Annotated in this window: 129 protein-coding genes and 2 riboswitches (1 of these 131 cut by a window edge); of the genes, 118 read left to right on the forward strand and 11 right to left on the reverse strand. The window is 45.8% G+C overall.

Annotation, left to right across the window (positions count from 1 at the left end; all coding sequences use genetic code 11):
- The 3 genes from KY305_RS12650 to KY305_RS12660 all read left to right on the forward strand — a co-directional run.
- Positions 1–783: the 3' portion of a GNAT family N-acetyltransferase gene (locus KY305_RS12650; protein WP_223062842.1), read on the forward strand. 189 nt of this gene lie to the left of the window's left edge; only the last 783 of its 972 coding nucleotides appear in the window; its start codon lies beyond the left edge, outside the window; its stop codon occupies positions 781–783.
- 70 nt (positions 784–853) lie between these two features.
- Entirely contained in the window at positions 854–1,216 is a 363-nt protein-coding gene (locus KY305_RS12655) for an iron-sulfur cluster biosynthesis family protein (protein WP_223062960.1), read from the forward strand.
- Positions 1,191–1,430 carry a DUF2552 family protein gene (locus tag KY305_RS12660; RefSeq protein ID WP_223062843.1) on the forward strand — a complete coding sequence of 80 codons (240 nt, stop codon included), beginning with the start codon at positions 1,191–1,193 and terminating at the stop codon, positions 1,428–1,430. The genes KY305_RS12655 and KY305_RS12660 overlap by 26 nt, the downstream gene beginning before the upstream one ends.
- Positions 1,431–1,466: 36 nt before the next feature.
- On the opposite strand, the gene KY305_RS12665 is transcribed toward KY305_RS12660, so the two are convergent.
- Positions 1,467–2,381, reverse strand: a complete 915-nt coding sequence (locus KY305_RS12665; protein WP_223062844.1) for an alpha/beta hydrolase — start codon at positions 2,379–2,381, stop codon at positions 1,467–1,469.
- Between the two features lie 134 nt (positions 2,382–2,515).
- On the opposite strand from KY305_RS12665, the gene KY305_RS12670 reads away from it, so the two are divergent.
- Both KY305_RS12670 and KY305_RS12675 read left to right on the forward strand, forming a co-directional pair.
- On the forward strand, positions 2,516–3,262 hold the full coding sequence (locus tag KY305_RS12670; protein WP_223062845.1) for a MerR family transcriptional regulator: 747 nt from the start codon (positions 2,516–2,518) through the stop codon (positions 3,260–3,262).
- 63 nt (positions 3,263–3,325) lie between these two features.
- On the forward strand, positions 3,326–3,553 hold the full coding sequence (locus KY305_RS12675) for a YqkE family protein (protein ID WP_223062961.1): 228 nt from the start codon (positions 3,326–3,328) through the stop codon (positions 3,551–3,553).
- 33 nt (positions 3,554–3,586) lie between these two features.
- Here KY305_RS12675 and KY305_RS12680 read toward each other — a convergent pair whose 3' ends face one another.
- Both KY305_RS12680 and mciZ read right to left on the reverse strand, forming a co-directional pair.
- Positions 3,587–4,507: an aldo/keto reductase gene (locus tag KY305_RS12680; protein WP_223062846.1), complete on the reverse strand. Its 921-nt coding sequence runs from the start codon at positions 4,505–4,507 to the stop codon at positions 3,587–3,589.
- A 62-nt stretch (positions 4,508–4,569) separates the two neighbouring features.
- The gene (gene mciZ, locus KY305_RS12685; protein ID WP_061520869.1) at positions 4,570–4,692 is read right to left on the reverse strand and encodes a Z-ring formation inhibitor MciZ; all 123 of its coding nucleotides are present in this window, start codon (positions 4,690–4,692) and stop codon (positions 4,570–4,572) included.
- A gap of 78 nt (positions 4,693–4,770) precedes the next feature.
- Here mciZ and KY305_RS12690 point away from each other — a divergent pair, with 78 nt between their 5' ends.
- Both KY305_RS12690 and KY305_RS12695 read left to right on the forward strand, forming a co-directional pair.
- A complete protein-coding gene (locus tag KY305_RS12690) occupies positions 4,771–5,325 on the forward strand; it encodes an NUDIX hydrolase (RefSeq protein WP_223062962.1) in 555 nt (184 codons plus the stop codon).
- Positions 5,325–6,488, forward strand: coding sequence for a TIGR00375 family protein (locus KY305_RS12695; protein ID WP_223062963.1), 1,164 nt, complete (start codon positions 5,325–5,327; stop codon positions 6,486–6,488). Before KY305_RS12690 ends, KY305_RS12695 begins: the two co-directional genes overlap by 1 nt.
- Positions 6,489–6,497: 9 nt before the next feature.
- On the opposite strand, the gene KY305_RS12700 is transcribed toward KY305_RS12695, so the two are convergent.
- Entirely contained in the window at positions 6,498–6,851 is a 354-nt protein-coding gene (locus KY305_RS12700) for a helix-turn-helix domain-containing protein (protein ID WP_214798803.1), read from the reverse strand.
- Positions 6,852–7,026: 175 nt separating this feature from the next.
- Between KY305_RS12700 and KY305_RS12705 the strand changes: the two genes are divergently transcribed.
- The 24 genes from KY305_RS12705 (at position 7,027) to lysA (ending at position 27,224) form a co-directional block, all read left to right on the forward strand.
- Positions 7,027–8,016, forward strand: coding sequence for a type I asparaginase (locus tag KY305_RS12705; protein ID WP_223062847.1), 990 nt, complete (start codon positions 7,027–7,029; stop codon positions 8,014–8,016).
- A gap of 38 nt (positions 8,017–8,054) precedes the next feature.
- The gene (gene aspA / locus KY305_RS12710; protein WP_223062848.1) at positions 8,055–9,482 is read left to right on the forward strand and encodes an aspartate ammonia-lyase; all 1,428 of its coding nucleotides are present in this window, start codon (positions 8,055–8,057) and stop codon (positions 9,480–9,482) included.
- Between the two features lie 139 nt (positions 9,483–9,621).
- The gene (nhaC, locus tag KY305_RS12715; RefSeq protein WP_223062849.1) at positions 9,622–11,028 is read left to right on the forward strand and encodes a Na+/H+ antiporter NhaC; all 1,407 of its coding nucleotides are present in this window, start codon (positions 9,622–9,624) and stop codon (positions 11,026–11,028) included.
- A 12-nt stretch (positions 11,029–11,040) separates the two neighbouring features.
- Positions 11,041–12,354 (forward strand): NAD-dependent malic enzyme, encoded by a 1,314-nt coding sequence (locus KY305_RS12720; RefSeq protein ID WP_214798811.1) that lies wholly within the window; start codon positions 11,041–11,043, stop codon positions 12,352–12,354.
- A 112-nt stretch (positions 12,355–12,466) separates the two neighbouring features.
- The gene (locus tag KY305_RS12725; RefSeq protein ID WP_223062850.1) at positions 12,467–12,757 is read left to right on the forward strand and encodes a hypothetical protein; all 291 of its coding nucleotides are present in this window, start codon (positions 12,467–12,469) and stop codon (positions 12,755–12,757) included.
- Positions 12,758–12,814: 57 nt separating this feature from the next.
- Positions 12,815–13,042 carry a hypothetical protein gene (locus KY305_RS20060; RefSeq protein ID WP_262417740.1) on the forward strand — a complete coding sequence of 76 codons (228 nt, stop codon included), beginning with the start codon at positions 12,815–12,817 and terminating at the stop codon, positions 13,040–13,042.
- A gap of 76 nt (positions 13,043–13,118) precedes the next feature.
- On the forward strand, positions 13,119–13,763 hold the full coding sequence (gene spoIIM / locus KY305_RS12730; protein ID WP_223062851.1) for a stage II sporulation protein M: 645 nt from the start codon (positions 13,119–13,121) through the stop codon (positions 13,761–13,763).
- Between the two features lie 112 nt (positions 13,764–13,875).
- A complete protein-coding gene (fur, locus tag KY305_RS12735) occupies positions 13,876–14,325 on the forward strand; it encodes a ferric iron uptake transcriptional regulator (protein WP_223062852.1) in 450 nt (149 codons plus the stop codon).
- Between the two features lie 113 nt (positions 14,326–14,438).
- Positions 14,439–14,666 carry a YqzK family protein gene (locus KY305_RS12740; RefSeq protein WP_223062853.1) on the forward strand — a complete coding sequence of 76 codons (228 nt, stop codon included), beginning with the start codon at positions 14,439–14,441 and terminating at the stop codon, positions 14,664–14,666.
- A gap of 7 nt (positions 14,667–14,673) precedes the next feature.
- Positions 14,674–15,564 (forward strand): site-specific tyrosine recombinase XerD, encoded by an 891-nt coding sequence (gene xerD / locus KY305_RS12745; protein ID WP_223062854.1) that lies wholly within the window; start codon positions 14,674–14,676, stop codon positions 15,562–15,564.
- Positions 15,565–15,728: 164 nt separating this feature from the next.
- Positions 15,729–16,913, forward strand: coding sequence for a phosphopentomutase (gene deoB, locus KY305_RS12750; RefSeq protein WP_214798828.1), 1,185 nt, complete (start codon positions 15,729–15,731; stop codon positions 16,911–16,913).
- Between the two features lie 11 nt (positions 16,914–16,924).
- Entirely contained in the window at positions 16,925–17,743 is an 819-nt protein-coding gene (locus tag KY305_RS12755) for a purine-nucleoside phosphorylase (protein WP_223062855.1), read from the forward strand.
- Positions 17,744–17,881: 138 nt separating this feature from the next.
- Positions 17,882–19,051 (forward strand): D-alanyl-D-alanine carboxypeptidase family protein, encoded by a 1,170-nt coding sequence (locus KY305_RS12760; RefSeq protein WP_223062856.1) that lies wholly within the window; start codon positions 17,882–17,884, stop codon positions 19,049–19,051.
- 95 nt (positions 19,052–19,146) lie between these two features.
- The gene (gene spoIIAA, locus KY305_RS12765; protein ID WP_223062857.1) at positions 19,147–19,500 is read left to right on the forward strand and encodes an anti-sigma F factor antagonist; all 354 of its coding nucleotides are present in this window, start codon (positions 19,147–19,149) and stop codon (positions 19,498–19,500) included.
- Positions 19,497–19,937, forward strand: coding sequence for an anti-sigma F factor (gene spoIIAB, locus KY305_RS12770; RefSeq protein ID WP_061520885.1), 441 nt, complete (start codon positions 19,497–19,499; stop codon positions 19,935–19,937). Before spoIIAA ends, spoIIAB begins: the two co-directional genes overlap by 4 nt.
- 11 nt (positions 19,938–19,948) lie before the next feature.
- The gene (gene sigF, locus KY305_RS12775) at positions 19,949–20,716 is read left to right on the forward strand and encodes an RNA polymerase sporulation sigma factor SigF (protein ID WP_214798837.1); all 768 of its coding nucleotides are present in this window, start codon (positions 19,949–19,951) and stop codon (positions 20,714–20,716) included.
- 127 nt (positions 20,717–20,843) lie between these two features.
- The gene (locus KY305_RS12780) at positions 20,844–21,464 is read left to right on the forward strand and encodes a stage V sporulation protein AA (RefSeq protein ID WP_223062858.1); all 621 of its coding nucleotides are present in this window, start codon (positions 20,844–20,846) and stop codon (positions 21,462–21,464) included.
- A complete protein-coding gene (locus tag KY305_RS12785) occupies positions 21,454–21,879 on the forward strand; it encodes a stage V sporulation protein AB (protein WP_223062859.1) in 426 nt (141 codons plus the stop codon). Before KY305_RS12780 ends, KY305_RS12785 begins: the two co-directional genes overlap by 11 nt.
- A gap of 12 nt (positions 21,880–21,891) precedes the next feature.
- Complete coding sequence (gene spoVAC, locus KY305_RS12790; protein WP_214798846.1) at positions 21,892–22,344, forward strand: stage V sporulation protein AC; 453 nt, start codon at positions 21,892–21,894, stop codon at positions 22,342–22,344.
- Between the two features lie 15 nt (positions 22,345–22,359).
- A complete protein-coding gene (spoVAD, locus tag KY305_RS12795) occupies positions 22,360–23,376 on the forward strand; it encodes a stage V sporulation protein AD (protein ID WP_223062860.1) in 1,017 nt (338 codons plus the stop codon).
- On the forward strand, positions 23,377–23,727 hold the full coding sequence (spoVAE, locus tag KY305_RS12800) for a stage V sporulation protein AE (RefSeq protein ID WP_223062861.1): 351 nt from the start codon (positions 23,377–23,379) through the stop codon (positions 23,725–23,727).
- A gap of 6 nt (positions 23,728–23,733) precedes the next feature.
- Positions 23,734–24,345, forward strand: coding sequence for a stage V sporulation protein SpoVABEA (gene spoVAEA, locus KY305_RS12805; RefSeq protein ID WP_223062862.1), 612 nt, complete (start codon positions 23,734–23,736; stop codon positions 24,343–24,345).
- Positions 24,296–25,780: a spore germination protein gene (locus KY305_RS12810; protein WP_223062863.1), complete on the forward strand. Its 1,485-nt coding sequence runs from the start codon at positions 24,296–24,298 to the stop codon at positions 25,778–25,780. Before spoVAEA ends, KY305_RS12810 begins: the two co-directional genes overlap by 50 nt.
- A 124-nt stretch (positions 25,781–25,904) precedes the next feature.
- On the forward strand, positions 25,905–27,224 hold the full coding sequence (lysA, locus tag KY305_RS12815; RefSeq protein WP_223062864.1) for a diaminopimelate decarboxylase: 1,320 nt from the start codon (positions 25,905–25,907) through the stop codon (positions 27,222–27,224).
- A 50-nt stretch (positions 27,225–27,274) separates the two neighbouring features.
- On the opposite strand, the gene KY305_RS12820 is transcribed toward lysA, so the two are convergent.
- A complete protein-coding gene (locus KY305_RS12820; RefSeq protein WP_223062865.1) occupies positions 27,275–28,174 on the reverse strand; it encodes a DUF1002 domain-containing protein in 900 nt (299 codons plus the stop codon).
- Positions 28,175–28,454: 280 nt separating this feature from the next.
- On the opposite strand from KY305_RS12820, the gene KY305_RS12825 reads away from it, so the two are divergent.
- The 9 genes from KY305_RS12825 (at position 28,455) to KY305_RS12865 (ending at position 35,114) form a co-directional block, all read left to right on the forward strand.
- On the forward strand, positions 28,455–28,886 hold the full coding sequence (locus KY305_RS12825) for a peptidylprolyl isomerase (protein WP_223062866.1): 432 nt from the start codon (positions 28,455–28,457) through the stop codon (positions 28,884–28,886).
- Positions 28,887–29,032: 146 nt separating this feature from the next.
- Positions 29,033–29,524, forward strand: coding sequence for a CcdC protein domain-containing protein (locus KY305_RS12830; protein WP_223062867.1), 492 nt, complete (start codon positions 29,033–29,035; stop codon positions 29,522–29,524).
- An 83-nt stretch (positions 29,525–29,607) separates the two neighbouring features.
- Positions 29,608–30,183, forward strand: a complete 576-nt coding sequence (gene lepB / locus KY305_RS12835; RefSeq protein ID WP_223062868.1) for a signal peptidase I — start codon at positions 29,608–29,610, stop codon at positions 30,181–30,183.
- 243 nt (positions 30,184–30,426) lie between these two features.
- The gene (locus KY305_RS12840) at positions 30,427–30,771 is read left to right on the forward strand and encodes a hypothetical protein (RefSeq protein ID WP_223062869.1); all 345 of its coding nucleotides are present in this window, start codon (positions 30,427–30,429) and stop codon (positions 30,769–30,771) included.
- A gap of 123 nt (positions 30,772–30,894) precedes the next feature.
- A riboswitch (FMN riboswitch) is annotated at positions 30,895–31,041 on the forward strand.
- 131 nt (positions 31,042–31,172) lie between these two features.
- Entirely contained in the window at positions 31,173–32,288 is a 1,116-nt protein-coding gene (gene ribD / locus KY305_RS12845) for a bifunctional diaminohydroxyphosphoribosylaminopyrimidine deaminase/5-amino-6-(5-phosphoribosylamino)uracil reductase RibD (protein WP_223062870.1), read from the forward strand.
- Positions 32,269–32,916, forward strand: coding sequence for a riboflavin synthase (gene ribE / locus KY305_RS12850; RefSeq protein WP_223062871.1), 648 nt, complete (start codon positions 32,269–32,271; stop codon positions 32,914–32,916). Before ribD ends, ribE begins: the two co-directional genes overlap by 20 nt.
- A gap of 14 nt (positions 32,917–32,930) precedes the next feature.
- On the forward strand, positions 32,931–34,127 hold the full coding sequence (locus tag KY305_RS12855) for a bifunctional 3,4-dihydroxy-2-butanone-4-phosphate synthase/GTP cyclohydrolase II (protein WP_223062872.1): 1,197 nt from the start codon (positions 32,931–32,933) through the stop codon (positions 34,125–34,127).
- Positions 34,128–34,159: 32 nt separating this feature from the next.
- Positions 34,160–34,624 (forward strand): 6,7-dimethyl-8-ribityllumazine synthase, encoded by a 465-nt coding sequence (gene ribH, locus KY305_RS12860; RefSeq protein ID WP_223062873.1) that lies wholly within the window; start codon positions 34,160–34,162, stop codon positions 34,622–34,624.
- Between the two features lie 115 nt (positions 34,625–34,739).
- Entirely contained in the window at positions 34,740–35,114 is a 375-nt protein-coding gene (locus KY305_RS12865; protein WP_214798887.1) for a GNAT family N-acetyltransferase, read from the forward strand.
- An 87-nt stretch (positions 35,115–35,201) separates the two neighbouring features.
- Here KY305_RS12865 and KY305_RS12870 read toward each other — a convergent pair whose 3' ends face one another.
- Together KY305_RS12870 and KY305_RS12875 are read right to left on the reverse strand one after the other, a co-directional pair.
- A complete protein-coding gene (locus KY305_RS12870) occupies positions 35,202–35,726 on the reverse strand; it encodes a DUF309 domain-containing protein (RefSeq protein ID WP_223062874.1) in 525 nt (174 codons plus the stop codon).
- Positions 35,727–35,814: 88 nt separating this feature from the next.
- Positions 35,815–35,904 (reverse strand): YjcZ family sporulation protein, encoded by a 90-nt coding sequence (locus tag KY305_RS12875; protein WP_223062875.1) that lies wholly within the window; start codon positions 35,902–35,904, stop codon positions 35,815–35,817.
- A gap of 207 nt (positions 35,905–36,111) precedes the next feature.
- Here KY305_RS12875 and KY305_RS12880 point away from each other — a divergent pair, with 207 nt between their 5' ends.
- From KY305_RS12880 to KY305_RS12945, 14 genes are all read left to right on the forward strand, one after another.
- A complete protein-coding gene (locus tag KY305_RS12880; protein WP_214798896.1) occupies positions 36,112–36,867 on the forward strand; it encodes a segregation/condensation protein A in 756 nt (251 codons plus the stop codon).
- Positions 36,857–37,450 (forward strand): SMC-Scp complex subunit ScpB, encoded by a 594-nt coding sequence (gene scpB / locus KY305_RS12885; protein WP_214798898.1) that lies wholly within the window; start codon positions 36,857–36,859, stop codon positions 37,448–37,450. The genes KY305_RS12880 and scpB overlap by 11 nt, the downstream gene beginning before the upstream one ends.
- A gap of 40 nt (positions 37,451–37,490) precedes the next feature.
- A complete protein-coding gene (locus KY305_RS12890) occupies positions 37,491–38,024 on the forward strand; it encodes a YpuI family protein (protein ID WP_262417741.1) in 534 nt (177 codons plus the stop codon).
- A gap of 113 nt (positions 38,025–38,137) precedes the next feature.
- Positions 38,138–39,289 (forward strand): D-alanyl-D-alanine carboxypeptidase family protein, encoded by a 1,152-nt coding sequence (locus KY305_RS12895; protein WP_223062876.1) that lies wholly within the window; start codon positions 38,138–38,140, stop codon positions 39,287–39,289.
- A complete protein-coding gene (locus tag KY305_RS12900) occupies positions 39,277–39,867 on the forward strand; it encodes a nucleoside recognition domain-containing protein (protein ID WP_223062877.1) in 591 nt (196 codons plus the stop codon). The genes KY305_RS12895 and KY305_RS12900 overlap by 13 nt, the downstream gene beginning before the upstream one ends.
- Positions 39,868–39,871: 4 nt before the next feature.
- The gene (gene spmB / locus KY305_RS12905) at positions 39,872–40,408 is read left to right on the forward strand and encodes a spore maturation protein (RefSeq protein WP_214798905.1); all 537 of its coding nucleotides are present in this window, start codon (positions 39,872–39,874) and stop codon (positions 40,406–40,408) included.
- A 93-nt stretch (positions 40,409–40,501) separates the two neighbouring features.
- On the forward strand, positions 40,502–41,236 hold the full coding sequence (gene rluB, locus KY305_RS12910) for a 23S rRNA pseudouridine(2605) synthase RluB (RefSeq protein WP_214798908.1): 735 nt from the start codon (positions 40,502–40,504) through the stop codon (positions 41,234–41,236).
- An 84-nt stretch (positions 41,237–41,320) separates the two neighbouring features.
- Positions 41,321–41,860, forward strand: a complete 540-nt coding sequence (gene resA, locus KY305_RS12915) for a thiol-disulfide oxidoreductase ResA (RefSeq protein WP_223062878.1) — start codon at positions 41,321–41,323, stop codon at positions 41,858–41,860.
- Positions 41,857–43,485: a cytochrome c biogenesis protein ResB gene (gene resB / locus KY305_RS12920; RefSeq protein ID WP_223062879.1), complete on the forward strand. Its 1,629-nt coding sequence runs from the start codon at positions 41,857–41,859 to the stop codon at positions 43,483–43,485. Before resA ends, resB begins: the two co-directional genes overlap by 4 nt.
- A gap of 18 nt (positions 43,486–43,503) precedes the next feature.
- On the forward strand, positions 43,504–44,679 hold the full coding sequence (ccsB, locus tag KY305_RS12925; RefSeq protein ID WP_223062880.1) for a c-type cytochrome biogenesis protein CcsB: 1,176 nt from the start codon (positions 43,504–43,506) through the stop codon (positions 44,677–44,679).
- Between the two features lie 79 nt (positions 44,680–44,758).
- On the forward strand, positions 44,759–45,481 hold the full coding sequence (gene resD, locus KY305_RS12930) for a DNA-binding response regulator ResD (protein WP_223062881.1): 723 nt from the start codon (positions 44,759–44,761) through the stop codon (positions 45,479–45,481).
- Positions 45,478–47,247 (forward strand): ATP-binding protein, encoded by a 1,770-nt coding sequence (locus KY305_RS12935; protein WP_223062882.1) that lies wholly within the window; start codon positions 45,478–45,480, stop codon positions 47,245–47,247. Before resD ends, KY305_RS12935 begins: the two co-directional genes overlap by 4 nt.
- A 189-nt stretch (positions 47,248–47,436) precedes the next feature.
- Positions 47,437–48,021 carry an RNA polymerase sigma factor SigX gene (sigX, locus tag KY305_RS12940; RefSeq protein WP_214798927.1) on the forward strand — a complete coding sequence of 195 codons (585 nt, stop codon included), beginning with the start codon at positions 47,437–47,439 and terminating at the stop codon, positions 48,019–48,021.
- Positions 47,957–49,054: a sugar dehydratase gene (locus KY305_RS12945; protein ID WP_262417742.1), complete on the forward strand. Its 1,098-nt coding sequence runs from the start codon at positions 47,957–47,959 to the stop codon at positions 49,052–49,054. The genes sigX and KY305_RS12945 overlap by 65 nt, the downstream gene beginning before the upstream one ends.
- Positions 49,055–49,099: 45 nt before the next feature.
- Here the strand turns inward: KY305_RS12945 and serA are convergent, their stop codons facing one another.
- Positions 49,100–50,677 carry a phosphoglycerate dehydrogenase gene (gene serA / locus KY305_RS12950; protein ID WP_214814392.1) on the reverse strand — a complete coding sequence of 526 codons (1,578 nt, stop codon included), beginning with the start codon at positions 50,675–50,677 and terminating at the stop codon, positions 49,100–49,102.
- A 216-nt stretch (positions 50,678–50,893) separates the two neighbouring features.
- Positions 50,894–51,028: riboswitch (FMN riboswitch) on the forward strand.
- Between the two features lie 147 nt (positions 51,029–51,175).
- Between serA and fmnP the strand changes: the two genes are divergently transcribed.
- Complete coding sequence (fmnP, locus tag KY305_RS12955) at positions 51,176–51,748, forward strand: riboflavin transporter FmnP (protein WP_223062883.1); 573 nt, start codon at positions 51,176–51,178, stop codon at positions 51,746–51,748.
- A gap of 125 nt (positions 51,749–51,873) precedes the next feature.
- Here the strand turns inward: fmnP and KY305_RS12960 are convergent, their stop codons facing one another.
- Positions 51,874–52,122 carry a ferredoxin gene (locus KY305_RS12960; RefSeq protein ID WP_003153403.1) on the reverse strand — a complete coding sequence of 83 codons (249 nt, stop codon included), beginning with the start codon at positions 52,120–52,122 and terminating at the stop codon, positions 51,874–51,876.
- Between the two features lie 270 nt (positions 52,123–52,392).
- On the opposite strand from KY305_RS12960, the gene KY305_RS12965 reads away from it, so the two are divergent.
- The 17 genes from KY305_RS12965 to fni all read left to right on the forward strand — a co-directional run bounded on the left by KY305_RS12965 (position 52,393) and on the right by fni (position 68,232).
- On the forward strand, positions 52,393–53,451 hold the full coding sequence (locus KY305_RS12965; protein ID WP_223062884.1) for a YpbB family protein: 1,059 nt from the start codon (positions 52,393–52,395) through the stop codon (positions 53,449–53,451).
- The gene (locus KY305_RS12970) at positions 53,444–54,934 is read left to right on the forward strand and encodes a RecQ family ATP-dependent DNA helicase (protein WP_223062885.1); all 1,491 of its coding nucleotides are present in this window, start codon (positions 53,444–53,446) and stop codon (positions 54,932–54,934) included. Before KY305_RS12965 ends, KY305_RS12970 begins: the two co-directional genes overlap by 8 nt.
- Positions 54,935–54,948: 14 nt before the next feature.
- Positions 54,949–55,536, forward strand: coding sequence for a CPBP family glutamic-type intramembrane protease (locus tag KY305_RS12975; protein WP_223062886.1), 588 nt, complete (start codon positions 54,949–54,951; stop codon positions 55,534–55,536).
- Entirely contained in the window at positions 55,514–56,281 is a 768-nt protein-coding gene (locus tag KY305_RS12980) for a LysM peptidoglycan-binding domain-containing protein (protein WP_223062887.1), read from the forward strand. The genes KY305_RS12975 and KY305_RS12980 overlap by 23 nt, the downstream gene beginning before the upstream one ends.
- A 63-nt stretch (positions 56,282–56,344) precedes the next feature.
- On the forward strand, positions 56,345–56,803 hold the full coding sequence (locus KY305_RS12985) for a YpbF family protein (protein WP_223062888.1): 459 nt from the start codon (positions 56,345–56,347) through the stop codon (positions 56,801–56,803).
- 86 nt (positions 56,804–56,889) lie between these two features.
- A complete protein-coding gene (locus KY305_RS12990) occupies positions 56,890–57,678 on the forward strand; it encodes a metallophosphoesterase (RefSeq protein ID WP_223062889.1) in 789 nt (262 codons plus the stop codon).
- Positions 57,679–57,828: 150 nt separating this feature from the next.
- Positions 57,829–58,413: a genetic competence negative regulator gene (locus KY305_RS12995; protein WP_061520927.1), complete on the forward strand. Its 585-nt coding sequence runs from the start codon at positions 57,829–57,831 to the stop codon at positions 58,411–58,413.
- Positions 58,414–58,573: 160 nt separating this feature from the next.
- Positions 58,574–59,848 (forward strand): Glu/Leu/Phe/Val family dehydrogenase, encoded by a 1,275-nt coding sequence (gene gudB, locus KY305_RS13000; RefSeq protein ID WP_214814374.1) that lies wholly within the window; start codon positions 58,574–58,576, stop codon positions 59,846–59,848.
- A gap of 103 nt (positions 59,849–59,951) precedes the next feature.
- Complete coding sequence (locus KY305_RS13005) at positions 59,952–60,926, forward strand: YpdA family putative bacillithiol disulfide reductase (protein ID WP_223062890.1); 975 nt, start codon at positions 59,952–59,954, stop codon at positions 60,924–60,926.
- A 104-nt stretch (positions 60,927–61,030) separates the two neighbouring features.
- Positions 61,031–61,687 (forward strand): glutamic-type intramembrane protease PrsW, encoded by a 657-nt coding sequence (prsW, locus tag KY305_RS13010; RefSeq protein ID WP_214814370.1) that lies wholly within the window; start codon positions 61,031–61,033, stop codon positions 61,685–61,687.
- A gap of 132 nt (positions 61,688–61,819) precedes the next feature.
- Positions 61,820–62,695, forward strand: a complete 876-nt coding sequence (sleB, locus tag KY305_RS13015) for a spore cortex-lytic enzyme (RefSeq protein ID WP_223062891.1) — start codon at positions 61,820–61,822, stop codon at positions 62,693–62,695.
- 27 nt (positions 62,696–62,722) lie between these two features.
- Positions 62,723–64,072 carry a germination protein YpeB gene (ypeB, locus tag KY305_RS13020; RefSeq protein ID WP_223062892.1) on the forward strand — a complete coding sequence of 450 codons (1,350 nt, stop codon included), beginning with the start codon at positions 62,723–62,725 and terminating at the stop codon, positions 64,070–64,072.
- 88 nt (positions 64,073–64,160) lie between these two features.
- On the forward strand, positions 64,161–64,817 hold the full coding sequence (locus KY305_RS13025) for a flagellar brake protein (RefSeq protein ID WP_223062893.1): 657 nt from the start codon (positions 64,161–64,163) through the stop codon (positions 64,815–64,817).
- A gap of 46 nt (positions 64,818–64,863) precedes the next feature.
- Positions 64,864–65,040: a YpfB family protein gene (locus KY305_RS13030; RefSeq protein ID WP_167348361.1), complete on the forward strand. Its 177-nt coding sequence runs from the start codon at positions 64,864–64,866 to the stop codon at positions 65,038–65,040.
- A gap of 79 nt (positions 65,041–65,119) precedes the next feature.
- The gene (cmk, locus tag KY305_RS13035) at positions 65,120–65,794 is read left to right on the forward strand and encodes a (d)CMP kinase (RefSeq protein WP_223062894.1); all 675 of its coding nucleotides are present in this window, start codon (positions 65,120–65,122) and stop codon (positions 65,792–65,794) included.
- Positions 65,795–66,019: 225 nt separating this feature from the next.
- The gene (rpsA, locus tag KY305_RS13040) at positions 66,020–67,168 is read left to right on the forward strand and encodes a 30S ribosomal protein S1 (protein ID WP_223062895.1); all 1,149 of its coding nucleotides are present in this window, start codon (positions 66,020–66,022) and stop codon (positions 67,166–67,168) included.
- A gap of 14 nt (positions 67,169–67,182) precedes the next feature.
- Positions 67,183–68,232, forward strand: a complete 1,050-nt coding sequence (gene fni / locus KY305_RS13045; protein ID WP_223062896.1) for a type 2 isopentenyl-diphosphate Delta-isomerase — start codon at positions 67,183–67,185, stop codon at positions 68,230–68,232.
- Between the two features lie 32 nt (positions 68,233–68,264).
- Here fni and KY305_RS13050 read toward each other — a convergent pair whose 3' ends face one another.
- The gene (locus KY305_RS13050) at positions 68,265–68,396 is read right to left on the reverse strand and encodes a YpzI family protein (protein WP_214814347.1); all 132 of its coding nucleotides are present in this window, start codon (positions 68,394–68,396) and stop codon (positions 68,265–68,267) included.
- Positions 68,397–68,472: 76 nt separating this feature from the next.
- Between KY305_RS13050 and KY305_RS13055 the strand changes: the two genes are divergently transcribed.
- From KY305_RS13055 to KY305_RS13225, 35 genes are all read left to right on the forward strand, one after another.
- Entirely contained in the window at positions 68,473–69,075 is a 603-nt protein-coding gene (locus tag KY305_RS13055) for a YphA family membrane protein (protein WP_223062897.1), read from the forward strand.
- Positions 69,076–69,265: 190 nt separating this feature from the next.
- Positions 69,266–70,576, forward strand: coding sequence for a ribosome biogenesis GTPase Der (der, locus tag KY305_RS13060; protein ID WP_214814343.1), 1,311 nt, complete (start codon positions 69,266–69,268; stop codon positions 70,574–70,576).
- Between the two features lie 17 nt (positions 70,577–70,593).
- Positions 70,594–71,631 carry an NAD(P)H-dependent glycerol-3-phosphate dehydrogenase gene (locus tag KY305_RS13065; RefSeq protein WP_214814325.1) on the forward strand — a complete coding sequence of 346 codons (1,038 nt, stop codon included), beginning with the start codon at positions 70,594–70,596 and terminating at the stop codon, positions 71,629–71,631.
- Between the two features lie 320 nt (positions 71,632–71,951).
- Entirely contained in the window at positions 71,952–72,155 is a 204-nt protein-coding gene (locus tag KY305_RS13070) for a DUF2768 domain-containing protein (RefSeq protein WP_061520940.1), read from the forward strand.
- A 20-nt stretch (positions 72,156–72,175) separates the two neighbouring features.
- A complete protein-coding gene (locus KY305_RS13075) occupies positions 72,176–72,907 on the forward strand; it encodes a hypothetical protein (RefSeq protein WP_223062898.1) in 732 nt (243 codons plus the stop codon).
- A gap of 185 nt (positions 72,908–73,092) precedes the next feature.
- Entirely contained in the window at positions 73,093–74,571 is a 1,479-nt protein-coding gene (gene spoIVA, locus KY305_RS13080; RefSeq protein WP_223062899.1) for a stage IV sporulation protein A, read from the forward strand.
- Between the two features lie 375 nt (positions 74,572–74,946).
- A complete protein-coding gene (gene hbs, locus KY305_RS13085; protein WP_003153447.1) occupies positions 74,947–75,225 on the forward strand; it encodes a non-specific DNA-binding protein Hbs in 279 nt (92 codons plus the stop codon).
- Between the two features lie 187 nt (positions 75,226–75,412).
- A complete protein-coding gene (folE, locus tag KY305_RS13090) occupies positions 75,413–75,985 on the forward strand; it encodes a GTP cyclohydrolase I FolE (RefSeq protein ID WP_223062900.1) in 573 nt (190 codons plus the stop codon).
- Positions 75,986–76,005: 20 nt separating this feature from the next.
- Complete coding sequence (gene mtrB / locus KY305_RS13095; RefSeq protein ID WP_223062901.1) at positions 76,006–76,233, forward strand: trp RNA-binding attenuation protein MtrB; 228 nt, start codon at positions 76,006–76,008, stop codon at positions 76,231–76,233.
- 156 nt (positions 76,234–76,389) lie between these two features.
- Positions 76,390–77,145, forward strand: a complete 756-nt coding sequence (gene hepS / locus KY305_RS13100) for a heptaprenyl diphosphate synthase component 1 (protein ID WP_223062902.1) — start codon at positions 76,390–76,392, stop codon at positions 77,143–77,145.
- 5 nt (positions 77,146–77,150) lie between these two features.
- A complete protein-coding gene (gene menG, locus KY305_RS13105; protein ID WP_061527705.1) occupies positions 77,151–77,852 on the forward strand; it encodes a demethylmenaquinone methyltransferase in 702 nt (233 codons plus the stop codon).
- A 27-nt stretch (positions 77,853–77,879) separates the two neighbouring features.
- Positions 77,880–78,842, forward strand: a complete 963-nt coding sequence (gene hepT, locus KY305_RS13110) for a heptaprenyl diphosphate synthase component II (RefSeq protein ID WP_061520948.1) — start codon at positions 77,880–77,882, stop codon at positions 78,840–78,842.
- Positions 78,843–78,960: 118 nt separating this feature from the next.
- Positions 78,961–79,407, forward strand: coding sequence for a nucleoside-diphosphate kinase (gene ndk / locus KY305_RS13115; protein ID WP_223062903.1), 447 nt, complete (start codon positions 78,961–78,963; stop codon positions 79,405–79,407).
- Positions 79,408–79,598: 191 nt separating this feature from the next.
- A complete protein-coding gene (locus tag KY305_RS13120) occupies positions 79,599–80,369 on the forward strand; it encodes a CheR family methyltransferase (protein ID WP_223062904.1) in 771 nt (256 codons plus the stop codon).
- A 70-nt stretch (positions 80,370–80,439) separates the two neighbouring features.
- On the forward strand, positions 80,440–81,612 hold the full coding sequence (gene aroC / locus KY305_RS13125; protein WP_223062905.1) for a chorismate synthase: 1,173 nt from the start codon (positions 80,440–80,442) through the stop codon (positions 81,610–81,612).
- A complete protein-coding gene (gene aroB / locus KY305_RS13130; protein WP_223062906.1) occupies positions 81,612–82,700 on the forward strand; it encodes a 3-dehydroquinate synthase in 1,089 nt (362 codons plus the stop codon). The genes aroC and aroB overlap by 1 nt, the downstream gene beginning before the upstream one ends.
- On the forward strand, positions 82,697–83,080 hold the full coding sequence (gene aroH, locus KY305_RS13135) for a chorismate mutase (protein ID WP_223062907.1): 384 nt from the start codon (positions 82,697–82,699) through the stop codon (positions 83,078–83,080). Before aroB ends, aroH begins: the two co-directional genes overlap by 4 nt.
- A 221-nt stretch (positions 83,081–83,301) precedes the next feature.
- Entirely contained in the window at positions 83,302–84,849 is a 1,548-nt protein-coding gene (gene trpE / locus KY305_RS13140; protein WP_223062908.1) for an anthranilate synthase component I, read from the forward strand.
- A complete protein-coding gene (trpD, locus tag KY305_RS13145) occupies positions 84,821–85,837 on the forward strand; it encodes an anthranilate phosphoribosyltransferase (protein ID WP_223062909.1) in 1,017 nt (338 codons plus the stop codon). Before trpE ends, trpD begins: the two co-directional genes overlap by 29 nt.
- Complete coding sequence (gene trpC, locus KY305_RS13150; RefSeq protein WP_223062910.1) at positions 85,830–86,582, forward strand: indole-3-glycerol phosphate synthase TrpC; 753 nt, start codon at positions 85,830–85,832, stop codon at positions 86,580–86,582. Before trpD ends, trpC begins: the two co-directional genes overlap by 8 nt.
- A 4-nt stretch (positions 86,583–86,586) precedes the next feature.
- The gene (locus tag KY305_RS13155) at positions 86,587–87,240 is read left to right on the forward strand and encodes a phosphoribosylanthranilate isomerase (RefSeq protein WP_223062911.1); all 654 of its coding nucleotides are present in this window, start codon (positions 86,587–86,589) and stop codon (positions 87,238–87,240) included.
- Entirely contained in the window at positions 87,221–88,423 is a 1,203-nt protein-coding gene (gene trpB / locus KY305_RS13160) for a tryptophan synthase subunit beta (protein ID WP_223062912.1), read from the forward strand. Before KY305_RS13155 ends, trpB begins: the two co-directional genes overlap by 20 nt.
- Positions 88,416–89,213 carry a tryptophan synthase subunit alpha gene (gene trpA, locus KY305_RS13165; RefSeq protein WP_223062913.1) on the forward strand — a complete coding sequence of 266 codons (798 nt, stop codon included), beginning with the start codon at positions 88,416–88,418 and terminating at the stop codon, positions 89,211–89,213. The genes trpB and trpA overlap by 8 nt, the downstream gene beginning before the upstream one ends.
- An 11-nt stretch (positions 89,214–89,224) precedes the next feature.
- Complete coding sequence (gene hisC, locus KY305_RS13170; protein ID WP_223062914.1) at positions 89,225–90,307, forward strand: histidinol-phosphate transaminase; 1,083 nt, start codon at positions 89,225–89,227, stop codon at positions 90,305–90,307.
- Positions 90,308–90,357: 50 nt separating this feature from the next.
- The gene (locus KY305_RS13175; protein ID WP_223062915.1) at positions 90,358–91,473 is read left to right on the forward strand and encodes a prephenate dehydrogenase; all 1,116 of its coding nucleotides are present in this window, start codon (positions 90,358–90,360) and stop codon (positions 91,471–91,473) included.
- 11 nt (positions 91,474–91,484) lie between these two features.
- Positions 91,485–92,771, forward strand: a complete 1,287-nt coding sequence (gene aroA, locus KY305_RS13180) for a 3-phosphoshikimate 1-carboxyvinyltransferase (protein ID WP_223062916.1) — start codon at positions 91,485–91,487, stop codon at positions 92,769–92,771.
- Positions 92,772–93,090: 319 nt separating this feature from the next.
- Positions 93,091–94,362: a tetratricopeptide repeat protein gene (locus KY305_RS13185; RefSeq protein WP_223062917.1), complete on the forward strand. Its 1,272-nt coding sequence runs from the start codon at positions 93,091–93,093 to the stop codon at positions 94,360–94,362.
- Positions 94,363–94,435: 73 nt separating this feature from the next.
- Positions 94,436–94,975 (forward strand): ReoY family proteolytic degradation factor, encoded by a 540-nt coding sequence (locus KY305_RS13190; RefSeq protein ID WP_214814264.1) that lies wholly within the window; start codon positions 94,436–94,438, stop codon positions 94,973–94,975.
- A 56-nt stretch (positions 94,976–95,031) separates the two neighbouring features.
- The gene (locus KY305_RS13195) at positions 95,032–95,478 is read left to right on the forward strand and encodes a YpiF family protein (RefSeq protein WP_223062918.1); all 447 of its coding nucleotides are present in this window, start codon (positions 95,032–95,034) and stop codon (positions 95,476–95,478) included.
- A gap of 138 nt (positions 95,479–95,616) precedes the next feature.
- Entirely contained in the window at positions 95,617–96,120 is a 504-nt protein-coding gene (locus KY305_RS13200; protein ID WP_061520966.1) for a Rieske (2Fe-2S) protein, read from the forward strand.
- Position 96,121: 1 nt separating this feature from the next.
- Positions 96,122–96,796, forward strand: a complete 675-nt coding sequence (gene qcrB, locus KY305_RS13205; protein ID WP_003153485.1) for a menaquinol-cytochrome c reductase cytochrome b subunit — start codon at positions 96,122–96,124, stop codon at positions 96,794–96,796.
- A gap of 30 nt (positions 96,797–96,826) precedes the next feature.
- Positions 96,827–97,594 (forward strand): menaquinol-cytochrome c reductase cytochrome b/c subunit, encoded by a 768-nt coding sequence (locus KY305_RS13210; RefSeq protein ID WP_223062919.1) that lies wholly within the window; start codon positions 96,827–96,829, stop codon positions 97,592–97,594.
- Positions 97,595–97,696: 102 nt separating this feature from the next.
- Positions 97,697–98,290 (forward strand): lipoprotein heptaprenylglyceryl N-acetyltransferase LhaT, encoded by a 594-nt coding sequence (lhaT, locus tag KY305_RS13215; protein ID WP_223062920.1) that lies wholly within the window; start codon positions 97,697–97,699, stop codon positions 98,288–98,290.
- 67 nt (positions 98,291–98,357) lie between these two features.
- Positions 98,358–99,131, forward strand: coding sequence for a sporulation protein YpjB (gene ypjB / locus KY305_RS13220; RefSeq protein WP_223062921.1), 774 nt, complete (start codon positions 98,358–98,360; stop codon positions 99,129–99,131).
- Between the two features lie 28 nt (positions 99,132–99,159).
- Positions 99,160–100,332: an oxalate decarboxylase family bicupin gene (locus KY305_RS13225; protein WP_223062922.1), complete on the forward strand. Its 1,173-nt coding sequence runs from the start codon at positions 99,160–99,162 to the stop codon at positions 100,330–100,332.
- Positions 100,333–100,355: 23 nt separating this feature from the next.
- On the opposite strand, the gene KY305_RS13230 is transcribed toward KY305_RS13225, so the two are convergent.
- The gene (locus KY305_RS13230; RefSeq protein ID WP_214814246.1) at positions 100,356–101,228 is read right to left on the reverse strand and encodes a YitT family protein; all 873 of its coding nucleotides are present in this window, start codon (positions 101,226–101,228) and stop codon (positions 100,356–100,358) included.
- 142 nt (positions 101,229–101,370) lie between these two features.
- Here KY305_RS13230 and KY305_RS13235 point away from each other — a divergent pair, with 142 nt between their 5' ends.
- The 11 genes from KY305_RS13235 to dinG all read left to right on the forward strand — a co-directional run bounded on the left by KY305_RS13235 (position 101,371) and on the right by dinG (position 112,185).
- Positions 101,371–101,706: a nucleotide pyrophosphohydrolase gene (locus tag KY305_RS13235; protein WP_214814243.1), complete on the forward strand. Its 336-nt coding sequence runs from the start codon at positions 101,371–101,373 to the stop codon at positions 101,704–101,706.
- An 8-nt stretch (positions 101,707–101,714) separates the two neighbouring features.
- Positions 101,715–102,518 carry a 4-hydroxy-tetrahydrodipicolinate reductase gene (gene dapB, locus KY305_RS13240; protein WP_223062923.1) on the forward strand — a complete coding sequence of 268 codons (804 nt, stop codon included), beginning with the start codon at positions 101,715–101,717 and terminating at the stop codon, positions 102,516–102,518.
- Between the two features lie 23 nt (positions 102,519–102,541).
- Positions 102,542–102,955, forward strand: coding sequence for a methylglyoxal synthase (gene mgsA / locus KY305_RS13245; protein ID WP_223062924.1), 414 nt, complete (start codon positions 102,542–102,544; stop codon positions 102,953–102,955).
- Positions 102,948–103,661, forward strand: coding sequence for a bacillithiol biosynthesis deacetylase BshB1 (gene bshB1, locus KY305_RS13250; protein WP_223062925.1), 714 nt, complete (start codon positions 102,948–102,950; stop codon positions 103,659–103,661). The genes mgsA and bshB1 overlap by 8 nt, the downstream gene beginning before the upstream one ends.
- Positions 103,658–104,791, forward strand: a complete 1,134-nt coding sequence (bshA, locus tag KY305_RS13255; protein ID WP_223062926.1) for an N-acetyl-alpha-D-glucosaminyl L-malate synthase BshA — start codon at positions 103,658–103,660, stop codon at positions 104,789–104,791. The genes bshB1 and bshA overlap by 4 nt, the downstream gene beginning before the upstream one ends.
- Before the next feature lie 4 nt (positions 104,792–104,795).
- Positions 104,796–105,989: a CCA tRNA nucleotidyltransferase gene (locus KY305_RS13260; protein ID WP_223062927.1), complete on the forward strand. Its 1,194-nt coding sequence runs from the start codon at positions 104,796–104,798 to the stop codon at positions 105,987–105,989.
- Complete coding sequence (locus tag KY305_RS13265) at positions 105,974–106,957, forward strand: biotin--[acetyl-CoA-carboxylase] ligase (RefSeq protein ID WP_223062928.1); 984 nt, start codon at positions 105,974–105,976, stop codon at positions 106,955–106,957. Before KY305_RS13260 ends, KY305_RS13265 begins: the two co-directional genes overlap by 16 nt.
- Before the next feature lie 237 nt (positions 106,958–107,194).
- Positions 107,195–108,028: a 3-methyl-2-oxobutanoate hydroxymethyltransferase gene (panB, locus tag KY305_RS13270; protein ID WP_223062929.1), complete on the forward strand. Its 834-nt coding sequence runs from the start codon at positions 107,195–107,197 to the stop codon at positions 108,026–108,028.
- 3 nt (positions 108,029–108,031) lie between these two features.
- The gene (gene panC, locus KY305_RS13275) at positions 108,032–108,892 is read left to right on the forward strand and encodes a pantoate--beta-alanine ligase (protein WP_223062930.1); all 861 of its coding nucleotides are present in this window, start codon (positions 108,032–108,034) and stop codon (positions 108,890–108,892) included.
- Between the two features lies 1 nt (position 108,893).
- Positions 108,894–109,277, forward strand: coding sequence for an aspartate 1-decarboxylase (gene panD, locus KY305_RS13280; protein WP_223062931.1), 384 nt, complete (start codon positions 108,894–108,896; stop codon positions 109,275–109,277).
- 121 nt (positions 109,278–109,398) lie between these two features.
- Positions 109,399–112,185: an ATP-dependent DNA helicase DinG gene (gene dinG / locus KY305_RS13285; protein ID WP_223062932.1), complete on the forward strand. Its 2,787-nt coding sequence runs from the start codon at positions 109,399–109,401 to the stop codon at positions 112,183–112,185.
- Positions 112,186–112,298 lie beyond the last annotated feature (113 nt).

The raw sequence follows: 112,298 nt of genomic DNA on the forward strand, positions 1-112,298 counted from the left end.
GGCGTCATTTCGTATGAAAAAAAGGGGCATCAACTTGTCATATGCCGGCTGACGGTGCATCCGTCCGGCTTTAGAAAAGGAATCGGGAGGGCGCTTGTTCAATTTGTGATAGACATGAATGCAGACGCTGAAACAATAGAAGTGACAACAGCCAAAGACAATACCCCGGCAGTCTCTCTCTATCTAAGGGCCGGGTTCACAGAAACAAAACAGATCGAGGCGGCAGAAGGACTGACACTCTCGGTTTTTCAGCTCTGTCCGAAAAGAAAAGTGGAAGTCATTCCGTATCAGCCTGAGTGGAGAGCGATGTTTAACAAAGAAAAAGCGAATCTGATTCAGATCTTCGGCTCAGCCCTCCGATCTGTCAGCCACATCGGAAGCACCTCCATCCCCAATATGGCCGCAAAGCCTGTCATTGATATATTAGCGGAGGTCGATAACATCCATGCCGCGGACCGTTATTGTCCGCAGATGCAAGCACTCGGCTATGAAGCAAAAGGGGAAAACGGAATCAAGGACAGGCGCTTTTTTCAAAAGGGAGGCAATCAGCGCACGCACCATGTTCACATATACGAATCCGGGCATCCGGAAATCAAGCGGCATCTGCTGTTCAGGGATTATCTCACTGCCTGCCCCGGGCAAGCCGCAGAATATATAAAGCTGAAACGGCAGCTCGCCGATACATACCCGGACGATATTTCAAAGTATATCGAAGGGAAAAATGAATGGATCAAGGCTGCTGAACAAAGGGCGAAAAGCTGGGAAGCAGACGGCTGTAAATGAAACAGAAACGGTGCATCCAGCCGTGCAGTATGCTACAATGGCGAAAATGAAAAAAACGGGGGATCACCTTATGCACATACATGTGACCGATGCGGCCAAACAAACGCTCCAGCCGGCGATGGATGCCAACCCGGGGAAAAAAGCTCAGCTCCGTTTCGATGCTGAAGGCTGCGGCTGCGCCGTAAGCGGCGTGCCGACAATCTGGCTGGCGGAAGAATTAACGGGAGAATGTGAACGCATTGAAACAAACGGGCTTCCGCTTTACATCCAAACCTCACAAAAAGTGTTTTTTGACGAGGAAATGACAATCGATTACAATGAAAAGGCAAAAACGCTGGCTTTAAAAAGCCCGGCGCAGATGCTGAGCCCGAGAATGAGTATATTAGTAAAGCAGGGAGAAAGCGAAAGTGGATCAAAAGCTGAAAGCCATTAAACAAACAGCACAGCATAAAACGTGGGTATCCTTCCTGAATAAAAATCACCCGTACAGCCTGCTGCACTGGTCTATCGGAGGCGCCGAAGCCGTTCAGAAGGATGTCTGGCTGCTTCAGGATGAAATGACCTTTGAAGCCCGGGAGTTTACGACAATAGATCTTGCCATTGACTGGATCGGGGAGCATATGGACGGAATTACCGACGTTTTATGACGGGAAGCGAAAGAACAGAATCGTTCTTTCGCTTTTTTAAGTTGGCGCTATCGTTTCTAAAAATGTTTGGACGGCTTTTCGGTAGCTCTCCGGATTTTTCGAATATGACATGGCATGGCCGCCTGCTTCGGCAAGATACAGCATCTTCGGCCCGCGTTTTCTGCGGTACAGTAATTCCGAGGAAGCGGGAGGAATATAGTCATCTTCCTTGCTGTGAATAAACAAAACAGGCTGTCTGATGCGGCTGATGACGGATAAAGGCGACACATCCCGGATGCAGTATCCCTCCCTTATTCGTAAAAAGACATCAGCCAAAGGCAAAACCGGCCATGGAGGCAGCCGAAACTCGCGCTTCAGCCTGTAGGCGAGCTGCCCGCGAAAGCTGGCAAAAGGACAATCAGCTATATAAAAATCGGCGCAGCCGTTATCCTGACAGTCTCCCGCATATAAGAGAGCCGTCACGGCCCCCATCGATTCGCCGTGGATGCCGATCAGCCCGCCGTCTCCGGTTTTTTTCCGCACCCAGTTTACCGCTTCATGTAAATCATCCTTTTCAAAATATCCGTAACTCGTCGTTTTGCCGCCGCTTTTTCCGTGTCTGCGGTGGTCATACATCAGCACATTCCAGCCCAAATCTAAAAATAAGTGCATGTATTTCAGTGAATTAAACACATTTACCGTGACGCCGTGGCAGATGATGATGGTATTTGCCGTATCATAAGGCGCGATATAATAGCCTTTTATGTCATACCCGTGGCGGGACGGGATGACCGCTTCTTCTTTTTCCATCGTGTGAAAGGATTCAAATATGTCGTGCCCGTCTGCGATTTCCTTCTTCATAATCTCTTCATCGGTTTTTTTCTTAATGAACATGATCACATTCGTAAACCCAATCCCAGCCGCCAAAATAACGGTGCAAACCGAACCGAACACCGTCAGCCATTTTTTCATGAAGCATTCTCCTTTCTGAATAACGCATAAGGTTTAATATGACACATATTCAAAAAATCCTTCATGTGAACGTTGCTCTTTACGCAGCGTCATGCCGTATCATTAACATATAACGAACATGGAGGGGAAAAAACATGGAGCAAAAAACATATACAGTAGGGGAATTTGCAAGACTGACAGGAGTGACAGAACGCACTTTAAGATATTACGACCAAGAAGGCGTGTTAAAACCCGAGGACTACGAAGCAAACGGCCGCCGCGTTTATTCACATGGATCATTGTTTGAATTGAATAAGATATTAGCATTAAAGTTTATCGGCTGTTCTCTGGCAGAAATAAAGAAATGCATACATTCACCTGCACAACAAGTAATAGACACATTAATCAAGCATAAACAACAGCTTATGAACAAAAGACGACATATAGACAAAGCAATTGATACCATCAGCCGAGCGGAAGCAATGATCAAGAATAAAAGCCGGGCTGACAGCGATCATGTACTGTCACTTTTATGGCACTATCAGCATGAGGAAGAAGGGGTGCAATGGTTGACCGAACATTTTTCAAATGAATCCCTTGATAAGATGCTGATGAGGCAGCATTCTAAAAAAGAGCAGAGAGAAGCAGAGTATCAAATCAGTACATTGCTTATCGACATGAGCCGTCTGTATAAACAAAACAAAACTGCAGATGATCCTGAAGTGCAGCGTATCGCAGCAGAATTTGTGAAGCTTGTCATTACTTTGTCGCCGGAAGCTGCTGATTTGGAGAAATATGCTTCATTGGAAAAACCGTCATTCTTTTCAGGAGGGTTTCCGGAAGGATTTGAAGAGTTTTTGGTTGAGGCAGCAGCACATCTTGCCGAACAAGAGGAAAGATAGTTGTCCGCCTTCCGCGTCCGTGATACACTTGCTTCACAATCATCCGAATACGGGGGCATAATGATGAAGAAGAAGCAGCCATCTAAGGAAAAACACAGCTTGAAAGACGACCTGCAAGCTGACCTGAAGGCCAAGCTTTTGCAAATGAAAAGTGAGCTGAAGGAAGAGGACGAGAAAAAACAAGCGCAAAAAAAGGCGGAACAGATCAGAAAACGCAAAGAAATCGAAAAGAATAAAAGCTTTGAAGAATTGCTGAATGAAAGCAATCTTGATTGGCACAAATATAAATAAACCAGCATCTGAAAAAGGTGCTGGTTTATTTGTTTAAGAGCGATGAGCTTCGTATACGCTTCGTTTTGTATAAAATTGCAGTGCTTTTATTTCTTGTCCGCTTAAACGACGGGCCTCTGCCGCCAAGCAGTTCTCTTTGAGCTGCTCCGGTGAGCTCGCTCCCGTAATGACAGAGGCGACAGCCGGCTGTGAAAGCAGGTATTGAAGAGACAATTCCGTCATGCTGAGATCCGGGGCGACACCGGAAATGGCTCTTTTGGTGTCGGCCAATTCTTCAAAAGAATACGTTAAATAACCGTGCTGTTTCACGCGGCCGCCTGCCTGATCCAGCGGCTTTTCCGTCAGCAGCCCTTTTGCGACCGGGCCCCTTGCGACTATGCTGATTCCGTGCTCCTCCAAAAGAGGCAGCCATTCCTCAGGGCGTCGGTCGAGAAGACTGAATTGCATCATAACACTTGTGATATTAGATTTTTTTACATATTCTTTGATGACGTTCGGACGGATGGAGGAGATGCCGTAGTAACGGATCACTCCTTCTTGTTTTAAGTCCTCAAACGCTTCGATCGTTTCCTCAATGTTGTCTTCCATTGTGCCGCCGTGCAGCTGATAAAGGTCGATATAATCCGTTTTCAGCCGGGCAAGGCTGTTTTTGACCGCTTCTTTTATGTATGCTTTTGAAGCGTCCCAATACCAGCCGTCTTTTTCATCACTCCAGCGGTTCCCGGCTTTAGTGGCTAAAATGATATCGTGCCGCCGGTTTTGAATGGCTTCCCCGACAATTTCCTCATTCCGGCCGAAATCATAAAGGTCGGCGGTGTCTAAATAATTGATGCCGAGTTCAATCGCTTCATCCAAAATGGACAGCGCTTTGTTTTTGTCTGTACCGAGTGACATGCAGCCGAGCCCGATTTCGCTTATTTCTAAATCAGAACGGCCTAACGTGCGTTTTCTCATGGTTTCGCTCCTTTTTCTGGTCTTTCATTGACCGTAATATAAAGGCGCGAAGTTTTCAACTGTTAAGGCCTGGCGATCCAATCTCCGACATAACGGAATGTGCGCCCGTACTCTTTCAGCTTAGCCCGCACTTCCCAAGCCTTTCCGACCAAAACGATGCTCTTTTCCATCCGGTACACCTTCAAGCGAAAAGCACCTCCCTATTATGCATGTATGATAAAATGTATGAGGCATAATAGAGAGACAGAACGGGAGATGAAATGATGAAACATTTAGAAGAAAAAACACTTTCTAAAAAGCAGCTTTATAATGGGAAAGTAATCGACCTTTACTTGGAGGATGTAGAACTTCCGAACGGAAAAACAAGCAAACGGGAAATCGTCAAGCATCCGGGGGCGGTTGCAGTGCTCGCGTTGACGGAAGAAGGAAAAATGATTTTGGTCAGCCAGTTTAGGAAGCCGCTGGAGCGGACAATCGTTGAGATTCCGGCCGGTAAGCTTGAAAAAGGTGAAGAGCCGGAGCATACGGCATTAAGAGAGCTTGAAGAAGAGACGGGGTATACGGCGGAAACTTTGACGAAAATCACCGCTTTTTATACATCGCCCGGGTTTGCGGACGAGATCGTGCATCTTTTCCTTGCCGAAGGGCTTTCCCCGCTTGAAGAAAAACGGGAGCTTGATGAGGACGAATTTGTCGAAGTGATGCTGGTCACGCTTGAAGAAGCGCTGGAGCTGGTGGAATCCCGCCAAGTGTACGATGCAAAAACGGCGTATGCAATTCAGTATCTTCAGCTGAAGGAAGCACTGAAGAGAAAATGATGAAAACCGTTTATGCGGATCTGCATATTCATATCGGGCGTACCTATACGGGGAGACCGGTCAAGATCACCGGAGCCAAAACGCTGACCTTGGACCGGATATTAGCTGAAGCAAGCGAGGGGAAAGGAATTGAGCTGTTAGGCATTATTGACTGCCATTCTCCGGAAGTCATTCAAGAAATTGAACAAGGAATTGACTCAGGGAAATACCATGAGCTGAAAGAGGGCGGTATCCGTTACCGGAATACAACGCTTCTGTTAGGAAGTGAACTGGAGATATATGATCAATCCTGCCGCGGGCCGATTCACGTTCTGGTCTTTATGCCGGCTCTTGCGGAGATGAAGCAATTTTCCGCGTGGCTGGCTGAGCGGCTCAAAAATATTCATCTCAGCTCACAGCGCATTTACGAAACCGGTTTGAATCTTCAAACGAAAACGAAGAAGTTGGGCGGGCTGTTTATCCCCGCCCATATATTCACTCCGCACAAAAGCCTCTACGGAAAAGGCGTCACCGCTTCCTTGGCTGAAGTATTCGAGCCTTCGCTCATTGATGCGGTTGAGCTCGGCTTAAGCTGTGACACGGAAATGGCCTCCCGGTTATCAGAGCTTGACCGATATACATTTTTAACAAATTCTGATGCGCATTCCTTAGGGAAAATCAGCAGAGAATATAATCAATTGCTTCTTCAAGAAGCGAATTTTACGGAATTTTCACTGGCGTTAAAAGGGAAAGATGGCAGAAAGATCGCCGCTAATTATGGGCTGAACCCGAAGCTTGGGAAGTATTACCGGACGGCTTGCGATACATGCGGAAGTCCGCTCGAAAAAGGGGATAGAGTCTGTGCGGAGTGCGGCGGCAAAACATTTACAAAGGGTGTCAGTGAGCGGCTGGAAGAACTCAGCGATCAAAAAAAAAGCCGCGCTGTGCGGCCTCCGTATATCCATCAAATCCCGCTGCAATTCGTTCCCGGCGTCGGGCCGAAAACGTTGGAAAAGCTGAAGCTGGCCTTCGGGACCGAGATGGCGATCCTGCATCAGGCGGAAGAAGAGGACTTAGCGCGCGTGGTGCCGCGTAAAATAGCGGCCGTCATCCACAAAGCGCGCACAGGACAAATAGGGCTTGAGGCCGGAGGCGGAGGAACGTATGGGCGGCTCAAACCTTAAAGGCGGTGTTTATCCGAGCTCCTCTTGAATCTTCTTTTTCGTTCGGATAAATGCGATCAATTGGATGATCTCATCCTGAGTCAGCGGCTGTCCGTCAACAGTCAGCGTGCCTGATCCTTCGGCTGCTTCCGTTAATTCAACGGCATGGGCGAAGGGTTTTGCTTTTTTTTCAGCGCGGCCGAGTAAATCGTCGCATGTCGTATCAAACAGATCAGCGAGCGTACCCAGCGCCTCAAAGGACGGACGCCGGTAGCCTGACTCATATCCGGCGTACGTGCTTTTGGCGATGCCAAGCCGGTCAGCTGTATACTGCAGCGACCAATTTTTCTTTTTTCTCAGTTCAGTTAAACGATCTAAATTCATATTCAAAACCGCTCCTTTTCACTTGAGCAAATTATATCATATCGATATGTAAAAGTGTACGCGAATTGAATAATAATAGCTTGATTAATTTCATTTGTCTGTCTATAATTTGATTAAAAGTATGCGAAAAGCGAATGCTTAATACATCTTGAGAAATGATGAAGAGGTGCAGGGTATGAAAAAATTATTGCTGTTAACAACCGGAGGAACAATCGCCTCAGTCGAAGGAGAAAACGGGCTTGCACCCGGGGTAAAAGCAGATGAATTGTTAACTTACGTATCAAAACTTGATAACGATTACACGATGGAAACCCATTCGTTAATGAACATCGACAGCACAAATATGCAGCCTGAGTATTGGACCGATATAGCTGAAGCCGTAAAAGAGAAATATGATGCTTATGACGGGTTTGTCATTACTCACGGCACGGACACGATGGCTTACACATCAGCCGCATTGTCTTATATGCTCCAGCATGCTGATAAGCCGATTGTCATTACAGGTTCGCAAATTCCGATTACATTTCAAAAAACCGATGCCAAAAAAAATATCACGGATGCGATCCGCTTCGCATGTGAAGGAGTGGGCGGCGTATACGTCGTATTCGACGGCAGAGTCATTCAAGGCACCCGCGCCATTAAACTGAGAACAAAAAGCTATGATGCATTCGAGAGCATTAACTATCCGTATATCGCGTTTATCACAGAGGACGGAATTGAATACAATAAACATGTGCATGTACCCGAAAACGATTCATTTACTGTGAATACATCACTATGCACAGACGTGTGCCTCCTTAAGCTTCATCCGGGACTCAAACCGGAAATGCTTGATGCGTTAAAGGGCATGTACAAAGGAATCGTCATTGAAAGCTACGGAAGCGGCGGCGTGCCGTTCGAAGGAAGGGACATCCTCGCCAAGGTCAATGAAATGATCGAAAGCGGCATTGTCGTCGTGATTACGACACAATGCTTGGAAGAGGGAGAGGACATGAGCGTGTATGAAGTCGGCCGCAGAGTCAATCAAGACCTCATTATCCGTTCCAGAAACATGAACACAGAAGCCATCGTGCCGAAATTAATGTGGGCGCTCGGCCAGTCACACAGTTTGGCTGAAGTCAAAAAAATTATGGAAACACCGATCGCAGACGACGTTGTACTGTAAAACAATGACCATCAACAAAGAGAAAGTAGGGTTTTAGCATGTCAAACGGGCAAAAAGAATATCGTCAGGAAAAAGATTTTCTTGGAGAAAAACAAATCGAAGCTGAAGTGTATTACGGAATTCAAACGCTGCGGGCGAAAGAAAACTTTCCGATTACCGGGTATCGCATCCATGAGGAAATGATCAATGCGCTCGCTATCGTAAAAAAAGCGGCAGCGCTTGCCAATATGGACGTCAAACGGCTGTATGAAGGAATCGGAAACGCGATCGTTCAGGCAGCTGATGAAATATTGGAAGGCAAATGGCATGACCAATTCATCGTCGATCCGATCCAAGGCGGAGCCGGAACGTCCATGAACATGAATGCCAATGAAGTCATCGGCAACAGGGCGCTTGAGATCATGGGGCATCAAAAAGGCGAATACATTCACCTCAGCCCGAATACTCACGTCAACATGTCTCAATCGACAAATGATGTGTTCCCGACAGCGATTCATATTTCTACTTTAAAACTTCTTGATAAGCTGCTTGACACGATGGAGCACATGCTGAGCGTATTCAGAGAAAAAGCGAAACAATTTGATTCCGTCATTAAAATGGGGCGCACTCATCTTCAGGATGCTGTGCCGATTCGTCTCGGACAGGAATTTGAAGCATACAGCCGGGTGCTCGAACGAGATATCAAACGGATTAAACAGTCCCACCAGCATCTCTATGAAGTAAATATGGGAGCGACGGCAGTGGGGACAGGGCTTAACGCTGATCCGCGCTACATAGAACAAGTCGTTAAGCATCTGGCTGAAATCAGCGGACTCCCGCTCGTCGGCGCCGACCATTTAGTGGATGCCACGCAAAACACCGATGCGTATACAGAAGTATCAGCGGCATTGAAGGTATGTATGATGAACATGTCTAAAATCGCCAATGATCTGCGCTTAATGGCATCAGGCCCTCGCGCGGGACTTGCGGAAATTTCACTGCCGGCGCGCCAGCCGGGTTCATCCATTATGCCGGGGAAAGTCAACCCGGTTATGGCAGAGCTGATTAACCAAATCGCCTTCCAAGTCATCGGGAATGACAACACGATCTGCCTCGCTTCAGAAGCGGGCCAGCTTGAATTGAACGTAATGGAGCCTGTGCTTGTGTTTAATCTGCTTCAATCGATCAGCATTATGAATAACGGCTTCCGTTCGTTTACGGATCATTGTTTAGCGGGCATAGAAGCAAACGAAAAACGTCTTCAGCAATATGTAGAAAAAAGCGTCGGCGTCATTACGGCGGTCAATCCGCATCTCGGCTATGAGGCGGCTGCGAGAATTGCCCGCGAAGCCATCATGACTGGGCAATCTGTACGGGATCTCTGCCTTCAAAATGATGTGCTGACAGAAGAAGAATTGGATATTATATTAAATCCGTTTGAAATGACAAAACCGGGAATTGCAGGAAAAGAACTATTGGAAAAATAAATTTTTAAGTAATATAGCCGCTTATTCACTGTTTTTGGTGAATAGGCGGTTGCCATACAAAGGGATGAGGAAGTATAGTATTATTTGTTATATTATTTGATGAAAGCGTTTTAGCTTTTTTCTTCTAGGGGGATTTCTTTTGAAAGAGGTTAGGTTGCCAAATTTATTGGAAATTATTATTGTTTTGGGAAGTTTTTTGGCGCTTGTCATGTCATTTACGGTTTTTCTGGACTTGCCGATTCAGCTTGCTCTTTTTATTTCTTGGTTTATTGCTATGATTCTCGGAGTCAGGCTCGGACATTCGTATAAAGACTTGCAAACCGCGATTATAAACGGGATATCGAACGGGTTGGAAGCTGTGTTAATCCTCGTTTCGGTCGGCGCCCTTATCGGAACATGGATAGCCGGCGGGGTTGTGCCGACTTTAATTTATTACGGACTCGAATTTATTCATCCTAATATCTTTCTTCTTGCGACTTTAATCATTTGTTCTATTATGTCAGTAGCGACAGGGACATCTTGGGGTACCGTAGGAACAGCGGGTATTGCGATGATTGCCATTGGCGAAGGGCTGGGAATACCGCTTCCTATTGTAGCCGGTGCCGTTTTGTCAGGCGCTTACTTCGGGGACAAGCTGTCTCCTCTGTCCGACAGCACGGTGCTTGCATCATCTCTTTCAAAGGTTGATGTACTTGATCACGTGCGGGGGATGCTGTTTTTGTCTATACCTGCGTATATCATTACAGCCATCCTTTTTACAGTGACAGGTTTTGTATATGGCGGAAAACATATTGATCTTGAGAAAGTAGATTTCTTAAAGTCTTCTTTACAGCAGACCTTTGATATTCATATTTGGATGCTCATCCCTGCTGTTGTGGTCATCGTGCTTTTGGCATTAAAAAAACCGTCCATGCCAGTCATTGTCATCGGGGCTTTGCTTGGAGCGGTATGGGCTGTTGTATTCCAGGGGATGAACATACCTGATGCGATCGGAACCGCTTATAACGGATTCTCTATTAAGACAGACGTCGAGTTTCTCAACGGCCTCTTGAACCGCGGAGGCATTACAGGTATGCTCGGCTCTCTCGTCGTTATCATATTCGGCCTCGGCTTTGGCGGTTTGCTGGAGAAAATGGGCGTGCTGCAAGTGATCGTTTCGAAGTTTGAGAAAAAGCTCACAACTCCAGGGAAAATCACGCTCTCAACGCTGATTGTAGCCTTTTTAGCCAACATTTTCGGCTGTGCAATGTATGTTTCATTGATTTTAACGCCGAAAATTATGGAAAACAGTTATGATAAACTGAATCTTGACAGAAGGATTTTATCCCGCAACGCAGAGGTGGGCGGCACGCTGACCTCAGGGATGGTGCCTTGGTCTGATAACGGCATCTATATGGCCGGCATTCTCGGAGTGTCCACGTTTTCTTACCTGCCGTTCATGTGGCTCAGTTTTGTTTCTATAGGACTTGCTTTATTGTACGGCTATACAGGGAAGTTCATTTGGTACACGAAAGAGAAATCCTTGCAATCTCAAAAACTGGGTTAGGAGGTTCATTTTATGATCACAAAGCATATGATTCGGACATTAATGATTGAAACGCCGACTGTCCCCGGAAATCTGGGAAAAGTGGCTACAGCCATCGGCATAATGGGAGGAGACATCGGGGAAGTTGAAACCGTTAAGGTCGGGCCGAACTACACGATGCGGAACATTACGGTTCAAGTCGAAAATGAAGAGCAGCTTCGGGAGGTCATTCAGGCCATTGAAGCCCTCGGAGAAGGCATTCGGCTTCATACGGTGTCAGATGAAGTGCTCTCAGCCCATGAAGGCGGCAAAATTCAGATGAAAAGCAAAATGCCGATCCGCACGTTAGCGGAGCTGGGCCGTGTGTATACGCCGGGTGTCGCCGACGTGTGCAGGCTGATTGAAAACGAACCTGAAAAAGCGTCCATTTATACGACAATCAGCAATTCAGTCGCTATTGTGACCGACGGAACGGCGATTCTCGGCCTCGGCAATATCGGTTCTGTCGCGGGAATGCCCGTCATGGAAGGGAAAGCTGCGCTTTTTGATCAGCTTGCCGGCATCAGCGGAATTCCGATTCTGCTGGATACCTCTGACCCGGAAGAAATCATTCGCACAGTAAAACATATTTCACCTGGCTTCAGCGGAATTTTGCTTGAAGATATCGGCTCGCCGCATTGCTTTGACATCGAGGACCGCCTGAAAGAAGACTTAAATATACCTGTCATGCACGATGATCAGCACGGAACGGCGGTTGTCACTCTTGCTGCTGCGATTTCGGCATGTAAAAGCGCCGGACTTGATTTAAAAGAAGCAAAGGTCGGACAAATCGGGCTTGGCGCGGCAGGAGTAGCCATCTGCCGTATGTTTATGGCATACGGAGTCAAAGCCGTTTGCGGAACGGACAAGTCAGAAGAAGCAATGAACCGCCTCGCTCAATACGGAGGCCAGCCGCTTGAAAGCATCAAGGATTTAATGGATACATGCGACATTGTCATCAGCACGACCGGAGTCCCCGGTCTGATTAAAAAAGAGTATGTCAGACAGGGCCAGGTCATTTTGGCATTGTCTAATCCGAAACCGGAAATTGAACCGGAAGAGGCGTTAGAAGCGGGTGCTGGTTATGCGGCAGACGGCCGTTCAGTCAATAATGTCCTCGGTTTTCCCGGCATTTTCCGAGGCGCGCTGAACGCCAAAAGCAAGGTGATTGACCATGAGATGCTCGTTGCTGCGGCAGAAGCCATTGCTTCTTGTACGAAGCACGGGGATCTCGTGCCGCAGCCGCTTGATCCGAAAGTGCATCAAGCCGTTGCAGCCGCCGTTGAACGTATAGCAAGAGGCAAGTAAACATGTTTACAGTACCGGATTCTCTTCCGGTGCTGTTTTTTTATGGTGAATAAGAAGCGGAATTCTTTGGCAACCTAACAGGAAGCAAAAGACGGAATAAAGAGGTGTCAATATGGATTATTTTCCGCTGATCCATACAAATATTTGGGACGCGGTAATCGGTGTTCCGGTCGTTTTATGCGTGACGCAGCTGATTAAGGTGTTCTGCCGGGTTCCGGGCTTATACGTTCCCGTCTTCGCTCTTGTGATCGGCAACATTGTTTCTATCGTTTTCGGCCATCATGAGCACGTGTATGCGGGGATTTTTATGGGGTTTTTTTACGGATATGCCGCGATGGGAAGCTATGCCTCAACGAAAACCTCTCTTCGCGCCTTCAGGACAAAACATGAACCGTATTCGTAAACATCCCGGCTGAAATCTGCTATCATAAAGGCAAAGGTAAAAAGGAGTGATTGGCAGATGGCGAAAAGCAAAGCAAGAAAAAAACGTGCGCATCTCGCAAGAAACGGAATACGGGACGCGTCATTATCACGGGGAGTGCATCCGTCCTTCAGCACGCATGAACGGATGACCAAAAGCAAAAAGGACCGGCTTCAAAACTTCAAACACAAAAAGAGGAATCCTTATGATCACTATAGTGATGGCAGGGATTCTTTTTTTTTGCCGCAATCTCGCAGCTTTCTATGAATTCTGTGTCATGTTTTCTCTTTTCTTTCATATAATCTACTAAATCAAGTCAATAGAGTATGCGGGAGGAAACGGTATGCGAAAACAATCGTATAAAGAAATGTTTTTTCGCCATGTCAAGGATCATCTGTCTCTTTATATATTTGTGTTTGTCTTGTTTTTAATGGGAGTCATCTTCGGCGCTATCATTGTCAACAGCATGACGATTACGCAAAAAGAAGATTTGTATTACTATTTAAGCAAGTTTTTCGGGCAGCTGTCAGATGGGAAGCATGCCGGCGCTTCAGAGATGTTTTGGCAGGCTGTCTTTCATGATGTAAAATACTTGGGGCTGATGTGGATTTTGGGCATATCCGTCATCGGATTGCCGGTTATTTTCATCATGGTCTTTCTAAAGGGAATTGTCGTCGGATTTACGGTCGGTTTTTTAGTGAATCAAATGGGGATGAACGGATTTTTTCTGTCATTCATTTCAGTGCTTCCGCAAAATATCGTGCTGATTCCCGCGTATCTGATTATGGGGACTTGCTCAATCGCTTTTTCGCTGAAGCTGATCAGGCAGCTGTTTGTGAAGCGGAGCCTTCATGACGCTCCGATACAGTGGTTTGGACGCTACGCCCTTGTGCTTGTTCTCATTTTGCTTTTGTCACTCCTCTCCTCACTTTTAGAAGCCTACGTGTCTCCGCTCTTCATGGAAAAGCTGTCATCACGAATTTTTTAGAATCATTATTAAAAAATAACATTTTTATTTATCAGTTTATAATAATTATAGTTGGAACTCTGCGCGTATTTTGTTATAATGGGTCATGGAATGCGGCGTAGGAGGGAAAGACATGGAAAACCGTATTGATCGAATTAAAAAGCAGCTGCACTCATCTAGCTACAAGCTTACGCCACAGCGTGAAGCGACAGTAAGGGTGCTGCTTGAAAACGAAGAAGACCATTTAAGCGCAGAAGATGTATACCTCCTCGTAAAAGAGAAATCTCCTGAAATTGGTCTCGCTACAGTATACCGTACATTAGAATTATTAACAGAATTAAAAGTCGTTGATAAAATTAACTTCGGGGACGGCGTATCCCGCTACGACCTTCGCAAAGAAGGAGCGGCCCACTTTCATCATCATTTGGTGTGTATGGAGTGCGGTGCCGTCGATGAAATTGAAGAAGATCTGCTTGAAGACGTTGAAGAAGTCGTGGAACGTGATTGGAAATTTAAAATTAAAGATCATAGATTGACTTTTCACGGCATCTGTCACCGCTGCCGCGGAAAAGAAACAGAATAAAAGCCTTTGAACCTTTTCTATCGGAAAGGGTTTTTTGCTGTTTTTATGTATAAAAGCCTATGAAATTGGCATAAGGTGTACTAACAGTTGCCAAAGAAAGGGTCGATCGTGACATGGGCAGATTCATGAAAACAGCCGTGGATACCATCAAAGTGTTTATTCTGTTCACAGGTTTTACCGCGCTGTTCTATTATGCTATGATATGGGTGAATTCAGAGTATGAAAATTATCATCGGTACGATAAGCCGGAAGGCTCCGCCGTCAAAGTAGCCGGAATGGAAAATGAGGAGAAGGAAGGCTGGTTCGGCCGGTTGATCTTTTTTTACCAAAACGGGGAGTAGATCGAGAGTGAAGGATCAAATTAAGGATTTCATCCATTATGTGAGGGTTGAAAGAGGGCTGTCCCAAAATACGATGATGTCCTATGAGCGTGATCTGAAAAGTTATTCTCTCTTTTTAACAGAAACCCTTCAGATCGCATCATGGAATGATGTGACCCGACTTCATATTATTCAATATTTAAAGCATATAAAAGACTCCGGGAAATCAGGGAAGACGTCCGCCAGGCATTTGGCGTCGATCCGTTCGTTTCATCAATTTATGCTGAGGGAAAAAGTCACTGATAAAGACCCTTCCGTACATATTGAAACACAAAAAACAGAGCGTACGCTCCCGAAAGTGCTGGCGCTGAATGAGGTAGAACTGCTGTTGGACACGCCTAAGCTTGACAGCCCGTTCGGCCTCAGGGACAAAGCGATGCTTGAACTGCTGTATGCCACAGGCATCAGGGTCAGTGAAATGATTGAGCTGAAATTGTCCGATGTCCATTTATCGATGGGGTTTGTCCGCTGCTTCGGGAAAGGCCGGAAGGAGCGGATCGTGCCGATCGGTGAAGCGGCAGCCCATGCGATAGAGGAATACGTCGGGAAAGCCAGAGGGAAACTATTAAAGAAAAACGTGACCGAAGCGCTTTTTTTAAACCACCACGGCAGGCAGATCAGCCGCCAGGGGTTTTGGAAAAACTTAAAAAAAATAGCGCTTGAAGCGGGAATCAAAAAAGAGCTGACCCCGCACACGCTCCGGCACTCTTTTGCCACGCATCTCCTTGAAAACGGAGCTGATTTGCGGGCGGTGCAGGAGATGCTGGGACATGCCGATATTTCCACGACACAAATTTATACACATGTGACAAAAACAAGGCTGAAGGACGTGTATAAGCAATATCATCCGCGCGCCTAGCGGCCTCTGCCGCAGATGCGGCGGTTTTTTTCTGTGTCCGGAATGCAGCGAAGGTTCTTATTATTTGAATTTGCATTGTCAACGGGAATGTAAACGGTTTATACTTGAGTTGTCTGACCTCTGTAAGCTACAATGAACAGATGGAAGAAAAGGAGGCTTTTATGATGTCTGAATACAAATATAAGCGTGTATTTTTAATCGTAATGGATTCTGTCGGAATCGGTGAAGCGCCGGATGCCGCCGACTTTAATGATATAGGCGCAAATACGCTCGGGCATATTGCGGAGCAGATGAACGGCTTACATATGCCGCATATGGCACAGCTCGGTCTCGGCCTGATCGGAGACATCCGCGGTGTGGAAAAAACCGAACATCCTCTTGCTTATTACGGAAAAATGCAGGAGGCGTCTAACGGGAAGGATACGATGACGGGGCATTGGGAAATTATGGGTCTCTATATCGAAAAACCGTTCAAAGTGTTTCCGGAAGGATTTCCTGATGAACTTCTGCAAGAGCTTGAAAAACGTTCAGGGCGGAAAATCATCGGAAATAAACCGGCTTCAGGTACGGCGATCTTGGACGAGCTCGGCAAAGAACATATGGAAACGGGAGCACTGATTGTATATACATCGGCAGATTCCGTTTTGCAGATTGCCGCCCACGAGGATATCGTTCCGCTTAAAGAGCTGTACGAGATCTGTGAGACGGCGAGAGAGCTGACGCTAGATCCGAAGTACATGGTCGGCCGGATCATCGCGCGCCCGTTCGTCGGTGAACCCGGCAGCTTTAAGCGGACGCCGAACCGCCATGACTATGCGCTTAAGCCATTTGGCCGCACGGTGATGAATGAGCTGAAGGACAGCGGCCTGGACGTGATTTCTATCGGGAAAATTTCTGATATTTACGATGGGGAAGGCATAACGTCTTCACGCAGAACGGTTTCTAATATGGACGGAATGGACAAAGTGATTGAAACGCTCGATGAAGATTTTACGGGCATCAGCTTTGCCAATCTCGTCGATTTTGATGCGCTGTACGGACACCGCCGCGATCCTCTCGGCTACGGTAAAGCGCTTGAAGAATTTGATGCAAGGCTTCCGGAAGTATTTGAAAAAATGAAGGAAGACGATTGTCTCATTATTACAGCTGACCACGGCAATGATCCGATCCATCACGGTACGGATCACACGAGAGAATTTGTGCCGCTTCTTGTATACAGCAAAAAGCATAAACAGGCTGAACGCTTGCCGCTTGCGGATACATTTGCCGATATCGGAGCGACCATAGCCGATAATTTCAAAACAGAAAAACCGAAATACGGAAAAAGCTTTTTATCACGATTACAGTAGGGGGACTTTTTTTGAAACAAAAAATTGAACGGGCTGCTGCATTTATTAAAGAAAACTTGAAAGAAACGCCTAAAGTCGGTTTGATTTTAGGCTCAGGGCTTGGAGTGTTAGCCGACGAAATTGAGGGAGCTGTCAAGCTTACATATGAAAATATCCCTGATTTTCCGGTCTCAACTGTAGAAGGCCACGCTGGCCAGCTTGTACTGGGAACGCTTGAGGGTGTGCAAGTCATCGCGATGCAGGGCCGCTTTCATTACTATGAAGGCTATTCAATGGACCAGGTGACGTTTCCCGTCCGTGTCATGAAGGCGCTTGGCGTCGAATCTCTCATCGTGACGAACGCAGCCGGCGGCATTAACACTGAGTTTCGCGCCGGCGATCTGATGATTATCACGGATCATATCAACTTTATGGGCACGAATCCGTTAATCGGACCGAACGAAGCCGATTTCGGAGCAAGATTCCCTGATATGTCAGAAGCCTATGACAAACAGCTGTCAAGCTTAGCTGAAACAACAGCAAATGAGCTAAACATCCCTGTTCAAAAAGGCGTGTATACGGCGGTTACGGGGCCTTCCTACGAAACGCCCGCCGAGGTGCGCTTTTTAAGAACGATGGGGTCTGACGCTGTCGGAATGTCGACTGTTCCGGAAGTCATCGTCGCAAACCATGCCGGTATGCGCGTTCTCGGTATTTCCTGCATTTCTAATGCGGCTGCCGGTATCCTTGACCAGCCGTTATCTCATGATGAGGTAATGGAAATGACAGAAAAAGTGAAAGGCGGCTTTTTGAAGTTAGTAAAAGCTGTTGTCGCCCGTTCTCAATCATAATGAATTAACCAAGACAGCTGTTTCTTATGAAGCAGCTGTTTTTTTGAACCTTCTAAACGAAATATTTTCCATATGAGGCGTATAAAACCACCCGGCTTGGAAAAAATAAAAAGGATTATGAAATGGAGGGCTTTGGAGATGAAACGTCTTATATCCACTATGTTGATTGGTATCCTAATAACTGCATCAGCACCGTCCGCATTTGCAAAGCAGGACGGAAAACATACATCGGAGCTTGCTCACGAAGCCAAGAGCGCCGTGCTGATTGAGCGTGATACGGGAAAAATTCTTTACAATAAGAACAGCCGAGAGCGGCTGGCGCCCGCCAGCATGACAAAAATCATGACCATGCTTTTAATCATGGAAGCGCTGGACAAAGGGAAAATCAAAATGAGCGATAAAGTCAGAACGAGTGAACACGCCGCATCGATGGGCGGATCGCAGATATTTCTGGAGCCGGGCGAAGAAATGACCGTCAAAGAAATGCTGAAGGGTATTGCGATTGCTTCAGGGAATGATGCATCTGTTGCTATGGCTGAGTTCATCGCAGGTTCCGAAGAGGATTTTGTCAGTCAGATGAACAAAAAAGCAAAAGAACTGGGATTGAAAAATACATCCTTCAAAAACCCGACCGGATTGCCGGAAGAAGGCCATTACAGCTCTGCCTATGATATGGCCAAAATGGCGAAGGAATTATTAAAGTATGATAAAATCACTCAATTTACGGGAACGTATGAAGATTATTTGAGAGAAGATACAGATAAAAAGTTTTGGCTTGTCAATACAAACCGGCTGATCAAATTTTATCCTGGAGTAGACGGTGTAAAAACAGGTTATACAGGTGAAGCGAAATATTGTTTAACCGCTACCGCCAAAAAAGGCAATATGCGTGTCATTGCGGTTGTTTTTGGGGCGAGCACACCGAAGGAGAGAAACGCTCAAGTTACCAAAATGCTTGATTATGCCTTCAGCCAGTTCAAAACACATCCTCTGTATAAACGAAATCAAACCGTCGGGGCAGTTAAAGTGAAAAAAGGGAAGCGGAAGCTGATTAAGATGACCACTTCAGAGCCGATCTCCCTGCTTGCCAAAAAGGGCGAGAACATGGACAAGATAAAAAAAGAAGTAAAGATTAACGGCAGCATTACGGCTCCGATTAAAAAAGGAGACGTGCTGGGCAGCCTCGTTCTGAAAAAGGACGGTGAGGTGCTCGTTGAAAGTCCTGTAACTGCGAAAGACGACATGGAGAAAGCGGGCTATCTCACTTTCCTTAAGCGGACAATGGGAGATTGGACAAAATTTAAATAATCGTGCCGAACGGACACTAGTTTTGTCATAGTGAAGGAATTGCTCCCCGTAAAATCGAAACACTCATTATCCGATCATATCAAGGAGGAATGAGCATGAGCCTTGGAATTGACTTTCATGTCAAAGAAACCGTGCTTTGTATTCGATTATCAGGTGAACTTGACCACCATACGGCGGAGTCCCTAAAACAAAAGGTTGCTGAATCGCTGGAGAGAGACGGCATCTGTCACATTGTGCTGAACCTTGAGGATCTTTCCTTTATGGACAGTTCCGGCCTCGGTGTTATTTTAGGACGGTATAAACAAATTAAGCAGCTCGGCGGAGAGATGGTTGTGTGCGCGATTTCGCCTGCGGTGAGACGACTGTTTGACATGTCGGGCCTGTTTAAAATTATCAGGTTCGAACAATCTGAACAAAAAGCACTTTTAACTTTGGGGGTGGCATCATGAAAAACGAGATGCACCTTGAATTTTCCGCCCTCAGCCAAAACGAATCGTTCGCGCGCGTAACGGTGGCTTCCTTTATCGCGCAGCTTGACCCGACGATGGACGAGCTGACGGAAATCAAAACGGTCGTATCAGAAGCAGTAACCAATGCGATCATCCACGGATATGAAGAAAACTGCGACGGTAAGGTGTACATTTCTGTCACGCTTGAGGATCATGTCGTGTATCTGACCATTCGTGACGAAGGGCTTGGCATCGCAGACCTTGAGGAAGCACGCCAGCCTTTGTTTACGACAAAACCCGAGCTGGAACGCTCCGGAATGGGCTTTACCATTATGGAGAATTTCATGGATGATGTCACGATTGATTCCTCGCCGGAGATGGGGACGACGATACGCTTAACAAAGCACCTATCAAAAAGCAAAGCGCTTTGTAATTAAGGAGATTTGTTATGGATGTGGAGGTTAAGAAAAACAGTAAAAACGCGCAGCTGAAGGACCATGAAGTCAAAGAATTAATCAAAAAGAGCCAAGAGGGCGACCAGCAGGCAAGAGACCTCCTCATAGAAAAAAACATGCGTCTTGTTTGGTCTGTCGTGCAAAGGTTCTTAAACAGGGGCTATGAGCCGGACGATCTGTTTCAGATCGGCTGTATCGGATTGTTGAAATCCGTTGATAAATTCGATTTGTCCTACGATGTCCGTTTTTCAACTTATGCCGTGCCGATGATTATCGGAGAAATCCAGCGGTTTATCCGTGATGACGGAACCGTCAAAGTATCAAGGTCGTTGAAAGAGCTTGGCAATAAAATCCGCCGGGCCAAAGATGAACTGTCTAAAATATACGGAAGAGTGCCGACCGTCCAGGAAATTGCGGAGCATTTAGAAATTGAAGCAGAGGATGTCGTGCTCGCGCAGGAAGCGGTGCGGGCGCCTTCATCCATTCATGAGACGGTATATGAAAACGACGGCGACCCGATTACCCTGCTTGATCAAATCGCAGACCATTCGGAAGAGAAGTGGTTTGACAAAATCGCATTAAAAGAAGCCATCGCCGATTTAGAAGAACGGGAAAAACTCATTGTCTACCTCAGATACTACAAAGACCAGACACAATCGGAAGTGGCCGAGCGTCTTGGTATTTCCCAAGTGCAGGTATCAAGGCTTGAGAAAAAAATACTGAAGCAGATAAAAGTGCAAATGGATCATACGGAAAGCTAGCCTTTTAGGGGCCGGCTTTTTTTATTTGTATACGTGATGGTAATTTATGGTCTTTTGCCGCTGATGAATGAGAACAAAAGTGAACCACATACTACATATATAACCACCCGAAAGATGGTGATGCAAGATGGAAAGACGAATATTTATCAGGCTTCGCCACCGTGTGAAGGCACACCTCGGAGACATCATAACAGTCGGCGATGCAGCGCAAATTGCCGGACAGCACAAGCTGAAGAAAAAGCTATCAGCCCTGCCGCTGTATCAGGTGACAAAAAAAGATAAAAATATCGTCGTTTTGGATATCATAAAAGTGCTGAAGGCCATTCATGCGGCTTTCCCATCCCTCGATATACAGACGGTCGGCGGCGCTGAAACGATAGTGGAAATTCATTATCAAAAGAAACACCTGTCAGCCGTTCTGTTTGTCGCCGTCTGGCTGCTGCTTTTTGTCGGATCATGCCTCGCCATTATGAATTTTCACGAAGATGTCAGCATGAGGGAGGTTCATATCGCCTTATATGAAATCATAACAGGGGAACGGAATGACTATCCTTATCTGCTTCAAATTCCGTACAGCATCGGTCTCGGCCTTGGGATGATCGTCTTTTTTAACCACATCTTCAAAAAGCGCCTGAATGAAGAACCAAGCCCGCTCGAAGTTGAGATGTTTAACTATCAGCTCGATCTCGATCATTATGTCGCGATGCACGAGAATCAAGAAACAACGAAAGATCTGCATGATCGTTAGCATTCTTTTCGTTATGTTTGTCGGGCTCGGCGGGGGATTAACCGTAGGAGCGGGCTTTGTGGCTTTTCTGACCGTTATGGGAATCATGCCCCGTCTGATGCAGCTGACAAAAACAATGCGGTTTGTACAGGCTTATGAAGCGGCCGTTATCGCAGGGGCGGTGTTCGGCGGCTGGGAAACATTAAATATGAATCATTTTTTTTTATCTGAATGGCTTGCCGTTCCGATCGGGCTTTTGGCCGGCGTATTTATCGGCATGCTGGCCGCTGCGCTTACAGAAGTGCTGAATGTGCTTCCTATTCTTGCTAAGCGGATCGGCCTCGGCAGTAAAATCATCATTCTCTTGATGGCCATTGTGTTCGGCAAAATAGCCGGCTCTTTATTTCATTGGCTGTATTTTATCCATCATTCATAAGGAGGAACCACGGTGACAAACTTAAAAGAAAATTACAAAACAAAAGTGAAAGACTATCAGCCCAAACCGCCATACGTCTGGAATTGTGTCAAAGCCTTTCTGATCGGCGGTTTTATCTGTCTTATCGGACAATTTCTGCAAGATTTTTACATTCATTTTTTTAATTTTACTGAGAAAACAGCCGGAAACCCGACTTCAGCAACCCTTATTTTACTTTCAGCCCTGCTAACCGGATTTGGCATTTATGACAGGCTCGGACAATTCGCGGGGGCAGGTTCAGCCGTGCCGGTTACGGGCTTTGCGAACAGTATGACAAGCGCCGCTCTGGAACACAGAAGTGAAGGACTCGTTCTCGGAGTAGCGACGAACATGTTTAAATTAGCGGGAAACGTTATTGTGTTCGGCGTTGTGGCGGCTTACATTGTAGGCTTGATACGGTTTGCTTGCGAAAAACTGTTTTCATAGGAGGAGAAAAGAAGGATGAAATTGACCGGAAAGCAAACCTGGGTGTTTCAAAACCCTGTATTTATAAATGCGGCGGGAACGTCTGCCGGACCGAAAGAAAAAGACGGACCGCTCGGCTCGCTGTTTGATAAGACGTACGATGAAATGCATTGCAATCAGAAAAATTGGGAAATGGCAGAACGCCAATTAATGGAGGATGCCATCAACTCTGCTTTGCAAAAAGAAAGTTTGAAAAAGAGTGACATCGATTTGTTATTGGCCGGAGATCTTTTGAATCAGAACGTGACAGCCAATTATGTCGCAAGGCATTTAAAAATACCGTTCCTCTGTATGTTTGGCGCCTGTTCGACGTCAATGGAAACGGTTGCCGTAGCCTCTGCGCTTATTGACGGCGGCTTTGCCAATCGGGCTATTGCGGCGACAAGCAGCCATAATGCGACGGCGGAGCGCCAATTCCGCAACCCGACGGAGTATGGCGGGCAAAAACCGGATACCGCCACTTCGACAGTTACTGGGGGCGGAGCTGTCATCATCAGTCAAACCCCTTCCGATATTCAAATCACAAGCGCGACTGTAGGAAAAGTAAGTGATCTCGGCATTACCGATCCGTTTGATATGGGCTCTGCGATGGCGCCGGCCGCTGCTGATACAATCAAACAGCATTTGCAGGATTTAAACCGCACGGCTGATGATTATGATTTGATTTTAACGGGAGATCTCTCAGGAGTCGGCTCACCAATCGTGAAAGATTTGCTCAAAGAAGAAGGGTATCCGGTCGGAACGAAACATGATGACTGCGGACTTCTCATCTATACACCTGATCAGCAGGTGTTTGCGGGGGGGAGCGGCTGTGCCTGCTCCGCGCTTGTCACTTATACACACATTTTTAACCAATTAAAAGCAGGGCTGCTGAAAAGGGTTCTCGTCGTGGCAACCGGTGCGCTTTTAAGCCCGACAATGATTCAGCAAAAGGAAACGATTCCGACCATTGCCCACGGGGTTGTATTTGAGCGTGCGGGAGGTGCATCGTAAATGGAATATCTTTTGGCTTTCGTATGCGGCGGAATCATATGTATTATCGGCCAGCTCCTTTTAGATATTTTTAAACTGACACCCGCTCACGTCATGACTTCCTTTGTGGTCATCGGCGCCTTGTTAGACGGTTTCGGCATCTATGACAAATTTATTGAATTCGCGGGAGCGGGCGCCACTGTTCCCATCGTCAGCTTCGGGCACAGCTTATTGCACGGCGCCATGAATCAGGCTCATGAACACGGATTTATCGGCATCGGCATGGGAATTTTTGAACTTACATCCGCCGGGATATCTTCAGCTATTTTATTCGCATTTCTTGTAGCCGTTATTTTTAAACCGAAAGGATAATGCCTGATGACGACGAAACGTAAGGTCATCCTTGTGACGGATGGTGACGTATACGCCGCTAAAACCATTGAATTTGCCGCGATGAAAGTCGGCGGACGCTGTATTTCCCAATCAAAGGGCAACCCGTCAACAAGAAGCGGACCGGAACTAGTGAAGCTCATTAAAGCTGCGCCGCACGACCCGGTGTTTGTGATGTTTGACGATTCCGGCCTTCAAGGAGAGGGACCGGGGGAAACGGCGCTTAAATATGTCGCCACCCATCATGACATTGAAGTGCTGGGGGTCATTGCTGTTGCGTCTAAAACCCATCAGGCTGAATGGACAAAAGTCGATGTCTCTATTGACCGTGAAGGAGAAGTGACGGAGTTTGGCGTCGATAAAATCGGAATGAGAGAAATGGACGAGCACAGAATGAGCGGCGACACGGTATATTGTCTGGATAAGCTTGACGTTCCCCTCATCGTTGGCATCGGAGATATAGGGAAAATGGGTCGAAAAGATGATATTACAAAAGGCTCACCCGTCACGATGAAAGCTGTTGAATTCATTTTAGAAAGGAGCGATTTTCATGGCGAAAAAACCGGAAAAAGACATGATCAAAGTATACCGGGATCCTAGAAAAAATGAAGAATATTTTAAAAACCGTGTCGGTATGGGGACGAGCTATGACGTCGGCGTCCGAAAAGTTTATTTATTAGACCGTGAAGTCCAAATATACTTCGTCAACGGTCTGAGCGATACGTTATTTATCATCCATTTATTAGAACAGCTCGTGGATGTGAATAACTATGATGAAAACTCAGATGAAGCGGTTGACGTTGTGGAAAATCGTCTTGTCAACCAGCAGGTCCAAAAGGTTAAAACGTTGGATGAAGCAACGGACCAAGTGCTGTCAGGGCTTATTGCCGTTATCGTGGAAGGCGCCGGCTTCGCATTTGTTGTCGATGTCAGAAGTTACCCCGGACGCACGCCTGAAGAACCTGATACTGAGAAAGTCGTCCGGGGGGCAAGAGACGGTTTTATCGAAAACATCGTCATTAATACGGCGTTAATCAGAAGAAGAATCCGAGACGAGCGGCTGCGCATCAAAATGACGAAAGTCGGGGAGCGCTCAAAAACGGATATCGCCATCGTTTATGTTCAGGATATTGCAGACCCCGATCTGGTCAGCATCGTCGAGAATGAAGTGAACGCCATTGACATTGACGGCCTGACGATGGCTGATAAAACGGTTGAAGAATTTATCGTCAAGCAAGGTTACAATCCATTCCCGATGGTCAGGTACACGGAACGTCCCGATGTGGCCGCCAATCATATTTTGGAAGGGCATGTCCTTATCGTTGTCGATACATCACCGAGCGTTATTATAGCGCCGACCACTATTTTTCACCATATTCAGCATGCGGAAGAATACAGGCAGGCGCCTTCTGTCGGCACATTTTTAAGATGGGTCAGATTTTTCGGCATCATCGCCTCAACTGTTCTGCTTCCGATATGGTTTCTCTTTGTGCTGGAGCCGTCCCTTCTCCCTGAGAGGCTGGATTTTATCGGCTTAAATAAAAATACGCATATTCCGATTATCCTGCAAATCTTTTTGGCTGACTTGGGAATTGAGTTTCTCAGGATGGCTGCGATCCATACACCGACAGCTTTATCCACCGCCATGGGGTTGATTGCGGCGGTATTAATCGGACAAATCGCCATAGCGGTCGGGCTGTTTTCATCCGAAGTGATTCTTTACGTTTCAATCGCCGCCATCGGTTCATTTACGACACCGAGCTATGAGCTCAGCCTCGCCAATAAAATGCTTCGGCTCATTCTGATGATTCTCGTCGCCATCTTCCATGTAAAAGGTTTTGTTATCGGATTTACATTGCTGTTAATAGTGATGGCAAGTATCCGCTCATTCCACACTCCGTATTTATGGCCGTTTTTGCCGTTTAACGGAAAGGCGCTATGGCAGGTGCTTGTCCGCACGACTGTTCCCGGAGCGAAAGTCAGGCCGAGCATCGTTCATCCTAAAGACCGCCAAAGACAGCCGAGTAATTCATAATCGCATTGAAACCGACAGAAGATTATGATATTGTATGTCTTAACTTATACGGAAAATGTATAAGGACAGCTCATCTGAAGCTGTCCTTTTCATCCATATGCGGATCAGAAAGAGGGAATGAGCATTGTTCTTACATGGCACAAGCAGACAAAACAAACTAGGTCATTTGGAAATTGGAGGGGTGGATGCGCTTTATTTAGCAGAGCATTACGGCACGCCTCTTTACGTTTATGATGTGGCTTTAATACGTGAGCGCGCTAAAAGCTTTAAACAGGCTTTCATTGCAGCAGATTTAAAGGCGCAGGTCGCATATGCGAGTAAGGCATTTTCATCCGTTGCGATGATTCAGCTTGCTGAACAAGAGGGGCTTTCATTGGACGTTGTGTCCGGAGGAGAGCTGTATACGGCCGTTTCAGCGGGGTTTCCGGCGGAGCGTATACATTTTCACGGCAATAATAAAAGCCGGGAAGAATTACAAATGGCGCTGGATCATCAAATCGGATGCATCGTCGTTGATAACTTCTATGAAATTTCTTTACTTGCGGATTTATGCAGCGAGTCAGGGCGCACGATGGATGTGCTTTTGCGGATTACACCGGGGGTAGAGGCTCACACGCATGATTACATTACGACAGGGCAGGAAGATTCCAAATTCGGCTTTGATCTGCATAACGGTCAAATAGAGAAGGCGATCGAACAAGTTTTACAATCAAAACATATCCATCTTCTCGGTGTGCATTGCCATATCGGCTCGCAGATTTTTGATACCGCGGGTTTTGTGCTGGCCGCAGAAAAAATCTTCGTCAAACTGAATGAATGGAGAGCATCATACGGATTTGTCTCCGAGGTGCTGAACTTAGGCGGCGGCTTCGGAATCCGTTATACCGAAGAGGATGAGCCTCTTCATCCCGCTGTTTATGTAGAAAAGATCATAGAAGCCGTAAAAGAAAATGCAGCGCGTTATTCCTTTGACATTCCGGAAATCTGGATTGAACCGGGACGCTCGCTCGTCGGTGACGCGGGAACAACGCTGTATTCCATCGGGTCTCAAAAAGAAGTGCCCGGCACCCGTAAATATGCAGCGGTGGACGGCGGCATGAGTGACAATATCCGTCCGGCGCTTTATCAGGCCAAATATGAAGCAATTTCGGCAAACAGAATCGGGGAAAACCATGACACAACGGTTTCGATCGCCGGAAAATGCTGTGAAAGCGGAGATATGCTCATATGGGATATTGACCTTCCAGAAGTGAAGGAAGGTGACCTTCTCGCTGTTTTCTGTACGGGAGCATACGGTTACAGCATGGCCAACAACTACAACCGCATTCCGCGTCCGGCTGTCGTATTTGTGGAGGACGGCGAAGCGCATCTTGTCATTAAAAGAGAAACCTACGAAGACATTGTGAAATTAGACTTACCGTTTAAAACGGGAGTCAAACAGTAAAATACAAAAAAGAGACCGGGACTTTTCAGTCCGGTCTCTTTTTTTTAGCTTCAGCCGTTTGATCCTGATTGGCTGCCGCCTGTAAAAACAGACACAATCGCATTCCAAATGGAAACGAAGAAATCTATGACTTTCTGAATAAAGCTTTTACCTTCATCCGATTGAATGAACTTTGTAATTTTATCCTTTGCCTTATCGAGCTGATCGCCGACTTGGCCCCAGTCAATCTTGGCATTTTTCATTTTATTAAACAATGAAACAAGCTGGTTTTTTTGAGCGTCGGTCAATGTGATGTTCAGGTTCGAAGCCGCGTCATCGACTTTCTTCTCAATACCGGCTTTCGTATCAGGCACACCGTTTTTCGCAAAATCCTCTTTAATGTTTGCGATAAGCGCTGAGGCGTTTTTATCCCCGATTTTATCTCCGAGATCTGAAGTCGTTACAAGCTCCTGGTTTGCAACCTGTTTAACATCTTCAGAAATAGCCTTGTCAGATGAGACCTCATATGCCTTAATGATGCCTGTTAATGCAGCGGTTCCTGACACTTCAAACGGAGCCGTCACATACACTTTCGCATCTTTTACCCCCGCTGTCATCAGGGCGTTTAAGTACATTTCATCCGTAATGGAATCAATATTATGGGTCTTAACATCAAGACCCGAGCCTTTCTTTGCCACCGTGATGGATGATGAGGAAATCGCTCTTGTGCCGATTTGCGCCTTAGATATATATTTTCCTAGATATTCATGTTCTTCTTTATTTGTGACGGTTACTTTCGTCGCGTTATCAGGTACATTTAATTCGTCAAGCACCTTTTGACGGTCTGTGCTTGATAGGTCTGCCCCTAGCGTGACGATGACATCTCCGACCGCGGCATCGGCAAGGCTGATTTTCGGTATTGTTAACAATACGACGGCCGCCGCCAGCATTCCAATCCACATTTTTTTCAAAGCGGTTAACCTCCTTCTTTTCACAAACGCCGTCTTAAGGCGGTTCGTGAGGGACTGCATAAGACAGTTCCGATACATAGACGGCTGTGAAGCTGTTCTGGTTTCATTTTCTTTCTTTGGAAGCGGGGAGATTCGTTTTCCGGCTGAAGGTGTGGTATAATAGCCGCGAAAAGAAGAGCAAACGCTTCTTCCTTCAAAAGAATATCAAAAAGAAGGCCGGCTTACAATTGAAATTCAATTGCGGAGGCTTTGACAAAACAATAAGGAAGTAGGAATGAGAATGAAAACTGGTTACATAGTAATGGAAAACGGCAGCAGAATTGAATTTGAACTTTACCCGAATGAAGCGCCAAACACAGTTGCCAACTTTGAAGAGCTGGCAAACACGGGATTTTATGACGGCGTGATTTTCCACCGCGTTATTCCGGGCTTTGTAAGCCAAGGCGGAGACCCGACCGGGACAGGCATGGGAGGAAGCGGAAAAACAATCAAATGTGAAACGGAAGGCAACCCGCACAAGCACGAAGCCGGTTCTTTATCAATGGCGCACGCCGGTAAAGACACAGGCTCAAGCCAATTCTTTATCGTGCATGAGCCGCAGCCGCATTTAAACGGTGTTCACACTGTTTTCGGAAAAGTAACAAGCGGATTAGAGCATGCGAAAAACATGTCTAACGGCGATAAAATGAAAGAAGTCCGTATAGAAGGTTAATGAGAGAAAAGCCCGCCCTTTAAAGGCGGGCATTTTTTTGTACATGATAAATCTCATATGGAAAAGTGAAAATATACATATATGAACACCCGTGATCCTTCTGGTATAGTGATAAAGACGGACAAAAAAGAAAAGAGGTAGAAACGTTGGTTCAATTGGCAATAGCTCTATTTGTCATCATATGTATTGCACTTATTATTTGGTTCAGAGTAAAAAAGGGAAACCGGCCTATTAGAGGCGGCGGCTTCGGCATCATCTCGCCGCTTATTATAATCGCGATTGTTTTCTCCTTCAGTATCAGCCAGCTCATGAATATACCGGGAAAGCCATTTCATTTTCCCGCTTATTGGGAGCTCGCCATCGCCGGCCTGTTAGGGGCGCTTTTTGGCGCCGTCATGCTGTCGCAAACCGCGTATGAAGTTCGTGAAGACGGGTTTGTCTATTCGAAACGGAATAAAAACTTTAAATATGTCATTATATCGATCATTGCAATCCGTATCGTGTTAAGCCAATATTTTAAAAACATTGATGCGGCGGAATTTGCGGTATTAACAATGGAGCTGGCATTTGTGTACTTATGCATTTGGCGGATCGGAAGCTTTGTTAAATTCAGGAAAATCAGCAAAACCGAATTGTGAAAAAGAAAAAAATGGATAACGCCGCGGCGCCTTATTTGCCTTCTGTACAGGGATTCATGGTAAAATAAAAAAGACCATGGATAATGGGAGGAAATCAGTTGAAATCAGAAAAAGAAAAAACTTCTAAAAAAAGCGTCCTGTTGGATTGGGCAAAAGCCATCATCATCGCTGTCATCCTGGCAGTGCTCATCCGCAACTTTTTATTTGCTCCTTATGTCGTTGACGGGAGGTCAATGGATCCAACCCTGCATGACCGCGAGAGGATTTTTGTCAATATGACGGTCAAATACATAAGCGAGTTTAAACGGGGCCAAATCGTTGTCTTGAACGGGGAGAATGAGCACTACGTAAAACGCATTATCGGACTTCCGGGCGACACGGTGCAAATGAAAAACGACCAGCTGTACATTAACGGAAAAAAAGTGTCAGAACCTTATTTGGCGGCTAATAAGAAAAAAGCGAAGCAAGACGGCTATGACCATTTAACGGATGACTTCGGTCCTGTGAAAGTGCCGGATGACAAGTATTTCGTGATGGGTGATAACCGCAGAGAATCTATGGACAGCCGCAACGGGCTGGGGCTTTTCACGAAAAAACAAATTGCCGGCACAGCAAAATTCGTCTTCTTCCCGTTTCAAGAAGTACGCCGGACGAAGTAACACACCTAGCAGTTTTCTTAAAAAGAAAACTGCTTTTTTTATAAATGTTCGTCCCCACCCTCAAAAACAGAACATAAATTCGTATATCTATAAAATAGATAGAAAGTTTTACAGATAGATGAAACATATTCCCTTTACGGAACGTTATATGAATAACTCTTTAGGGAACAACGGTTTTCTATTCATGAAAAAAAGGAATATTACATAATAATGAATAGATTGATATGCGCTGGAGGTTAAAAAATGGGAAGAATAAAAACAAAGTTAACCATTTTAGTTGTGCTTCTGCTTTTACTGGCGGGCGGCTTCATGGTGATTAACGATATTGAGCTGAAAGACGTGCCGACTGCAATCGGACAAACCCTGTCCCAGGAAAAAGAAGAATATACGACGAAAACATACAAAATTACGAAAATCGACGGTTCTGAATATCACGGTACGGCAGCAAACGGAACAAAAATCATTTTTAACGGTGAAAAGCTGCAGCAAGATCTTTCTGATATTAAAGAAGGAGATAAAATCAAGGCTTATTTCAGCAAATCCAACCGCATTGACGGTTTGCTGAAGGTCGTCAAAGTAAATGAATAACGAGAGGCGCCTCTTATGTAAAAAGGGCGCTTTTTGTATTTTTCTAAAAATTTTAAGTGTTTATTCATTGCGCCTTCTGTAAAGGATCGTTATAATAGCGACTAAGGACAAAAAAATATTGATTGTATCCTTCGGGGCTGGGTGAAAATCCCGACCGGCGGTAATAAGGCGCCATGCGCTTTACAGCCCGTGACCCGTATGCATTCGCATACGGTGGATTCAGTGAAAAGCTGAAGCCGACAGTGAAAGTCTGGATGGGAGAAGGATGAGAGAAGCTATGCAAAAAGAAACACGTTGCATAGTTTTATTTCCTATGGTTAAAAAATGGCGAGGCCCCGAACTGTGTAAACATTCGGGGCTTTTTTGACGCCAAATTGCGTAAAGAAGGGAGGGATAAAGAGATGGAAGAATACTATATGAATACGGCGATAGAGCTTGCCAAACGGGGCGAAGGACAGACACAGTCCAATCCGCTTGTCGGTGCGGTTGTCGTCAAGGACGGACATATTGTCGGAATGGGCGCTCATTTAAAATACGGAGAGGCCCATGCGGAGGTCCACGCTATCAGAATGGCCGGTGAACATGCCAAGGGTGCTGATATCTATGTAACGCTTGAGCCGTGCAGCCATTACGGAAAAACGCCGCCGTGCGCCGAACTGATCATAGAGTCAGGAATAAAAAGGGCATTTATCGCCATGAAAGACCCCAACCCGCTTGTTGCCGGGAAAGGCATCAGTATGTTAGAAGCGGCGGGCATTGAAGTGACAACAGGTATTCTAAAGCATCAGGCAGAAGAGCTTAATAAGATGTTCCTTCACTTCATGCAGACGGGACTTCCGTACGTTACATTAAAAGCAGCCGCAAGCCTTGACGGGAAAACTGCGACCCAAACGGGCGACAGCAAATGGATTACATCAGAGGCGGCCAGGCTTGATGCCCAGCAATACAGGAAATCGCATCAAAGCATTCTTGTCGGCGCAGGCACTGTCAAAGCCGATAATCCGAGCTTAACCTGCAGGCTTCCTGATACGCCGAAGCAGCCTGTCAGAGTCATTCTTGACACAAAACTGACTATTCCTGAAACGGCAAACGTCATCTCTGACCGCGCTGCGCCGACATGGATTTTTACGGCGAACGGTGCTGACGAGCAGAAGAAAAATCGGATTGCCGCTCTCGGAATCAAAATATTTACGCTTGAAACAGACCGGATTCACATTCCCGAGGTACTCGGCATTCTGGCTGAAAATGGCATTATGTCGGTATATGTGGAAGGCGGAGCGTCCGTACACGGAAGTTTTGTCAAGGAAGGCTGTTTTCAAGAGCTTCATTTTTATTTTGCCCCTAAACTGATCGGAGGAACGCTTGCTCCCAGCTTAATCTCCGGTGAAGGTTTTCAATCAATGAAAGATGTCCCCCATTTACAATTCACACAAATTACCCAAATCGGCCCGGATATTAAATTGACGGCCACACCTCAAGACGAAAAGGATGGTGACGATGTTTACAGGAATCGTTGAAGAAACAGGCACGATCCAAACAATGAAAAAGACAGGCCTTTCCATGGCTTTAACCATTGCGGCTTCAAAAGTGATAAATGACGTAAAGCTTGGCGACAGCATCGCCGTCAACGGCATTTGCCTGACCGTAACCGATTTTACGAACGCTCAATTTACGGTTGATGTCATGCCGGAAACAGTAAAAGCGACATCGCTGAACGGCTTATCAAAAGGAAGTAAAGTCAACTTGGAAAGAGCAATGTCTGCAAACGGGCGTTTCGGCGGCCATTTTGTTTCAGGCCACGTGGACGGAACTGCGGAGATTACGCGGATAGAGAAAAAAAGCAACGCCGTATATTACGATTTGAAACTGTCACCCGAATTAACGAAAACGCTTGTATTAAAAGGCTCTATTACGGTGGACGGCGTCAGCTTAACGATTTTCGGTTTGACGGACGAAAGCGTAACGGTATCGGTCATCCCGCATACGATCTCAGAAACGATTTTTCAGACGAAAACCGTCGGCTCTATCGTAAATATTGAGTGTGACATGATCGGGAAATACTTATATCGCTTTTTGCACAAAACAGATCAAAACAAGAGCAATCAAACTATCACAGAAGCCTTTTTAAGCGAGAACGGCTTTTAGAGAGGAAGATCGATATGTTTCATCCGATAGAAGAGGCGTTAGAAGCGCTGAAAAAAGGTGAAGTCATCATCGTTGTCGATGATGAAGACAGAGAAAACGAGGGAGATTTCGTAGCGCTTGCTGAGCATGCCACGCCTGAAGTGGTGAATTTTATGGCAACACACGGGAGAGGCCTGATCTGCACACCGCTTTGTGAAGACATCGCAGGCCGCCTGGACCTTCACCCGATGGTGGATCATAATACCGATTCCCACCAGACCGCTTTTACGGTAAGCATCGACCATAGGCTGACAAAAACGGGAATCAGCGCACAAGAACGTTCTTTTACCATTCAGGCGCTGCTTGATGAAGGATCTGTGTCTGCCGATTTTCAGAGGCCTGGACATATTTTTCCGTTAATTGCAAAAAAAGGCGGCGTCCTGAAGAGGGCAGGCCACACGGAAGCGGCGGTTGACCTTGCGGAAGCCTGCGGATCGCAAGGAGCCGGAGTCATCTGTGAAATTATGAATGAAGACGGAACGATGGCCAGAGTTCCCGAATTAGCTGAAATCGCTAAACGGCATCAGCTGAAAATGATTACGATAAAAGACTTAATAGAGTACCGCTACAACATCACAACGCTCGTCAACAGAGAAGTTGACATTACGCTTCCGACTGACTTCGGCACTTTCCGTGTTTACGGATACACAAACGAAGTTGATGGAAAAGAACATCTCGCCTTTGTGATGGGGGATGTGCCGTTTAATGAGGAGCCTGTTCTGGTCAGAGTGCATTCAGAATGCCTGACGGGCGACGTGTTTGCTTCCCATCGCTGTGATTGCGGACCTCAGCTGCACGCAGCACTTGCGCAAATTGCTGAAGAAGGCAGGGGTGTCTTGTTGTATTTGCGCCAGGAAGGGAGAGGCATCGGCTTAATTAACAAATTAAAAGCGTATCAATTGCAGGAACAAGGATATGACACGGTTGAAGCCAATGAAGCGCTCGGCTTTTTGCCTGATTTGCGCAATTACGGCATTGGCGCTCAAATACTCCGTGATTTAGGGGTTCAGAATATGAAGCTTCTGACCAATAACCCCCGTAAAATTGCCGGCCTTGAAGGATACGGCCTCAGCATTTCCGAGCGGGTCCCCCTTCAAATGGAAGCAAAAGAGCATAACAAACAATATTTGCAGACCAAAATGGAAAAACTCGGACACCTGCTTCATTTCTAAAAACAAAACACACAAAAAAGGATGGATATCATATGAATATTATACAAGGAAACCTAGTTGGAACAGGACTCAAAATCGGAATCGTCGTCGGCAGATTTAATGAATTCATTACAAGCAAGCTGTTAAGCGGTGCGGAAGATACATTGCTTCGCCACGGCGTAGAGTCAGGCGATATTGACGTTGCCTGGGTGCCGGGAGCATTTGAAATTCCGTTTGCAGCGAAAAAAATGGCGGAAACGAAAAAATACGATGCCATCATTACACTCGGCACCGTCATCAGAGGAGCGACAACGCATTACGACTATGTCTGCAATGAAGCCGCGAAAGGAATTGCGCAGGCGGGGAACACGACGGGCGTGCCGGTTATTTTCGGCATCGTGACAACGGAAACCATTGAACAAGCCATCGAGCGCGCCGGTACGAAGGCGGGAAATAAGGGAGCGGATTGCGCAGTATCCGCCATTGAAATGGCAAATTTAAACCGTTCATTTGAATAATTTGTTGAAAAGAGTTTAAAACCGCGGCGAAAATGATATAATGTGAGAAAACGGATCACCTTTATTTATCCGTTTGATAGACATGAATGGACATTTTGGATACAGAGGGGTTTTTATGTTAATTCGTTATAAAAAATCGTTTGAAAAGATTGCGATGGGTCTTCTGTCATTTATGCCGAATGAAAAAGATCTCAAGCAGCTTCAGCAGACAATGAAGGACTATGAAACGGATACTGGCCGCCAGCTCTTTCTTTGGAAAGAGGATGAAGATATCGTCGGAGCGATCGGAATCGAAAAAAAAGATTCTGAAGTTGAAATCCGCCATATCAGCGTGAATCCTTCTCACCGCCATCAAGGAATCGGAAAACAAATGATGGACGCCTTAAAACGTTTATTTAAAACAGAGGCGATCGTTCCAAATGAATTAACGCAAAGCTTTTTTGAACGCTGTCAACATCAAACAGATCAAGATATCTCATATAATAACTAAGGAAGGCTAAAGTGCCTTCCTGTGGCAAAGCCCGAAACGGCAATCCTGTTTCGGGCTTTGGTTTTTTATACGAAAAGAGGCTTGCGGTCAGCCTCTGTTTTTTTTTCTTCTCTCGATTTGCCGCTCGCGTTCCATGATAACATCCGTCCTGTCCCGCAGACGATGCTTATGGATAAGAAAAGTATCAGTTAATATGCTGTTTTGCCCCCACGTATATCCTTTCCGGCGGCATTCTTCAAGACATGCTTCCTTCAGGCTTTCGTCGATAATCGGCAGCATGACGCTTTTGTACGGTAAGCCTGCTTCTATATCGTCTGACAGCGATTCAATCAGCTCAATCAGCCGCGGATAACTCAGTCCGAGAGAACAGACAGCCTGTTCTTCAGACCGCAGAATACGTAAGCTGTTGGCTATCAGCCGTTTGGCGCCGGCTTCATTTTGCCTCCGCTGATGGTATAATGCGACGGCAAGCTGAATCAGCCCGACCCAATAGATGTTCCGCTCCTTAGGCGGACGTTCTTTCCAATATTCCTCTAACAGTTCATGACATTCAAAATAATCTCTTGTTGCGTGAAATTCGGCTAAAAAGCCGATATAAGCTTTTGGATACAAGCCGCTTCCTCCTTTTATGCTAAGCCTAGTGTAACACAGCGACATTAAAAGGAAAAAAAGAGCGGCTTGATTTCTGCTTCCTGCCGGACTAGCAGATATAAGCTGCTCCTACGACTACGAGCAAAATGAACAGAACGACAATTAATGCAAATCCTCCGCCGAAACAAGCTCCATCCATGTACAATCAGCCTCCCTTTGTTTCATGTTTACACGAGTATCATATGTGCATCCGCCTTTTAAGGTATAGGCGGATATCTTCTTTTTCAGTATTTTCTAAATAACAGAGCCCGTTTATAAAAATATTGGACGAGAGCATTTTGGTGGATTATACTAAAGGATAGCCAGTTTTTCCGGCAATGAGAGTGATATTGAAAATGGTGAGATAATGGTAGAATATCAAGTGAAAATTGATACGTTTGAAGGCCCATTGGACCTGCTGCTTCATTTAATTAACCGTCTGGAAATCGACATATACGACATACCCGTGGCAACCATTACAGAACAATATTTATTATATGTACATACAATGCAAGTGCTTGAACTTGACGTAGCCAGCGAATATTTAGTCATGGCGGCGACACTGCTCAGCATTAAAAGCAGAATGCTGCTTCCGAAACAAGAGGAAGAGCTTTTTGAAGATGAAATGCTTGAAGAAGAAGACCCTCGCGATGAGCTGATTGAAAAGCTGATTGAGTATAGAAAATATAAAAGCGCTGCGAAGGATTTAAAAGAGCGGGAAGAAGAAAGACAAAAATCTTTTACAAAGCCGCCGAGTGATTTAAGTGAGTATGCGAAAGAAATAAAACAGACGGAGCAGAAACTGTCAGTTACCGTCTATGATATGATCGGCGCGTTTCAAAAGGTGCTGCAGCGGAAAAAAATTACGCGGCCGAAAGAAACGACCATTGCAAGACAGGAAATTCCGATTGAAGAGAGAATGAACGAAATCGTAAAAAGCCTTAAAACGGCGGGAAAAAGAATGAACTTTATGGAGCTTTTTCCGTATGAGCAAAAAGACCATCTAGTCGTGACTTTTTTAGCTGTTCTTGAGCTGATGAAAAATCAGCTGATTCTGATTGAGCAGGAAGAAAACTTTTCAGATATATACATTACGGGGAGTGAATCCATTCATGGCGCTTGATATCGTGAATTGGAAAGCAATTGTGGAGGCCCTGCTGTATGCGGCGGGTGATGAAGGGCTGACCAAAAAACAACTAGTAACGGTGCTTGAAATAGAAGAGGCGGAACTGGCCGGAATAATGGAAGAAGTCGCCGCCCAGTACCGGGAAGAAAACAGAGGCATCGAGCTTACCGAGTATGCGGATACGTATATGCTTTCAACAAAAAAAGAGTTCGTTCCGTATTTGAAAAAATTAATTGAAGTGCCGTCAAAAGGGTTATCGCAGGCTTCGTTAGAAGTTCTGGCGATTGTTTCTTACAGACAGCCGATCACACGGGCGGAAATTGAAGATATCCGGGGAGTGAAATCAGAACGGATTTTGCACAGCCTCGTGTCAAAAGCGCTGCTGTGTGAGGTCGGGCGCGCCGACGGCCCCGGCCGGGCGATATTATACGGCACGACACCGGTGTTTCTTGAGCAATTCGGCTTGAAAACATTGGACGAACTGCCGCCATTGCCTGAGCATGGGGAGGAAGACGTTCTTCAAGAGGAAGCCGATTTATTTTTTGAAAACTTTAACCAAACTTTTGAGGATATAAAATAATAGCAGTTTTTCATCATACGATAGTAGGGAAAGGCCATTGATGAATGACGCAAGATGCGAAGTACAGGAGAGGAAGGAAACGGACAGAATGGGAAATTCGATTGTGAGGGCCCATACAGAAGAAACAGGTGAATTTTTAGCAAAGGTTGTCACGATGGTCAGCAGATATTTAAACCATACAACATTACCGGATATGCAGGCTTCCGGAGGTGCGGATGAGACGTATTGTCAGGACGTGCTCAGTGTTTTGAGAAGAATGACCGTCTTTTGCGAAGGTGCTCAGGAGGCCTGCCGCCGGCTCTTAATCCAGGAGCCGTTTCATGAGGCAAGTGCGGAAAAAATGCTGTATAAAGTATATCATCAGTGCGTAGAAGAATTTTTTATGCCGAAAAAAGACACGTGGTATGAAAACAGCCGTGCGGCTTATACAGACCAAAGCGCGATTCAATTTTATCAGCGCGTGCCGGACTCGCTGCGAAGCTTGCTCCTGGCGCTCAGCCGGGATTTTCTGCACATGCGGGAAGAATTGGCGCAATACGAAGCCTCAGGTTCAAACATCGCTACTGTCAGATGAAAACTCTCCCCGTCCGGGAGAGTTTTTTTATGCTGAACGGAACGTAAATGTTAATCATAAGTCATGGACATGCGCATAAACTTGTACAAACCACAACAAGGACGTGAGCATTCATGCGCTTTCCAAAAAAAGCTGTTGTATTCCTTCTGGCTTTTCTTTTTCTTCTTTCCATCATAGACGGCAATACAGCACATGCCCAAATACATGTCAGCGCAAAAAGCGCGATTATCATTGACGGAACATCAGGCAGGGTTTTATTTGCAAAAGATGAACACCATAAGCGGCGGATCGCAAGCATCACCAAAATCATGACAGCCGTACTCGCGATTGAATCGGGAAAGATGGAAGAAACCGTCACGATTTCTCCCAACGCCGTGAAAACAGAAGGCTCAGCGATTTACGTGCAGCCGGGACAAAAGGTCAAACTGAAGGACCTTGTCTACGGGCTCATGCTGAGGTCGGGAAATGACGCCGCTGCAGCGATTGCGGAGTATGTGGGCGGCAGCCTTGACGGATTTGTATTTATGATGAATCAAAAAGCGGAGCAAATCGGAATGGAAAATACGAAATTCCAAAATCCCCACGGGCTGGACGACCATGAAAATTTATATTCAACCGCTTATGATATGGCGCTTTTGACAAAGTACGCGATGAAAATAAAAGAATATCGGACCGTCTCCGGAACGAAAAGATATAAAGCAGAAACAATGGACAGGGTGTGGAAAAATAAAAATAAGCTGCTGACGGGACTTTATCCTTACAGCACCGGCGGTAAAACGGGCTTTACAAAAATAGCGAGACGGACTTTGGTCTCGACCGCTTCAAAAGACGGCACAGATCTGATCGCGGTCACTATTAATGATCCGGACGATTGGGATGACCATATGAATATGTTTAACTATGTATTTGAACATTATAAAACCTATATCGTCGCCAAAAAAGGAGAAATACCGAAGCTGAAAAACACATTTTACGGAAAACATGCCTTTATCAACCGTGATGTCAGCTATCTATTAAAAGAAGACGAAATAGAAGATGTTAAAATCAGCACCACCTTGATCAAGCCGAAAAAAGCCTGGAAAAAGGACGCGTCATTAATTCCTGATGTCGTCGGTCGGATGACTGTCATGCACGACGGGAAAATAATCGCCAAACTGCCGGTCTATTACGAAAATGAACGACATAAAAAACCGAAAAAACACTTCATCGAAACATTTACGAGTCTGTTTATGAGCGCGGCGGGCGGGACAAAATGGTCAATTTAATCTGGGTCGCCCTGACGGTGATCGGACTTGTATTTGCGATGTATAACGGAACCCTGCCTGATGTGAATGAAGCTGTTTTTAAAGGGGCCAAAGAAGCGGTGACAATCTCATTCGGACTGATGAGCGTCCTCGTTTTCTGGCTTGGGCTGATGAAAATAGCCGAGCAGTCGGGGCTTTTGGATATATTCAGCAGGATATGCCGCCCGTTTATTTCGAAGCTCTTTCCTGATATTCCGCCTGACCATCCGGCAATGGGGTATATTTTATCCAATTTGATGGCAAACTTTTTCGGACTGGGAAATGCTGCCACCCCACTTGGCATTAAAGCAATGGAACAAATGAAAAAGCTGAACGGAAACCGGACAGAGGCCAGCCGTTCCATGATTACTTTTTTGGCGGTGAATACGTCAAGCATTACCTTGATACCGACAACCGTAATCGCCGTCCGGATGGCTTATTCGGCAAAGGCGCCGACCGATATTGTCGGACCGACCATTTTGGCGACCTTGATATCAGGAATCGGCGCGATTTTGATCGACCGCTATTTCTTCTATCGCCGCAAAAAGAAGGGGAGGTAAACGAATGGAAGTGGTCAATTGGCTGTCTTTAGCGATGATTCCGATTATTATCGCCGGCATTCTTATTTACGGCACCATTAAAAAAGTTCCGACCTATGAATCGTTCGTTGAAGGCGGAAAGGAAGGAATTGAGATTGCTTTTTCCATTATTCCGTATTTGGTGGGGATGCTTGTTGCCATTACTGTATTCCGGGCATCAGGTGCGCTTGATTTCGTGATGGGAATGTTTAAGCCCGTCTTTACAGCAATCGGCATCCCCGCTGAAGTGGTGCCGCTTGCATTGATCCGTCCGATTTCAGGTACAGCGGCGCTTGGCATGACGACAGATCTCATCGCCGTGTACGGTCCTGATTCATTTATCGGCAGGCTGGCATCGGTCATGCAGGGGTCAACGGACACGACTTTATATGTTCTTACCGTGTACTTCGGAGCAGTCGGAATCAAAAAAATGGGAGATGCGTTAAAGGTAGGTCTTCTCGCCGATTTGATCGGGGTGGTTGCATCAATCATCATTGTTACGTTATTATTTGGAAGCGCCTGAATCAGGCGCTTTTTATATACCAGAATAACTGCTCCTTGAAAAAGCTTGTTTGTTCAGGGGGAAAAAAGTAAGATTATACTTGAGGTGAAAGACATGGAAAGACTGCAAAAAGTTATTGCTCACGCCGGTGTGGCATCACGCAGAAAGGCAGAAGAGCTGATCAAAGAAGGAAAAGTAAAGGTGAATGGAAAAGTAATAACAGAGCTCGGCGTAAAAGTAACCGGCTCTGATCAAATTGAAGTAAACGGATTAAAGGTGGAACGGGAAGAGCCTGTGTACTTTCTTCTCTATAAGCCGAGAGGAGTGATTTCTGCTGCCGAGGACGACAAAGGACGTAAAGTGGTAACCGACTTTTTCAAGGAAGTTCCCCAGCGCATTTATCCGATCGGCCGTCTTGATTATGATACGAGCGGACTCTTATTGCTGACAAATGACGGCGAGTTTGCCAACAAACTCATGCACCCGAAATACGAAATTGATAAGACGTATGTCGCGAAAGTCAAAGGAATTCCTTCAAAGGAACTTCTTCGAAAACTTGAGCGCGGTATCCAGCTTGAAGAAGGCAAAACAGCGCCGGCCAGGGCGAAGCTGCTTTCTTTGGACAAAAGAAAACAGACAAGCATTATCCAGCTGACCATTCATGAAGGGCGAAACAGACAGGTCCGCCGCATGTTCGAAGCGATCGGCCATGACGTGCTGAAACTTAAACGCGAGGTATACGCGTTTTTAGACTTAAGAGGCCTGCGCACGGGGGATGCAAGAGAGCTGACGCCGCATGAGGTGAAACGTCTGAGAGCATTAGCTGAACACGGTAAAAACGCTTTCTAATTTTCACATAACCTTCAAAAATTACAAAACGTGAAAGTGATATAATTGAATGGATTTGCAAGCAGGGGAGGGGAGCAGTGAACAATGAACAAAAAACGGCGTCGTTTATTCATTCGGACCGGCATCCTTCTCATCTTACTCTGCGCGCTCGGATATACCATTTACAATGCTGTCTATACGAACGGGGAACGTATATCTGAGGGGTCCAAGGCCCCGAATTTCGCGCTGAAAGATACGGAGGGCAAGCTCATAGAGCTGAGTCAATTAAAAGGAAAAGGTGTTTTCCTGAATTTCTGGGGGACGTGGTGCGATCCGTGCAAACAGGAATTTCCCTACATGGCAAACCAATATAAGCATTTTAAAGACCTCGGCGTCGAGGTGGTTGCGGTAAATGTCGGAGAATCAAAAATTGCAGTACATAACTTTATGACATCATACGGCGTCAATTTCCCGGTTGCGCTCGATACTGACCGCCAAGTGCTGGACGCGTACGGCGTATCGCCGCTGCCGACAACTTTTTTAATCAATCCCGAGGGGAAAATCGTTAAAGTGGTGACCGGCACAATGACAGAGCGCATGGTTCATGACTATATGAATTTAATTAAGCCGGAGGCGTCTTCATGAAAAAGGTCAAATGCGAATGCGGACATATTAATCCCGCCGGGACGGTATTATGTGAATCTTGCGGAAGGCCGCTCGATGATCATCAGGCGCAGCTTGCCGATATGAGGTATGACGGCAGCGCAAGGCGTTCACAAACGTATAATAAAACAATTATTGATAAGATATGGAATTTCTTTTCTTCCGTTAAAGTCGGAATATGGCTGATCGTTATCACACTTGCCGCGTCGGCATTCGGCACCATTTTTCCGCAGGAAGCCTATTTGCCGCCGGGCGCCCAGCCAGATACATACTATGAACAGCAATACGGCACGATCGGCAAAATCTATTATCTTTTAGGCCTTCACCATTTATATGGCTCTTGGTGGTATATGCTTCTGATCGCATCCATCGGCGTTTCTCTCGTCATTTGCAGCCTGGATCGGGTGATTCCCCTTTACAGAGCGCTCAAGAATCAAGGCGTGCGGCGAAATCCGGTCTTTTTAAGAAGGCAGCGTCTGTACAGCCGGACAGAAACCGAGCTGACCGATGATACGGTGGACAGAATCAGAACCCAATTAAAGAAAAAACATTATAGATTGCGAGAAAAAGAGGGAAGCATTCTTGCTGAAAAAGGTCGCTTTTCGAGATGGGGACCTTATGTGAACCACATCGGCCTGATCATTTTTCTCATCGGTGCAATGCTGAGATTTGTACCGGGAATGTATGTCGATGAAACCCTATGGGTCCGGGAAGGCGAAACCGCTCCGATTCCCGGCACTGACGGCAAATATTATTTGAAGAATAACCAATTCAGCATGCAGACGTATAACAAAAAAAACGAAGATAAAGTTTTCGCCGACGCCATAGACAGGGCAGGAAACGGCAAGGTCGCCAAAACCTTTAAGACGGACGCCGTTCTTTACAAGAGGGAAGGCGATATTGTATTCGGAGAAAAACCGAAGCTTAAAAGAATAAAAGAAGAAAATATCCGTGTCAATGAACCGCTGCGTTTTGATTCCTTCTCCGTTTATCAAGTGGACTATAAAGAAAACCAGCTGGATCAAATGGTATTTCAGCTGATTGACCAAAAAACAAAACAATCATTTGGGAAGCTGAAGATTAACCTTCTTGATCCTGATACGGACTATGATCTTGGTAGCGGTTACAAAGTGCAGATCGCCAGCTATCTTCCTGATTTTTATTTTAACAAGGACGGAGAACCGAGCACAAAAACCAAGGTCCCTAATAATCCGGCTTTTGTCTTTAAGATAATTGCGCCTGACAAACCGAAAGGGGAGAAAAGCTTTGTTGCGATCCAGCAGACGGTTGAGGGCTCGGGCCATAATAAGTACAAATTAAAATTTGATCATGTCGAAACGAAAAACATTACAGGCCTTACCGTCAGAAAGGATTTAACCTTATGGGTTCTTGCCGTCGGCGGTGCGATTTTTATGATCGGTGTCATTCAAGGCATGTATTGGCAGCACAGAAGAATCTGGCTGCATAGAGGAGACGGGGAAGTGCTGGTCGCGGGACATACGAACAAAAACTGGTTCGGTTTGAAAAAGGATATCGAATATGCTCTAAACGGAACAGGGATTTCAGAACCGGCTGATCAAAAAGAACTGACGAAAAATAAGGCCTAGTGAAAAAGGAGTGGTGTCATGGCGGAGCTGAGCGCAAATTTTCTTTATGCTGCCTTTTTGATTTATTTAATCGCCGTCCCGATTTTCGGCGGCGCCATCCGGGGAACTAAAGGCAAAAAGGACGGAAAGGGCCGCTGGGCGGCAATTGGAATCACCTTAACGGTTATCGGATTTCTATGTCATCTCGGCTACTTCATTACGAGATGGGCTGCAAGCGGTCATGCGCCTGTCAGCAATATGTTTGAATTTACCACGTCTTTCGGCATGATGCTTGTCCTTGCTTTTATTATTCTTTACTTTATTTATAAGCTGCCGTCTTTAGGAATGTTTACATTGTCGATTGCGCTGCTGCTTATTGCATACGCAAGTATGTTTCCGACAGATATTACGCCTCTAATTCCGTCACTGCAGAGCAATTGGCTGTATATTCACGTGACGACAGCGGCACTGGGGCAGGCTATTCTTGCCATCAGCTTTGTCGCCGGGGTTATATTTCTGTTAAAACATGTCGACCAGTCAAAGCCGAGCAAAAAAACATTTTGGCTTGAAGTCATTATGTTTATCCTCGTGACGGCCGTGGCGTTTATCGCGGTCACGTCGGCATTCCGGCTTGCTGATTATAAAGCTGAGTTTAATTGGGTGGATAAAAAACAGAATAAAAGTGTCATGGTATACGATATGCCCGCACTTGTCGGGCCGCATGATGGAGAACTGCTCACAGAAGGCGCGATGAAGCCGGTCATTGAGCTTCCCGCCATTTTTTCAGGCAGAAAAGTAAATACGGTTATTTGGTCGTTTGGTGCGGGGCTTGTGTTATACGGCGCACTCAGGCTGATACTCAGAAAAAGAATCAGCGCATTTATCAGTCCGCTCGTAAAGAATGTGAACCTGGATTTGGTCGATGAAGTCGGCTACCGCGCCGTTTCCATCGGCTTTCCGGTGTTTACTCTCGGCGCCCTCGTGTTTGCGATGATTTGGGCGCAGCTTGCATGGACGCGGTTTTGGGGCTGGGACCCTAAAGAAGTTTGGGCCCTTATTACCTTTTTATTTTACGCCGCTTACTTGCACTTGCGGCTGTCAAGGGGCTGGCATGGCGAGAAATCAGCATGGCTTGCTGTGATCGGCTTTGCCATTATTATGTTTAACTTAATTTTTGTGAATCTTGTGCTTGCCGGACTTCATTCGTACGCATAGACCAGAAAGCGATACAGTTCTCAAGCCGCCGCACAGTTTGTTAAAATGATAGTAACAGAAGGAAAGCAGGGGGAAAACGATGGATCAAACAAATGAAACTAAAATATTAGTAGTAGATGATGAAGCCAGAATTCGCCGCCTTTTAAGAATGTACCTTGAACGGGAAAACTACGTGATTGAAGAAGCGGAAAACGGCGATGAAGCCATAAAGATGGGGCTGGCATCAGATTATGATCTCGTGCTGCTTGATTTAATGATGCCGGGAACAGACGGAATAGAAGTCTGCCGCCAGCTCAGAGAAAAAAAAGCGACTCCGATCATTATGCTGACTGCAAAAGGGGAAGAAGCCAACCGCGTACAGGGATTTGAAGCCGGAACGGATGACTATATCGTGAAGCCTTTCAGCCCAAGAGAAGTGGTGCTTCGTGTGAAGGCGCTTTTGAGAAGGGCTTCCCAAACGTCATACTTTACCGCCAATACGCCGACTAAAAATGTACTTGTTTTTTCTCATCTTTCAATCGATCACGATGCCCACAAAGTTACCGCAGACGGCACGGAAGTGAGCTTGACGCCGAAGGAATACGAGCTTCTGTATTTTTTGGCGAAAACGCCTGATAAGGTCTATGACCGGGAAAAGCTCTTAAAAGAAGTGTGGCAGTACGAATTTTTCGGTGATCTCAGAACGGTGGACACTCATGTAAAACGGCTTCGTGAAAAGTTGAACAAAGTTTCCCCGGGAGCGGCGAAAAAAATCGTCACCGTATGGGGCGTAGGGTACAAATTTGAGGTAGGCGCTGAATGAAGTTTTGGAAAAGCGTAGTAGGAAAGCTTTGGTTTACCATTCTTTCGCTCGTGTTAATCGTATTATTCATTTTAACCGTCCTTTTGCTGGAATTTATAGAAAATTATCACGTCGAAGAAGCGGAAGAAGATTTAACGCAGCTTGCCGATAAAGTTGCGGTCATTTTAGAAAACCATGAAGACCAGGCTTTGGCAAGATCCATTACGTGGGAGCTGGCTGACAATTTAACGAGCATTGCGATCATTCAGGATGATAAACATGTTTGGTATTCGCCTAATGATGATAATCATTTATCATCCATTACGTTGTCGCAAATTGAACGTGACCGTGATTTACACAAAGCGCTGAACAGCCATAAAAAAGTCAGCAAACGCGCCGGGCCGAATGATACTGAACGGCTGATCGTCGGAGTGCCGTATGAAAAAGACGGCAAAAAAGGCATGGTCTTTTTATCACAGTCACTGCTTGCTGTAAAAGACACGACTAAACATACGACCCGTTACATCTTTCTCGCCGCGGGTATTGCCATTGTGCTGACGACGTTTTTTGCCTTCTTTTTATCAAGCAGGGTAACGTACCCGCTTCGAAAAATGCGGGAGGGCGCACAGGATCTGGCAAAGGGAAAGTTTGACACGAAAATTCCGATCCTCACACAAGATGAAATCGGGGAGCTCGCCATTGCTTTTAACCAGATGGGCCGGCAGCTCAATTTTCATATTAATGCCTTGAATCAGGAAAAAGAACAGCTGTCGAACATTTTAAGCAGTATGGCCGACGGGGTCATCACCATTAATATTGACGGCACCATTTTGGTGACCAATCCGCCGGCTGAACGTTTCCTGCAGGCCTGGTATTATGAGCAGAATATGAATATAAAAGAAGATGACAATCTTCCGCCGGAAGCAAAAGAGCTGTTCCAAAATGCCGTCAGCACAGAAAAAGAACAAATGATTGAAATGACACTTCAAGGAAGGTCATGGGTGCTTTTGATGTCGCCGCTTTATGCAGAATCACATGTTCGCGGTGCTGTGGCCGTGCTCCGGGATATGACTGAAGAACGCAGGCTTGATAAATTGCGCGAGGATTTCATTGCCAATGTCAGTCATGAACTCAGAACGCCGATTTCTATGCTGCAAGGGTACAGTGAAGCGATAGTGGACGATATTGCAAGCACGGAAGATGACAAAAAAGAGATTGCCCAAATTATATACGATGAATCCCTGCGTATGGGAAGGCTCGTAAATGATTTGCTGGATTTGGCGAGAATGGAATCCGGCCATACGGGACTTCATTATGAGAAAGTCAATCTGCATGAATTTCTTGAGAAAATCTCCCGTAAATTTTTCGGAGTAGCCAAGGAAAAGGGAGTTGCGCTTACAGAAGATATATCAGTGACGGAACCGGAATGTACGTTTGATGAGGACAAAATGGAGCAAGTCTTTACGAATCTCATTGACAATGCACTGCGCCACACCGAGTCCGGCGGAAGCGTCCATATCGCCGCCCAAACCGTAAAAGACGGTTTGAAGATCGATATCAAGGATTCCGGCACTGGTATTCCGGAGGAGGATCTGCCCTTTATTTTCGAGCGTTTTTATAAAGCGGATAAAGCGCGGACAAGAGGAAGGGCAGGCACGGGGCTCGGTCTTGCCATCGTTAAAAACATCGTGGAAGCCCACGGCGGTTCGATTGCGGTACACAGCAGAATCGACAAGGGAACGACGTTTACCTTTTATATTCCGACAAAAACGCAAGAGGGCGTCTGAAATTGACGAACAATCTTGTTCCATAAGAAACACCCGCATATCCGGCGGGTGTTTTTATTTATTTCTCACTTAAAAATTTAAGAATATGTTAATATAAATTCCCTTCCAAATTCCAGTTTCTCGTAATATAGTTGTAATGTAACTTTTCAACCCATTTTTACGACAAAAAAGTGAACGGAGGGGCTTCCCATGGAAGAAACCTTTCAAATATTATATGATACATACCATCAAGATTTATACCAGTTTTTGTTTTATATGGTAAAGGATAAGACCCAGGCCGAGGATTTGGCGCAGGAAGTGTATATCCGCGTCTTGAATTCTTATCATACATTCGAAGGAAGAAGCAGTGAAAAAACATGGCTTTTGTCAATTGCGCGCCATGTGGCGATTGACTGGTTCCGCAAGCAGCAAACGATCAGACAGCGTATTATGGGTACATTTGATTGGGATACACAAGATGTCAGAGATCAGCATTTGCTTCCGGACGAACTTGCCGTTCAGCACGAAAATGTCCGGGAAATTTATACTGCGCTTGATCATTGCACCATCGATCAAAGGGCTGTTATTATCTTGAGATTTATTCAGGGTTATTCCATTCAGGAAACAGCCGCCGCTCTCCGCTTCTCGGAAAGCAAAGTCAAAACGACCCAACACAGAGGGCTCAAAGTACTTCGGAAACAGATGGAGCTTTTGAGGGAGGAGCTAATGGATGATGAAGTCATACTGGAACGAAGAAAGAGTAAAGGAGTTGTTAAGACAACTTCCGGCGGTTAGAGACCATCGTTCGCCTGATGCCATTTACCGGAACATTCAAACGGTAAAATACAGGAAAAAACCGGTCCGAACCTGGATTGGCCCCGCCGCAGCCACTGCATGCGCATTGTGCATCGCTCTTTTGATATCTCCTCATCTGCTGACAAAAAATGAATCCGGCAGCCAGCTTGCAGCTGATGAGCAGCAAACTGTAAAAACCAGTCAGGCAGACCCTGCCAAGCCGATTCGGAAAACATTTGTCGTCTCAAAAAAAGAAAAAAACAAGTACATTACCATGGCGTTTGCTGATTCTAAAACGTCTGCAGTGATCCCCGTCAGTTTTGAAAAAAAGAAGCAGAACGAGTCGGTTCAAGAAGCGCTGACAGAAGGCAGAGACTTAAAAGTACCGGATTCTTTTATGTCTGTTCCGGAACTTTTGGATGGTGTTCAAGTGACGGCAGACGAGAAGGATTTGCTTGTGCAAATAAACCGGCGTGTTGCGATTGAATCCTCAGCAGAAGCAGAATTATTAAAAAAAATGCTGAAAGAAACACTGACATGGAGCCCTTATGAACGAATCAAAGTCACAAACATTCAAAACGGCGCCGGGCTGGAGTTCGGAAAGTCTTACGGGATATCCACTGAGATTCCCGTACCGAAGAAGAAAAACAGGGCGTATTTTTCTTACCACGACGATCTGGGACAAGAATATCTTATTCCGTCTGAACAAACCTATGATTCTGTAAAGAAGGCCATTGACGGAATGAAAACAGACAGAGGTTCTCATACGGCCGGTGTGATTGACGCTGATTCGATAGCGTCCGTGTCTGAAAGTGAAAACCATCAGCGGTTACGGATTCAATTTTCGGGGAAACATGCAGCGGAAGACTCGTTAAAGGGGATTTTGATGATTGAAGGGCTGCTGCTTACCGCGAAGGAATTTGGTTTTTCTGAGGTGCTGTTTGCACATACGCGTGCAAAAAAGATCGGGGAATACGATGTAACAAAGCCGGTTCCCGTGCCCGTTGCGCCTAATCCGATTCCTGTTCAGTAAACATAATAAAAACCCAAAACATTAATGTTTTGGGTTTTTTGCTTGTTACGGAAGGTCAATCAATTTGACGGATACAATATCCTGAATGGCAGTCAGCTCATTAACGACTTTCTCTTCTAAGTGTTTGTCAAAAGAAAGCATCATGATCGCTTCTCCGCCTTTTTCTTTGCGTCCTACCTGCATGGTGGCGATATTGATATCATTATCACCCAGGATGCGGCCGACACGCCCGATAACGCCGGTCGTATCTTGATGCTGGATGTACACTAGGTGTCCGGCAGGGTTTAAGTCAATATTAAATCCGTTCAATTCAACAATACGCTCACCGAAGTGCGGGATATACGTAGCCGTTAATGTAAATGTGCTGCGGTCTCCGGTTACTTTTACGCTGATGCAGTTATCATATCCAGATTCAGAGGAGGAAATTTTTTCACTGAAGCTGATACCGCGTTCCTTAGCGACACCGCCGGCATTGACTTCATTAACCGTTGAATCGACACGCGGTTTTAGGAAGCCGGACAGCAGGCTTTTTGTGATAAATGATGTTTCAAGTTTGGCAATGGTCCCTTCGTATTGAATAGCGACGTCTTTTACGGGTTCCTTCATGCACTGTGACACAAGGCTGCCGATTTTGTCAGCGATTTGATGATACGGCTGGATTTTTTTGAATTCGTCTTTTGTCATTGCCGGCAGGTTGATCGCTGACATGACCGGCAGACCTTTTGCAAACTGCAAAACTTCTTCCGACACTTGAGCCGCGACATTCAGCTGGGCTTCTTTTGTGGAAGCGCCTAAATGTGGTGTGGCAATCACTAACGGGTGATCAGGAAGCTTTGACTCAACAGGCGGCTCCACTTCAAACACGTCAAGCGCAGCTCCTGCGACATGGCCGCTTTCCAGCGCCTCCAAAAGCGCAGCTTCATCAATAATTCCGCCTCTTGCACAGTTCACAAGGCGAACGCCTTTTTTGGTTTTCGCAATGGTTTCTTTATTAAGCAATCCTCTTGTCTCCTTTGTTAAAGGAGTGTGGACGGTAATGATATCTGCGCTTTCAAGCACTTCTTCAAACGTCCGGCTGTTGACGCCGATTTTGCCTGCTCTTTCCTCAGTTAAAAACGGATCGAACACATGAACCGTCATGCCGAAAGCTCTGGCGCGCTGTGCAATTTCGCTTCCGATTCGGCCCAGCCCGATAATGCCCAATGTTTTTCCGTAAAGTTCTGCTCCGACAAAAGCCGTCCGGTTCCATTCTCTTGATTTCACTGAGATATTGGCTTGCGGAATATGTCTCATTAATGAAGAAATCATTGCGAATGTATGCTCGGCAGTAGAAATCGTATTTCCGTTTGGCGCATTAATGACGATAACCCCGTGTTTTGTAGCCTCATCAATGTCGATATTATCCACGCCGACACCGGCTCTTCCGACGATTTTCAATGAAGTCATTTTTTTGAATAACTCTTCCGTTACTTTCGTGGAACTGCGGACTAACAAAGCATCAAAGGTATGTAATTCATCTTCTGCGTCCGCGGCGTTTTTTTGAACAATTTCTATAAAATCTGAATCCATTAGCGGCTTTAAGCCGTCATTGCTCATCTTATCTGAGACCAAAACTCGAAACATTGTTAGATTTCCTCCTAGTTTAGCTGACTAAATATCTGATAATTTATCATATTCTTAATATAGTGTCAATGTGTATTGACGCAGTAAAGGAGAAAAGGAAACGCAATCATTTCAATTGTGATAAGGCAGTGAACATGATAAACATTTTATTTTAAAATTGAGCAGTTCTCTATACAATTCCAAACGGATCGTTTATAATGTGAATAAATTCATATGATCAATCTTCGGGGCAGGGTGCAATTCCCTACCGGCGGTGATGAGCATAAAGCTCTAAGCCCGCGAGCTGCTTCGGCAGCAGGATCCGGTGAGATTCCGGAGCCGACAGTATAGTCTGGATGGGAGAAGATGGAGGTTCAGCGAGCGTTTTGATGATCATATCAAACGTTTCTTTGCCAAGCCTAAGTAAGCTCCCGCTTTTTGATAAAAGCGGTTTTTTTATTGGGCTGTAAAAGAACCTTTCCACTTTTCGAGAGATTGGATCGAAAAGGAGAGAGCATTGTGAAAGTCAAAAAATTAGTTGTCATCAGTATGCTTAGCAGCATTGCCTTTGTGCTTATGCTGTTAAATTTCCCGTTTCCGGGTCTTCCGGATTACTTGAAAATCGATTTCAGTGACGTTCCTGCGATCATCGCCATCTTGGTTTACGGGCCTGCGGCGGGTATTGCGGTGGAAGCCATTAAAAATATTCTTCAATATATCATTCAGGGAAGCATGGCCGGCGTGCCTGTCGGGCAAGCAGCCAACTTTATCGCGGGAACGCTGTTTATTTTGCCGACGGCGTTTATGTTTAAAAAGCTGAACTCTGCAAAAGGGCTTGCGGTGAGCCTATTGGCGGGAACTGCGGCTATGACCGTATTAATGAGCATTTTAAACTATATTCTGATCCTGCCCGCATATACTTGGTTCTTACATTCACCGGCACTGTCAAACAGCCAATTAAAAACAGCGATTGTGGCGGGAATATTACCGTTTAATATCGTGAAAGGCATCATCATTACAATCGTGTTTACATTTATTTTTACGAAGCTTAAACCTTGGATTGAACAAAAACGCAGTATTCAAACGCCATAATGAAAAAAGCGTCCGGCTATGAAAGAAGGCCGGGCGCTTTTGTTTGTTTTACAAAAATAAAGACCCCGGCTGCAATTGGACCGGGGTCTTTCCTGAATTCAAAAGCTCCTCGCGGAGGGCTTTTTCTATTCGTATTTTAGCGGGTCGCCTTCGAACGGTTCATCCGCAACTTTGATTGAATCAGTAGGGCATCCTTCAAATGCGTCAATCATATCTTCTTCCAGAACTTCCGGAACTTCAACGACGCCTTTATTTTCGTCAAGTGTAACGAATGCAATGCCTTCATCATCATAGTCATAAATGTCTGGTGCAGCAGCTCCGCAAGCGCCGCATGCAATACACGTATCTTTATCTACAATTGTGTACTTTGCCATGAATAAAACCTCCCAGATTGTTCGTGTTGGAACAAATGGTTTACCTTATATATTTTTTAAATATAACACCTATTCCTCTTACTTATTGTAATGATGTTAGTGTCAAATTTCAACAGAAAAATGATTGAGAATGCTTATCATATAAGGGATTCTCTATAGCACTTCCCCCTAAAAGATGACTTTAAACGTCAATTTTATTTGAAAATCTGTTAAAATAAAAAGAACAAAAAACAACGAATCTTGTCAGGAAGAAATGTAGGTGTGTTTAGATTGGCGATAAACTACTTCGATACCGTGGTTCTCGACTGTCTGGACAAAATAGACGGCGAACGGACACAAAGTGCTGTGTTTCATTTATTAAAAGGAAAAAAGTCGTCCCAAACCATTCAGGATGCCGGCTTATTTCAGATTGCTAAATATTTCGGCATGGCTTCCCAGTGTGAACGCGGTGATATTGCAGCTGCAATACATAAACTCACTGAGCACTCTTACATTGAAGCGGGAAAAGAAACGAGTGCGTTTAAAGTGACGGCCCGCGGCGTTCAGGAGCTTGAACAGGCATTTGCCGAGCGGCCTTGGCCTCAGCACTGCCACGGCGCCAATTATCAAACGCCGGCAGTCATCCTGTGGAAGCGGCTGTCCTTGCTCGTTCAAGTGCTGTCAAATAAAGAGCATCAATGCAGTCAATATATACCGGTGACCAACGATGTTCAGACGCTCAGATGGGTCAAACGGTTCATGCGGCAAAAGACGGATCATAAAGAGCTCTCCGTCAAGCTGCATGACATGCTTTCTCATTATTTGAATCAATTGAACGGACAGCAGGCGCTTATTTTTGTCTGCTCATTAACCTCATTTGAACGAATCGGAAGCACAAATAAACAGCTGGCCGATGAATTGGCCGAAGATGAGTGGTATGTGTCCATCCAGTTTTGGGGGGTGCTGCATTATGTTATTCAATCATTACCCCAATGTGCACATCCCATTTTGCGGGAGCTTCTGTCTGATCTTCAGGCAGAAAGCGCCCTTACACAGTCCGCAAGAAAAACCCTTGAGCTTGTGCAAAAAGGATTTCCGATTGAACGGATTGCGGCAATCAGAAACTTAAAAACCGCCACGATCGAAGACCATATTGTGGAGATTTCTTTACATCAGCCCGCCTTTTTTATTGAACAGTACATTTCTAAAGAGGAGCAGCGCATGATAGCGGCATTTGCAAAACAGCATCAAACCAATAAAATCAAACGGATTCGTGAAGGGTTGCAGATGCGATTCAGCTATTTTCAGATCAGGCTGGCGCTGGCAAAGACGGTGAAACAGTATGACTGAGCTGCAAAAAGCATTATATCGGCATTTTGGTTTCCGCTCGTTTAAAAAAGGGCAGGAAGAGATTATAAACAGCGTGCTCCAAAAACAGGATACAATTGCAATGCTGCCGACCGGCGGAGGGAAATCATTGTGCTACCAGCTTCCCGGTTACATGCTGGAAGGTTTGGTGCTGATTATTTCACCGCTTCTCTCATTAATGGAAGACCAGGTGCAGCAGCTGAAGGCAAGGGGAGAAAAGCGGGTTGCTGCTTTAAACAGCATGCTGAGCCCGAACGAAAGACATTTTATTCTCAGCAACATCAGCCGATACAAATTTCTCTACCTGTCCCCTGAAGCTCTGTCGTCACCGTATGTTCTGAACCGTCTGAAAAGCGTCCCCGTCAGTTTATTTGTCATTGACGAGGCTCATTGCATTTCCGAATGGGGGCATGATTTCAGGCCTGATTATTCGAAACTCGGGCCTTTCAGAAAAGCACTCGGCCATCCGCCTGTGTTGGCGCTGACTGCAACGGCAACGAAAGAAACGCTTCTTGACGTTGCGGATGTGCTCGGGCTGGAGCATGCTGTGCGACATCTTTATTCAGTCAACCGGCCGAATATTCTTTTGGCGGTTGAAAACTGCACAGATACAGCCGAAAAGATAAATAGGATAGCAGAGCTTGCTGAAAAGCTTGAAGGCCCCGGGATTGTATATTGTCCGACGAGAAAGTGGGCGGAAGAGCTTGCGGCTGAGCTGAACGAAAAAACGGGAAAGCGGACGGACTATTATCACGGAGGAATGGACTCCGGAGACAGAATTTTAATTCAGCAGCAATTTATCCATAACCAGCTTGATTGCATATGCTGTACAAATGCGTTTGGCATGGGAGTGGACAAGTCTGATATCCGCTTCGTGATTCACTTTTCTCTTCCTCAAACGGCTGAAGCCTTTATGCAGGAAATCGGCAGAGCGGGCCGCGACGGCAAACCGAGTGTCAGTATTTTGCTGAGAGCCCCCGGCGATATTGAACTTCAGCAGCAGATCATTCAGATGGAAAGTCTGTCGGATTATGATCTGGAAGCCATTCTGTCCGCCATAAAAAACGCCGGAACTAAAGAAGAAAGGGAGCTTCGCGACGTTCTGATAAACGGAGGCGTTCAAGAAACACAGGCGCGGACAGCCGTCCACCTGTATCTTCAGGGGAAAACGTCCAAGGAGCTCCTTCAAAAAGAGCTGACATGCCGTTTAGAGAACAAACTTCATAAAATGCACCGCGTTTCAGCGCTATTAGGGCGAAAAGAGTGTATAAGAGAAGCGCTATTAGCTTATTTTGATGAATCGTACGAGCCTGACGGTCAAACCGGGCAATGCTGCAGCAGCTGCGGGATCGACCTGTCGCCCTACGAACAAAAAGGAGAACGGAAAAACATGGAGCGGTTTGACAATTGGAAGCTGGAATTAGATCGAATCTTCGGCCTGCGGTCTGCGGGTGAGCTCAGCTGAGACGGCAAAGCGAAATGATCCATCAGCTTACAGATCAGGAAATTGTAAAACAGCTGTATTTCACTCAATTCGTTATATTGATTGCGTCAGCTGTGGCAGGCTTTTTCTTTTTTGAGAATATTCACGATTTTTTCAAGCTGTGGAATATAAGGGACGAATATATCATATTGTACGGTGTACCTCTTGCCGTCTTTGTCATTTTTACTGATATGGCGGTGATGAAGTGGTGTCCGCGTCATTTATATGATGACGGCGGGATTAACGAATTGCTTTTTCGGAACAGGCCGGTGCCTCATCTGCTGTTTTTGACGCTTCTGATTGCATTTGCCGAAGAAATCCTATTCAGAGGCGTCTTGCAGACACATATCGGTTTATGGGCCGCAAGCCTTGTTTTTGCCGTGCTTCACTTCAGGTACTTGACGAAATGGCTGCTATTTATCATGGTAACAGGTATCAGCTTGATGCTGGGGCTTATCTATGAATGGACCGGCAATTTATTCGTTCCGATTACAGCGCATTTTATTATTGATGCGGTATTTGCCTGTCAAATCCGTTTTCAATATGTTAGGAGGGGTTTGCATGACGGAAATGTCAAGAGTTGAAAGAAAAAAAGCTCAGCTGCGTGCCGAGCAGCAGATTGCCGCGGCAGCGGATGAACAAATTGAGTATCTTGAAGACAGCCTCCCGACAAGACAATCTGTAAAAGAGGAGCGTAAAAAAAAGGAAGAACAGGTGAAGGAAAAAACCAAATCGAAAACGCCGCTGTTCACCTTTCTCACCGTGCTGTTTATCGTAGTAACGATAGGTGTCTTTTTCGGTCTTCTTTATATGACGAACAGCAGCAGATTTGACCCGAAGGATTATGAAGATGTCTTCATAGACCATAGCGAAAGCGCACCTGCCGTTATCCCAAAAACGGACGTGCAGAAGGAATCATCAAAAACCGCTCTTTTAGAAAAGCCTGAAAAAAAGGCAGAGGATAAAAAAGAAAAGCAAGAAAATGTATCGGCACCGAAAAAAACGGCGGAAAAAACCGATACAGCAAAAGCCGATACAGCTTCAGAAAAAAAGGAAAAAACTACAGACACCGAATACGCGGAGACAAAACAGCAGTCTCCGCCGGCTGTCCGTGAAGCAACGGCTGAAACAAACAAGCAGAATGAACCTGAGCCCCGAAAAGAGCAGCAGGTCGTAAAACATACAGTGCAGCAAAAAGAAACGCTTTACCGCATTTCTATGAAATATTACAAAAGCAGAGCGGGTGAGGAAAAAATCCGCAGCTATAACCGTTTAAACGGAAATGAAGTTTATGCCGGTCAGGTTCTGAGCATTCCTTTATCCGATTGAATGCATGTTTTCGCCGCGTCTTTCATATAGTGTATCAATGAAAATGGACAAGGTGTGAAGCGCATGGATTCATTATGGAAGCAATTAGACCGATTTGTTGACGGGCCGACGAAACAAATGCTTCAGGCGCTGGTCAAAAGAAAATTGAAATACGAAAATTATGCCAGACAATGCCGAAGATGGCAGTGGACTTCCCTCGTTTGTTTTTCCCTGATGTGCGTATTGCTCATCTTTAAAAGCTTCAATGCGCCGCAAACTTCTCCGCAGCTGATTCTGCAAGAGATATTAAGCCATACGGTTTATTTATGCTGGATCATGGCTTCCGCTTTCGCGTACTGCACTTCTTACTATTTTAAAAAAAAGGAAGAAAAAGCTGAGGGAGAATATCATAAGCTGAGATGTGAAATTATCCAAAAAAGCACGGATTTGTGGCCGCAGCCGGAGAAATGGAGAGCGAGAGAATCTGTTTTTCACCTGATGAAACATCGGTATGATATAAATCTTTATTTTGAAAGCAAATAAAATGAGGCGTTTTCCGGAAAGGATAGAAACGTCTTTTTTTGTTTGTCCGTCTAATCAGAGACATTTACAGAATGGAGAGTGCTTTTATGAAGCTTGCAGCGGGTATTCTTGGCTCACTGGCAGGAGCGGCTGCTGTCATGGCCGCCGTCATGTACAAAACAGCAAAAGGCAGTCATCTGAAAACACATACCTTTACCCTTCGGAAGATGAAAGGGATGGAGCCGCTCACGATTTTTTTTATTTCTGACGTGCACAGACGTTTAATTGATGAAAGCCTTTTAAAAGAAGCATCCGCTCATAAGCCTGATGCGGTGTTGCTCGGCGGTGATTTAGCTGAGGGCGGAGTCCCTTACGCGAGAATTGAAGAAAACATCAAGCGGCTTACAAGACTCGCACCCGTGTTCTATGTATGGGGAAATAACGATTACGAAGTCAGCCAGCAGAAGCTGCTCTCTATTTTCAACACATACAAGGTCATTCCGTTGAGAAACGAATCTGTTTTGTTTACCTATAAAGGAGAGACAGTTACAATCATCGGTGTCGATGACATCAGAATGATGATGGACGATTACGGGTCTGCGATCAGAAATATTGACGAAAACCGGGTGAATGTACTGCTTTGTCATAATCCAGACATCCGCGAGCAGATGAGTGAATCAGACGGAATTGACGCCGTTTTCAGCGGCCATACGCACGGAGGCCAGATCCGCTTCGGACAATTCGGACCGTACGAATTAGGCAAAACAGGCACTGTAAAGCAGGCGCATTATTTGATCAGCAATGGCTACGGCACCACAAAAGTTCCGCTGAGATTCGGAGCGAAACCTGAGACGCACATCGTCCGGCTGTGCGGCCCCGATGCGTCTTTTTCTTAAAACGGGCGGGCCGTGCGGATAAAAAACGGCATTGTGCTTGTCTTCGCGCTGTACACGGTGTAAACTGATAACAAATTAAGAACCTATGACTCATTTATTCATATACTGTGTTATATGATTTGTGTGCAAGAAGAGGCAGGAGGGAACATTATGCGGCTTGAGCGTCTGAATTATAATAAGATTAAAATCTTTTTGACCCTCGACGATCTCACGGATCGGGGACTGACAAAAGAAGACCTCTGGAAGGACTCGTTTAAAGTCCACCAGTTATTTAAAGATATGATGAATGAAGCAAATACAGAGCTCGGCTTTGAAGCGAATGGTCCGATCGCGGTTGAAGTGTATTCTCTTCAGGCACAAGGCATGGTTGTGATTGTGACGAAAAATCATGACGCGGAGGCAGAAGACGACGAATACGATGATGATTATATCGAGATGCAGGTCAAACTTGACGAAAGCGCAGATATTATTTATCAATTTCATTCCTTTGAAGATATTATTCAGCTTGCCGGCAGCCTGCATCGCATCGGTATTACCGGCGGCACCGTCTATCACTATGAGGACCAGTATTATGTAAGCCTTGAAGACCTCGGCTCTCATTCTGCCGAAGGCGTTGTCGCGGTTTTAGCCGAATACGGGCATCCGGCGACTCTGACGATTTACAGGCTTCACGAATACGGAAAACTGATTATGGACGGAAATGCAGTGGAGACCATCCAAGCTCATTTTTCGTAAAAACATATATGTAACGGCTGCTGTTTCCGGCGGCCGTTTTTTTTAAGCGAAATAATGGAAAAATCATTGTCTTTCTTCTATGCACAGCCAATATGAAGGTGTATACTATTCACTGAAAGGGAGCATGAGAGAAACATAAGATTTTAGGAGGTTAACTCAAATGGCAGCCGATCGATTCACCGGTCATAATGATGAAGACAAACATGATGTATTAAAATCAACCCAAACCGTAATACATAAAGCGCTGGAAAAATTGGGGTATCCAGAGGAAGTGTATGAACTGCTGAAAGAGCCGCTCAGATTGTTAACGGTTAAAATTCCGGTTCGGATGGATGACGGATCTGTAAAAATATTTACAGGCTATCGTGCACAGCACAATGACTCCGTCGGTCCGACAAAAGGCGGTATTCGTTTTCACCCGAATGTAACGGAAAAAGAGGTGAAAGCACTTTCCATTTGGATGAGTTTAAAATGCGGCATTATTGATCTTCCTTATGGCGGTGGTAAAGGCGGAATTGTTTGTGATCCGAGAAATATGTCATTCAGAGAGCTTGAAAGGCTGAGCAGAGGGTATGTCAGAGCAATCAGCCAGATTGTCGGACCGACAAAAGATGTTCCGGCACCTGATGTATTTACAAACTCGCAGATTATGGCTTGGATGATGGATGAATATTCAAGAATTGATGAATTTAACTCACCCGGCTTTATTACGGGAAAACCGCTTGTGCTCGGGGGTTCCCACGGCAGGGAATCAGCTACGGCAAAAGGCGTAACGATTTGTATAAAAGAAGCGGCCAAGAAAAAAGGTCTTGATATTCAAGACGCGCGCGTCGTCGTTCAAGGTTTCGGGAACGCGGGCAGCTATTTGGCTAAATTTATGCATGACGCCGGTGCGAAAGTTGTCGGAATTTCTGATGCGTACGGAGGTCTTTACGATCCGGACGGTCTTGATATTGATTATCTGCTTGACCGCAGGGACAGCTTCGGGACAGTGACAAAGCTTTTCAATGACACCATTACGAACCAAGAGCTGCTTGAACTGGATTGTGATATCCTTGTCCCGGCGGCGATTGAAAACCAAATTACTGAAGAAAACGCTGACCGCATCAAAGCGAAAATCGTTGTGGAGGCGGCAAACGGACCGACGACGCTGGAAGGAACAAAAATCCTTACAGATAAAGGGACGCTGCTTGTTCCCGATGTTTTGGCAAGCGCCGGCGGCGTAACAGTTTCTTATTTCGAATGGGTACAAAATAATCAAGGCTTCTACTGGAGTGAAGAAGAAGTAGAAGAAAAATTGGTAAACATGATGGTTAAATCATTTAATAATATTTATGAAATGGCGCAGAACCGCCGAATCGACATGAGGCTCGCGGCTTACATGGTCGGCGTGCGGAAAATGGCCGAGGCTTCACGTTTCAGGGGCTGGATATAAACCAATTGTTTGCATAAACATAAAAAATCTCCTATGATTGTATAGGAGATTTTTTATATATGGAAACAATTGATGGAAATGCCAATCGCAGGAGTTGAAGGACATGACAGAAGAAAAAGCAATTATAATAGGCGGAGGTCCTTGCGGATTATCAGCGGCTATACATCTGAAGCAAATTGGCATAAATGCCCTTGTCATCGAAAAAGGAAATGTCGTAAACAGCATTTATAACTATCCGACACACCAAACCTTTTTCAGTTCAAGCGAAAAACTGGAAATCGGTGACGTGGCCTTTATTACTGAAAACAGAAAACCGGTCAGAATTCAGGCTCTCTCGTACTACAGAGAGGTTGCCAGAAGAAAAGAGCTGCGGGTAAACGCATTCGAAAAAGTTGAGCGCGTCACAAAACAGGAAGACGGCCGCTTTCTTGTAGAAACGTCAAAAGACCGTTATCTCACCCCATTTTGTATTATTGCGACAGGATATTATGATCATCCGAATTATATGAACATTCCGGGTGAAGAGCTGCCTAAGGTTTTTCATTACTTTAAAGAAGGCCACCCGTATTTTGATAAAGATGTTGCCGTGATCGGCGGGAAAAATTCAAGTGTGGATGCCGCTTTGGAGCTAGTAAAGTCCGGCGCGCGCGTGACGGTGCTTTACAGAGGAAACGAGTATTCCCCAAGCATCAAGCCGTGGATCTTACCCGAATTTGAAGCCCTTGTCAGAAACGGCACAATCCGTATGGAGTTCGGCGCCTGTCTGGAAGAAGTAACGGAAGATGAAATCATTTTCCGATCCGGCCGAAATGAAACGGTCCGGCTGAAAAATGATTTCGTATTCGCCATGACGGGTTATCATCCCGATCACAGTTTTCTTAAAAAGATCGGCGTACGGATAGACGAGGAGTCAGGCCGTCCGTTTTTCCGCGAAGAGACGATGGAAACAAATGTCGACGGTGTTTTTATTGCCGGAGTCATTGCGGCGGGAAATAACGCCAATGAAATTTTTATTGAAAACGGACGTTTTCACGGCGGCTTGATCGCTGCGGAAATTTCAAAAAGACTTGGTATCTAGAGCATATGATCATTCATATGCTCTTTTTTTAGAAAATGGAAGATGTAAAATAGAGCGCAACATGGTACGATAGATTTAGGAATTTAAAGGAAAGAGGTTGCCTGATGTTTGCAATCATCTCTGCAGGAATTGCCCCCGGCATTGCGCTGTTAAGCTATTTTTATCTAAAAGATCAGTATGACAATGAACCCGTACATATGGTGCTGAGGTCTTTTTTTCTTGGGGTCGTTCTTGTGTTTCCGACCATGTTTATCCAATATGTCCTCGAAAAAGAACATATAGGGGAAGGGAGCTTTTTTGTTTCGTTTTTGTCTTCAGGTTTCTTGGAAGAATCGGTTAAATGGTTTATTCTGATGGTCAGTGTGTATCCGCACGCCCATTTTGATGAGCATTACGACGGTATCGTTTACGGAGCCAGTGTGTCTCTGGGCTTTGCCACCCTTGAAAATATTCTTTATTTATTCGGCCATGGAGTTGAGCATGCTTTCATCAGAGCGCTGCTGCCGGTCTCCTGTCATGCGCTTATCGGAGTCATTATGGGCTTTTATCTTGGAAAAGCGCGTTTTTCGCAAAAAAAAGCCCGTGCCAAGTGGCTGCTGATCTCGCTGTTTGTACCTTCATGCCTGCACGGGTCTTACGATTTTATTCTGACCGCCCTGCGTCATTGGGGGTATTATATGATTCCGTTTATGCTGTTTTTATGGTGGTTCGGTTTACGAAAGGCAAAAAAAGCCCGTTCCGTTAATATGATCCAAGTATAAAGAAACCGCACAATGCCGTGCGGTTTCTTTTTTATGTCCCGGTAAGGGATAAGAAGGAAACGGTGTATAAAAATAACCGCGTGACAGACAATACGATTACACTTTAAATTTTGCTGTAGGAGGCTTGAAAAGATGAAGTCCAAAGGAGCGTTTATGGCATGTCTCATTCTTTATTCCTTTGTTATCACCGCTTTCTTCAATCATGAAACGGCCTATGCGTTTTCAAATCAAGTGATTCAAAGAGGAGCGACGGGGGATGATGTTATAGAATTACAGGCCCGTCTTCAATATAACGGGTTTTACAACGGGAAAATCGATGGGGTTTACGGCTGGACCACATATTGGGCCGTGCGGAACTTCCAGGAGAAATTCGGAATGAAGCCGGTTGACGGCCTGGTCGGAGCAAAAACAAAACAGACCTTGATCTCGAAATCAAAGTATTATCGTGAATATGTCATGGAGCAGATTCAGAAAGGAAATACGTTCACGCATTACGGCGGCATACCGTTAAAAAATCAAACAAAGCCGTCAGCAGCCGCCCAAAAGCCGGCTGGAAAAAATCAGCCTGCACCAAAACCGCAAAACAAAACAGGCGGCCAAACACAGGCGTCTAAAAAACAGAATACAACTGCAGCCAATATGCCAGGCGGTTTTTCAAACAATGACGTTAATCTGCTGGCGCAAGCCGTATACGGAGAAGCGCGTGGTGAGCCTTTTGAAGGGCAGGTCGCCATTGCCGCGGTCATCTTAAACCGGATCAAAAGCCCGTTATTTCCGAATACGGTGGCAGGCGTTATTTTTGAACCGCTTGCTTTTACAGCCGTTGCTGACGGACAAATTTATCTGCAGCCGAATGAAAGAGCGAAAGAAGCGGTGCTTGACGCAATTAATGGCTGGGACCCTTCCGAAAACGCGTTATACTATTTCAACCCTGACACGGCGACCAGCGCATGGATATGGGGCCGCCCGCAGATTAAGAGAATCGGTAAGCACATTTTCTGTGAGTAAAAGAACGCATAAAAAGAGGTGTTAAATATGATCAGAGGAATCATCATCGCTGTTCTCGGAGTCGCCATTGCCGCAACCGGCTATTGGGGATATAAAGAGCATCAGGAAAAGGATGCCGTCCTTTTGCATGCTGAAAACAATTATCAGAGGGCTTTTCATGAATTAACGTATCATGTTGACCAGCTTCACGATAAAATCGGGACGACGCTGGCCATGAACAGCAAAAAATCTCTGTCACCGGCGCTGATTGACGTGTGGCGGATTTCATCAGCGGCTCATAACAATGTGAGCCAGCTCCCGCTTACTCTAATGCCTTTTAATAAGACGGAGGAGTTTTTATCCAATATAGGAGATTTCAGCTATAAAACATCAGTCAGAGACTTAGACCAAAAGCCGCTCGATAAAAAAGAGTATACGGCATTAAACAGCCTTTATAAACGGGCGGAGAACATTCAAAACGAACTGCGCAGCGTTCAGCACCTCGTGATGAGCAAAAATCTGCGGTGGATGGATGTTGAAATGGCGCTCGCATCTGACAGAAAACAGAGTGACAATACTATTATCAACAGCTTTAAAACAGTCGAGAAAAATGTAAGCGCCTATTCGGAAGGCAATTTCGGCCCTACATTTACAAGCGCAAAAACAGCGCAAAAGGGTTTTAACCATTTGCAGGGAAAACAAATTACCGAAAAAGAAGCGATAAAGATCGCGGAACGGTTTGCGCCTGATCATAATTATTCCATTAAAGTGGTCAAAAGCGGCAGAAAAACGAACCGGGATGTATACAGCATCCGTATGAACGACGCGGATCATACATCTAAGATCTATATGGATATTACGCAAAAAGGCGGCCATCCGGTTTATTTAATTCAAAACCGGGCCGTGAAAAAGCAAAAGATCAGCCTCAATGAAGCATCAAATCGGGCAATCGCATTTTTAAAGAAAAACGGTTATGAAACGAAAGCCCTCGAAATTGACGAAAGCGCGCAATATAATAATATCGGTGTTTTCACCTTTATTCCTGTTGAGAAAAATGTCCGTATCTATCCGGAAGCGATCCGTATGAAGGTTGCGCTGGATGATGGTGAAGTCGTCGGCTTTTCCGCAAGGGATTATTTAGCGGCGCACCGCACGAGAACCATTCCGTCTCCGGCTTTATCGGCGGATGAAGCGAAAGCGAAGCTGAATAAGAATGTCGAGGTAAGAGAAACGCGCCTCGCATTAATAACTAATGAACTCGGCCAGGAAGTACTGTGCTACGAAATCCTCGGCACCATAGGGAATGACACGTATCAAATGTTTATCAATGCGGACGACGGGAAAGAAGAGAAAATAGAAAAGCTGAAAAGCGCAGAACCTGTATATAAAGACCTATAAAAACGAAGGAGGAAAGGACTAAAAGTCTTTTCCTTTTTTTCATTACATGCTTTAATAAAAGCATAAAGCTAATGAAAGAGTGAAGGTCATGATTGCTGTCGGAGATTATATATGGATTGAATACATAGAAAACAATGAGTGGAAAAAAGTAAAAAGCAAGGCGGTCAGCGTGGAAAACGGAGAGCTGCTGATTTCGTATCCTGTCGATCTCGACTCGGGACGGACGGTCTTTTTGCACAGAGGATTGGAAATTACGGTTGAATTTACAGGCATCGGCCAAGTCCCATACCAATTTAAAAGCACGGTAAAAGGAAAGAGAAAAGATCCTATTCCGATGATTGGGCTGGACTTCCCTTCCAAGGAGGACATGAAACGAATTCAACGGCGTCAATTTGTGCGGGCGGACGCTGTATTGGATGTGTCTGTTCGCAGCGAATCAGGAAAAGCCGCGTTTCAAACGGTTTCCTCTAATATCAGTGCAGGGGGAATGGCCCTTGTGCTGCCTGAGCATGTTTCTGCAGAGCCCGGTGAAAAGCTGAATGTCTCCTTCTGTCTTCCTCTTCCGGAAAAGCCGGCCGATATTACGGCAGAAGCAGTCATTCAGCGGGTCTTCTATGATTCAAAAGCTGATAAACAGAAAATAACACTCGAATACACAGAGATTAACCCCGGCTCACAGCAGCTGCTGATCCAATACTGTATGCGCATGCAGCTTCAAAACAGAAGAAGCAGGCTGTCCGAATAAACAGCGGCGCACTTTTCCATACTAATCATAATGGAGGTGCGCGTGTATGAAAACGTTTGAACGGCTGCTTGTAAAATTAGTATGCATCCAGCTCTTAATTCTGGCCGCAGTACAATTTCTGCTTCATTATCAGCCTATCGAACCTTATATTTCAAAAGCGGTGAAATATGAAGGAGTAGATAAAATGGAGAAAAAAGAGTGGATTGAAACGGTAAAACGGTAAAAATCATCTCATTTTTTTCGCCCTTTTTATGCAGTTCGTGATACAATCCATAGAGGAGAAAAGAGCAAGGAGAGAGATTATGGACAAGAAATTATCGATTGCAATTGACGGCCCGGCAGCTGCCGGAAAAAGCACCGTTGCTAAAATAGTGGCTGAAAAAAAATCATATGTGTACATTGACACAGGCGCGATGTATCGTGCAATTACATATACGGCATTAAAACAAAATACAGATTTAACTGATGAAGCGGCGCTTACAGAGCTGCTGAAGCAGACGGAGATAGAGCTTGTTTCAGCTCCGGAAGGGCAAATCGTTTTAGTAAACGGAGAAAATGTGACAGAAGAGATCAGAAAAGATGAAGTCAGCAACCAAGTATCCATTGCCGCCAAGCATAAAGGCGTCAGGGAAGAAATGGTCAAAAGACAGCAGCTGCTTGGAGAAAAGGGCGGCGTTGTCATGGACGGCCGGGATATCGGAACGCACGTGCTGCCTGATGCGGAAGTGAAAATTTTCCTCTTAGCCTCTGTAGAAGAAAGAGCGAAACGCCGTTATGAAGAAAATGTGAAAAAAGGCTATGACGTTCATTACGAGACGCTGATAGAAGAAATTGCAAGACGCGACAAGCTTGACTCAGAACGGGAAGTCTCGCCGCTGCGCAAAGCGGATGACGCGATTGAAATTGACACGACGTCTCTCAGCATTGCTGAAGTTGCAGCCAGAATTCTTGAAATCGTCGAACAGAAATCACGTTAACCTTGCTGCCGTTCATTTTAAATTTTTTTCCGCAGACAAGATGTTATTGCTTGACAAACCAGTCCTTTTATTAGAAGTTAATACTAATAAAACTTTTTATTGAACATTCAAATTCTTTTTGAATGATTCTTTAATACATATTCGGCTAAAAGCGGACAGTCACATGTTCAGCTTTCAAACCGTTTTAATTAAGCTGTGTAGGTTTGGACCAAGGAGGTTATTCAAATGACAGAGGAAATGAATCAAATTGATGTTCAAGTGCCAGAGGTTGGAGATGTAGTAAAAGGGATTGTGACAAAGGTTGAGGACAAACATGTAGATGTTGAGGTTATCAATGTCAAACAGTCCGGCATCATTCCAATCAGTGAATTATCAAGTCTTCATGTAGAGAAAGCATCGGATGTCGTGAAAACAGACGACGAGCTTGACCTGAAAGTAACAAAAGTGGAAGACGATGCTTTGATTTTATCTAAACGTGCCGTTGATGCTGACCGCGCTTGGGAAGACCTTGAGAAAAAATTCGAAACAAAAGAAGTGTTTGAAGCTGAAGTGAAAGATGTGGTGAAAGGCGGTCTCGTCGTTGATATCGGCGTTCGCGGCTTTATTCCTGCATCACTTGTCGAAGCTCATTTCGTTGAGGATTTCACTGACTATAAAGGGAGAACTCTCTCTCTTATCGTCGTTGAACTTGACCGCGAGAAAAACCGGGTGATTCTGTCACACCGGGCTGTAGTGGAAAAAGAACAAGCAAACAAAAAACAAGATTTTCTTCAAACGCTTGAGGTTGGAAGCGTGCTTGACGGAAAAGTGCAGCGCCTGACTGATTTCGGCGCATTTGTTGATATCGGCGGAATCGACGGCCTTGTTCACATTTCCCAGCTGTCCCACTCACATGTTGAAAAACCGTCTGACGTGGTGGAAGAAGGCCAGGAAGTAAAAGTGAAAGTGCTGTCTGTAGACCGTGATAATGAGCGTATTTCTTTATCGATTAAAGAAACGCTGCCGGGACCGTGGAGCCAAGTCGGCGAAAAGGTAAAACAGGGAGATGTGCTTGAAGGCAAAGTGCAGCGCCTCGTCAGCTTCGGTGCGTTTGTTGAAATTCTTCCGGGCGTTGAAGGCCTTGTTCACATTTCGCAAATTTCCAATAAACATATCGGAACGCCGCATGAAGTGCTTGAAGAAGGACAAACTGTAAAAGTGAAGGTGCTTGATGTCAACGAAAGCGAAGAACGCATTTCCTTGAGCATGCGTGAGCTTGAAGAAGCGCCAAAAGCTGATCAGGAGGACTTCCGCCAATACCAGGCGAAGGAAGAGCCGAGCACAGGCTTCCAGCTTGGCGATTTAATCGGAGACAAGCTTAATAAATTAAAATAAATTGGTGATAAAACGTGACACGAGCAGAACGAAAAAAAGAACATATAAATCATGCGCTGTCGACCGGCCAAGACCGTGGAACAGGGCTTGATGATATTACGTTTGTTCATGTCAGCCTGCCAAACCTTGCATTGGAAAAAGTGGATATTTCAACGAAAATCGGCGGACTTACCAGCAGTTCGCCGATTTTTATCAATGCTATGACAGGCGGCGGCGGACAGCTTACATATGAGATTAACCGATCACTGGCAAGAGCCGCCCGCAAAGCAGACATTCCGCTCGCAGTCGGATCGCAAATGTCTGCTTTGAAAGACCCGTCCGAGCGGTTTTCTTATGAAATCGTAAGAAAAGAAAACCCGGACGGCTTAATCTTTGCGAATTTAGGCAGTGAAGCAGACGCTGAACAGGCAAAAAGAGCAGTTGACATGATTGAAGCGGATGCGCTGCAGATTCATTTGAATGTCATACAGGAGATCGTCATGCCTGAGGGAGACAGAAGCTTTACGGGCGCTCTGGACCGCATTGAGCGCATTGCAGGTGAAGCGGGTGTTCCTATATTCGTAAAAGAAGTCGGATTCGGCATGAGCAAAGAGTCGGCGCAGCAGCTGTTTGACATCGGAGTGTCAGCCGTTGATGCCGGCGGTTACGGCGGAACGAATTTCTCCAGGATTGAAAATCTGCGCCGAGAGAAGGAGCTTCAATTTTTTAATACATGGGGGATTTCGACTGCCGCAAGTTTAGCGGAAATCCGTTCGGTTTGCAGCGATCATCCGATTATCGCATCCGGAGGGCTGCAAAGCGCGCTTGATGTTGCGAAATCGATTGCTCTCGGTGCTTCTTTTGCCGGAATGGCGGGCAATTTCTTAAAAGCTTTGACCTCAAACGGGGAAGAAGGCCTGTTTAATGAGATCACGGCGTTATTGCACGAGCTGAAAATGATTATGACTGTCCTCGGCTGTCAGTCTGTTGCTGAATTGCAGCGGGCGCCGCTCGTCATAAAAGGTGACACCCACCATTGGCTTTCAGAAAGAGGGATTGATACGTCCCGTTTCAGCAGACGTTAAAAGGCATGCAGTCCGCATGCCTTTTTGTATGCTTATGATTTTCTTTTTCTGAACTCCCCGTTTTGCTCGAGGCTTGTCGCCCCCTTATGATGTATAGACTGGTCACGGTCTGATTCTACTCTGCGTGAGGCTTTCAGCTTTTTTTCCTGTCTGTCCTTTCCCATCGTCATTGCTCCTTTCAGTTATCATATGGTTTAAAAAATGCATTCCCGCTCCATACTGATCAGAGGAGGAGCGATTATGGAACTGTTTTATTATTACTGGTCTATGTGGTTTTTATGGATACTTGCGACTTTTATTTTTGCCAAAACGAAAAGCCGTTTTCACGTATCAGTCTTTATTTTGACTAATATAATGGCAAGCATACATCATATTACTGTTTATTTTACGCTGAACGCGGCGTATGTGATGTTTTTTGCAGCGGCATTTGTCTATGCGGGGCGCTTAGGCATGCATAAACAGCTCCGTTATATAGTGATACATTTGACGGCGGCGGCAGCTTACGGATTTATTTTTCTGTTTGCATTATATGATCCGGTTTGGTTTATCATAAAACCTGAATGGGCGGCGGTCATATTGCTGACCGTCATTACGGTTTCCGTTGAGGCGCGGTTTCCTGAGCGGCTCTGTCTGTTTGTTCTCGGTATGTGCCAAGGGGAGCTTCTATATTCTACGGTCATTCATAAGATTGCAGGCACCGTAACCGTCGGAGACTATCAATGGCTCTCCGGGTGCTCCGCGGGAGCGATTTTACTCGTCGGCTTGACCACATATGAACAGCTTGCGGCACGTGTCGGCGCAAAAAGCAAAAAGACGGGAAAAGGAGCTACAAAAATGTCATGAAAACAAGCCGGGACTGTTACATGATTGCGAAACATTTTGAAGAATACATTGTGATCTCAGTGAAAACTGATATAATAAATGAGTTAAGCCCTTCTGTTTGAAGGGTTCTTTTCATAGCGAAGATGATTTTAATAACCGGTTGAACAATTTTTATGAAAATGTAAGCGGCTGGATTGAAAGGAAGGGTACTATGGGTAAACCTGTCGTAGCCATTGTCGGAAGACCGAATGTGGGAAAATCCACAATCTTTAACCGGATTGCGGGTGAAAGAATTTCAATAGTAGAAGATACCCCCGGAGTGACGAGGGACCGGATATACAGCTCGGCGGAATGGCTGAATTATGATTTTAACCTGATCGATACAGGCGGAATCGACATCGGAGACGAGCCGTTTCTGACACAAATCCGTCAGCAGGCTGAAATCGCCATGGACGAGGCTGATGTGATTATCTTCATGGTGAACGGCCGTGAAGGTGTGACTGCGGCTGATGAAGAAGTGGCGAAAATACTTTACCGGACGAAAAAGCCGGTCGTATTAGCCGTTAATAAATTAGATAATACCGAAATGAGATCAAACATTTATGATTTTTACGCGCTCGGCTTTGGCGAGCCTTATCCGATTTCCGGTACACACGGCTTGGGTTTAGGCGACTTGCTTGACGCGGCTGCCGAGCATTTTAAAAACATTCCGGAAACGAAATACAGTGATGATGTCGTGCAATTCTGCCTGATCGGCCGCCCGAATGTCGGCAAATCTTCCCTAGTGAACGCGATGCTCGGCGAAGAGCGTGTCATCGTCAGTAACGTCGCGGGAACAACGAGAGACGCTGTGGATACGGCGTTCACATATAACCAGCAGGATTTTGTGATCGTTGATACAGCAGGAATGAGAAAAAAGGGTAAAGTATACGAAACGACTGAAAAATACAGCGTGCTTCGGGCGTTAAAAGCGATTGACCGCTCAGATGTCGTCGGTGTGGTGCTGAACGCTGAAGAAGGCATTCTTGAGCAGGACAAACGGATCGCCGGCTATGCCCATGAAGCGGGAAAAGCCGTCGTGATTGTCGTAAACAAATGGGATGCCGTGGAAAAAGATGAACGCACGATGAAAGAATTCGAGCAGAATATACGGGAACATTTTCAATTTCTCGATTATGCGCCGGTCTTGTTTATGTCGGCATTGACGACAAAACGGATTCATACACTGATGCCTGCGATTATTAAAGCAAGTGAAAATCACTCGCTTCGCGTGCAGACAAACGTGTTAAACGACGTAATTATGGATGCGGTCGCCATGAACCCGACTCCGACACATAACGGCTCGCGCCTGAAAATTTATTATGCGACTCAGGTTGCTGTAAAGCCGCCGAGCTTCGTTGTTTTTGTCAATGATCCGGAACTGATGCATTTTTCTTATGAACGCTTTTTAGAAAACCGAATCAGAGATGCGTTCGGTTTTGAAGGGACGCCAATCAAAATATTTGCAAGAGCGAGAAAATAAAAAGGTGTGATACAGAGATGAAAAAAGTGGCAATGCTTGGAGCGGGAAGCTGGGGCACTGCACTTTCTTTAGTGCTGGCTGATAACGGACATCAAGTCATGATGTGGGGACACCGTGCCGAACTGATCAATCAAATCAATGAACTGCATGAAAACAAAGATTATCTGCCTGGTGTGGAGCTTTCCAGTTCCGTGATCGGCACCGCTGATTTAAGCGAGGCCTTAACAGGTGCTGAGTACATTATTGTCGCAGTGCCGACAAAAGCCATTCGTGAAGTGCTGAAGCAGGCTTTGCCTTACCTTTCTAAAAACTCGATTTTTGTTCATGTCAGTAAGGGAATCGAGCCGGACACGCTTCTCCGCATTTCAGAATTAATGGAAGAGGAGCTGCCTGAGGAGTACAGAAAAGACATCGTTGTGCTTTCCGGGCCGAGCCATGCTGAAGAAGTCGGATTAAGACACCCGACGACCGTCACGTCATCCTCTAAAAATATTGAGGCTGCAGAAGCTGTTCAGGATTTGTTTATGAACCAGCATTTCCGTGTTTATACGAACCCGGATATGATCGGTGTTGAAATAGGGGGAGCCTTAAAAAATATCATTGCTCTGGCCGCCGGAATTACAGACGGATTGGGCTACGGAGATAATGCGAAAGCGGCGTTAATCACACGCGGGCTTGCCGAAATCGCAAGGCTTGGGACAAAAATGGGAGGTAATCCTCTTACTTTTTCCGGGCTGACCGGCGTAGGCGATTTAATTGTGACGTGTACAAGCGTTCATTCCCGGAACTGGCGCGCCGGCAACCTGCTTGGCAAAGGGTATAAGCTTGAAGAAGTCCTCGACAAGATGGGAATGGTTGTTGAAGGAGTGCGGACAACAAAAGCGGCATATCAGCTTTCACAAAAATACCAAGTGAAAATGCCGATTACAGAAGCGCTTCACCAAGTGTTATTTAATGGGCAAAAGGTAGAAACGGCCGTCGAATCCTTGATGGCCAGAGTAAAAACCCATGAGATGGAGGACTTGGTCAACACATTTGAAAACCAAGCGAAGTGACAATAAAACGCGGCCTGCATATTCTGAAGTGATGAAAGTCCAAATCGCGGAACTCTCCGGCTGAAATCGCTTAAAACATTTGCTGATTTAGGCAGAAGAGGATGCATACGTATGCGCACCCGCATACTATAGCATCGAAGTCCAAGAGAGTGTATCTTAGACGTGCAGGTAAATATAGTCAACTTGACTGAAGCAAAGTCCCCCTCTTTGCTTCAGTTTTTTTGTTTTTTTCAATAGATGGAAAACATGTTGATCTTTTCAACATTTGTATATTAAAATAAAATATAACGCTTACAAAAGAATGATCGGGGGGCACGAACGTGAGTGTAGCATTGATGAAAATGTGGTTTGCGCTTGGAGCTATGGGATTAATGTTTGTCGCGGTTGCGTCTATTTATGTAAGCCGGTATAAATGCAAAAACAAGTTTATAAAAGCCGCAGTTTCTTCGCTCGCTTATGCCTGTATGCTCATATCAGGCTTGATCGTGTTAATGGTTGTGTTCAGCGGGCCTGTCAATGAATAAAGCAGGAAAGGGGGAGCGGGATGCATAAATTGAAAATTGCCGTGATAACGGCCGCGGTGCTTCTTCTATCAGGCTGTTTATACCCGGAAGCGAAAAAAACTGAAAATCAAGTGTCTTACAAACATCAGCTTGAGCAGGTTCAAGCGGCCGTTAATGAATTTAAAAAGGCAAACGGCGGCCTGCTGCCCATTCAGACAAAAGATATGAAAACACCGATCTATCAAAAGTATCCGATAGATTTTAAGCGGCTGGCGCCGAGATACATGGAAGAGCCGCCTGCTTCGGCCTATGAAAGCGGAGGAACGTATCAATACGTGCTCGTAGACGTGGAAAACAAGCCGACTGTCAAGCTCATTGACCTGCAAATGGCAGAAAAAATCCGTGAAATGAAGCTTCGTGTCAAAATGTATCAGGAAAAACATACATACCCTCCCTATCAGGACGTCGTCTCAAAGGGCCTGTTCACATTGGATAAAACAAAGCTCGGCATCAAAGAGTCTCCTTCAGTCAGAAGCCCGGTATCCGGCGTTTCGCTGCCGCTTTTAATCGGTGCGGACGGGGATATCTATGCAGACTATCGCGTCGATCTCGCCCGCTGTCTGAAAGAAAACAAAAAAACAGTAAAACCAGGTACGGAAATCCAGGATATCTTATGGAAGGACACCCCATTTGTCCCGGCTTTTTCAGTCAAATACACCGTGAATGAAAAACAGGAACCCGTTTTTTTAGAAAGTAAAACGAAACAGGAATGAACCTTTCTCCCGCGCATACAAATAGGGAGAAAGGTTTTTTCTGATTGTAATAGAAAGACTGCCTGAAAATTTTCTAAAGATGTCATATTGAAATAGGACAACGTCATACACATATAGTGTCCTGTATTTGATTGAAGAATGGTGAAATAAAAATGATAAGGATAGGAAGTCCGGGAGGGGATCACTTGGAAAAGGTCGATATTTTCAAGGATATCGCTGAACGAACAGGGGGCGATATATACTTAGGAGTCGTTGGCGCTGTCCGTACAGGGAAATCTACTTTCATTAAAAAATTTATGGAGCTTGTGGTGCTCCCGAATATCAGCAATGAAGCGGACCGCGCGCGGGCGCAGGATGAGCTTCCGCAAAGCGCCGCAGGAAAAACGATTATGACCACGGAACCTAAATTTGTTCCGAATCAGGCAATGTCCGTTCATGTAGCGGAAGGACTTGATGTCAACATCCGCCTGGTGGACTGTGTGGGATACACTGTTCCGGGGGCAAAGGGATATGAAGATGAAAACGGCCCGAGAATGATTAATACACCTTGGTATGAAGAACCGATTCCATTTCATGAAGCAGCGGAAATCGGGACGAGAAAAGTCATTCAAGAGCACTCTACAATCGGAGTTGTCATTACGACAGACGGCTCGATCGGCGATATCGTACGGGGTGATTACGTAGAGGCGGAAGAAAGAGTCATTGAAGAGCTGAAGGAAGTCGGCAAACCGTTTATTATGGTGATCAACTCTGTGAAGCCGTACCATCCGGAAACCGAAGCGCTCAGGCAGGAATTAAGCGGAAAATATGATATACCGGTACTCGCTATGAGTGTTGAAAGCATGCGGGAAACAGATGTCTTAAGCGTCCTCAGAGAAGCGCTTTATGAGTTTCCTGTGCTTGAAGTGAACGTCAATCTGCCGAGCTGGGTCATGGTGCTCAAAGAAAACCATTGGCTCAGGGAAAGCTATCAGGAATCAGTGAAAGAAACCGTAAAGGATATCAAACGTCTGCGTGATGTAGACCGGGTTGTCGGCCACTTCAGCGAATTTGAATTTATTGAAAGCGCCGGTTTAGCCGGGATTGAGCTGGGGCAGGGTGTCGCTGAAATCGATTTGTACGCTCCTGATCATTTATATGACCAGATTTTAAAAGAGGTAGTGGGCGTTGAAATTCGCGGAAAAGACCACTTGCTTGAATTGATGCAGGATTTTGCTCATGCGAAAACGGAATATGACCAAGTATCAGACGCTTTGAAAATGGTTAAACAGACTGGGTACGGAATTGCCGCGCCGGCTTTAACGGATATGAGCCTTGATGAACCGGAAATCATCCGCCAAGGGTCAAGATTCGGCGTAAGGCTGAAAGCGGTCGCCCCGTCCATTCATATGATCAAGGTGGACGTGGAGAGTGAATTTGCGCCGATTATCGGCACGGAAAAGCAAAGCGAAGAGCTTGTCCGCTATTTAATGCAGGACTTTGAAGATGATCCGCTTTCTATCTGGAACTCCGATATTTTCGGAAGGTCGTTAAGCTCTATTGTGAGAGAAGGCATTTCCGCAAAACTCTCGCTTATGCCTGAGAATGCCAGATATAAGCTGAAAGAAACGCTGGAAAGAATTATAAACGAAGGATCAGGCGGCTTGATCGCCATCATTTTGTAATCAGAAGGACCTCTTCTTGAAACGGGAGGTCTTTTTTTATGTCCTTTTAGATACTGGAAATGAATCAAGGATTAGGAGGAAATAAGCAAAAAAAGGAATATTTGTTCGGGAAAACACGTGAAAACCTTGACGAGCAAGGGATTGGAGCTTTAAAATGCTTGATATGGCTTTTTATATGTGTTAATCTACATACAGAAAATCTTCACTTTGCTGGACAAACATTCCTCAGGGTGTCTATTTTCTTGTTAAAGCCGTTTACTTGTCTGTTCTTCCCTGCTTTGATTTTTTAATCAGACAGGTTTAGAATCAGGCTGAACTGTGAAGAAATGATAATAAACTGCTGAAATGATATTCTTTTGGGAGGAGGTGAAAGGCATGAACAAGACAGAACTAATCAATGCGGTTGCGGAAGCAAGCGAATTGTCTAAAAAAGACGCTACAAAAGCAGTTGATTCTGTTTTTGATACGATTTTAGATGCACTTAAAAACGGTGATAAAATTCAACTGATCGGTTTTGGTAACTTTGAGGTGCGCGAGCGTTCTGCACGTAAAGGACGTAACCCTCAAACAGGTGAAGAAATCGAAATTCCAGCAAGCAAGGTACCTGCTTTCAAACCAGGTAAGGCTCTTAAAGACGCCGTTGCAGGAAAATAATTGTGAATATAGATCGTGTATGCATCAGTCATACATACACTTTATTTCTTCACAGAAAAGCCCCTTTTTAAGGGGCTTTTCATATTTAAAAAGCCTCAGTCACCGAGCAGGGCTTTCGTTTTGCTTTTGGCGCGGCAAATGTGCTAGAATCGAAATTAAATGTATTCAATGGTGGAGGACACAGAAGATGAAAGAAGTTAATAAAGAGCAGATTGAACAGGCGGTTCGCCAGATTTTAGAGGCGATTGGAGAAGACCCGAACCGGGAAGGGCTTTTAGACACGCCGAAGCGGGTAGCAAAAATGTATGCCGAAGTATTCTCGGGATTGAATGAAGATCCGAAAGAACATTTTCAAACCGTTTTCGGGGAGGATCACGAGGAGCTTGTTCTAGTAAAAGATATCGCGTTTCATTCTATGTGTGAACATCATCTTGTTCCTTTTTACGGAAAAGCGCATATTGCCTACATTCCGCGCGGCGGCAAGGTGACAGGCCTCAGTAAATTGGCCCGCGCAGTAGAAGCCGTCTCAAAACGCCCTCAGCTTCAAGAGCGCATTACCTCAACAATTGCAGAAAGCATTGTAGAGACCTTAGATCCGCACGGCGTCATGGTTGTCGTGGAAGCTGAGCATATGTGCATGACGATGAGAGGCGTAAGAAAGCCGGGTGCAAAAACAGTTACATCCGCTGTGAGAGGTATTTTTAAAGATGACGCAGCAGCACGTTCGGAAGTTTTAGAACATATTAAACGTGCGGATTAATAATGATAGAGGGTGCCGATATGAATTCAAAGCATTCAAATGATTTTGTCGTCATTAAAGCGGTCGAGGACGGCGTGAACGTCATCGGTTTAACGAGAGGTACGGATACGAAATTTCACCATTCCGAAAAACTGGACAAAGGTGAAGTGATCATCGCTCAATTTACCGAGCACACATCCGCCATTAAAGTGAGAGGCAGCGCCCTCATCCAAACCGCTTACGGAGAAATGAAAAGCGAAAAAAAATAAGCTGGCTGTTTCCCGCTGCTGCTGAATGCTCGCAAACAGCGGGAGAATACAGCCAATTTCTTTTTTTTATGCTATAATGGTACGTGCGTATAATAATGACGATTAAATCTCATACATATTAGAATAAATGTGAATTTGGGGACAAGGGTGATATTTTTGCAAGACATCTACGGAACTTTAGCAAATTTGAATATGAAATTAAAACAAAAGCTGTCTCATCCTTATTTAGCGAAACATATTTCTGCGCCTAAAATCGATGAAGATAAACTTCTTCTTTTTCACGCTTTGTTTGAAGAAGCGGACATTAAGAACAACGACAGAGAAAATTATATAGTAACTGCGATGCTTGTCCAAAGCGCCCTTGATACCCACGATGAAGTGACAACAGCCAGAGCGTTAAAGCGAGATGAAAATAAAAATCGGCAGCTGACCGTGCTTGCCGGTGACTATTTCAGCGGACTGTACTATTCGCTTTTATCTGAAATGAAGGATATCTACATGATTCGGACACTCGCAACGGCAATTAAAGAAATCAATGAGCATAAAATCCGTCTGTACGATCGGTCTGTCAATGACATGAACCAATTGATCGGAAGCATGGCGATTGTGGAAGCGGCGCTGTTTCACAGAGTGTCAGACCACTTCAACCTTCCGCGCTGGAAAAGGCTGGCAAGTGATTTTTTTGTATATAAGCGGCTGATGAACGGCAATGCTATATTTCTCGATGTAATCGGCAATATTGTAAAGTCAGGGAAAACAAAGGCTGAAATACTGGAAGAAAGCTTTACAAAAGCAAAGCAAAGCATTGAGACGCTGCTGCCGCTCAATTCACCTATTCAAAATCTATTGCTGAACCGGCTTAAAACAATCAGCCAAGACAAAACTTATCATCAGAAAGTGGAAGAAGGGTAACCATCATGCAGGAGTCAAAAGAACAGCGGGTACACGGCGTATTTGAAAAAATTTATAAAAACTATGACCAAATGAACTCTGTCATCAGTTTTCAGCAGCACAAAAAATGGCGCGATAAAACGATGCAGATCATGAATGTGAAAGAAGGCGCCAAAGCGCTCGATGTCTGCTGCGGAACGGCTGACTGGACGATTGCCCTTGCGAAAGCGGCCGGGAAAAGCGGCGAAGTAAAGGGACTGGATTTCAGTAAAAATATGCTGAGCATCGGCGAAAAAAAAGTAAAAGAGGGCGGTTTCAGCCAAATTGAGCTGCTGCACGGAAACGCGATGGAGCTCCCTTTCGAAGATGATTCATTTGATTTTGTCACCATCGGTTTCGGCTTGCGGAACGTCCCCGATTACCTGACAGTGCTGAAGGAAATGCGGCGCGTGGTCAAACCGGGCGGGCAAGTTGTATGCCTGGAAACATCCCAGCCGGAAATGTTCGGCTTCAGACAGGCTTACTTTATGTACTTTAAGTACATTATGCCTTTTTTCGGAAAGATGTTTGCGAAGAGTTACAAAGAATATTCTTGGCTTCAGGAATCGGCAAGAGAATTTCCCGGTATGAAAGAGCTTGCGCGCCTGTTTGAAGAGGCGGGCCTGACGAATGTTAAATACCATCCGTTTACCGGCGGAGTGGCTGCTACACATATCGGATGGAAATGATGAATAACAGATGTTTGGGTGAATGATATGAAATTTAAAATGGCCTATTCTTTTTTAAATGACGATATTGATGTGATTGAAAGGGAGCTTGAGCAAACGGTTCGGTCTGATTATCCCCTGTTAAGTGAAGCGGGTCTTCATTTGCTGCAGGCGGGGGGCAAGCGGATCCGCCCTGTGTTCGTATTGCTTTCCGGCATGTTTGGCGACTATGACATTAATAAAATCAAATATGTGGCAGTGACGCTGGAGATGATTCATATGGCATCGCTTGTTCACGACGACGTCATTGATGATGCCGAACTGCGGAGGGGAAAACCGACCATTAAAGCCAAATGGGACAACCGCATTGCCATGTACACCGGTGATTACATGCTTGCCGGCTCACTAGAAATGATGACGAGATTAGATGAGCCGAAAGCCCATCGGATCCTGTCCAAAACCATCGTAGAAGTATGCCTCGGAGAAATTGAACAAATCAAAGACAAATACAATATGGAACAAAACCTCAGAACCTATTTGCGCCGCATCAAACGAAAAACGGCTCTTCTCATCGCCGTCAGCTGCCAGCTTGGCGCAATTGCCTCAGGAGCCGATGAAAAGATTCACAAAGCATTATATTGGTTCGGTTATTATGTGGGAATGTCCTATCAAATCATTGATGATATTCTTGATTTTACATCAACTGAAGAAGAGCTGGGAAAACCCGTCGGAGGAGATCTTTTGCAGGGGAATGTCACCTTGCCTGTTTTGTACGCGCTGCATCAGCCTGAATTGAAAAATCAGCTGAAGCTAATTAACAGCGAGACAACGCAGGAGCAGCTCGCGCCGATCATTGAAAATATTAAACGGACGGACGCGATTGAAAAATCAATGGCCGTCAGTGAAAGATATTTAAAAAAAGCATTTGAGCAGCTGAATACATTGCCGAGAGGCCGGGCACGTTCTTCATTGGCCGCGATCGCAAAATATATCGGCAAACGGAAGTTTTAAGTCCTTTACGAACAAGATGTGAACTTTCTCCGCCCCGGATTGATTAATTGTCAGAAAGATGTTACGATTTCGGTGTGCAACTTGAAAGCCTATACATAATGATGGGGTGGAGAATCTTATGGAAAAAACTTTTATCATGGTAAAGCCGGACGGCGTACAGCGCCAGCTGATCGGAGAAATTTTATCCAGGTTTGAACGTAAGGGCTTACAATTGGCAGGAGCCAAGCTGTTGTCGGTTTCTGAACAAATGGCTGAAAATCATTATGCTGAGCATAAAGGAAAACCGTTTTTCGGCGAGCTTGTGGAGTTTATTACGTCAGGTCCTGTATTTGCGATGGTATGGGAAGGCGAAAATGTCATTGATATCACAAGACAGCTGATCGGAAAAACAAATCCGAAAGAAGCGCTGCCGGGCACGATTCGCGGAGACTTCGGAATGTTTGTCGGTAAAAATATTATTCACGGCTCTGATTCGTTAGAAAGCGCTGAACGTGAAATTCAAATTTTCTTTAAGCAAGAAGAGCTTGTGCCGTATCAAAAACTGCTGGCCGATTGGGTGTACTAAACCATAACGGCCTTTCTTTTCTTGTTTTATGTAAAGGTTTACAATTTTCGTGAAGGACAGAGTCAGCGGTACTCTGTCTTTTTTGTTTTTCATAAATCAGCCAACCGGCTGATTTTTTTATTGAAATCGTACAATTTAGAAAGAAAACAGGCTATACTAGGACAAAAGACAGCGAGATTGGGAGAGAAGCAATGGAGCCATACGAGATTTTTATCACCAAGTGGAAAAAAATGACTGGCGTTGATCTATCTTTATACAAAGAAGCCCAAATGAAAAGAAGGCTGACATCACTTTACGAAAAAAAGGGGTTCGGAGATTTTCAGCAATTCGCCGAAGCTCTTGAAAAAGACAAGCTCTTATTGAATGAAACATTAGACAGAATGACGATTAATGTTTCTGAATTTTACCGTAATTATAAAAGGTGGGAAGTTCTTGAAACATCAATACTTCCTTTATTAAAGAAAAATAAGCCGTTAAAAATATGGAGTGCGGCCTGCTCAACGGGGGAAGAGCCCTATACTTTGGCTATGATTCTTGATCAGCAGAAAGAGCTTCCCGGCTTTCAAATATTAGCGACTGATATAGATGAAAAAGCGCTCAGTAAAGCAAAACAAGGAATCTACCAGGAGCGTTCGCTTCAAGAGGTGCCGTCTTCCGTGAAAAACCGGTATTTCTTGAAGCAGGCCGATAACAGCTATCAAGTAAAACATGAGATCCAAAAAAACATTCGTTTTAAGCGGCACAACTTGCTTGCAGACAGCTATGAGCAGGATTTTGACCTGATTGTCTGCCGCAACGTCTTTATTTATTTCACTGAAAAAGCGAAAGAAGAGCTGTATGTGAAAATGGCTGACAGCTTAAAGAAAAACGGTATTTTATTTGTCGGCAGCACAGAACAGATTTTTAATCCGGAGAAATTCGGGCTTGAAAGCACGGATACGTTTTTTTATCAAAAAAGATAGAAGACTTTTTATGAAAACTTGTGGTATAGTTTTACTTAAAAGCGTTAATGCGATGAAGGGAGTAGAAGGAATGAGATATTTAACAGCCGGTGAATCACACGGCCCTCAACTGACGACAATTATTGAAGGTGTGCCTGCAGGGCTTTATATAACTGAGGAAGATATTAATTTTGAGCTTGCCAGACGCCAAAAAGGCCACGGCCGCGGACGCCGCATGCAGATCGAGACGGATCAGGCTAAAATCATGAGCGGGGTGCGTCATGCCCGGACTCTTGGTTCACCGATTGCGCTTGTCGTGGAAAATAAGGACTGGACCCACTGGACAAAAATCATGGGCGCTGCTCCGATTACAAAAGAAGAAGAAAGTGAAATGAAACGCCAAATTTCAAGACCGAGACCGGGGCACGCCGATTTAAACGGCGCTATTAAGTATAATCACCGCGATATGAGAAATGTGTTAGAACGATCTTCCGCGCGTGAAACAACGGTTCGGGTGGCTGCGGGCGCTGTCGCTAAAAAGATTCTGGCGGAGCTTGGCATTACAGTAGCAGGACACGTTTTAGAAATAGGCGGGGTGAAGGCTGACAAAACTGATTACACGTCAATCGAAGATTTGCAGCGGGTGACCGAGGAATCACCGGTCAGATGTTACGATGAAGAAGCGGGCCGTAAAATGATGGCGGCTATAGATGAAGCGAAAGCAAACGGCGACTCAATCGGCGGAATCGTAGAAGTGATCGTCGAAGGCATACCTGTCGGCGTCGGCAGCTACGTTCACTATGACCGCAAGCTTGACAGTAAGCTTGCCGCGGCTGTCTTGTCCATTAATGCATTTAAGGGCGTTGAGTTTGGCATCGGCTTTGAAGCGGCCGGCAAAAACGGCAGTGAGGTTCATGATGAAATCATTTGGGATGAGGAAAAAGGCTATACGCGTGCGACAAACCGCCTTGGCGGGTTGGAAGGCGGTATGACGACAGGAATGCCGATTGTCGTCCGCGGTGTCATGAAGCCGATCCCGACCTTGTACAAACCGCTGAAAAGCGTTGATATTGAAACGAAAGAGCCGTTTTCTGCAAGCATTGAGCGTTCAGACAGCTGCGCAGTTCCCGCAGCAAGCGTAGTGGCAGAAGCAGCAGTGGCCTGGGAAATTGCCAATGCCGTCGTAGAACAATTTGGCCTGGACCAAATCGACCGCATAAAAGAAAATGTAGAAAACATGAGAAAACTGTCGAGGGAATTCTGATGAAAGAGCTTGAGGTACGTACTGCTTCCTCATCGTATCCCGTTTATATCGGTGAAGGTATAAGAAAACAGGCCGCTGCATTTTTGACTTCACTGAACAGACCGCTGACGAAAATTTTACTTGTGACAGATGCTGAAGTCGACCGCCTGTACGGCGATGATATGTATCAGCTCTTAAGCGAAAATTGGCCCGTAAAAAAAGTCATTGTGCCGAGCGGTGAAGAAGCGAAGTCCATGGAAATGTATGAACGGATTCAAACGGAAGCCATTTCTTTTCATATGGACCGCTCCTCGTGTATGATCGCATTCGGAGGCGGTGTCACAGGTGATTTGGCAGGTTTTTGCGCAGCGACTTTTATGCGCGGAATTGATTTTATTCAAATGCCGACGACGCTGCTTGCCCATGACAGCGCGGTTGGCGGCAAGGTGGCTGTTAATCATAAGCTCGGGAAGAACTTAATCGGCGCGTTTTATCAGCCGAAAGCGGTGATTTATGATACGGAGCTTTTACAAACATTGCCGGAACAAGAGCTGAGATCGGGCATGGCCGAAGTGATTAAACATGCGTTTATCGCCGATCACGCTTTTTTAGAGAAGCTGCTTGGGCTTCAAACATTAAACGGACTGACGAGCGATGATTTGAATGAGATGATTTATAAAGGCATTTCTATTAAATCAGCCGTTGTGCAAGAGGACGAAAAGGAAGAGGGAATCAGAGCTTTCTTGAATTTCGGGCATACGCTCGGCCACGCCATTGAAGCTGAATACGGGTACGGTCAAATCACACACGGAGATGCGGTAGCCCTCGGCATGCAGTTTGCTCTTTTTGTAAGTGAACAGGCTGCTGGATGCCGAATGGACAGAAAAAGGCTCACAGAGTGGCTGAGAGGGCTCGGCTATCCCGGCACAATCAGAAATGATATCAAAACGTCCGTTCTTTCCGGCCGGATGATGAATGACAAAAAAACGCGCGGAGGCATGATCCAGTTCATTGTCTTAAAGGAATTAGGCAAAGCAAGAGACCTTATGCTTTCAAGAGATGAGCTGGAGAATTGGCTGAACAAGTGGCGAATGGAGGAGACAGCATGATGATACGCGGCATTCGCGGAGCAACGACGGTGGAACAAGACACCGAACAAGAAATTTTAGAAAAAACGCAGCAGCTGCTTGAAAAAATCATTAAGGAAAATCAAACAAAGCCGGAAGATGTTGTGCAAATACTGTTATCCGCCACTCCTGATCTTCATTCCGTTTTCCCTGCTAAAGCGGTTCGGCGCTTTTCCGGCTGGCAGTATGTGCCGGTGACGTGCATGCAGGAAATGGACGTGAACGGCGCCCTGAAAAAGTGTATTCGGGTCATGATGACCGTTCAGACGGATACGCCTCAAGATGAGATCAGGCACGTATATTTAGAAAAAGCAGTTGTGTTAAGGCCAGATTTATCATTGACAAAAAATGCTGAATTGTAATACGATAAACAAAGCTTAGAAATACACAGAAGTGTGTATAAAGCAAAAGCAAGACCTTGAAACAGCTGAGTTTAGAATAGGGTAGCAGAGAATGAGTTTAGCCTGAGCTGAGATAAACTAGTCTTTATTCTGCCCAAAAGAGCCTTCTTTTGGGTTTATTTTTTATCCGTACAATCCCTCTCACTCTTCATCTCATTCTCCTTCCCGTAAGGAGGAGAAGCATGAACATACAATCGGATGTTTCCTTATTTTTAAAGGACAGTCTGACACACCGCACAGTTCCGATCGCAGAGACATTTACGGTTGACACGATCACACCCATTCAAATGGTAGAAAAACTGGACAGGAACATTACGTATCTGCTGGAAAGTAAGGATGATACGTCAAGCTGGTCAAGATATTCCTTTATCGGCCTCGACCCGTTTACCACAATTAAAGAGAGTGATAACAAGTTCACCGCTGCCGATTCAAAAGGGCAAACGCTTTTTACGGCCGGCGAATTAAAAGCAGTCCTTGACTGGATGAATGAAAGTTTTCTGATTAAAACTCCCGACATTGATATCCCATTTTCAGGCGGAGCCGTCGGTTACTTGAGCTATGATATGATTCCGCTTATAGAGCCTTCCGTGCCAAGCCACGCAAAAGAAACGGATTTTGCAAAATGCATGCTGTTTGTCTGCCGAAAAATCATCGCGTACGATCATGAAACGAAACAAGTGCATTTTATTCAATATGCAGCGCTTAACGGCCAAGAGACAGACGAAGAAAAATGGGCTGTTTTTGAAGAAAATTGCGCGGAACTTCAGCAGCTTATTGACACTTTAACAGAACCGAAAAACGTGAAAGAACTGTTTTTTTCAAAAGAAACCTGTGACACGCCAAGCTTTGCCGGCGTCTCTTCCAATTATCAGAAAGAAGAGTTTATGGCAGATGTCCGCAAACTAAAAGAATATATAAAAGCGGGAGACATTTTTCAAGGGGTGCTTTCACAGAAGTTCGAGATCCCGGTATCTCGAGATTCGTTTGAGCTGTACAGAGTGCTGCGAATCATCAATCCGTCCCCTTATATGTATTATATAAAACTGCCGGACAGGGATATCGTTGGCAGCTCGCCGGAGCGTTTAATCCGCGTACATGACAGGCATTTAGAAATCCACCCGATTGCCGGAACGAGGAAAAGGGGGGCCGGGAAAAAAGAGGATGAGCGCCTGAAAAGAGAACTGATGAATGATGAGAAGGAAAAGGCCGAACATTATATGCTCGTTGATCTTGCGCGCAATGACATCGGCAGAGTGGCGGAGCATGGGTCAGTCTCTGTGCCTGAATTTACGAAAATCGTGTCCTTCTCCCATGTGATGCACATCATTTCGATTGTGACCGGACGCTTGAAACAAGGCATCCATCCTGTTGACGCGCTGATGTCTGCATTTCCGGCAGGCACGCTTACAGGCGCTCCGAAAATACGTGCGATGCAGCTTTTACATGAACTGGAGCCGACACCCCGGGAAACATACGGCGGATGTATCGCTTATATCGGATTTGACGGTTCGATTGATTCATGTATCACGATACGCACAATGAGTGTCAAAAACGGTACAGCGTCCATTCAAGCGGGGGCCGGGATCGTAGCTGATTCTGTCCCAGAAGCCGAATATGAAGAGAGCTGCAATAAAGCGGGGGCGCTCTTAAGAACGATTCAGATCGCCGAAGACATCTTTTCAGGCAGGGAGGAGAAGACGGATGAACAAATTTCTGCAGCTTTGCGTTAATGGAAGCACACTTACTGCCGATGAGGCGGAGCAGCTGATGGAGATGATGATGAACGGTGAAATGAGTCAGCCGGAGATAGGCGGGATATTATCCGTTTTAGCCCACCGCGGGGAAACGGCAGAGGAGCTTGCAGGGTTTGTAAAGGTCATGCATGCCCGTGCGCGGACGGCGGAAGGCTTGCCGGACGTCGTTGATACGTGCGGGACAGGCGGAGACGGACTTTCTACGTTTAATATATCGACCGCAGCCGCCATCACAGCCTCTGCAGCCGGAGCCAAAGTTGCCAAACATGGGAACCGCTCCGTCTCATCTAAAAGCGGAAGCGCGGATGTTCTGGAAAAACTCGGGGTATCAATTCAGGCCACTCCTGACAGCGTCAAACGGAGCATTCAAACGAAACAGATGGGATTTCTGTTTGCTCCATTGTTTCATTCGTCTATGAAACACGTAGCCGCTGCGAGAAAAGAGCTCGGCTTCAGAACCGTTTTTAATCTGCTCGGCCCGCTCAGCAATCCGTTGCAGACAAAGCGGCAGGTGATCGGTGTCTACTCGGCAGAAAAGGCGCGGCTGATGGCGAGTGCTCTTGAACGATTTGATGTAAGGCACGTGCTTCTCGTTTCCGGCCATGACGGGTTAGATGAGCTGTCGATTACATCACCGACCGATGTGATTGAGCTGAAAGACGGAGAACGGCGCGAATATACCGTATCACCGGAACAATTCGGTTTAGAAACAGGCTCACTGAAGGATATTCAGGTGCAGTCACCGGAAGAGAGCGCCTGTCTCATTCAGAATATTTTTGCAAATCAATGCGTCCCGTCCGCTCTGCATATTACCGCTTTAAATGCGGGAGCGGCGATCTATACCGCAGGCATTGCAAATAGCCTGAGAGAAGGAACAGAGGCCGCTTTAGAAACGATTAAAAACGGAGATGCCAAAAGGCAGCTTGAACGTCTGAAACAGAAAGAGGAAGAAATCTATGCTTGATCAAATCATCAAACAAAAAAAAGAAGAAGTGAAATCAATTATTTTACCGGAAACCTGTCAGATCGAACGGCGCTCCTTTAAAGAAGCGCTCGCTCATCCGAACCGTTTTATCGGGTTAATCGCCGAGGTGAAAAAAGCATCGCCGTCGAAAGGGCTGATCAAAGAGCATTTCGTCCCGGAAGCAATTGCGGCAGATTACGAAGCAGCAAGGGCTGATGCGCTTTCTGTCCTGACGGATACACGTTTTTTTCAAGGGGACAATCAATATTTGACAGATATCAAACAGACCGTTTCTCTTCCTGTGCTCAGAAAAGATTTTATTATCGATTCCGTTCAGGTGGAAGAATCATATCGGATCGGGGCCGACGCTATATTGCTGATCGGAGAAGTGCTGGAGCCTGTACAGCTTCACGAGCTTTACACGGAGGCCCGGGAGAAGGGCATGGATGTTCTCGTTGAAGTCCATGACGAAGCAGTGCTTGAACAGATTTTAAAGGTGTTTCAGCCGGAGATTCTCGGCATTAACAACCGCGACTTGAAGACGTTTCGCACGTCTGTCGTTCAAACGGAAAAAATAGCTGCGCTTGTGCCGGACGGCTGTCTGTTAATAAGCGAAAGCGGTATCGGCTCTTTAGAGGATTTGCAATTCGTCAAGGAACACGGAGCGCAGGCTGTTCTGATCGGAGAATCATTGATGAGGCAGGACTCGCAGCAGCAGGCGATCCGCCGTTTGTTTGGAGAGTGAGGACGTGGAAAACCCTGAATTAAAATACTGCGGTATCCGCTCGGAGCATGATTATAAGCTTGCAGCGGCCTCACAAGCGGATTATCTCGGATTTATTTTTGCCGAAAGCAAACGAAAAGTCACGCCCGGCGACGTGCAGAAATGGTTCGTACGGTCTGAGACAGATAAAAAACGCGTCGGGGTTTTTGTTAATGAGACTGCGGAAAATATCAGCCGCACCGCAGCAGATCTCTCACTTGATGTCATTCAGCTGCACGGAGACGAATCACCCGAAGATGCCCGCCGTCTCCGCCCGCTTGTGCGCTGTGAAATATGGAAGGCGCTCCATCATCATGAAGGGACGCTTCAGCAGATGACACAATTTGAAAGCGCAGTTGACGGCTATGTCATTGATTCCTCCGTAAAAGGAATGAGAGGCGGAACCGGCATCACCTTTTCATGGGATCGCGTTCCCCTATACAGAAATCAGGCCCGGCATGCAAAAAAGCGCTGTTTTATCGCAGGCGGCGTTAATCCGGAAACGATAACAGATTTACTCAAATGGCGCCCCGGCGGCATTGACCTTGCAAGCGGAATTGAAAAAAACGGACAAAAGAATAGAACACTGATCCGGCTTTTAGAAGAAAGGATGAACCAATATGTATCCATATCCAAATGAAATCGGAAGATACGGCGAATTCGGAGGCAAATTTGTCCCTGAAACATTGATGCAGCCGCTGGAAGAAATCGAAAAAGCCTTCAAAGAATTAAAAGACGACCCGGCTTTCCACGCTGAATTTAAAAAACTGCTGTTTGATTATTCCGGCAGGCCGACGGCTTTAACCTTCGCCGACCGGGTGTCGGAGTATTTGGGAGGGGCTAAAATTTATCTGAAAAGAGAAGATTTAAACCACACGGGGTCCCACAAAATCAATAACGCATTAGGTCAGATTCTGCTTGCTGAAAAAATGGGCAAAACAAAAATCATTGCTGAAACAGGTGCGGGGCAGCATGGCGTAGCCGCTGCAACGGTTGCCGCGAAATTCGGTTTTGACTGCACGGTCTTCATGGGGGAAGAGGACGTTGCTCGCCAGTCGCTTAACGTGTTCCGGATGAAATTGCTCGGAGCAAAGGTTGTGCCGGTCTCAAGCGGAAACGGTACGCTGAAGGATGCGACAAATGAAGCCATCAGGTATTGGGTGCAGCATTGTGAGGATCACTTCTACCTCATCGGTTCTGTAGTCGGTCCGCATCCCTATCCGTATATCGTCCGTGAATTCCAAAAGATGATTGGTGAGGAAGCAAAAGAGCAGCTCCGGCAGATGGAAGGATCGCTTCCGGATAAGGTGATCGCGTGTGTGGGCGGAGGCAGCAATGCGATGGGCATCTTTCAGGCCTTTTTAGAAGAAGGCACAGAACTGGTCGGTGCCGAAGCGGCCGGAAAAGGAATTGACACGCCGCTGCACGCTGCCACGATTGCAAAAGGCACGCTCGGTGTGATTCACGGATCAATGACCTATCTGATACAAGACCAGTACGGACAAATCATAGAACCGTATTCCATTTCAGCGGGGCTTGATTACCCCGGCATCGGGCCGGAGCACGCGTTTTTGCATAAGAGCGGGCGCGTGAAATATGAAAGCGTGACAGATGATGAAGCAATTGCTGCATTACGCCTGCTTTCTGAAAAAGAAGGCATTCTGCCGGCAATTGAATCAGCACATGCACTGGCAAAAGCGTTTGAAATGGCAAAAGAGATGGATAAGAACCAAATCATTCTCGTCAGTTTGTCGGGAAGAGGGGATAAGGACGTCCATACACTGATGAAAGTATTGGAAAACGAGGTGGAGACACATGTTTAATCTGAAAGCGTCAGAGAAGTTATTTATTCCTTTCATTACAGCAGGCGACCCGCTCCCCGAGGTATCGATTGAACTGGCGAAATCATTGCAAAAAGCCGGTGCCTCGGCGCTTGAAATCGGTGTGGCTTATACAGATCCGCTGGCTGACGGCCCTGTGATTCAACGGGCCTCAAAACGCGCCCTTAATAACGGGATGAATATTGTGAAGGCGATTGAACTTGGCGGACAAATGAAAAAAAACGGCGTTCATATTCCAATAATCCTCTTTACGTATTATAATCCTGTGTTACAATTAGACAAAGAATACTTTTTCGCTTTACTGCGGGAAAATCATATAGACGGATTGCTTGTTCCGGATCTTCCTTTGGAGGAGAGCGCCCTTTTGCAGGAGAAATGCCGGCAGGAGAAGGTGACTTATATTTCGCTGGTTGCTCCGACGAGTGAAAAACGTTTAAAAATAATTACTGAACAGGCCTGCGGCTTTGTGTATTGTGTATCCTCTTTAGGCGTGACAGGCGTCCGCAGCGGATTCGAGCCGTCTGCTTACTCCTTCATCCGCAAGGTAAAGGAATTAAGCTCTGTCCCGGTAGCAGTCGGTTTTGGCATTTCAAGCCGCAAACAGGTTGCTGAGATGAATGAAATATGCGACGGAGTTGTTGTCGGCAGCGCGCTTGTCAGAAAAATTGAAGAGCTTGAAAGCAGGCTCATGGATCCGGAAACAAGAGAGGATGCGCTGCTTGAATTTGAAGAATATGCGAAGACGTTTGGCGGGCTGTACAGTTTAAAATGAGGTGACTGGATTTGCAGATCAAAGAACAGCTGCGGCAGCTGAAACCTTATCAGCCGGGAAAACCAATAGAAGAAGTAAAAAGTGAATACGGGCTCGAAAAAATAGTAAAACTCGCCTCTAACGAAAATCCGTTCGGCTGTTCTCAAGCCGTTAAAGATGCGCTGCATCAGGAAATAGAGCAGCTGGCGCTGTACCCTGATGGATATAGTGCTGCTCTTAGAACGCGGCTGAGTGAGCATCTTCAGGTCAATGAATCGTCGATCATCTTCGGCAACGGTTCAGATGAGCTTGTGCAGATCATTTGCCGCTCTTTCTTACACGAGCAAACAAATACGATCACTGCCGCTCCAACCTTCCCGCAGTACAGACATAATGCGGTCATAGAAGGTGCTGAGGTGCGTGAAATACCGCTCCGTTCTGACGGCGCTCACGACTTGGAACAGATGCTTGAAGCGATTGACGGACAGACAAAGGTCGTGTGGGTGTGCAATCCGAATAATCCGACGGGGACGTATACGTCTGAAGGAGAGTTAATTTCCTTTTTAGACCGGGTGCCCGAGCATATTCTCGTTGTACTGGACGAAGCGTATTACGAATATGTCACCGCGGAAGATTACCCGGCGAGCATTCCGCTGTTAAAACAATATCCGAATATCATGATTTTACGTACATTCTCTAAGGCATACGGGCTTGCAGCGCTCCGCGTCGGATATGGAATCGCGAGTGAGGCTTTGATCCGCCAGATCGAACCCGTGAGAGAGCCGTTTAACACGAGCCGCATCGGCCAGGCTTCAGCATTGGCAGCTCTTGACGACCAGGCGTTTATTGAAGCCTGTGTTGAAAAGAATAAAGCCGGTTTGAAGCAGTATTATGACTTTGCAGAAACGCATGGTTTAACATGCTATCCTTCGCAAACAAACTTTGTGCTCATTGATTTTAACCGTCCGGCGGATGAACTGTTTCAAGCCTTGCTGGAAAAGGGGTATATCGTTCGATCAGGACAGGCGCTCGGATTTCCGACTGCACTCCGGATTACAGTCGGAACGAAGGAACAGAACGAGGAAATACTGACAATTTTAGCTGAATTATTATAAGAGGTGATCCAGCGTCACCTCTTTAATCTATTAAATTAGGTGATAAGGAAATGAATGATATGAAGGATACAATATTGCTTGCCGGGATAGGGCTGATCGGCGGGTCCATCGCATTAGCTATAAAAAAGCAGCACCCTCATAAACGGATCATCGGCGTAGATATATCAGAAGAACAGCTTAACGCCGCGCTGAAACTGGGCATTATCGATGAACGGGCGGATTCGTTTACAGAAGGCGCGCAAAAAGCGTCAGCCGTCATTATTGCCACGCCTGTCGCCCAAACGCTGCACATGCTGGATAAGCTGGCAGCATCAGACATCAGCCACGAACTGCTGATTACAGATGTGGGCAGCACAAAACAGAAAGTCGTCAGCTACGCCGATCAAGTGCTGCCTTCCCATTATCAATTTGTCGGCGGCCACCCGATGGCGGGTTCCCATAAGTCCGGCGCCGCTGCCGCGAAAGAGTTTCTATTTGAAAATGCGTTTTATATCTTAACGCCCGGACAATCAACATCAAAAGAATCAGTGGTGCAGCTGAAGGATTTGCTGAAAGCGACAAATGCGCATTTTGTTGAGATGACCCCTGAAGAGCATGACGGCGTAACAAGCGTGATCAGCCATTTTCCTCACATTGTCGCCGCAAGCCTCGTCCATCAGGCTCATCATTGTGAAGAAGATTATCCGCTTGTGAAGCGGTTCGCAGCCGGGGGATTTCGGGACATTACGAGGATTGCCTCAAGCAGTCCGGCAATGTGGAGAGACATTCTTTTGCACAACAAAGAAAAATTGCTTGAACGGTTCGAAGAGTGGAAACGTGAGATTGACACGATAGAATCATACGTAGAAAATGAAGATGCGGACAAACTGTTCGGCTACTTTAAAAAGGCGAAGGATTATCGCGACGGCCTGCCGCTGCGCCAAAAAGGGGCTATTCCGTCGTTTTATGATCTTTACGTTGATGTACCGGATCATCCGGGTGTGATCTCGGAAATTACGGCGATATTGGCGGAAGAACTTATCAGCATTACCAATATCCGCATTATTGAAACGAGAGAAGATATAAACGGGATTTTAAGAATCAGTTTCCAAACTGATGATGACCGCAAGCGGGCCGAGATCTGTATACAAAACCGCGCCAATTACGAAACATTTTACGCTGACTGAGGTGGAAAACAATGAAAAGAGAAAAAGTGCTGTCTTTAAACGGTGAAATCCATATTCCGGGTGATAAATCCATTTCTCACCGCTCTGTTATGTTCGGAGCGCTTGCAAAAGGAACGACAACGGTAAAAAACTTTTTGCCTGGAGCTGATTGCCTCAGCACCATCGCCTGCTTCAGAAAAATGGGTGTATCCATCGAACAAAATGGAAGTGATGTAACGATACACGGGAAAGGCATAGACGCTCTTTGTGAGCCTGACAGCCTTCTCGATGTCGGGAACTCAGGCACAACGATCCGACTGATGCTCGGCATCTTAGCCGGACGCCCTTTTCACAGTGCGGTAGCAGGCGACGAAAGCATTGCGAAACGTCCGATGAAACGGGTTACGGAGCCTTTAAAGCAGATGGGTGCCGTAATTGACGGAAGAGCAGACGGAGAATTTACGCCTTTATCGGTAAGAGGCGGAAATTTGACCGGCATCGATTATGTATCGCCTGTCGCCAGCGCACAGATTAAATCAGCCGTGCTGCTTGCCGGATTGCAGGCTGACGGAACGACGACCGTAACCGAGCCGCATAAATCAAGAGACCATACGGAACGGATGCTGAACGCTTTTGGCGTTGAGCTGTCTGAAACAAAAACGAGCGCTTCCGTAACAGGCGGGCAAGAGCTTCGGGCCGCAGACATTTTCGTGCCCGGTGATATTTCTTCGGCAGCCTATTTCCTTACAGCGGGAGCTATTGTTCCCGGAAGCAGGATTGTTTTGAAAAATGTCGGTTTAAACCCGACTCGCACGGGAATTATTGACGTCTTACAGCAGATGGGAGCGGCGCTTGAAGTCATTCCGTCTGAAACAGGAAGCACGGAGCCTTACGGAGATCTGATCATTGAATCCTCGGCTCTGAAAGCAGCGGAAATCGGCGGAGAGATCATCCCCCGCTTAATTGACGAAATTCCGATTATCGCCCTTTTAGCAACGCAGGCAGAAGGCACGACGATTATTAAAGATGCGGCAGAGCTGAAGGTAAAAGAAACGAACCGGATTGACACAGTCGTATCAGAGCTTCGTAAAATCGGGGCAGACATCGAGCCGACAGAGGACGGAATGAAAATACACGGCAGAAAAACGCTCGCTGGCGGTGCGTCTGTGTCAAGCCACGGCGATCACCGGATCGGTATGATGCTCGGCATCGCTTCGTGCCTGACACAGGAGCCGATTGAGATTTTGGAGACAGAAGCGATCCATGTTTCCTACCCGACATTTTTTGAGCATCTAAATCAATTAGCGAAAAAAGCCTGAAGAATCATCTTCGGGCTTTTTTCAGTGCGGAAATCATAAAATGAGGGGCTCGAACATAGCTTGTCTTAAACAGAAAAAATAAAGAAAGGGGGGATGCGTTTTCGTTACAGAAGCAGCCGGAGTGAAAAGCGCTGTTTTAGTATAAAGATGCCGTCTCCCTTTTTGCCGTTTTCCTGGTGCGGATTTTTTGATAAACTATAATGCCGGGTGAAGCATCTTATTTGCGGGCAGCTTCTGTCTGAATTATGATAAGGTTAACCCGAATAAAAACCCTTTTCATTGGTTGATGATGTATAGGAAAAGAAAGGACCGGTCTGATTTGAATACATTGATTCAAGAAGCCATAAAATTAGTTGAAGCAGGTGAAACCGAAAAGGGACTCGAAGCGCTTTCAAAAGCGGAAAAACAGCTTCACGACGAAGACAAAGCCATTGCAGCCCAGCTTTATTACGAATGGGGAAATGCCGAAAAAGCCATTTCACTGATCAGCGATTTGCATGACCTCTACCCAGAGGAGTCAGAACTGACGAATTTTTACGCAGAATTGCTAATAGATATTGATAAAGAAGAAAAAGCCCTCGAGGTGTTGGAGACAATCTCTCCGGAAGACCCGTCTTACCCGGAAAGCCTCCTTTTAATGGCCGATTTGTATCAGATGCAAGGCTTATTTGAAGTAAGTGAACAAAAGCTTTTACAGGCAAAAGCCATTTTAAAACAAGAACCTGTCATTGATTTCGCATTAGGCGAATTATACTTTACCCAAGGATCATATGCAAAAGCCGTGCCGTATTTTAAAGAAACGGCAAGAGAACAAAGTGAGATCGGCGGTGTAAACGTTCACCAGCGATTGGCTGAATCACTAAGCGCCGCAGGTGAATTTGAAGAAGCGATTTCATGGTATGAAAAAGCGGCAGAGGAAAATACAGAACCAAATACGATTTTCGGCTACGGATTCACCGCTTATCAAGCAGGTATGGTCAAAACGGCCATTAAACAGCTGTCAGACCTGAAAGGGCTTGATCCGTCTTATTCATCGCTTTATATGCCGCTTGCTAAAAGCTACGAGACAGAAGGCATGTATGAAGAAGCATTAAAAACCGCTAAAGAGGGCATCACATACGATGAATACAATAAAGAGCTTTTTCTTTATGCGGCGAAAATGGCTTTAAAGCTCGGGAATGAAGAGGAAGGCAAGACACTTCTTCAGGAAGCGCTGGCGCTTGACCCGGGTTATGTGGAAGCGCTCCACACCCTGCTGGCCGTTTACCATAAAGAAGAAAGTTTTGAACAGATCATTGATTTGATTCAGGAAGTCCGCAGCTACGGCGAAGAAGATCCGAAATACAATTGGTATTTGGCGAGCGCCTATACCGGCCTTGAGCAATATGATGAAGCGAAAAAAAGCTTCGAAGCCGCGTATCTCCACTATCAAGAGGATCGGGATTTCTTATATGAATACGCTCATTTCTTATTAGAAGAGGGCCTCCAAAAAGAAGCGCTGCCGCTTTTGAAACAAGTGCTCACGATGGATGGGGCAAATGAAGAGCTTGAAGAAACAATCTTACGGATAGAGGATGAATTTTTAAGATAAGCAGGATTTTCTGCCATGCTTGTTGAATGTATAAGTAATATGAGATTATACGATCGATAGAGGAGGGAATTACATGCAGACCCCTGTTTCTGTCAATGAAAAAAAGGATTTTATCCGTTGGTTTTTAAATCATTATCAGCTTAAACGCCGGGAGTGCGTCTGGATTTTAAATTATTTAATGAGCCATGATTCATTAATGGAAAAAGTCCATTTCGTAGAACAAGCTGAGTTTTGCCCAAGAGGCATTATCATGTCTACTCATTGTGTTGAAGAGGTGCCGTTTCGGTTTTATAAAGAAAATGTCATGACCACTGACGCCGAAAAATCTTTTCATGATATCCGATTAAATAAACAGCAGGATCTTTTTATCCAATTAAATTTCCGTTCAGCCTACAGCTCGCCTGAATATGCTGCGGTGCTTGAATCTAACCCGCACCTGCCGAAGGATCTGTTTGAAAATAAAAAGGATCAAGGCATGGCCGAACAAATATTGGAACATGCGATTTCCGAATTCCAGCGGGAAAAATTGCTCAAAGATATCGATGATGCGTTAGACCGTCATGATAAAGAAGCCTTTGAACAGCTTTCACGCCAATTGAAACAGCTCACATAAATGACAGCCTTGCAGCACATGCAAGGCTTGTTTCCGTAAAAAAGGAGGAATCAGACATGAGATGGAGGGCCGCTGATGCCGACGTCTACTTACAGTCTATGGATTACATTGATACCGCTATCATTCCTTTAATTTCCATAAAATCACCAGGCGGTTTAAAAGAGGCGGCTGAACAGGGGGAAAGCACTCAATTGCTTTCAGAAGAGCTTGAGCGCCAATTAAAGGGACGGGTATATTTATTCCCCTCATATACATATGTTGATATAGATCAAACTCAAATCAGCCAGCTCCAAAAGGTCAAAGAAGAGGTGATGTCTCAGTTTCGGCATGCCGTATTTCTGACGGCAGACGAGAAATGGAAGGACTCAGAGATAGGGCCTGATGTCATTTACATACCGGCCGTTCCGTTTGAACATATGAAAGATTCTTTAAAGAGAAAGATAGCCGATGACAAGTGCGGGGAAATTTTGAACGTTTTGTTACAGAAGTGGAACAATTCGTAAAAACACCTGCATTTCCCGCAAAACAGCCGTTTTTCCTCTGTTGACCTTGCTGAGAGATTCATATATTATGAGGGTGTCATATCTCAGAATTATTTTCTATTTTAGTTAATTTTTGGTCAATCTTTAGGGGGGGAAGAGATGGGCGGAAAACACGATATATCAAGACGGCAATTTTTAAATTATGCGCTCACCGGCGTAGGGGGATTTATGGCCGCCAGTGCGCTTATGCCTATGGTGCGTTTTGCTTTGGACCCGGTTTTAAAACCGACCGGAAATCAAAAAATGGTGCAGGTTGTCAGCGTAGATGAGCTGACAAAAGAACCGAAGCGCTTTGACTTTAAAATTCATCAAGTCGACGCGTGGTACGAATCGGAGGAATCCAGATCAGCCTGGGTCTATAAACACGGGGATGAAATTGTAGCGCTTTCACCGATTTGTAAGCATTTGGGGTGCACCGTCAACTGGAACAACGATCCTAAAAATCCGAATAAGTTCTTTTGTCCCTGCCATTACGGGCTGTATGAAAAAGACGGCACGAATGTCCCCGGCACGCCGCCGCTCGCGCCTCTTGACCGTTATGAGCAAAAAGTGAAGGACGGCTTTTTGTATCTTGGAAAAGCGAAGCCTAGGGGGGAAGGGTGACATGCTGAATAAAATTTATGACTGGGTGGATGAACGTCTCGATATTACGCCGATGTGGCGGGATATTGCCGATCATGAGGTGCCGGAACATGTGAATCCCGCCCATCATTTCTCGGCTTTTGTATACTGTTTTGGAGGTCTCACGTTTTTTGTAACCGTTATCCAAGTGCTGTCCGGGATGTTTTTAACGATGTATTATGTGCCGGATATAAAAAATGCATGGGAATCAGTTTATTATTTGCAGAATGAAGTCGCTTTCGGACAGATCGTACGGGGAATGCATCACTGGGGCGCTAGTTTAGTTATTGTTATGATGTTTTTACATACGCTGAGGGTTTTCTTTCAGGGGGCTTATAAAAAGCCGCGGGAGTTGAACTGGATCGTCGGTGTGTTAATTTTCTTTGTCATGCTCGGCCTCGGTTTTACAGGATACTTGCTTCCTTGGGACATGAAGGCGCTGTTTGCGACAAAGGTCGGTCTTCAAATAGCTGAAGCGACGCCGCTGATCGGAGCGCAGGTGAAAACCCTTCTTGCCGGTCACCACGATATTGTCGGCGCTCAAACGCTGACGAGATTTTTTGCGATTCACGTATTTTTTCTCCCTGCCGCTTTGTTTGCGCTCATGGGCGCGCATTTTGTCATGATCCGCAAGCAGGGAATTTCAGGGCCGCTTTAATACTGATCTGATAAAAAGGGAGGGGATGACATGCACCGGGGTAAAGGGATGAAGTTTGTGGGTGATTCAAGGATACCTGCTGAAAAGAAACCGAATATACCGAAGGACTATTCAGAGTATCCGGGAAAGACAGAGGCGTTCTGGCCGAATTTCCTGTTGAAGGAGTGGATGGTCGGCGCCGTTTTTCTCGTTGGATTTCTTGTCTTAACGATTGTGCACCAGCCGCCTTTGGAACGGATGGCGGACCCGACGGATACGGGATATATTCCGCTGCCTGATTGGTATTTTCTATTTTTATACCAGCTGCTGAAATATGAATATGCCGCAGGAGGCTATACGGTCATCGGCGCGATGATTATGCCGGGGCTTGCCTTCGGATCGCTGCTTTTGGCGCCGTTTCTTGACAGGGGAGCTGAAAGAAGGCCGTGGAAGCGGCCGGTTGCCGCCGGCATGATGCTTTTGGCGATTTGCGCGACTATATTTTTAACATGGCAGTCAGTCGCCACACATGACTGGGCAAAGGCGGAGGAGCAAGGAAAAATTAAAAAAGAAGCGGCCATTGATACAGAATCAGACGGCTATAAAGTGTTTAAAGAACAAGGCTGTATTTCCTGCCACGGGGATAATCTTCAAGGCGGGGGAGCGGGGCCTTCCTTGGTCGATAACGGCCTGAGCCCTGAAGAAATCAAAAAAATCGCCGTGAAAGGAAAAGGGCAGATGCCTGCCGGCGTTTTTAAAGGAAATGACAAACAGCTCGATCAGCTGGCTAAATTCATTTCTGAAACGACTTCGAAATAAACGTATTGTGAATTGAACAATAGCAGGATATACTTTTATGAAAAGAGCTGACCGGATGTCAGCTTTTTTTGCATACATATTTACAGACTGAGAGTTGATGGTATGAGGTGGATATCCTATATTTTAGGGCAGCGCGGCATGCTGCGGCTTGTTCTTGCCGTGAATTTTATCGGCACGGTATATGGTTATTATTGGTATGCTCCGCAGTTGATGGATACGCCGGCGCGATTTCTTATTTTTGTCCCTGACAGCCCGACGGCAACGTTTTTTTTCCTCTTTGTGCTGTTGGCATTTCTCATGAAAAGGAACGCTCCGCTGTTTGAAGCACTGGCGCTTGTGACACTTGTAAAGTACGGCCTGTGGGCGGTCGGCATGAATGTGCTTGTTTTAATTGAAATGGGACAAGTCCCTTGGGAGGGGTACATGCTGATTGCCTCGCATTTTGCAATGGCGGTTCAAGGCGTTTTATACAGCCCGTATTTCCGCTTTCGGTTATGGCATCTTGCCGCTGCCGCGGTTTGGACGCTTCATAATGATGCCATTGACTATCTTTTCGGTATGATGCCGCGCTATTCAATGCTGAGTGCCTATATGCATGAGATCGGGTATGCTACATTCTGGCTCAGCATATTTTCTCTCGGCCTCGCATATTATTTGGTGATTTTCAAAAAACGAATGAAGCTTGACTTACATTGAGATAATCTTGGTCTAACCTTGTCCCGCTCCTCATATTCTGTACAGAGAAGGAGTGGGAGGGACCTCTATGAAACGAAAGCTGACAATCTGTCTTTTGCTTGCTCTTATGTTCATGACAACTGCCAAAGCTGAAGGAGAGGGGGGCCTCAAGGAATTAAATGACCTCTCGGATACCGTTTTTCAAATGACGCGGCATTCGCAGTATGATGAGGCGCTGCAAGTGCTTGCTTACTTTAAGAAAAAAATGAAAAATGCTGATGCGCTGACAGGAGCCGAAGTAAGGCAGCTGACTTTAGGCTACAATGATTTGGTGCGTGCATTAAAACAGGCCGACGCTTCAGATACTGAAAAAATGCGGGCTGCAGCCCAATTCAGAATGGTAATGGATGCAATGGAGCACCACTCCGATCCGCTGTGGGGTTCGCTTGAAAAACCGATTATGGCTACATTCAGCGCCCTAAAGGAAGATATCAGCGGCAACGGAAGTGAAAATTTCAATGAAAAATGGAATGAATTTATATCATTATATGATTTAATCTATCCCAGCCTGACGATGGATATTTCGTCCGATCAGCTTGACACGGTCGCGAAACATATAGAGGTCATTGAGCAGGAAGGGTTTCAGAAGATGACAAAAGGGACAAAGCTCGAACGGCTGACGCTTTTGCAAAAGGATTTAAAGCGTGTATTTGACAAGGTGGAACGGGATGATGCCGACCCGTCGCTGCTCTGGGTCATCTTGACAACAGGCGGCATTATTATCACGGCGCTGACCTATGTCGGTTTCAGAAAATACAGAGCGGAAAAAAATAAAGTGAAAAAACGGGAATATCCTAAGTGAAAAACATTGCTGCAAAGGAGCTTAGCTCATGAAAAAACTCATTCAGCAATTAGCTTCAAAGCAAATCCCGCAGCCGATCAGGGGCAGAAAAGGGGCGACTGATGAAGGTCCGCGAAATATCGCGCGCGATTTTCAAAATCCTGATATGCTCGTACCGCCGTCAACGGACGCCGGAACGGTGGAGAACTTGAAATTCTCTTTTTCTGATACACATATGAGACTTGAAGAAGGCGGATGGTCAAGAGAGGTGACAGTAAGAGAACTGCCGGTTTCTAAAAATATTGCAGCGGTTAATATGAGGCTGAAGCCCGGAGCGGTGCGGGAGCTTCATTGGCATAAAGAAGCGGAATGGGGCTATGTGTTAAACGGAAAGGTGCGCTTAACCGCGGTTGACCAAAACGGGCGAAATTTTATAGATGATGTCGGTGAAGGCGATCTTTGGTATTTTCCGTCAGGCATTCCTCATTCGATTCAAGGGTTGGATCAAGGCAGTGAATTTCTGCTCGTATTTGATGACGGATCTTTTTCGGAAAACAGCACCTTCTCTGTAACGGACTGGTTTGCCCACACTCCGCGCAGTGTGCTTGCCGCAAATTTCGGCGTTTCTGGCTATGAGCTGGCCTACATCCCCGCAAAAGAACGCTATATGTTCCAGCTGGAACCGCCTCCTCCGATCAGCAATGTAGAAGTCATTTCCCCGCAAGGCACGGTATTAGAACCGTTCAGCTATAAACTTTCGCAGCAAAAACCTCTTGTTACAAACGGCGGTAAAGTAAAGATCGTTGATTCAAAGACGTTTAAGGTGTCAAAAACAATAGCCGCAGCCCTTGTGGAAGTCGAACCCGGGGGAATGAGGGAATTGCATTGGCATCCGAATACGGATGAATGGCAGTATTATCTTTCAGGAGAAGCAAAAATGACTGTTTTCGCGGCGGAAGGAAAAGCGCGGACGTTTAATTATCAAGCCGGTGACGTAGGGTATGTGCCCTTTGCGATGGGACATTATGTTCAAAATACCGGCGATACGGTTTTGCGCTTTTTAGAAATATTCAAAAGCGACCGGTTCGAAGATGTCTCTTTAAACCAGTGGCTGGCGCTGACACCGCAAAGGTTTGTGGAGCAGACGCTGAATATCAGCCCGGCGTTTGCCGCCCGTCTGCAAAAGAAAAAATCACCGGTTGTGAAATGGAGAAGAGAGTAAAGGCGGCATGGGCCGCCTTTTTATTATCGTCTGATCGGGTTCTTATTTTCATCAAGCGTAAACCCTTCGCCAAGCACGTCATGAACGTCGCTTACAGCAACAAATGCGTGCGGGTCGACAGAGGTAATGACGCTTTTCAGCATCACAATTTCGTTTTTCGGAACGACGCAGTAAAGAACGTCTCTGTCTTCTTTTGTATAAGAGCCTTGACCTTTTAATACAGTTACGCCTCTTTCCATTTCTTCAATGATTTTTTGCTGAATCAAATGGTTTTTCGAAGAAATAATCGTTGCCCCTTTTGCGGCATACCCGCCTTCCTGAATAAAATCAATTAATCTCGCCGCAACAAAAACGGCTACAAGCGTGTACATTGCTTCTTTGTAGGAAAGGTACGTAAACAGAGACAGAAGAATGACGCAGGCATCAAAAGCGAACATCGTGCGTCCCATCGGGATTCCGGAAAATTTATTGATTAAGCGGGCAATGATATCGACTCCGCCCGTCGTGCCTCCGAATTTGAAGATAATTCCCAGCCCGGCGCCGATAAACACACCAGCAAACAAAGCGGCCAGCGCCAAATCGTGTTGGAGCGGCATATGGATTTCGTAGCGCTGAAAGATACTGAGGAAAATGGAAAGAGACACAGTCCCGATAATGGTGTAGACAAACATCGTCCGGCCGAGCATGCGCCAGCCGATGAAAAAAATCGGAATGTTTAATACAAGGTTGGAAATGGACGGGCTGATGTGGAATAACGCATATAAAAGCAAAGTAATGCCGGTAAATCCGCCTTCCGCCAAATTGTTCTGCATATTAAAATGAACCAGTCCGAATGAAAAAATAGCGGCGCCGATTAAGATAAAGCAAATATTCTTTAATCTGATTTCTCCAAGCATTGTATCAAACCCCTTTTCCTTCCATAAGATTGCGTTAATATTATAGTGGATACAAAAGAAAACAGCAAACTCCCGTTTTAAACATTTGTCAAACGAACATGAATTAGCTAACATGGAAGAGATGACAGGAGGTATTCGCACAGTGAGTGACAAAACAATGAAAGACTTACAAGCTGAGGTAGATGACTATATCGGCCAATTTAAAGAAGGCTATTTCAGCCCGCTTGCCATGATGGCCCGTCTCACGGAAGAACTGGGCGAACTCGCAAGAGAAGTCAACCATTATTATGGTGAAAAGCCGAAAAAAACGACGGAAAATGATAAAAGCATGGAAGAGGAAATGGGCGATGTGCTGTTCGTCTTGATCTGTCTGGCCAATTCCCTTGATATTTCATTAGAGGAAGCCCATAACCGCGTCATGCATAAATTTAATACAAGAGATAAAGACCGCTGGACAAGAAAAGAAGAAGGAAAGTAGGAGAAATCATGTCAAATGAAACCATTAAAGTAGTAATCGCGGGGCCGCGGGGCAGAATGGGACAAGAGGCTGTAAAGCTTGCCGTCCGCACGCCTCATTTTGAACTGGTCGGCGCCATTGACCATACATACGATCAAAAAACATTGCGAGAGGTAATGTCTGCTGATTCAGACGCTCTCATTTATACGGATATCCGCGCATGTTTTCAAGAAACAAAGCCAGATGTGCTGATTGATTTAACAACGCCTGAAATCGGCAAAAAACATACAAAAGCGGCGCTTGAACACGGCGTTCGCCCGGTAGTGGGAACGACAGGATTTTCTGAAGCGGATTTACAGGAGCTTCACGCGTTGACAGAAGAAAAAGGAATCGGCGCGATTATTGCCCCGAACTTTGCGTTGGGAGCGGTCCTGATGATGAAATTTTCTCAAATGGCTGCCAATTATTTCGAAGATGTCGAAATCATTGAACTCCACCATGACCAAAAATTGGACGCCCCGAGCGGAACGGCGCTGAAAACGGCGGAGATGATCTCAAGCGTCCGTTCAGAAAAACAGCAGGGTCACCCTGATGAAAAAGAAATTCTTCCGGGCGCCCGCGGTGCAGAATTAAACGGCATCCGTCTGCACAGCGTCCGCCTGCCGGGTCTCATCGCCCACCAGGAAGTCATGTTCGGCATGGACGGCCAGACGCTTAAACTGCGTCATGATTCCTATAACCGCGCTTCCTTTATGTCAGGAGTGAAGCTGTCTGTAGAGCAAGTGATGAAAATAGACCAGCTTGTGTACGGGCTTGAAAATATTATCGATTGAATCGGCAAGGGGGAGAAAATCAAATGAAAATTGCTTTGATTGCTCACGATAAAAAAAAGCAGGATATGGTGCAGTTCGTGACCGCCTATAAAGACATATTAAGCCATCACGATTTATATGCAACCGGTACGACTGGCTTAAAAATTCAAGAAGCGACCGATTTGACCGTTGAACGCTTTCAATCCGGCCCGCTTGGGGGAGATCAGCAAATCGGCGCATTAATTGCGGCAAATGCACTTGATCTCGTCATCTTTTTGCGTGACCCGTTAACGGCGCAGCCTCACGAGCCGGATGTTTCGGCATTAATCCGCCTCTGTGATGTGTACGCGATCCCGCTTGCCACAAACATGGGGACGGCGGAAATCCTCGTCCGTACGCTTGACGGAGGGGCGTTTGATTTTCGCAATCTCGTCCGCGGGGGAGAGCCGAATGTCTGAACATCTTGATATTCTTGCGTTCGGCGCCCATAGCGATGATGTCGAGATCGGCATGGGCGGCACAATCGCAAAATTCACAGCCAAAGGCAAAACCGCGGTTATATGCGATTTGACTGAGGCGGAATTATCGTCTAACGGGACAGTAAGTTTAAGAAAAGAAGAAGCGTCGCGGGCGGCTCACATTCTCGGTGTAAAAGAGAGAATACAGCTTACGCTTCCGGACCGCGGGCTTTTAAAAAATGAAGACGCAATCCGACAGATCGTCAGTGTGATCAGAGCCTGCCGGCCGAAAGCCGTTTTCATGCCCTATCCGAAAGACCGCCACCCTGACCACGGAAATGCAGCCGCATTAGTTGAAGAAGCGGTATTTTCTGCGGGCATTCATAAGTATAAAGATCATCAGCAATTGCCGGCTCACAAGGCAGAAAAAGTATATTATTATATGATTAACGGTTTTCATCGGCCGGATTTTGTCATAGATATAACGGAAACCATCGATTTGAAGAAAAAGAGCTTAAATGCATATCAAAGCCAGTTTATCCCTTCAGAGCATTCAGTGAACACACCGCTGACAAACGGTTATATTGAGATGGTGGAAGCGCGGGAAAGGCTGTACGGCAAAGAAGCCGGCACGGGATATGCTGAAGGCTTCTTTACAAAACAGCTTCCCATATTGAATGATGACGTTTTTGGGGGCGGACAATGAAACCATTAAAAATAGGGATTACATGCTACCCGAGTGTCGGAGGCTCGGGTATTATTGCGACGGAACTTGGCAAACTTCTTGCGGAAAAGGGGCACCAAGTTCATTTCATTACATCAAGCATCCCGTTCAGATTAAATACATATCATCCGAATATTCATTTTCATGAGGTGGAAGTCAATCAGTACGCTGTATTCAAATATCCGCCCTATGATCTGACTTTAGCGAGCAAAATTGCAGAGGTCGCAGCAAGGGAAAACCTTGATATCATCCATGCCCATTACGCGCTGCCTCATGCGGTGTGCGCTTATCTTGCGAAACAGATGCTCAAGCGGGATATCGGTATCGTCACAACGCTTCACGGCACGGATATCACTGTATTAGGATATGATCCGTCATTGAAGGATTTAATCCGTTTTGCAATTGAGGCATCAGACAGAGTGACGGCCGTTTCAACCGCACTTGCCGGCGAAACATACGATTTAATCAAGCCGCAGAAAAAAATTGAGACAATCTATAACTTTATAGACGAACGTGTTTATCTTAAGAAAAATACAGAAAGTATAAAACAGAAGCACGGCATTTTACCGGATGAAAAAGTCGTCATCCACGTGTCTAACTTCAGAAAAGTAAAACGCGTCAAGGATGTTATCCGTGTTTTCCGTAATATCGCCGCCAAAACAAAGGCGAAGCTCCTGCTTGTCGGAGACGGGCCGGAAAAGTGCGTCGCTTGGCAGCTTGTCGAAAAATACGGCTTGCAGGATCAAGTGCTGCTGCTCGGAAATCAGGACAGGGTAGAAGAGCTGTATTCCATCAGCGATCTTAAGCTCCTTCTTTCTGAAAAGGAGAGCTTCGGACTCGTTCTCCTTGAAGCGATGGCCTGCGGAGTGCCGTGCATCGGAACGAATATAGGCGGAATTCCGGAAGTCATTAAAGATCAAGTGAGCGGTTTTTTAGTGAATGTCGGTGATATTCAAGCTGCATCTGAAAAAGCGCTCACCATTTTAGAAGACAAACAGCTCAGCAAACGTTTAACTGAACAGGCGCTGAAAATGGTGAAGACGGAGTTTTCTTCGCAAAAAATCGTCAGCGAATATGAACGGATTTATGCCGAACTGGCAGAACCGGAGTGATCAGATGGAACAGGAATTTGTCAAAGCCCTCCCCATCCTTCATCAACTCATGAAGGCGGGCCATCAGGCTTATTTTGTCGGGGGAGCCGTCAGAGACAGCTATATGAAACGAAAAATAGGCGATGTAGATATCGCAACGAGCGCTTCGCCGGATGAGGTGGAGCGCCTCTTTCAGCGCACCGTGGATGTAGGCAAGCAGCACGGTACGGTTATCGTCTTATGGGAAGATGAAACCTATGAAGTCACCACCTTCCGCGCGGAATCTGAATATAAAGATTACAGGCGGCCTGAAGCCGTGCAGTTTATCACATCTTTATCTGAGGACTTAAAGCGCAGAGACTTAACGATTAACGCGATGGCAATGTCCGCAGAGGGTGAGCTGCTTGATTATTTCGGCGGAATACAAGATATCGGACAAAAGCTAATTCGCACGGTGGGAAATCCGCAAGATCGCTTTCAAGAAGATGCCCTGCGGATGATGAGGGCTGTCCGCTTTATGAGCCAGCTCGGCTTCACGCTTGCAAAAGAGACCGAAGAGGCCGTTATAAAGGATAGAAATCTGCTGTCACATGTCTCTGTAGAACGGAAGACAGCAGAATTTGAGAAACTGTTACAGGGCATATCCTCACATCAAGCCATTCAAACGATGGTAAAGACAGGCCTGAGTGAAGAGCTGCCCGGCCTTTCAGGCAAAGAGGACAGGCTGCTTGAGGCGTGCGGGTTTCCGTTTCGTGCTTTAGACACACGTGAGGAACGCTGGGCAGCGCTGTTATTATATCTCCGTATACTTCCTAAAGACGGCGAGCCGTTTTTAAAACAGTGGAAGCTGCCGGGAAAGGTCATAAAAGAAGCGGTGCAAATCGTCAGCGCCTGCCCGGTGAAACTGGAAACGGAAGCCATGTATCGGACCGGAGAAAAAGCGCTGCTTTCTGCGGTCAAAATCAGCATGCTTGAGCAGACGAAGACAATCGATGCACAAAAGCTGAAAGAGGTTCAGCGCTTGTATCAACAGCTGCCGATCAAAAGCCTGCGCGACCTTGATATTTCAGGTGCCGATATCATGGCTCTCAGAAACCGTCCGGCGGGAAAATGGGTAGCAGAAGAACTTCGCCGGATTGAAGAAGCGGTGCTGGCAGGAAAGCTCTCCAACCGAAAAAACAACATAAAGGAGTGGCTTAGAGCGTGGGATCAACGTTAAGAACCCAATTAATAGATTTATTTTCTGAAGCGGGAGACGATTTTATCTCCGGACAAAAAATCAGTGATGCGCTCGGCTGTTCGAGAACCGCTGTTTGGAAGCATATTGAAGAACTCCGCAAAGAGGGCTATGAGGTTGAAGCTGTCAGAAGAAAAGGATACAGGCTTGTAAAGAAACCGGGAAAACTCAGTGAATCTGAAATCCGTTTCGGGCTGAAGACCGAATTCTTAGGCAAACAGCTTTATTACCGTGACGTTCTTCCGACCACCCAAAAAACTGCGCATGAACTGGCGAATGACGGAGCGCCGGAAGGAACACTCGTCGTCGCCGATAAACAAACGGCCGGCAGAGGAAGAATGTCCAGAGTGTGGCACTCGCAGGAAGGGAACGGGATATGGATGAGCCTCATCCTCAGACCCGACATTCCTCTGCAAAAAGCGCCGCAGCTAACCTTGTTATCCGCTGTAGCCGTCGTACAGGCCATTGAGGCGGCGGCCGGCATACAGCCTGACATTAAGTGGCCGAACGATTTATTAATTCACGGAAAAAAGGCCGTCGGTATTTTAACGGAGCTGCAGGCGGAGGAAGACCGTGTCCGCTCGGTTATTATCGGAATCGGAATTAATGTGAACCAGCAGACGGACGATTTTCCCGACGAGCTTCAAGACATCGCGACAAGCCTGAGCCTTGAAGCCGGCGAAAAAATTGACAGAGCCGGACTGATTCAAGAGATTTTACAGACATTTGAAAAACGTTATCAGGATTATTTGACGCACGGCTTTACACCGATCAAGTTATTATGGGAAAGCTATGCGCTCGGTTTGGGAAACGAGCTACAAGCGAGAACCCTCCAGGGAACGTTTTACGGTAAATCGCTCGGCATTGATGATGAGGGAGTACTTCTTTTAGAAACGAAAGACGGTATAAAAAAGATTTACTCCGCAGATATCGAACTCAATCATTCTTAGTTGGTACAAGTCTGCCGAATTTGGTATACTTCCTTTGGGCAGTATCATAATGAACTGCACCTGATCAGCAGAATAAAGTTTTTAAGAGTCTGCCTTGATCCAAAAAAGGACTGGGACAGAGGGATGACATTCGCCGAACTTTAAAATAAGTGGAGAATCCTTCTTACATACCGGAAGGTTTTTTTGCTTGTAAAGAACTGGCGGCTCATCTCCTCACCGTTTGAGGAGGAGAACAGGATGAAAACAAAGTTGGATTTTATGAAAATGAAGGAAAATGGAGAGCCGATCGTGATGCTGACCGCTTACGATTATCCGCAGGCAAAGCTTGCTGAAAAGGCGGGCGTTGACATGATCTTAGTCGGGGATTCACTCGGAATGGTCGTGCTTGGGCTCGATTCAACCGTCGGCGTAACGGTCAGAGACATGATTCACCATACAAAAGCGGTAAAACGCGGTGCGAAGAACACATTTATCGTCACTGACATGCCGTTTATGTCTTATCACCTTTCTAAAGAGGAGACGCTGAAAAACGCGGCTGCCATTATTCAGGAAAGCGGCGCGGACGCGTTAAAGCTTGAGGGCGGAGACGGCGTTTTCGAATCCATCCGCGCTTTGACACTGGGCGGAATTCCGGTCGTCAGCCATTTAGGGCTTACACCGCAATCTGTCGGTGTATTAGGCGGATATAAAGTACAGGGAAAAGACGAACAAAGCGCGAAAAAACTGCTGGAAGACAGCATCAAATGCGAACAGGCCGGAGCGATGATGCTCGTGCTTGAGTGTGTGCCGGCAGAACTGACCGCAAAAATAAAAGAAGAGGTAGCGATTCCTGTTATCGGAATCGGGGCCGGACCGGAAGCTGACGGACAGGTGCTTGTCTATCATGATATTGTCGGCCACGGCGTGGAAAGAACACCGAAGTTTGTGAAACAATACGCCCAGATCGATGGCACCATCGAAACGGCAATCAGCGGTTATGTACATGATGTAAAAGAGCGGGTTTTCCCGGAAGAAAAGCACTCCTTTCAGCTGAACCAAACAGTGCTGCAAGGCTTGTACGGAGGAAAATAAGCGATGAAACAAATAACAGAAATTTCACAGCTGAAAGAACTGACATCTCAATACCGGTCAGAGGGCCAAAGCATCGGGTTTGTGCCGACCATGGGTTTTCTGCATGAAGGACATTTGACGCTTGTTGAAAAAGCGAGGCGGGAAAACGATATCGTCGTGATGAGCATTTTTGTCAACCCGGCACAATTCGGTCCCGGCGAGGATTATGAAGCATATCCGCGCGATTTGAACCGCGATGCCAAGCTGGCAGAACAGGCGGGAGCTGACCTCCTTTTTACGCCGTCTGCACAAGACATGTATAAAGGCGAGCAAAATGTGGCCGTACACGTCAAAAGACGGACTGACGTATTATGCGGCCGGTCCCGCACAGGCCATTTTGACGGAGTCGCCACCGTTCTGACGAAGTTTTTCAATCTCGTGAAACCGAACCGCGCTTATTTCGGTTTGAAAGATGCGCAGCAGGCCGCAGTTGTGGACGGGTTGATTGAAGATTTCTTTATGGATATCGAATTGGTTGCTGTGGACACCGTCAGAGAAGAGGACGGGCTTGCCAAAAGTTCACGGAACGTAAACCTGTCAGCCGAAGAAAGAAAAGAAGCGCCGATCATCTACAAAGCGCTGCAAAAAGGAGCCGAGCTGATCAGAGACGGTGAAAGAAATCCCGAAGAAATCGTAAAAGCCGTAACCGGCATGATCGAAAATACAAGCGGCGTCATCGACTATGTTGAATTATACGCTTATCCAGAGCTTACACCGATTGATACGCTGGACGGCAAAATCATTCTCGCTTGCGCCGTTCAATTTTCTAAGGCGCGGCTGATTGATAATATCATTATTGATATTGACGAATGGGAGAGATCATAATATGTACCGCACTATGATGGCCGGTAAACTGCACCGCGCTACTGTCACGGAAGCAAACTTGAATTATGTAGGCAGCATCACAATTGATGAGGATCTTTTAGATGCTGTCGGAATGCTCGTTAATGAAAAAGTTCAAATTGTGAATAATAATAACGGAGCAAGACTTGAAACATACATTATTCCCGGAAAACGGGGAAGCGGCGTGATCTGTTTGAACGGCGCAGCCGCACGACTCGTCCAAGAGGGCGACAAAGTCATTATTATTTCTTATCAAACGATGTCTGATCAAGAAGCGAAAAGCCACCAGCCAAAGGTTGCTGTCCTGAACGATCAGAACAAAATTGAGCAGATGCTTGGCCAAGAGCCGGCGCACACGATTTTGTAAAAGAGCCCCCATCATGGGGGTTTTCTTTTAAGATTTGCGGGCAAAACCTGTTTTTTCGCTCCATTTCTGTACAAAACGTGTTACACTTTTGTCGTATGCAAGAATAGAGGTGTCCATTTTAATGAACAAGCAACGGTTCGTTGTCATAGATGTCGAAACAACAGGGAATTCGCCGAAAAAGGGCGATAAAATCATTCAAATCGCAGCGGTTGTCATTGAAAATGGACAAATTACTGAGCGGTTTTCAAAATATATCAATCCGAATCAGGCGATTCCGCCGTTTATTGAGCAGCTGACAGGGATCTCAACCGGAATGGTTGAAAACGAATTGCCGTTTGAAGCGGCAGCAGCGGACATTTTTCATCTGCTTGACGGTGCATACTTTGTGGCGCATAACATTCATTTCGATCTCGGCTTTGTCAGGCATGAGCTAAACGAGGCGGGCTATCAGCTGACCGATTGTGACGTGCTTGATACCGTGGAGCTCTCACGTGTTGTCTTTCCTGAGTTTGAAGGGTATAAGCTGAGTGAATTATGCGAGGAGCTGGATATCGTTCATGACCGGCCCCATCGTGCTGACAGTGACGCGGAAGTAACCGGGCTGATTTTTTTAGAAATCTTACATAAACTGAGACATCTTCCTTTGCCGACGTTAAAACAGCTTAGAAGGCTCTCACAGCATTTTATCAGTGATTTGACGCTGTTATTGGATTCATTTATTTACGAAAACAAGCCATCAGCCAATGAGGGATGCGTGCCGTACGCCTCATTTTCAATTAAACAGCCTGAACCCCCGCCGGAGCTGGCACAACTGGATTCTTCTGTCGATCTTGAGAGGTGGACTCAAAAAACGGAAGAGCTCTTATCTGAATTTGTGCCCCGTTATGAAAAGCGGAAGGGACAGCTAGCCATGATGAACGAAGTGCTCGATGCGTTCTCCAATCGTGAGCATGCGCTGATTGAGGCTGCACCGGGCATCGGAAAAACGATTGGTTATCTCGTTCCGGCAGTTTTGTTTGCAAAGTCAGAACAGACCCCTGTCATCATCAGCACGTATTCCACGCTTTTGCAGCAGCAGATCATGTCTAAAGACCTCCCGTTATTGGAGCGTATGTTTCCTTGGCCGGTCAAAGCGGCTATTTTAAAAGGGCAGTCTCATTATCTTTGCTTGCGCAAGTTTGAACATATACTGCATGAGGAAGATGATAATTACGATGCGGTTTTGACAAAAGCTCAGCTTCTTGTCTGGCTGACAGAGACAGAAACAGGTGATGCCGCTGAATTGAATTTGCCTTCAGGCGGCAGGTTGCTGTGGGAACGCATGGCCTATGACGAAGATTCTTTTTTGAAAAAAGGAGACAATTCAGTCACGGGGTTTTATGAGCGCGCTAAACAAAAAGCGCAAGTATCAGATCTCATCATTACAAACCATGCCCTGCTTTTAACCGATGAAGGCAGCAATTCAAAAAGGCTGCCTGACAGCGGGACGATGATTATTGATGAAGCGCACCATTTTGAGCGTGCCGCAAGCGAGCACTTAGGGCGAAGAGCTTCATACATAGGGCTGCATACAAAGCTCAGCAGAATCGGTACGTTAAAAGAACACGGGCTGTTAAAGCGGATGAGAAAGCTGTTTCATACGTATCAATTACCTTCTGAGAGTTTCTTTGACGCAGATGAGTGGATGAAGCATATTCAGTCAGAAAGCGATGCTTTTTTCAGTTCAGTGCATTCTTTTGTCAAACGAAGAAAACCTAAAGACGATCTGAACCGTCTCGTTTATAGCCTGAACCATAAAAGCCAGGATAGGGGCCTGTTAATGTTAACCGACGGAGCGGAGCGGCTTTGCGCTATGCTTGAGCATCTCCTGGCTGTTTTTTCAGTACATGAAAAACTGTTACATACAAAGCTGGACCAGATGAAAAGCGGAGCGGCTTTTTTAGCGGCTGAATATGTAAAATGCATGAAAGGCCTAAAAGAGTATCGCGATACGTTCAGCCGTCTCCTGTTTGAGCCTGATGAAAAAGAAGCCATATGGATTGAAATTGATGCAAAAGGCGCTAAAAACGCTGTCAGCATATATGCTCAGCCCCTGGAACCGGGAGAAATGCTCGCCGATCAATTTTTCGCCCGCAAAAAAAGCGTCGTGCTTACATCGGCGACCCTTATGGTGGAGCAGTCTTTTCAATTTATGATAGAGAGGCTCGGGCTTTCGGATTTTTATCCGCGCACCAAAAGCATTCCATCTCCTTTTTCGTATGACGATCAAATGAAGGTCATCATTCCAAAAGACATGAAGTCTGTAAAATATGACGGAGAGCAGGATGCCATTCATCATATTGCCCGGTATGTAGAGATCATGTCAAAGGAAAAACAGCCGAAAATCCTCGTCTTGTTTACGTCCCATGATATGCTGAAAAAAGTGTATCAGGAACTGAAGCTCAGCATGGATATTTCCGGCATCCAGCTGCTTGCCCAAGGCATCACGGGCGGCAGCCCGGGAAAACTAATGAAAACCTTTAAAGCAGGCAGCCGAGCGATTTTACTCGGCACAAATCATTTCTGGGAAGGCGTTGATTTTCCGGGGGATGAATTGTCAACCGTGATGATTGCAAGGCTTCCTTTCCGGCCGCCTGACAATCCGCTTCATGCAGCAAAATGTGAGTTTGCAAAGCGAAAGGGGAAAAATCCGTTTCAAACCGTTTCATTGCCTGAGGCCGTTTTAACGTTCAGACAGGGCATCGGGCGGCTTCTCCGCACAGCAGGAGACAAGGGAACGATCGTTCTTTTGGATAAACGGGTAAAGACGGCGGGATACGGGCGTTTATTTCTCGAAGCGCTGCCCACTGCATCCCTGCTGGAACTTACGGATGACGAGCTTGAAGCTTACGTCGGGCAAACGGAATAAAAAGCCGCAAAAAGCGGCTTTTCATGGTGTGGGATGAGGAATTGTTTTTATAGTAAAAGCGGGTTCGCGCCGCCTTGTGACTTTATTATGCCGCGTGTGCAGACCCGCTATGA

The sequence above is a fragment of the Bacillus sp. YC2 genome (assembly GCF_019891195.1).
Lineage (GTDB): Bacteria > Bacillota > Bacilli > Bacillales > Bacillaceae > Bacillus.

Excerpts from the sequence above, each read along its gene's own strand:
- KY305_RS12655 (WP_223062960.1), top strand. The coding sequence starts at position 854 with ATGCACATACATGTGACCGATGCGGCCAAACAAACGCTCCAGCCGGCG.
- KY305_RS12665 (WP_223062844.1), bottom strand. The coding sequence starts at position 2,381 with ATGAAAAAATGGCTGACGGTGTTCGGTTCGGTTTGCACCGTTATTTTG.
- KY305_RS12670 (WP_223062845.1), top strand. The coding sequence starts at position 2,516 with ATGGAGCAAAAAACATATACAGTAGGGGAATTTGCAAGACTGACAGGA.
- KY305_RS12675 (WP_223062961.1), top strand. The coding sequence starts at position 3,326 with ATGAAGAAGAAGCAGCCATCTAAGGAAAAACACAGCTTGAAAGACGAC.
- KY305_RS12680 (WP_223062846.1), bottom strand. The coding sequence starts at position 4,507 with ATGAGAAAACGCACGTTAGGCCGTTCTGATTTAGAAATAAGCGAAATC.
- KY305_RS12690 (WP_223062962.1), top strand. The coding sequence starts at position 4,771 with ATGAAACATTTAGAAGAAAAAACACTTTCTAAAAAGCAGCTTTATAAT.
- KY305_RS12695 (WP_223062963.1), top strand. The coding sequence starts at position 5,325 with ATGAAAACCGTTTATGCGGATCTGCATATTCATATCGGGCGTACCTAT.
- KY305_RS12700 (WP_214798803.1), bottom strand. The coding sequence starts at position 6,851 with ATGAATTTAGATCGTTTAACTGAACTGAGAAAAAAGAAAAATTGGTCG.
- KY305_RS12705 (WP_223062847.1), top strand. The coding sequence starts at position 7,027 with ATGAAAAAATTATTGCTGTTAACAACCGGAGGAACAATCGCCTCAGTC.
- aspA (WP_223062848.1), top strand. The coding sequence starts at position 8,055 with ATGTCAAACGGGCAAAAAGAATATCGTCAGGAAAAAGATTTTCTTGGA.
- KY305_RS12720 (WP_214798811.1), top strand. The coding sequence starts at position 11,041 with ATGATCACAAAGCATATGATTCGGACATTAATGATTGAAACGCCGACT.
- KY305_RS12725 (WP_223062850.1), top strand. The coding sequence starts at position 12,467 with ATGGATTATTTTCCGCTGATCCATACAAATATTTGGGACGCGGTAATC.
- KY305_RS20060 (WP_262417740.1), top strand. The coding sequence starts at position 12,815 with ATGGCGAAAAGCAAAGCAAGAAAAAAACGTGCGCATCTCGCAAGAAAC.
- spoIIM (WP_223062851.1), top strand. The coding sequence starts at position 13,119 with ATGCGAAAACAATCGTATAAAGAAATGTTTTTTCGCCATGTCAAGGAT.
- fur (WP_223062852.1), top strand. The coding sequence starts at position 13,876 with ATGGAAAACCGTATTGATCGAATTAAAAAGCAGCTGCACTCATCTAGC.
- KY305_RS12740 (WP_223062853.1), top strand. The coding sequence starts at position 14,439 with ATGGGCAGATTCATGAAAACAGCCGTGGATACCATCAAAGTGTTTATT.
- deoB (WP_214798828.1), top strand. The coding sequence starts at position 15,729 with ATGTCTGAATACAAATATAAGCGTGTATTTTTAATCGTAATGGATTCT.
- KY305_RS12760 (WP_223062856.1), top strand. The coding sequence starts at position 17,882 with ATGAAACGTCTTATATCCACTATGTTGATTGGTATCCTAATAACTGCA.
- spoIIAA (WP_223062857.1), top strand. The coding sequence starts at position 19,147 with ATGAGCCTTGGAATTGACTTTCATGTCAAAGAAACCGTGCTTTGTATT.
- spoIIAB (WP_061520885.1), top strand. The coding sequence starts at position 19,497 with ATGAAAAACGAGATGCACCTTGAATTTTCCGCCCTCAGCCAAAACGAA.
- sigF (WP_214798837.1), top strand. The coding sequence starts at position 19,949 with ATGGATGTGGAGGTTAAGAAAAACAGTAAAAACGCGCAGCTGAAGGAC.
- KY305_RS12780 (WP_223062858.1), top strand. The coding sequence starts at position 20,844 with ATGGAAAGACGAATATTTATCAGGCTTCGCCACCGTGTGAAGGCACAC.
- KY305_RS12785 (WP_223062859.1), top strand. The coding sequence starts at position 21,454 with ATGATCGTTAGCATTCTTTTCGTTATGTTTGTCGGGCTCGGCGGGGGA.
- spoVAD (WP_223062860.1), top strand. The coding sequence starts at position 22,360 with ATGAAATTGACCGGAAAGCAAACCTGGGTGTTTCAAAACCCTGTATTT.
- spoVAE (WP_223062861.1), top strand. The coding sequence starts at position 23,377 with ATGGAATATCTTTTGGCTTTCGTATGCGGCGGAATCATATGTATTATC.
- spoVAEA (WP_223062862.1), top strand. The coding sequence starts at position 23,734 with ATGACGACGAAACGTAAGGTCATCCTTGTGACGGATGGTGACGTATAC.
- KY305_RS12810 (WP_223062863.1), top strand. The coding sequence starts at position 24,296 with ATGGCGAAAAAACCGGAAAAAGACATGATCAAAGTATACCGGGATCCT.
- KY305_RS12825 (WP_223062866.1), top strand. The coding sequence starts at position 28,455 with ATGAAAACTGGTTACATAGTAATGGAAAACGGCAGCAGAATTGAATTT.
- lepB (WP_223062868.1), top strand. The coding sequence starts at position 29,608 with ATGGGAGGAAATCAGTTGAAATCAGAAAAAGAAAAAACTTCTAAAAAA.
- KY305_RS12840 (WP_223062869.1), top strand. The coding sequence starts at position 30,427 with ATGGGAAGAATAAAAACAAAGTTAACCATTTTAGTTGTGCTTCTGCTT.
- ribD (WP_223062870.1), top strand. The coding sequence starts at position 31,173 with ATGGAAGAATACTATATGAATACGGCGATAGAGCTTGCCAAACGGGGC.
- ribE (WP_223062871.1), top strand. The coding sequence starts at position 32,269 with ATGTTTACAGGAATCGTTGAAGAAACAGGCACGATCCAAACAATGAAA.
- KY305_RS12855 (WP_223062872.1), top strand. The coding sequence starts at position 32,931 with ATGTTTCATCCGATAGAAGAGGCGTTAGAAGCGCTGAAAAAAGGTGAA.
- ribH (WP_223062873.1), top strand. The coding sequence starts at position 34,160 with ATGAATATTATACAAGGAAACCTAGTTGGAACAGGACTCAAAATCGGA.
- KY305_RS12865 (WP_214798887.1), top strand. The coding sequence starts at position 34,740 with ATGTTAATTCGTTATAAAAAATCGTTTGAAAAGATTGCGATGGGTCTT.
- KY305_RS12875 (WP_223062875.1), bottom strand. The coding sequence starts at position 35,904 with ATGGATGGAGCTTGTTTCGGCGGAGGATTTGCATTAATTGTCGTTCTG.
- KY305_RS12880 (WP_214798896.1), top strand. The coding sequence starts at position 36,112 with ATGGTAGAATATCAAGTGAAAATTGATACGTTTGAAGGCCCATTGGAC.
- scpB (WP_214798898.1), top strand. The coding sequence starts at position 36,857 with ATGGCGCTTGATATCGTGAATTGGAAAGCAATTGTGGAGGCCCTGCTG.
- KY305_RS12890 (WP_262417741.1), top strand. The coding sequence starts at position 37,491 with ATGAATGACGCAAGATGCGAAGTACAGGAGAGGAAGGAAACGGACAGA.
- KY305_RS12895 (WP_223062876.1), top strand. The coding sequence starts at position 38,138 with ATGCGCTTTCCAAAAAAAGCTGTTGTATTCCTTCTGGCTTTTCTTTTT.
- KY305_RS12900 (WP_223062877.1), top strand. The coding sequence starts at position 39,277 with ATGGTCAATTTAATCTGGGTCGCCCTGACGGTGATCGGACTTGTATTT.
- spmB (WP_214798905.1), top strand. The coding sequence starts at position 39,872 with ATGGAAGTGGTCAATTGGCTGTCTTTAGCGATGATTCCGATTATTATC.
- rluB (WP_214798908.1), top strand. The coding sequence starts at position 40,502 with ATGGAAAGACTGCAAAAAGTTATTGCTCACGCCGGTGTGGCATCACGC.
- resA (WP_223062878.1), top strand. The coding sequence starts at position 41,321 with ATGAACAAAAAACGGCGTCGTTTATTCATTCGGACCGGCATCCTTCTC.
- resB (WP_223062879.1), top strand. The coding sequence starts at position 41,857 with ATGAAAAAGGTCAAATGCGAATGCGGACATATTAATCCCGCCGGGACG.
- ccsB (WP_223062880.1), top strand. The coding sequence starts at position 43,504 with ATGGCGGAGCTGAGCGCAAATTTTCTTTATGCTGCCTTTTTGATTTAT.
- resD (WP_223062881.1), top strand. The coding sequence starts at position 44,759 with ATGGATCAAACAAATGAAACTAAAATATTAGTAGTAGATGATGAAGCC.
- KY305_RS12935 (WP_223062882.1), top strand. The coding sequence starts at position 45,478 with ATGAAGTTTTGGAAAAGCGTAGTAGGAAAGCTTTGGTTTACCATTCTT.
- sigX (WP_214798927.1), top strand. The coding sequence starts at position 47,437 with ATGGAAGAAACCTTTCAAATATTATATGATACATACCATCAAGATTTA.
- KY305_RS12945 (WP_262417742.1), top strand. The coding sequence starts at position 47,957 with ATGATGAAGTCATACTGGAACGAAGAAAGAGTAAAGGAGTTGTTAAGA.
- serA (WP_214814392.1), bottom strand. The coding sequence starts at position 50,677 with ATGTTTCGAGTTTTGGTCTCAGATAAGATGAGCAATGACGGCTTAAAG.
- KY305_RS12960 (WP_003153403.1), bottom strand. The coding sequence starts at position 52,122 with ATGGCAAAGTACACAATTGTAGATAAAGATACGTGTATTGCATGCGGC.
- KY305_RS12970 (WP_223062885.1), top strand. The coding sequence starts at position 53,444 with ATGACTGAGCTGCAAAAAGCATTATATCGGCATTTTGGTTTCCGCTCG.
- KY305_RS12975 (WP_223062886.1), top strand. The coding sequence starts at position 54,949 with ATGATCCATCAGCTTACAGATCAGGAAATTGTAAAACAGCTGTATTTC.
- KY305_RS12980 (WP_223062887.1), top strand. The coding sequence starts at position 55,514 with ATGACGGAAATGTCAAGAGTTGAAAGAAAAAAAGCTCAGCTGCGTGCC.
- KY305_RS12985 (WP_223062888.1), top strand. The coding sequence starts at position 56,345 with ATGGATTCATTATGGAAGCAATTAGACCGATTTGTTGACGGGCCGACG.
- KY305_RS12990 (WP_223062889.1), top strand. The coding sequence starts at position 56,890 with ATGAAGCTTGCAGCGGGTATTCTTGGCTCACTGGCAGGAGCGGCTGCT.
- KY305_RS12995 (WP_061520927.1), top strand. The coding sequence starts at position 57,829 with ATGCGGCTTGAGCGTCTGAATTATAATAAGATTAAAATCTTTTTGACC.
- gudB (WP_214814374.1), top strand. The coding sequence starts at position 58,574 with ATGGCAGCCGATCGATTCACCGGTCATAATGATGAAGACAAACATGAT.
- KY305_RS13005 (WP_223062890.1), top strand. The coding sequence starts at position 59,952 with ATGACAGAAGAAAAAGCAATTATAATAGGCGGAGGTCCTTGCGGATTA.
- prsW (WP_214814370.1), top strand. The coding sequence starts at position 61,031 with ATGTTTGCAATCATCTCTGCAGGAATTGCCCCCGGCATTGCGCTGTTA.
- sleB (WP_223062891.1), top strand. The coding sequence starts at position 61,820 with ATGAAGTCCAAAGGAGCGTTTATGGCATGTCTCATTCTTTATTCCTTT.
- ypeB (WP_223062892.1), top strand. The coding sequence starts at position 62,723 with ATGATCAGAGGAATCATCATCGCTGTTCTCGGAGTCGCCATTGCCGCA.
- KY305_RS13025 (WP_223062893.1), top strand. The coding sequence starts at position 64,161 with ATGATTGCTGTCGGAGATTATATATGGATTGAATACATAGAAAACAAT.
- KY305_RS13030 (WP_167348361.1), top strand. The coding sequence starts at position 64,864 with ATGAAAACGTTTGAACGGCTGCTTGTAAAATTAGTATGCATCCAGCTC.
- cmk (WP_223062894.1), top strand. The coding sequence starts at position 65,120 with ATGGACAAGAAATTATCGATTGCAATTGACGGCCCGGCAGCTGCCGGA.
- rpsA (WP_223062895.1), top strand. The coding sequence starts at position 66,020 with ATGACAGAGGAAATGAATCAAATTGATGTTCAAGTGCCAGAGGTTGGA.
- KY305_RS13050 (WP_214814347.1), bottom strand. The coding sequence starts at position 68,396 with ATGGGAAAGGACAGACAGGAAAAAAAGCTGAAAGCCTCACGCAGAGTA.
- KY305_RS13055 (WP_223062897.1), top strand. The coding sequence starts at position 68,473 with ATGGAACTGTTTTATTATTACTGGTCTATGTGGTTTTTATGGATACTT.
- der (WP_214814343.1), top strand. The coding sequence starts at position 69,266 with ATGGGTAAACCTGTCGTAGCCATTGTCGGAAGACCGAATGTGGGAAAA.
- KY305_RS13065 (WP_214814325.1), top strand. The coding sequence starts at position 70,594 with ATGAAAAAAGTGGCAATGCTTGGAGCGGGAAGCTGGGGCACTGCACTT.
- KY305_RS13075 (WP_223062898.1), top strand. The coding sequence starts at position 72,176 with ATGCATAAATTGAAAATTGCCGTGATAACGGCCGCGGTGCTTCTTCTA.
- hbs (WP_003153447.1), top strand. The coding sequence starts at position 74,947 with ATGAACAAGACAGAACTAATCAATGCGGTTGCGGAAGCAAGCGAATTG.
- folE (WP_223062900.1), top strand. The coding sequence starts at position 75,413 with ATGAAAGAAGTTAATAAAGAGCAGATTGAACAGGCGGTTCGCCAGATT.
- mtrB (WP_223062901.1), top strand. The coding sequence starts at position 76,006 with ATGAATTCAAAGCATTCAAATGATTTTGTCGTCATTAAAGCGGTCGAG.
- menG (WP_061527705.1), top strand. The coding sequence starts at position 77,151 with ATGCAGGAGTCAAAAGAACAGCGGGTACACGGCGTATTTGAAAAAATT.
- hepT (WP_061520948.1), top strand. The coding sequence starts at position 77,880 with ATGAAATTTAAAATGGCCTATTCTTTTTTAAATGACGATATTGATGTG.
- ndk (WP_223062903.1), top strand. The coding sequence starts at position 78,961 with ATGGAAAAAACTTTTATCATGGTAAAGCCGGACGGCGTACAGCGCCAG.
- KY305_RS13120 (WP_223062904.1), top strand. The coding sequence starts at position 79,599 with ATGGAGCCATACGAGATTTTTATCACCAAGTGGAAAAAAATGACTGGC.
- aroC (WP_223062905.1), top strand. The coding sequence starts at position 80,440 with ATGAGATATTTAACAGCCGGTGAATCACACGGCCCTCAACTGACGACA.
- aroB (WP_223062906.1), top strand. The coding sequence starts at position 81,612 with ATGAAAGAGCTTGAGGTACGTACTGCTTCCTCATCGTATCCCGTTTAT.
- aroH (WP_223062907.1), top strand. The coding sequence starts at position 82,697 with ATGATGATACGCGGCATTCGCGGAGCAACGACGGTGGAACAAGACACC.
- trpE (WP_223062908.1), top strand. The coding sequence starts at position 83,302 with ATGAACATACAATCGGATGTTTCCTTATTTTTAAAGGACAGTCTGACA.
- trpD (WP_223062909.1), top strand. The coding sequence starts at position 84,821 with ATGAACAAATTTCTGCAGCTTTGCGTTAATGGAAGCACACTTACTGCC.
- trpC (WP_223062910.1), top strand. The coding sequence starts at position 85,830 with ATGCTTGATCAAATCATCAAACAAAAAAAAGAAGAAGTGAAATCAATT.
- trpB (WP_223062912.1), top strand. The coding sequence starts at position 87,221 with ATGTATCCATATCCAAATGAAATCGGAAGATACGGCGAATTCGGAGGC.
- trpA (WP_223062913.1), top strand. The coding sequence starts at position 88,416 with ATGTTTAATCTGAAAGCGTCAGAGAAGTTATTTATTCCTTTCATTACA.
- KY305_RS13175 (WP_223062915.1), top strand. The coding sequence starts at position 90,358 with ATGAATGATATGAAGGATACAATATTGCTTGCCGGGATAGGGCTGATC.
- aroA (WP_223062916.1), top strand. The coding sequence starts at position 91,485 with ATGAAAAGAGAAAAAGTGCTGTCTTTAAACGGTGAAATCCATATTCCG.
- KY305_RS13190 (WP_214814264.1), top strand. The coding sequence starts at position 94,436 with ATGCAGACCCCTGTTTCTGTCAATGAAAAAAAGGATTTTATCCGTTGG.
- KY305_RS13195 (WP_223062918.1), top strand. The coding sequence starts at position 95,032 with ATGAGATGGAGGGCCGCTGATGCCGACGTCTACTTACAGTCTATGGAT.
- KY305_RS13200 (WP_061520966.1), top strand. The coding sequence starts at position 95,617 with ATGGGCGGAAAACACGATATATCAAGACGGCAATTTTTAAATTATGCG.
- qcrB (WP_003153485.1), top strand. The coding sequence starts at position 96,122 with ATGCTGAATAAAATTTATGACTGGGTGGATGAACGTCTCGATATTACG.
- KY305_RS13210 (WP_223062919.1), top strand. The coding sequence starts at position 96,827 with ATGCACCGGGGTAAAGGGATGAAGTTTGTGGGTGATTCAAGGATACCT.
- lhaT (WP_223062920.1), top strand. The coding sequence starts at position 97,697 with ATGAGGTGGATATCCTATATTTTAGGGCAGCGCGGCATGCTGCGGCTT.
- ypjB (WP_223062921.1), top strand. The coding sequence starts at position 98,358 with ATGAAACGAAAGCTGACAATCTGTCTTTTGCTTGCTCTTATGTTCATG.
- KY305_RS13225 (WP_223062922.1), top strand. The coding sequence starts at position 99,160 with ATGAAAAAACTCATTCAGCAATTAGCTTCAAAGCAAATCCCGCAGCCG.
- KY305_RS13230 (WP_214814246.1), bottom strand. The coding sequence starts at position 101,228 with ATGCTTGGAGAAATCAGATTAAAGAATATTTGCTTTATCTTAATCGGC.
- dapB (WP_223062923.1), top strand. The coding sequence starts at position 101,715 with ATGTCAAATGAAACCATTAAAGTAGTAATCGCGGGGCCGCGGGGCAGA.
- mgsA (WP_223062924.1), top strand. The coding sequence starts at position 102,542 with ATGAAAATTGCTTTGATTGCTCACGATAAAAAAAAGCAGGATATGGTG.
- bshB1 (WP_223062925.1), top strand. The coding sequence starts at position 102,948 with ATGTCTGAACATCTTGATATTCTTGCGTTCGGCGCCCATAGCGATGAT.
- bshA (WP_223062926.1), top strand. The coding sequence starts at position 103,658 with ATGAAACCATTAAAAATAGGGATTACATGCTACCCGAGTGTCGGAGGC.
- KY305_RS13260 (WP_223062927.1), top strand. The coding sequence starts at position 104,796 with ATGGAACAGGAATTTGTCAAAGCCCTCCCCATCCTTCATCAACTCATG.
- panB (WP_223062929.1), top strand. The coding sequence starts at position 107,195 with ATGAAAACAAAGTTGGATTTTATGAAAATGAAGGAAAATGGAGAGCCG.
- panC (WP_223062930.1), top strand. The coding sequence starts at position 108,032 with ATGAAACAAATAACAGAAATTTCACAGCTGAAAGAACTGACATCTCAA.
- panD (WP_223062931.1), top strand. The coding sequence starts at position 108,894 with ATGTACCGCACTATGATGGCCGGTAAACTGCACCGCGCTACTGTCACG.
- dinG (WP_223062932.1), top strand. The coding sequence starts at position 109,399 with ATGAACAAGCAACGGTTCGTTGTCATAGATGTCGAAACAACAGGGAAT.